This window comes from Nitrincola alkalisediminis, from assembly GCF_009821115.1.
In the GTDB taxonomy this organism is placed as follows: domain Bacteria; phylum Pseudomonadota; class Gammaproteobacteria; order Pseudomonadales; family Balneatricaceae; genus Nitrincola; species Nitrincola alkalisediminis.
In genome coordinates this window covers 57,672-173,014 of record NZ_VYTY01000007.1, presented here as the reverse complement: position 1 = coordinate 173,014, position 115,343 = coordinate 57,672, and the positions used below count along the sequence as shown (strand labels likewise).

Below are 115,343 nucleotides of genomic sequence, written 5' to 3'. Positions count from 1 at the left end.
ATTCAGGCGCTTCTACCACTTCCACCACGTTAGAAATGACCACTCTTTCATCCGAGACTGAAGCAGGATTATCTTCCTGCTTAACGGGCTCAAAAGCGGGTGGATTTACTGGAGCAATAGGCTCCTCCTCAAGTGTAATCTTGAGATCATTTTTGGAAAAAGACGTCAGATCCACGTCGGGCACTTGATCAAATGCTGGCTCTTCGCGCTTGCGAGCCGACATACTTTCGGTTGCCGTTTTGAAGGTTTTGGCCGTAGGCTCTTTTACAGGTGCTGGCTGCACTCTAGGCTTGGGTACGCTCAATTTTGGCATGGGGATACGAATTTGCGCCAACCCAACGATAAAACCGAGCACTTTAAAGGGAATCGCACCGATCCATTCAAGCAGCCTCTGCCATGAGGTCTCCATAAACAATGTCAGGCCAAAAAACATAACGGTCAACGCCACTACCGTTGCACCCGGCACGCTCACCAACGACACCGCAAGGTCGGACAGCGCAAGACCCACCAACCCACCGGCGGTAAAAGGGTAACCCAACACTTGATTCGACACATGAATAGATGAAAGCACACTGATGGGCAAAAGAAGAAAAATAGCGCCCGTAGTCCTTAACATAAAAAATGGGACAGCATCGACAATCCCTACGTGACGTCGCCACATAAAACGAAATGCCGGCCAGAGAATTAAGATGGGGACAATGTAAGCTCCCATGCCAACAAAGGAAAACAGGATGTCTGACATCCAAGCACCTGTTGCGCCAGCCCAATTTGACACATTCGGCTGATAACCTGCATGAGACCACCCTGGATCCTGTGGGTTATAGCTCCATATTGCGATGCACATAAATACACAGCAACCGATAACGACAATCAGACTTGCTTCCTTCAAGACTCTGGCTAAATGCTCCGTAAGTGACATTGGCCTGGACAAATGCTTCGCGCTCAAGCTCTTTTCCTTATTGCAATTAAATATTCAAGATGACAAAACGCTATTGTGCCACAAAATCCCCTGCACTCTGCAGAGATCTGATGTTACTATTGTTGAAATTTTTACGCTCACCCCAACCTAATATGAAAATAGACTTGTTTTCAGCATTAAGGATGCCGTTTAACTATGAGTAATACTCAACACCACCGTTTACTGATTCTTGGGTCTGGTCCTGCGGGTTACACCGCTGCGGTTTATGCTGCACGCGCAAACCTGAATCCTGTTGTAATCACAGGCATGCAAGCTGGCGGACAGCTCACGACAACCACCGAAGTTGACAACTGGCCCGGCGATGTCGATGGCGTTCAAGGGCCTGAGCTGATGCAACGCATGCAAGCGCATGCCGAACGCTTCAATACACAGGTCCTATTTGACCACATTCATACCGCCGAATTACAACAACGCCCTTTCCGACTCATCGGTGACATGGGCGAGTATACCTGTGATGCCCTCATTATAGCGACAGGTGCATCTGCTCAATACCTCGGTTTGGAGTCTGAGGAAGCCTTCAAAGGCAAGGGTGTCAGTGCCTGCGCGACCTGCGATGGCTTTTTCTACAGAGGACAAAAAGTAGCGGTCATTGGCGGCGGCAACACGGCCGTGGAAGAGGCTCTTTACCTATCAAACATCGCTGCTGAAGTGACACTCATACATCGTCGTGACAGCTTACGAAGTGAAAAAATCCTTCAGGATAAACTCTTCGAAAAAGCAAAGAACGGCAACATTCGCATCCTTTGGAATCACCAATTGGATGAGGTGTTAGGCGATGCATCCGGTGTGACGGGCATTCGCATTAAAGACGTCAAGAGCGGCGAAGCGCAATCCTTGGATCTGCAAGGCGTATTCATTGCCATAGGGCACAAGCCCAACACAGATCTATTTGAAGGCCAGCTCGAAATGAAAGACGGCTACCTAAAAATTCAATCAGGACTGGAAGGTAATGCCACTCAAACGAGCATTGAGGGTGTCTTCGCGGCGGGTGATGTTTGCGATCATATCTACCGACAAGCAATCACATCCGCAGGTTTTGGCTGCATGGCAGCGCTGGACGCTGAACGCTTTTTGGACAATTAGGCTAAACAAGATAAGGATCGTCGACTGTGATTTCGTGGCTCCACCCCGAAGCATACACCTTTCCTCCCGTTAGCTTGGCCCTTCGTGATCCCGAAGGGTTACTCGCGGCGGGCGGTGACCTTACGCCCGCCCGAATCATTAGCGCTTACAAACGAGGTATTTTTCCTTGGTACAACCCAGGCGAACCTATATTGTGGTGGAGTCCCAATCCGCGCTGTGTGATTTATCCAAATCAAGTCCACATTTCAAAAAGTTTAAAAAAATCTTTACGAAAAAATGATTTTCGGGTGACCTTTGACCTAAACTTTGAAGAGGTTATGCGCGCTTGCTCAGGACCTAGGCAAAATGCCACGGGCACTTGGATTAGCGAGGAAATTATCGATGCTTATACTCGCCTTCATCGTATGGGGATAGCGCATTCAGTTGAGGTTTGGCGAGACAAACAACTTATTGGTGGGTTATATGGCATGTCGTTAGGCCGCATCTTTTTTGGAGAGTCGATGTTTAGCAAAGAAACCGACGCCTCTAAAATTGCGTTCAGCTTTTTATGCCATCAGTTAAATAAATGGGGGTTTGCCTTAATTGACTGTCAGGTTCACAATCCGCATTTAGAGAGTATGGGGGCCATTGAAATACCCCGGGATACCTTTATTGACATACTCGCCGAGCATACTGAGGCTGTGCCTCATCAAGGGTGGATGTTCGAGATTGATACACAGTATATATTAGGCAGTTGATACCATGAGCGATATGCAAACATTACGTTTTTACGTAACTCCAGATCATGACTGCAGCTACCTGCCTGGCATGAAAGCTAAAACCTTGTTTGTCGATCCTCAGGCCGTGATCACATCGACAACCTACACTCAACTTTCAGCACTGGGGTTTCGACGTAGTGGCGGCCATATTTATCGACCTCATTGTGATCATTGCCATGCCTGCCAATCGGTCCGAATTCCAATCGATTTATTTACACCCAGCAAAACGCAAAAACGCATTTTAAATCGCAATGCCGATCTTTCGGTTCAGCGTGTCATCCCAACCTTAAACGATGAAACCTACCGTCTTTATCAACGCTACATCAATAAACGTCACCGTGACGGCGACATGTACCCTCCTAGCACTGATCAATTTTATAATTTTTTAGTTGAGGGTGGACAAGACACTGGATTTTACGAGTTTCGTGACCCCACCGGAAAATTGATGTGTGTTGCGGTGACGGACCATCTTGTTAACTCACTGTCTGCTCTGTACACCTTCTATGACCCTGATGAAGAACAACGAAGCCTTGGAGTCAACGCTATTTTATGGCAAATAATGGAAGGCAATCGTCGCCACGATCAGTTCCTGTATTTAGGTTATTGGGTAAAAGCTTGCCGCAAAATGAGCTACAAAACAGCATATAGACCCCTTGAAGTCTTAATAGATGGTCATTGGACGCGTTTAATGCAGGAATAATTTTGAATCGAGCAAGTTTTCAGGTAGAATCTTGGCCTTTCTAATTGGACCAGGTTGAAGAACCAGTCTTAGAGGTAACGATTGAATGGCAAAAGAAGAAGCGTTTGAAATGGAAGGGACTGTTATAGACACCCTACCTAACACAATGTTCCGTGTAGAACTTGAAAATGGTCACGTGGTGACAGCCCATATTTCTGGAAAAATGCGCAAGCACTATATTCGCATATTGACTGGCGACAAGGTCAAAGTCGAACTGACTCCCTATGACCTAAGCAAGGGCCGCATCACCTACAGAGCTCGTTAATCACAAGCTCTGTTGCGAAGGAGGCGCATAACGCAAAGCGTGCTTGTGCCCCTAAATTATTTACTTGCCAAACTCACAATAGCTTCGTAAGCTATTGATGCCTTATAAATTTTAGCTCGCTCATTTCTGTCCAAGCAAAATCACCCACCTCTGCCTACTGCCTTTCTTGAGGTCATTTATGAATAACCCTGTACAGGCCCCTCTGGAGACACCGAAACACTGGCGCCTGACGATCACCTACTGGATTATTTTTATATGCATCGGCATGATGGGTGGCATTCTAGGACCCGCTCTTCCCTTCCTTGCAGAGCAAAGCCATTCCAGTATGAGCCAAATTGCTCTTTTGTTCACCGCACGCGCCATGGGCAACATTATTGGCTCACTTGTCTCAGGCCAGCTTTTTGATCGATACGATGGCCACAAAATTCTACTCCTCATGGGAGTGGCTGCAATACTGGGCATGCTCATCACCCCCAGCCTGATGTCGTTAGGCTTGTTGTGCATTTTCGTCTTCATTCTAGGATACTCCGAAGTCTCCTTAAATGCTGGTTGCAATCTTATGATGATCTGGGCACACAAAGAACGCGCCCCACCTTTCATTAGTGCCTTGCATTTTTGCTATGGACTGGGCGCCATGATCATTCCGCTTATACTCATTATGATGCTCGCGCTGTTTGATACCATTCATGCCGCTTTTTGGCTGGTGTCGATTGCTTTAACGGCCATAATGTTGTTTCTGTTAAAACAACCCACACCTGACAACCCAGAGCGCCAAGCACGCGACACTCCCTCGGCCCCGTATGACAAGGCCGTTTTTGGTGGCTTGCTACTGTTGTTCAGTCTATATGTTGGCATGGAGATGACATTTGCCGGCTGGATTGCAACCTACGCCACTTTACGTGGAATCGAGGCTGCGGATGCAGCCATTCTGGTCTCGATTTTCTGGCTAAGCTTGTCTGCTGGGCGTTTGATTGCCATTCCATTATTGCGCCCACATTTGTTTACCTATTTGCTATGTGGATGCTTCGCTCTTGCCGTCTCTATGATGCTGTTAATGTACTTCAACCGTGCATCTTTACACTTGATTACCTTGTTGTTTGGCTTATCCATGTCAGCCATTTTCCCCACTCTCTTTTCACTCGGCAGCTACATTATTAAACTCAATGGCAAGCGCACCGGATTTATTTTCATGGCCGTCGGGACTGGCGCTATGATTGTGCCGTATGTTGCAGGCGTGCTACTTGATCACATGGGAGAAACATCACTGCCTTTGCTGATTTTAGTTGTATTAGGACTAATGATTGCCAATCTGAGCTTTCTACTCATTCGTCAAAAACGCACTCGCAACGCATGACTGAAACGGCTGAGCACCCCTGCCTAGCTCAGCCGCCAATTCCCTAACAGTAAAACCAAACAACCCGCTCATCTCAGACTAATCGACCAAACAATCTGCTTAACAATTGTCACAACAGACGAGTATGATCAGGTATAGATAAAACTAAATGTTCAAATGCCTGTATGAGACAGGCACTACTTGATAAGAAGGAAAAAACTCCATGGGACGTGATGTTGTTGTTTTAAGTGCTGTTCGCTCTGCTATTGGCGCATTTGGTGGTGGTCTGAGCTCTATTGAGCCTCATGAACTGGCTGGACAAGTCATGAAAGAAGCGGTCAACCGCTCAGAAGTAGACCCCAATTTAATTAATTACGTCACTGTTGGAAACTGCATCCCGACTGACTCTCGCTTTGCATACGTGGCACGCGTTGCCTCCATCCAAGCTGGCCTGCCAATGGACTCTGTCGCCATGGCCGTTAACCGCCTCTGCAGCTCAGGCTTGCAAGCCATCGTGACAACCGCACAAAACATTATGCTAGGCGACTGTGATTATGGCATTGGTGGCGGCGTGGAAGTAATGTCACGAGGAGGCTATTTATCCCCTGCTATGCGCTCTGGTGCTCGCATGGGTGACACCAGCATGGTCGACATGATGGTAGCCACTTTAAACGATCCCTTCGGCGTGGGCCACATGGGCATCACCGCTGAAAACCTTGCCGCCAAATGGGACATCAGTCGTGAAGAGCAAGATGCGTTTGCGGTTGAATCCCATGCTCGCGCAACACGCGCGATTGAAGAAGGCCGCTTCAAGTCTCAAATCGTGCCTATTGAAATTCAAACACGCAAAGGGGTGGTGATTGTTGACAGCGATGAGCATGTCAAACCCGGAACCTCCATGGAAAGCCTAAGCAAAATGCGCCCTGCTTTCAAAAAAGATGGAACAGTGACTGCAGGCAATGCATCCGGAATCAATGATGGTGCTGCGTTTATGGTACTTGCCGATGCTGAGGTTGCCAAAAAAGCAGGCCAAAAACCCATCGCACGTATTGTCTCCTATGCGGTAGCGGGCGTTCCCAATGACGTTATGGGTGAAGGCCCGATTCCAGCCTCACGTCTAGCGCTGCAAAAGGCAGGTCTAACACTCGACGATATGGATGTTATTGAATCCAACGAAGCATTTGCAGCTCAAGCCCTCGCCGTAGCGAAAGGACTTGGATTGGACATGCAAAAAACCAACCCGAACGGTGGAGCCATTGCCTTAGGCCATCCAGTGGGATGCTCTGGCGCGTTTATCGCCACCAAAGCCATTTATGAACTTCACCGTACTGAAGGCCGCTATGCGCTGGTGACCATGTGTATCGGTGGTGGCCAAGGCATCGCAACCATCTTCGAACGCCTGTAAGTAAGCTCACGTCATCCTTTCATGCATCGACAATTGATGCATGAAAGGATTGATATTCCTTCGAGCAATGGCTCATTGAACACCACTTCATCACCGCCCTACACACTCAAATCATCGAAAAAATCGATCTATATATCTCAATAATACTGTTTTATCGATCCTAATCCAGTGCTATAACTTAACTGTCACTTAGAACTGGAGATAAGCCATGAAAACAATTAGACAAGTATCGCTGGATTCGCACAAACCTGTGAATGAGCTGATTCTAAAAGAGGGCTACCGAATCGTCAAAACTGAGTTCAGCTTGAATCATTCAATTGTTGCCTGGATAGAAGAGCCCTTGCGTGCAGATCTACCGACTGAGCACTGTTTTTTAAAAGTGATTGAGAACGGTCAACCGGTACCACTCGTATATGAATACGTGAGTTCGGCTTTCAGTCCATTTGAATCTAAAGCGGCTCATGTGTTCAAAGTGCCTGAAAGCTTTGTTAGAGAGGAGCCGACTCGACTTTCAGCGGTTGCGTGATTATGCTTATGAACAGATGCTGAGCACACAATAATTGGTGTCAAAAGCCACACTAGGAGCCGCTTTTGGACAACAAAATTAACTATAAACATCTCCATTATTTCAGAACAATTGCCAAGGAAGGCTCCATTGCTGCCGCCAGCGAAATACTGAAGCTTGCGCCCCAGACCCTAAGCGGACAACTGTCGCAACTGGAATCTGACTTCGGCCGCTTGCTGTTTAAACGTGAGGGCCGAAAGTTAAAGCTAACACCTTTTGGACAGCAGGTGTTTGATTATACTGATGCCATGTTCTCTATTGCAGATGAACTCTCATATTTCCTTAATACCGACCAGTTGATCGAACGCAATATTTTCCGAGTTGGTGTATCCTCTTCCATTCACAAATTGATTGTCTTCAACCTTCTGCAACCTGCATACACGAAAACGCCCAATTTGCATTTAATCTGCAAAACAGGTGAAACCGAACGTCAACTCAACGAACTGCGCAGTCACAAGCTTGATCTCATCATCACCGATCGCCTCAAAGTGATCGACGATATCACCACGTTTCAGATCAAAGAGGTATTAAGTTCGGGCATTAGCCTCTTTGCAGCGCCCAGCATAGCCACCGAGCTGCGCAATAAAGGCTTGCCCGACAGTTTACAGGATGCCGTTTTACTCGCGAACGCTCGCAATGCGGTTTACTTTGAACGCTTAATCGCGTGGCTGGCTAAACGCAATATTCATATGCGCATCGGTGCCGAAATTGATGACAGTGCCTTAATAAAGATTTTCGGCGCACATGGGAAGGGCGTTTTTGCCGCTCCAACCATGATCGCCGATGAAGTCTGCCGCCAATATCAAGTCGAACAATTGCTCGAAATAGACTCGGTACAAGATAAAATCTATGCACTCTACAAGGATATCTCGAACGCCTCTCCTTGGATTGATGCAATATGTTTATCTGGAACAACGTAAACGCAGAGCTCACTCGCACTTTTCGTAAATTACAAAACGCTTAGTTGTGGCTTCAATCACCTCCCATGTCCCTTGAAAGCCCCGCGGGATAACGAACTCATCACCGGGCTCGAGTCGTATAGCAACGCCCTGTTCGTCCGTCACAACACTGACACCCTCTGTAATATGACAGTATTCTTCCTCAGTATAATGGACCTTCCATTTTCCCACTTCACTGCGCCACACGCCGACAAAATACTGCTTAGTCAAGTCTGTATACTCCATCCAAAGTGTCTGCTTTGGATTGCCTTCGAGACGCTTCTCTGCATCCAGATAATACTCTTCAGGCTCGACATCATGCTTATTTAATATCTTTAATTTCATTGTGTTATCTGACATATTTTACCTTAATTATTAGATTCGATATTCGCATTATCTAGACATAGAAAAAGTGCAGCAACCACTTTTAAAGACACCCACGGCTCACTAGGCAGACACTATCCTATTTTTACCCTGATGCTTAGCTTGATACAGTGCAGTGTCAGCTCGGTGCAGTACATCAAGATAGGTGGTGTCAGCAACAGACATAGAAACAACCCCCATACTCACGGTTGCTTTAGTATCGGCCGCTGCAAAATCCGATAACGCCTCAATGAAGCGCTGATGTAATCGCTTTGCCAATTGAAGCGCTTGTTCTTGATCCAGTGCAGGCATGGCAATTACAAATTCATCACCACCAAATCGACAGGCAATATCGTTTGTCCTTAGCTCTGCACTGCAGGTTATGGCCAATGTTTGGATAAGCTTGTCGCCTGCCAAGTGGCCTAGAGAATCGTTGATCACTTTCAAGTTATCGAGATCAAACATCAACATTGCTGTTGGTATGCCATAGCGTGTGAATGCTTCAAAATGAAGTATGAGATCACGTTCTAACTTTCTGCGGTTGTACAAGCCTGTTAGCTGGTCGGTATCACTCATTTCACGTAGCTGAACTTCCAAACAATGACGCTCCGAAATGTTACTGGCAACCCAGAGAACAACATCGTCATCATCCACTTTGAAATCCAAGGATTGAACCCGCCCTTCGAACCAAATAGGTTCGTCAGGCCCCTCATTTGGAAGACCTTTAACATCCTTGTTGCTCAGCTCATATTCGACAATCAAAAGACTCTTGGTCGAGAGCGCTTTCTGAATTTGCTCTAAAAACCACTGGGCTTTGATAGGCTTTATCAAATCCGTAATCCGATGCCCCACAAGCCCCTTGCCATCATGATAATAGCGCGCATCTTTACCACCGAAGACCCCTACGTATCGCCCCTCTCGCGTGAGGATAAAAACAGGGTCTGGTAAGGTGTCCAGAACACTATACATCTGCTCAGCGTTAATCATAATGATTTTTACTCCCGAGTGGCGAGAAGTCATCTTAATCCATTAAATCGAAACTGTGTAGCACTCCTGATCGTCATTCTAAGTGAGCGTCAAAACAGGCATGCATACAGAGATTAACCGTTGCTTAAAAAACAGTTCGGTTTTATAGGCTTGACGCATTTTTCAGGAAAACGCCGCCTAAAGGCGGCGTATATATTTCTAATCAACGCTTTTTTTGGTTTTTAGTGATTTAACCGTCTTTACCATCTTACTGAATTGCCGCTCCTGCGCACGTTTTTCGTGAAGAGATGCCGTGTTTCGCATGTGCTCAACACTCAGTTTCTGGTAGTTGGTTAATCGCCGAGGGTCCAATCGTCCTTGAGCGATAGCCAGTTGGACGGCGCATCCTGGTTCACCTAAATGTTTGCAGTCATTAAAGCGGCATTGGTTGGCTAACGAATCAATGTCTGCAAACGTTCGGCGAATACCCTCATCGCAGTCTATAAGCTGGAGTTCCCGCATACCTGGTGTATCAATCACTACCGCACCAGCAGGGATGAAATGCATGGAACGTGCCGTGGTCGTGTGCCTCCCTTTGCTATCATCACTTCGTATGGATGCAGTTTTTTGTCCAGTATTGCCCATAAGCCCATTAACTAACGTTGATTTACCAACACCAGATGAACCGAGAACCGCCAAAGTGCGTCCGGCTTTACACCATTGTTGCAGTGTATTTATGCAACTAGTGTCTAGCGCATTAACCACTTCGAACATGAGCATGGGGTCTAGGTGCTTAACTTGCTGTAGATAGCTTTCGACATCCGTGCATAAATCCGCCTTGGTCAATACCAATAAAGGTTCTGCTCCAGCATCGTGGGCTAATGCCAGGTAGCGCTCTATGCGATTTGAGTTAAAATCGTGATTTAAAGAGCTAACAATCATCAGCGTATCAACGTTGGCAGCAATAAGTTGCTCGGCAAGTTGGCTACCGGCGGCTTTGCGTTTAAACAACGACTTTCTTTCCAGCAATCGGATAAAGCAGCCTGCCACATCCAATAGTATCCAATCACCAATAGTTATGTGTGGAAAATTTGGGGATGTCATTAAATGACAAGATCCCTTCTCCGTCATCAATTCATAGCCATTACGATGATGAGCAACCACTCGGGCGATACGAGTATTTTCAAATTCCTGCAAACTCAGTTGCTGTTGAAAAAAAGCCTGCCACCCCAGGTGATGTAATGTTGAGGGTAAGTTCATTTCATTTCCTTCCGCGCACAGTCACATACTGCACACACAGTAAAAAGGGTAAGGAACTCTGCAGAAAATTAAGGCGAACCGTTGTAATCGGTTATCAGAGATCCCGGGTCATAAACACCGGGCAAAGGCAGGTTAAATCAAAAAGAGAAAGGTTTAGCTTACTCAGCAGCCTTCGCCGGGTAGGAATTTATTACAATCATCAAACTCTCCTTCTTGGATTAAAAACACACAAAAAGTATATCAGCAGTTTACGGAAAAAACAGTATTTATGAGGCGCTTGATCAGGGTGAAATCTCAGCAACTCGGCATTTTTCAAGATTTTTGGCTCCTCCCACAAAAAAAATGGACACAAAATGTACCGCTTTAGTCATGCACTATTAAGGCACTGTAGGATTTCCGACGTGAGCCCCCCCCTGTAGCCAGCTTAATTCGAGAGACACTGTCTCCCGTATTGGAAAGACTTGGTAAAAACTGCACATGTTGAACAGGTTAGTAATACCAAAGCCTTTGCCAATCTGAAGTAAATAGATTGCACATGATGAATTTGGTAACATGAAGCACTATGAAACGACGAATTTAGTAGGTAGTTAACCCATGGACGCTAAGCTCTTTCAAGAATTAGTCAAAGCACTTAAGATTGGCAAGACACTACCTGATGCTACTTACTTGCACAAAACTGCTTTAGAAAAAGCTTCTTGTGAGTTATTCACTCTTTGTTCGAATGTTGCAAGAGCCCTGGAAGTCGATACCACTGAGTGGGATCTGGTAAAACTCTTTCGTAAAGAGTTCAAAGTTGCATTCTTGTCCTACCCTGATTTTTATAATGAGAGTTACCCCTCTTTAAAACAAAGCATACTAGTTGATCTATCCAAACTCACAAGTAAGATAACTAGCTATAAAGACTCAGACAATCCGCCAATTCTTCATCGAAAGGAGCTAATGGTTTCTGTTGACGACCCACTGAGAGAGCATTTTGAATCTCTAACTAAAGAAGGTGAGCTGGCAGGACTGTATGCAAACCCTTTCAAAATCGGCTTCAAGCAAACTTGGGAGTGCTTGATTGAACAAAAGGGTTATAACCTAAAAGATGGCCGCATCATCAAGGTTAATGGAGATATAGCGCGCGATAACTCATACGATGAATTAAAAGTAGATAGACATCTAACAGCAATCATTCGTTACGAGCTATCGACACCCTTCAAACTCTTAGCAAAACATAACTTCTTAACAGGCGATTACACCATTTTCGACTACGGTTGCGGCCGAGGCGATGATCTAAGAGAACTAGAAGCACATAGCCTAAGCGCAACAGGCTGGGATCCAAACTTTAGACCTGATGCAGAACTAGTTGAAGCTGATATCGTTAATATTGGGTTTGTTATCAATGTTATCGAAGATATTGATGAACGAATCGAAGCACTTCAACGCGCTTACTCATTAGCAAAGAAGTTTACAGTTGTTAGTGCCATGGTTGCTGGCGAGTCTGTGATTTCAAAGTTTCAACCCTATCGTGATGGGGTATTAACGAGTAGAAATACATTTCAAAAGTATTACACCCAAGGTGAGTTAAAAGTTTTTATAGAGCGCACACTTGATACTGACTGTCTTGCCATCGGCCCTGGTGTTTTCTTAGTCTTTAAAGACAAGCTAGAAGAACAAAACTTTCTCTTAAATCGTAATCAACGCACTCACCACTGGAACCATCTAACGAGCGACGAAAAACGTGGCGGATCACATGAGCTTGTATTTGTTAAATATAGAGAACTTCTTGAGCAGCTTTGGAACAAATGCCTAATCCTTGGACGGCTCCCAGCATCAGATGAATTTGATCAGTTTGATGCGTTAGAGGAAAAGGTAGGATCTCCAAAGAAAGCATTGCAAATTATTAACTCTGTATCAGATATTTTGGAGCTAGAAGTCGCTGCGAAGAATCGAACTGAAGATCTAGTTGTTTATTTTGCGCTAAATCTCTTCAGTGGAAGACCGAAGTTCGCAACGATGCCGGAAAGGCTGAAGCGCGATATCAAAGCATTCTTTGGAACCTATCAATCTGCCATTCAAACGGCAACTGAAGCCTTATTCGCTATCTCGGACACGGATCTCATATCGGAAAGTTGTCTATTAGCGCACTCACAACTGCCGTCTTCAGATTACAGACCGAATAAGCATCTGATATTCCATGAAAAATACTTAGAAAAACTGCCATATTCTTTAAGAATTTACGTCGGCTGTGCTGCTCAACTTTTTGGTGAGCTTGATGATATTCAACTGATTAAGATTCATATCCATACAGGCAAGGTTAGCTTTTTAGGATATGAAGGGTTCGAAGACACTCCTCTTCCTCTATTAAAAGAACGTGTTAAGGTTAAGCTAAGAGAGCAAGATGTTGATTACTTTGACTATGTAGAACCTTACACTCCCCCTCTTCTATACTGGAAAAGCAAGTTCATAGATGAATCCTTTTCAGATTTCAAGAAACAAGTTAGTTTCGACAAAAGGCTAGCTAAAACTGGTATCATTGAACCTTCAAAAGACTACGGTCCAAAACGCATAGAGCTTGATAGTCTTCTAAAGGATCAAGGTCTTGAAGTTCGAGGGTATCGTTTTTATTCCATATAGGCTTGATGATGATTTACTTTGATTCCGCTGCATCTTATCCATTGCTCGACGATGTTAAACAAGACATGTTGTGTTCTAACGACATCTTTTTTGCTAATCCATCGTCTTCACATCAGCTAGGGGTTGAGTCATCTGAAATTATTGAACACAGCCGTCAGCTAATCGCAGATGCAATTAATGCCCTCCCAAGTGAAATTATTTTCACTAGTGGCGCAACAGAATCAAACAATCTTGCAATCAAAGGCCACTTTAGCCAGCCTGACTATCAATCTAAGAAACATATTATTATCTCTGCATATGAGCATAAGTGCGTTCATGCAATCACTGACTTTTTAGTTAGAACTTCAGGTGTTAGTGTTTCCGTAGTTAAGCCAAATTGTGATGGTATCGTATCTTCACAAGCTGTATCAGAGCTAATTAGGCCCGAAACATCACTTGTATCCGTTATGCATGTTAATAACGAGTTAGGGACTGTGAATCCATTGAAGGAAATCGGTCAACTTTGCTATGAGCACAACATTCGCTTTCATACCGATGCAGCCCAAAGCTTTATGAAAAAGATGATGGATGTTGATGAACTGAACATCGACTATCTATCAATCTCAGCACACAAAATAGGTGGACCCAAGGGTGTCGGTGCCATTTACATCAGAGAGAGAAGGAATCTTATGCTTGAGCCAGTTATACACGGAGCAGGCCAGGAAGATGGGTTACGAGGCGGGACATTAGCGACTGTTCTGATAAAAGCATTTGGAAAAGCGATAGACTCGTTTCCTCGGAACTATGCTCATATCATTGAACAGGACTTTAAATGTCACCTCATTACACTCTTACGGGATCTAAATGTGCCTTATATTGTAAACGGTCACAGCATACCATCCCTACTTTCAGTCACTTTACCAGACACAGATGTTCAATCTCTCATGAGGTCTACTCAAGATCAATTTTCTCTTGCTGTTGGTTCAGCATGTTCCTCAAAAGAAATTGAAGCATCACATGTTCTGACTTCGATCGGTCTAGATAGAACAACGGCTGATAAAACCTTGCGTTTAAGCTTTCATCATGGAAATGAGTACACTGATATCGAACAACTTGCAGTTGAAATTAAAAAGTATACTCACTAAAGCTAGTAGTCAGTAAGGTACGTATTACTTGTAGCAAGTAATACATGCCCCCCCACCTTCAGCAAGATCATAAACTTCGTCAAGCTCGGTCATTGTACAGGCAATGATGTTGGGGTCATGCAAAGCATTACGTCTTTTTTTCTTATTAAATCTTTCAATCTTCTTTTGATGGTTTTCAATAATTTGTGCTCTTCGTTCAGGATCCTCAAGCGTCTCAAGAGGCTCCCCCTTACCCATCCAATAGAAACGTTCACCGACCGTTGAGTTTGAAGCATCACCTTTTTCAAATTTTTTTGCTTGCTCAAAGAGATCTGGATGATGCTCCATCAACTTTATCCATTCAATTTTTTGCTGATAAAAACAGAAGGAGCAGCCTGAGCGGGAACGCCACTTATAGTATTCAGGTAAATCCAAGCCGTTACGTCGAAGGATGTTAATGATATCAGATTTGACGATACCATCATCTCTAAAAGGCATAACAGTTTCTATAGGCTTTTCAATGGTCATGAAACCTGTTCTATGTGGTTCATCAGCCCTTATACCCACATAGTTTTTTATCGAATAGCCTTGAGCGATAAAGCCATCGACCCATTTTTCAAAAGGTTTTAACTTAAGCTCAACTGTGCACCAGCGATCACGTTGGGATGGCAAGTAATTTCCATTCTTTTTAAGAAAAGAGCTGAATTCGACTTCCCCCCTACCCTCAATTCCGCTAAGAGATCTAGAGTTGAGTCTATGAATATAACCAAGCTTTGCTTCTAACTTGTCAATGAAGTCATTAGTCTCAGGCAACTCATAGCCTGTATCAGTGAAAAAATACTCAATCTCAAGCCCAGGTCGTGTCTCTTTCATATAGAGCGCAAGTGCACTACTGTCTTTGCCACCAGACAGGCCAAGTACGTGTTTCACCTTATCATTCATAACTCTATCTCAGTTCCAAGAGGAAGCATTTCAGTTGTTAAAAGTTCAGTTAAAACTCTTACCCGTTGTGCATTAGTTAGTCCTTCGAGTGATCTACGAAGTTCATCTTTGACTGGTAAAACTTCATTATGAGTCGATGAATTTTGGTCTATAAATTGTTCATATTCGATAACATTACCAGAAGCTTGTTGGAGAATCAGTGCTACGGGTAACAATCCACTTGATGATGCCTTTGAAGAAACAACAACGAAAGACTCATATCTCTTAAACTGTGTGCATAAGTTACGAAGTTTATCATAACCATCGCTGATTTTTTCATCAGTCCAACTATCTTTTCTTACACCAATTACAAGAGCCATCAATTCATCAAAATGATGATTGAAACCGGAATGATCACACCACTTTTGGAGTCTTTTAGCAAAGTTTTCAATTTCCGGTCTACTTGCATTCTTAACCACTTCTGCTGCACGGCGTGACAAATCTTCATTAGGCTCACTATTCAAAAGATCAATAATGGTTGACCTAAAATGGTTTGAGACAATCAAATCGAGCTCTTGAAGTGAATCGATACTAGCTTTTAGAGACTGAGCTAAATTTGCATCACCAAAAATCGATGGGATATCCTCTAGAATCAATTTATAAGGATCTTTTGCCGATAACACTCTATCTCTAAATCGTTTTGCTTGCTGACTTAAATGGTCTGCGTCACCAGCCCGAAATAAATTATGACCGGATGTGCGCTTTACCCATGATGGTAATGCATGAATACGCTGAACTAGCGATCTAGCTGTTGCAAGAATAGACTCTTCAGGATTATCGGAAGAGGCAGAGGCAACTTGTTTAACTAATGAGAGATCAGTTGCGGCTAGCTCGTAAAACTTAACCGCAGCCTCATGGGGGTGCTTCCAAATTTTATTAACGAGTTCTTGATCGAGGCCCGGTATGTAGATCCAATCTTTCGTAGAATCAAAATCGTAGAAAGCCAGATTAGATTCCATTGACTTCAAAAGAGCCATTGCATAAAGCTTGCTAAGCCCTAACGTCAGTCCAAAAGGTGCTTTCATCCAAAGATCATATAGCTCCTTAACAACAACCAGCCCGTCGGAATTTTTGATGAAGTCAACACCTGATTTCCATAACTCATACGCTAATCGTTGCTCTTCATCTAAACTATCACCATCAGCTAGATTGAACCAATCGCCTGCGAATGAGTACTCAGAGTCTGGGGTATGCCATCCTTTGCTCTTAAGACAGCTAAAATAGATTCCTTTCTCTGGTGGAAATGTATTCTGAGGAAGCCCTAAATCAGGGTCTCGGTCATTCTCAAGTATTGCTAAAAGAAGCTTATTTAAGGCAGAGTTAGATGTACCTGATATTTTCATTCTGTTAATCAACTCATTCTGAACAGGCGGACAGCGAGAGTAGATTTGGTCTGCTATGTTACTAGCAAGTGCACTTAATGATCGGCCAGAAACTCGTTGTCCTTTGTAAACCCAATTAGATTTATTAAGGACAGATGACAATGCATTGTCTATGTTGAGGAAACTAGTTTTAATCCTATTTTCAATTTCAGTTCTAGCAATAGGATCTCTGTTTAGTTTCTCTTCTTCCTGCTTATAAAGTTTTTGTAAAGCAATAAGCTCAATCGCAACCACTTCTAGCTGGTCTATAAAAACAGGATCAGCTACAACAATAAAGTCATTATCGTCAAACCGCTCTTTAGCAGCACGACTCAAAGCTCTAGATACGGGTACAACAAAGTTAACGAATGGACTCCCACTAACACCCGTAGGCACTCTTACGTCTTCAAGTTTAGAGACAACCTGCGTATCAGCCCAACGCATTACACCTTTTTGATGATAATGTGAGCTGGCCAGTATCAAGTTTTGATTAGTACAAGCTTCTGTCCAGTCAACACTACCTTTGACTCTGTCGATCCATTCAATGACCAAGCGATTTATATCAAGATCGCTGGCTCTAAAAACTTGATAAGAGTTTAAGTTATGTCTGAAAATAATAATGGATTTCGACTCTAAGAGTTGTAATGCTTCAGAGACTTCATCTCTTGAACAGTTAAATTCAGGTAGAGATCCTATGTATTCGATAATGAATTCTTTCGACGCAAAAAACTTACCTGGCTGTCCTACTAAGGTCAGTAAAGCAACAAGCTGTGTGATAAAACAATGAACATCATTGCCAATGATTCTTGAACGCTCAACGGCATCACAGGCTTCAATCCACCCTTTACCATCTGAAGAGACAGTAATGATGTGACCTAAGTTATGATAGAGATAGTCCCAAAGCCTATTAACTCTGTATAAGGGTAAAAAGTCATCATCTTCTGAGGCGTTAGCAATAAAATGTCTAAAACCATACTGCTCATGTGTCGCTATAAAGCTGAAGAGACTTCTTTCATTTTGAGAAAAACTGCGCTTTGAAATTGGCCCTAAAAGAAGAGCGACTACTGGATCTAAAGGAAGAACTTTAAACAGATCAGCAGAGTTACGGATTTTAAAGAAAGAAGATACGAGGTTTATAGTGTCTTTATGTTCAAGAACAAATTTGGATTGAAGATCATCAGCAACATTGAAAGAGTTAGCGATTAAATGAAGCGACTCTTCGATACTTGGATTAAAAGAATAATCTTTGAATCTACCTTGTACTTTACCCCACTCATTTTGAGTCTTCGTATCACGACCTTTTGCATATGCTGAAAAAGACTGGTGCAAAAAACCAATAATAATTACATTATCATAGCTTTGAACCAAGTCAGCTAATGATTGAAAAAAGTGAAGATCACCACCGTGTGTAGACTGGTAATCTAATGCCTTTCCTAACTCATCAAGAATAATCAAGACACCATCATGTTTACTGATTTTTTGATCTAAAGCGCATTTAATAGCCTCTAAGCAAGCAGCCTCATCATTCAGTGAGCTTGCCAAGTTATTAGCATTAAGAGAGTCTAGAATTGACTGCGTAATTGATGTAACAGGTGACGATAAGCCGCACAAATGTTTAACTACAGCCCATCCTTTTTCACTATTGAAAGCAAAGTCATTAAAGAGATCATTCAAAAGTAAACTTGAAAGCTTTGAAATAGCTTTAGATCTAACTGATGGATCAGTATCTAATAAACAGTTTAGAAAAAGTGCTAAGGTTGATTTTCCGGCTCCGTAAGGCCCAGTAATAGTAAATGCACGCTGTTTCGAACCGACAATTTCAGAAGATAAATTTTCTAATATTCTTAAGATTGAACCATGTGCAATAAAATGATCTAAAAAAAGGACAGCATCAAAATTTTCTTCTGAAACCCTAGCTGATGATTTAAATTGGTTATTTACATCAATACCCTGAATCATTTTTTTGCACCGTAATAGTCATCTAAATCATCTAGCGAACGTTCCAGAAGTACATTCGAAATAGTTACTTGTTTTAAGCCAAGAGAATCAACCCATGAAATATCAGAAGAGGTATACTCAACAGCCTGATCCAATAAATGGCCTAGCGCACTTTCTGAAAGTCTAAAAATTCTTCCAGGTGATAGAGGTTTAGTCAAAATATCTTCAAAGCTGATTACCGTAGAACTATTCATACTACTCTGCTTATTGAAAAAGCATACTAATGCGTAAATAAAGACTTGAATGGGCAGTGTCGGACGCTCATCAAGATCAGATTGATAAAATCCACGCCCTAGATCGACGATAAGTCCCAACTCAGAAAGTGGTGACGTAAAGTAGTCTTCATCAATCATTTTATATCGAGATTTAGAGCTTCTTAAATTTTGACGTGAATAAGTCGATAAAAAACAGTCAACGTCTTTTTTAATAGTTGCTAGTTTCAAATTATCCGAAGAAACCAACCTCAATACATTCTGATCAATCTCTTCGATAAATCTTGTTTTTTCAAAATATACTGAATTTGAGTAATTAAAAAAATATCGGTAAGAAGTCAAATACTCGTCATCGAAATTAAGTAAAAAATGAATTAACCATAGCGACCCAATATCCTCTAAATAAGGATCCTTACCATTCTTGACATCAAAGATATACCGTCCTATGTCTGTGACCTTTTGCTTAGACTTTCTATCTTCAATGTGAAGAGATATGACCTGACAAGATTCTGCCCAATACTTAATGGCATTGATCATGTTTTTACCAACACCTAATTTGCTGATTGCATCCTTGACATGATCACCATCTGAAGATAGCAACCCGTTGTTATCAATGTGATTAATTGCCTTAAACAGCCATCCATAACGTAATGGAAACGTATCATGACCCGTAAACTTAGCTTTCATTCTTACACCTTATAGTCTTGGAGAGCTCCTCCAGGAAGCTATGATACTGTATTTTTATTCACTAGTGAATGAAATCAGGGCAACAGATACTTACTTAATCTCTAATTTTTAAAGCTAATTTACTAGAGACCGCAAGCTAACTATTTGTGAATGCCTCGGTCTAGTTATTTGCAACTTTTCTTCATCTAGACGGTCGACGATGCTCAATAAACTTGAGAGCATCTGCTTTACATCACTTCTGTATGGCAGAGGATCATCGTAAAGTGCATCGTGAAGTTTCTTCGTGAGATATCCAAACGACAGAGCAACATTCTCTTTCATGACTTCATTTAAGAGCCAACGATATGCAGTAGTTTGAGCTAAAAGTTCAAATCTATTCCATTCTGGCTGATCAAGGCTTCCCTCCAAAGGAAAGTCTGAGCAATACAAATCTCTTTTCTCCACAAATAACTCACCTGGCCATATGAGATGTTCGGTTGACTTGGAAAGATCTAAGCCTTCAACGTAATCTGTCATCTTCTGTAGTAACGACAAATCCACCTTAACTGCCTGCCGCCAAAGATTTTCGGCTATAGTCACGTCACTTGCTGTAGCTTGGGCTTCGATTCCAAGTTCAATATTTGGTGACTGACACAAAGCTAGACCTGCAGCCGTTAGGTTACTACTAGATGCAATTACACTTTCATCAAAAAAATAAATTTTTGCGTGGAGAGCTGAAGACATTCCAACATTCACGCCTTTTTCCAATAAAAGCTTAAGCGCATTTAAATCACAAACTCCATTTACGACATCGTCTAATCGTCCACGAACCAACACCCTTGACTCTGACGATAAAGATAAGTAATTGCCAAGCCATTCAGCTGCCGTAGCAGAAATAAATGCAGAGTAGATCCATGATCTTTTAGATGAAGGTAGCAAGTCCTTTAATCTATCTCTGAGTTGTTTTTCATCCAATAAAGCCATTACTGGCACCAATAATCATCAAACAGTTTGTAAAGATCAGACTGAACTCCGTGACCTACAAAATTATCAACCACTTCTAAAATTAAACATTCCTCTGTTCCGCCTACGGACTTACCTCTCAACCCTCTACCGATCATCTGACTATAAAGTACTGCTGACTTGGTTGGTCTCGCTATACAAACCACATCAACTGAGGGAGCGTCAAAGCCAGTACTCAACACACCATAGTTACATAATATTTGATACTCGCCTCGAACAAATTTTCCAATCAATGAATCCCGAGAGCTAGGTGATACTTTTGCGCTAATATGCACTGATTTATAGCCTAGGAATGTAAGTATCGCGCTTACTAAAAACGAATTGTTTACTGATGGGGCAAACAAAATGATCTTCGCCCCTTGATCAAGGAGATTGACTACCTTTTTTACTAATGCGACAACTCGATTTGGATCATCACCCAACTTTTTAAGGAAGCTTTCAGAGAAGTCCTTTCCTTCTTTCAATCCTTTGGATTCACCCGAAGAAATTTTTTGGACTGAGTCATATATTATCGGGTAGTGAATCGCTTTCGACATAACACCAATAGATCTCAAAAACGCGATAGTATCGTTTCTAGTAGAATTAGGGTCTTGAAGTGAGACTATTTGCTGAAAGAATAACTCAGAGAGCTCGGTAACCTCCGATTCAATTGTGCGACCAGGTGTAGCAGTTAAACCCAACAATATACAATTAGTTCTATGATTGATTCTCTTAACAACAGAGGCATATGTTTTAGCTACCGCAATATGTGCCTCATCTACCACAGTTAATGATGTTTGCTCAAAAATGTAATCGAATCGGTTTTCGTCCTTACTAAGAATACTCCAAGCCCCCTGTAGGCTTACAACCGAAAAACTCTTCTCTGCACCGCTAAAATCTTCAATTTGTGATATGTAATCACCCCAAATCCTATTTACTCTAACGTTACAAGTTCCGACATAGTCCCAAACTTCCAAAAAGCATTGTATTGCCTGCTCACAAAGCTCTCTTGTATTCGCCAACCAGACAACTTGCTTTTTACCTTCCGAGTTCAAGTGATCTACAATTGCTTCCATGGCCGTTCTTGTTTTTCCAGATCCTGTAGGCATCTGAAGGATCGCTCTAGATGACGGTGTATTCAATATGGGTTGCAATCGGGTTATGCAGTCGCTTTGATAAAACTTAAGTTTTTTGAAAGGCTTTGTAATTACCTTTGGCATATCCTTTGACGCCGGAAATGAATCAAAGCATGGTTTACGCGGTGCATCTTCTTGCGCTAGAAACCGAGAATCCAATTCAAAGAAGTCTAAGAACTTTAAGTAAGCCTCTTTGTCGGCCAATAAGTAATTCGCCAATTCATCATCTGTGATTGCATCAACAACTCCGAGCTCTGCACAGAATCGGCTCCGAATGTTTGGAGGCACTCCGTAAAAACTCGACACTAGATTTCTTTTTTTTCTAAAATAATCATGATCTTTCAAGCTTGAAACTAAAGAGACTAACTTCTGTTTTGCGCTTAGGAAACCTCCGTCTCGCGAGGACTCATCTAGCTCTGGTATCACTACTTCAAGAAACTCAAGATTATCGTATCCAATTTCCTCCTGAAGCTCTCTAAGTGACCAATATTGCCACATACTTAACCCTCATTTCCTTTAGCAATCGATGATAGCTGCCTTGAGAACTCATATTTCAAATGATCTAAGGCATCAACTACCGCATTCGACTGCTCATCAGCAACAAGTTGGCATGCCAGTTCGAATGCCGCTGCTACTCTTCCTAAGAGGTCATTTGGATTACTTTGTTCTGAAAGTGTTGAGACGAACTTGTTTTTATTATTTAGTTTCACAGATATCTCGGCACCGCTAAACACAATATCATACAAATCTCGTCCACCGAGAGGTTCGATAGAAGTTATTACCATCGCATTACTCTTTTGCGTACGCGCAACTTTTTCAACTCTAGACTTCCATCCGTTTAATCCTTTAAAACCAGTACTTTGATTATCAAAATAGTCTAGAATTTCAGAGTGATGTTTTTCAAATAATTCAAAAATGTCTACGTATCGGTTTCGTCCTAAAGCAATCCCTTTTCTGGTAGGTTTAATTTCTCCTGTTTTAGTATCTTTATAGTAATATCTCACGTTAAGGAGACGAGTTCCCTCAAATTCACTCAATGACATGCGTAGTAGTTTTTTCTCAGGCCCAGTCTCTGAAAGAATAATTTCATCTAATTCTGAATTAGCCATCATTTTTTCCTCCGTCATCTGTCCAAGCCTTTACGAAACTTTTTAGGCATTGCCCCCAAGTCGTGTTCATACTTTCTGAAAAATCACTGACTTTTACTGTTGAATCTGGTTCATGATTAGCTTCTGCTTTAGCATAACTAATTAATAATAAATCGACTAAAGCGGTGATACGCTTCGTTAAAATCCTGAGTTGCTCTGGATCCGTCTCTTCAACTATTAAATCCTCAAGAGTACGAAGCTCAACAAAAAATTCATGCCTAGTGTTGTAGTTCATGAAGATTTTTCCCCCACCATGGGTCACTTCCCAAAAAGTTGGTCCTTTCCACATGTCGTCAGCAATTACATAGGGCTGCGCTTTGAATAACTCTATATAACGTTGCTGTCTAGCTGCTTCCATATGACCAATATTATTTTTCTGAATTTGATCAGCCACTTTTTGGACTGGTTCATCAGGATTGTACTTAGAACCAAGAGTTGTACCTTTTTCAGCCGCTTTCTCAGCTTCACTGTGACCACCATGACGTCCTAGTACATCATCTGTACCTGATATTGCCTCTTCCTCTTCCCTTTTTGCTTTAACCCAAACCTCTCTAACTTGTTCAAGTACACTTTTTCTAGTAGGGGTTATTTTTTCTTTTATAAGTTGTAACAGCTCAGCTTCAGGACGAGCACCTCTCTTAATATTTTTAACTTCGAAAGAACTATCCAGTTCAGCTCCAAAAGATATCTCACAGCCCCACCATCGATCTATTTCCTCAAATTTCCATGAGGGTGATTTATCGAGCACCTTAACACTTGACCAATACGGTACCTGCCCAAAGAAAACCTCCCTTCCTTCTCGTAGAATTGAGATACCTTGCTGAAATTCGTCAATTCTTCGTTCCTTCGCAAAGGGAGATCCACCCGAGCCTTGCTTCGGGCGAAACTCTTCAGGCAATAATGATAGCTGGATTGTTACCTTAGACTCATCTCCAAACTCAGCTCTAAGTTCGGGGTCTTTAATAGGCCAACTAATCACTATTGGAGGAAATGCTTTAGCCGCTGGGTCATCAGGATATAAAGTTTTATCCGTAGTTACATACAGAGGATCATGTGCTTTAACGGTCTTACCATCAATTAAGATTCTTAGACCGCCCCATATAAATTTTCTGAATGTACGACCGAAATAGTGATGTGCTTCAGATCTAATTTTGTCAGCACCTTGTTTCTGACGATCATACTTTTCCCAGATTACAAGAGTTCCTGAATCTAAACCTACTCTATCCTTATACCTTTTAGGCAATTCCGTTTTTATCGGTGCTGGGATTTCTTCCAAAACTCCTTTCGCTACTTCATCCAAATCGACATATGTTGAAAGCCAATCACTACTACCACTGGTCTTTGAAATAACGGTAACTCTTTTCACCTCATGAATTGCGCCAAGAACCATCCCTACACCAAAACGCCCAATACCTTTACGATCATTAAAACGACTAGACCACCCTAACTTTAAACAAGAAGCTAATGTATTAGCATCCATACCACTACCATTATCACCAAAAACTAAACGCTCAATACCAACCCATTTCCCACTAGTAGTAGTTTCAAAATCAACCGTAACGCAATCGGCACCTGCTTGAATTGCATTATCAATCACTTCTCCATATGCACTTAAAGCATCGAAGTCAGAAGATCGAAGGGAATCTAAAGCGTTAGCATCCTCAAAAAAACGTACACCCATGTGGAACCACCCTGTGTATTAATAATTATCACCAGCAAAGAAATATTTAATAAACATTCAACACAACACCTCGAATGAATACCAAAAATAAATTTTAAAAAATTTATTTACAATATTAATAAATTTCTAATACTGTCTTTTCTTTCACCTGGAAGACAAGAGCTATATAAAACTGTTATTGAATTACAAAACCACCTCAATATCACCCGGATCACTACTGATATCTATACAATTATCATTTTCAGCTAGCTGATGTAAAATTTTAAACAACAAAGTATCTATTCCCGTTGGGTCACCGGGGTTTTGATCTAGCCAATTCGTAATTTCATACAACCCTGTGTTACAGTATTCTTCAAATACAGATACCGTCTCACGAAGTCGTTCATCTTTAAGAACAGATCCATCTCTCTTTTCTATTAGGGCCAGAAGATAGATAAATCCGTCTTTTTGATCGCTTGCGTAAGTGTCCAATATAATATCAATCGTTTCACCTTTTAAAGGAGTTCTCCTTCCTAAAGAGTGACCAACCATAGCTGCAAACACCATTAGATCTTTCAAGTAGGTAAAGATGGATTTATTATCTAGGGTTAGTCGTTGGATTAATGCCTCATGATGACGCTCCCTCTTAACACCTACAGTCCGCCAATTCAAAATATTTTCGTCAATATTTATTTCGGGCATTTCATTCAACCTCCATCACAACCACACGATCGATTGGGCAATTATATTTGGTTACAGGCACCTCCTTTCCATTAAAGGTTAGTGTGTGTATTTCAACATTACCTTGTTCACCGGCTATTTCCTCGCAGAAATAATATTCTTTTCCTAGTTTCCCCTCTGATCGCAGTGTTTGACTAACATCTTTCCCATCGTCCTGATACATCAGAACAATTAGCTGATCGACGAGTTTAGGTAATTCTCTTGCCACATTTGGGGCATATTTTGGATCAAGCTTTGAGAAAGGAGCATCAAACACTAAAGGAGCAATCGCACCTGGTGTCAAGATAGTGCTTTCAAGATCTCTTCTCTCCCTCGCAATAGCTATCAAAGATGAAATATATATAAAACTAAGTATTGCTGCTTGACCACCGCTTGGCGGAACTGGTTTACCATTTCGATCTTGTAAACATATCTTTAGGTCGCTAGTAATTGATACTCGATAGTCTTGACGAAGATACTTCTCTAAAAAGGAATCTATTTTTTTTGCAAGTATCTTATGTATATCTTTCTCGGACTGAATAAGCTCTGCTGAAATTTTTTCTTCAACCTGCTCAATCAAATCGATCTTAGCCTTTAGAACTTTTGCTCTGGGGCTTAATCCTTTTATCTTTTTAGCTTGATCTTCAAGTTGATGCTTGCTTTTAATAAGCTCATCAATTTTATCCGTTAGGCGGGTAATACTTCTATCTGTCTCTCGAATCTTGTTTTTTAAGGCAATTCGTTGTTTTTCTAATGAACGAATTTTTTCATCATCAAGCTCTAAGATGCGGCTTGAGACATCCTCTAGTTCTTGTTGCGTTGAATGAATTAACTTTCTAGCCTCACGCACCTCTTTAAAGTTTTCTTCAATTCGTTCTTTAGCTTGTGGCGCTAGAGTCTTAACTGCAGTCAAACGACTCCTTGCCTTTTGGAGTCGGTTGAGAAGTTCCGGGTCCGCAGCTTTTCCAATGAGACTTTGAATTTTATCAAATGCCTCAGTGCCTGGCTGAATACATGAACCACAAATACACTCTTCACGTTCAAGAATATCTTTCACTAGCTGTAAATTAAATGGAGCGGGTATTTTTCCTTTTAGCTCAGATTCATCTATAAAATCTAAAGCTTCATTTGAAAGGTTATATGCAAATGCAACCCACGAATATTCCCTTATTAAACCTACTTTTTTTGTCTCTAAAGTCGCTAACTTAGTTTCTGCAGCCTTAAGGGTTTTGCTAGCCTTTTCACGTTGAGAAATCAACTGATCTACCACTGCAGAGCTTGATGACCCGATTTGTCGCTCTACCGATGCAAGCTGGTCCTCGTATGTTTCTAGTAGTGACTTGTTTTCAGTAAGACTTACTCTTGTCTTTACGAGGCTCTCATCAAAGACCTGAATTCGGTCTTCAAGCGTTGATAACTCACTATCCTTATCAAATTTTTTTAATTCCTGTCTAACCTCGCTTTTAATCTTATTTAGATCATCAAGTGTTTTTTCAGCAACATTAAACCCTAATATGTCACGAATCGATCGTTTTACAGATATATACCCATCTCTCTCAACTACGAGGTCACTACCTTCACCATCACTAATGAAGTACCCTGCCATATCTTTTGGAATGATGCTGTTTACAAAAAGCGATGGAGCTGAGGTCAATTCAACAGTATTACCATCCCACATTACTTGGAAAACTTTGAAATTATCAATTTCTCCACCAGTCCTTCTGATAATGTATTGCGCCCCATTATCTTCAAAATTAAGTGTGACATGATAACTTTTACGCCCCCTTCTTTTTGCTTCCCAATTCAGCACATCTTTAGGATTCTTGAAACCACTCGAAAACTCACCATGCAAGCACCATAGTATTGCATTGAGTAGGTTAGTCTTGCCTACACCATTCAACGCGTAAATAATTGTTGTGTTTGCTTTTTTATCGGTGGAAAAATTAATAGTTTGTTCACCATAAAATGACCTAAAATTTTCGACAGTAACCGAATTAAGAATCATTCTGAATCTCCTGACTGATCTCGTCGATTAGTTCTCTCATCTTTTTTAAACGATCTCTCTCTGGCTCAGAGCCATAGAAACTCTTCCTTTCAATCAAGACCAAATCACGAGCGAGTTTACTAATTAGGCCATTTTCATCTCGTTGTTCATGCATAATTTCATTTACCTCTTAAAGCTAATCTTTTGACTTCGGCCTCAACTTGATACCTATTATTAGCTATCAAAACGAAATCATCTATTCTTTCAAGCTCAGCCTTTCTTAATGCATCCAATGACCGACTAGTGCCAGTAGGTAGAATTACGAAATCATAAATATCTGCTGTAGATTTTCCTTCTGCTTTACGTAGTACTCGTCCTCGTCGTTGGACGTACTGGCGAGGATTTCGTGTACTTGCTAGAATGAATGCCTTATTGCAAACAGGCACATCAACTCCCTCATCTAATACCTTCATAGAAACTAACCCATCAATATGACCTTCTACAAAATTTGACATTATCCTCTCGCGCTCTGAAGAGCTCTCCTGACTCGTAAATCTTGTCGTTTTCCAGCCACAATCTGACAATACTCGTGAAACTGTATCTATAACACGTAAATCACTATCATTAGACTCTTCAATATCTAGGACCTTACCTTCGCCACAATAGAAAAGACTATGAGTTCGTTCATTAGATGGTATTTGACTAACAAGAGCTTTGAGAGATTGTAATTTGTTTGATGCGGCTCCAAGCAGACGACTCCGTCTTCCACAAAGCATAGTCAGTTGATTTCTTTGAGTAAGAGACAATCCATTGTTACCGCTAGCAATGATTTTTCCAATTTCAGCACTTAATGTTTCGTACTCATCTTCTTCCTCGGCTGTAAGGAATACGGGAACAATATGATAGTTATATTCACAAAGAACACCGTCATGAATTGCATCACCTAGTGAATATTCTGCAACAATATCTAGATAGTAAGAATTAATTCTTTCCTTTGCATCATTTGGGAAAGGATTATCGATTTCATCTTCGTCAGATCGGTAAGGTGTTGCTGATAATCCCATACGATAAAAGGCACTAGGCAAGGACTCTCTTGTCTTTTTTGCACCATGATTGTGACATTCATCTCCAATAAACATAATGCAACCATCAGGAATTTCAGAGATTTTCTCCTGAAAATGTGTACTCTCCAGAGTACGGTTTACAACAACAATAGATACAAAATCAATGGCTTTCATCTTTAGATCTAAAAGCTCTTTCTTAAGATCAGACTCCCACTTTGAACGGGACATCCAACACTTTAAAGGATGTATATTAAAATGACCCAGATTCTCAACCCACTGTTTAGCTAACTCCTGATATGGCACAGAAACTATAAGAACAGTCGGCACTTTTTTTGCTGCTCTAGCCTCATATACTTTCGTCGCAGCGTATATTGAAGTGATTGTTTTTCCTGATCCGGTAGAAAGCTTTAAGATTCCTTTGTAGCTATTGCGAATCCATGATTGGATAGCTCTCTTTTGGTGTTCTCTGATCGTGAAACTAGTACCATTAATTGTTTCTGGAACGGCAGGTATGTTGTAGGAAATTTTGTTTCCAAAAAAATCACTTAACTCTTTTTCAATTAGTTGCTGTTCAAAAGGTTCAAGTTCATTGACACTAATCTTAGTTTTAGCCTTTTCTGAAATAGTTTCATAAAACCGAGACGGAACATTAACGGTAACGGTATTTGGTTGGTCACCACTCCAAAGACGTTCAAACCCTTCTACGCAGGGAGCACCGTAAGCTGCAAAAACCTCCTCTTGCCAGCTCTTAAAGACCATTATAGATTCAGCATTATACCCCTCTCCTAATGCAAACACTGTCTCATTTGCTGAGCCTTGAAAAACCAACTTATTCCCATCGCAATCGGTCATCACCCCGATCTTCTCGTGGTACATCCCTCTTTTTCTAAAAGCAAATTTTATTTCAAGTCGGTTAGCTGCGATTAGTAAACTTAATATCGAAAGGTTCAACTGAACTGACTCTGAAGCGGAGTCTAGCATATCATTCAACTTCTGATCTAAGTCATCAAGAAGCTCGTTTAGACGATACCCATGCTTTACCGCAGCAAACTCTTGATCTTCTAATGGATGTCCTATGACAAGTCTCATTTTTCCGTCATTACGAACTAATCCTATGATCCCCTGAAGATTCGATACTAAACTCTGCGAGCTAAAAAAACCTACCGCTCTATCATACGATAACGATATTTTAAGTGCTGGTTGATAAAACTCCATAAAAAGACTTTGATTCCCAGCTCGATAAACTGGGTGCCAATTGAACTCTCTAAAATTTCGCATAAGAGTTAATTAACCACATAATGAATATATGTTTCATAGGGATTTACCATCTTACATTAGAACTTTATTAAAAAGAACATCACACACTTTTCAAAATATTCCACTTAAAAACAAAACTTACAATGAAAAACTTTCATAGTACGACTCTTTATTTCCAACTCTTTAGTCATATTTTCCATTTAGAAGCTCTCTTAGATTACTTTGCTATAAAGGTTTTGCATATTGTTGATCACACTGACCAGTCGACTTCTGAAATGTTCTGGTTCCAGAACATGAATTTCTCCACCATACCCCATCACCCACCACTGAGTCTGTAAATCATCCGGCACAATTGCCGTCAGCGTTACCCACCCATCTTCGTCGGGTTCAGACAAAGATTGATGCTCGCTAATGGGGGTTTCTGACAATAACCAGGCAATCTTGGGTCGAATCTTTGCCACCAGTTCAATATCGCCTTCTCCTATTGGATAGCCAAACGCGCCCTGCTTTAAGTATTCATCAATCGTAAAGTCTCGTCTTTCTCTGTAAACAGCATGACTGTGTTTGCACTTTTTAATTCGATGCAGTGCAAAATGCCGAATATCCTCGTAGTCTCCAACGGTTGCCAGCAGGTAAGTCACACTGTGCCTTGCCACGAGGCCAAGTGGGTGCAGGGTAAATTGCTTTTCTTCTGCTTTGGTTCTACTCAAATAGGTCACGTCTAATGCAGTGCCTTTAAGCAAGGCATCGGTTACCTCTGCCCAGATAAGGGAATCAATAGGGGCCGGTATTAACGCTTTGCCGTTAGGGATCGCTTTAACATGTTGGGTCCAATCACTAAAACCACTCTCTTTCAGTTGTTCTAGGTATTTTCGAGCGGCGGTAAACTGGTTATTGAGCTGCACGATGGCCGCTTGCGGTAACAACCCTTTTAAATACTCTTCAGCAAGCACAAGCGTGAGGGCCGTAGGCGTATCCAACGCAGGCAAGTTGCTTTTAAAAGCGGCATCAAATGACCAACGATAGGGTTTTTGAGTTTTATCGCAGAGCAACGGAAAGTTGCTCGACATTTTTTCGAGGTCGCGCTGAACACTTCGCAAATCCACCTGAAACCCTCGCTCTTCTAGCAGCGCTTGCAGTGTGGTTGTCGCCCTGTATCCGGGCTGTCGAGGGATCAGTTGCAGTAAGGTTAAGTACCTAAATAATGTGTTGTGCTGACTACTCATCCTGATACAGGTCCTTGTTTCCTTTACACTCATCATAGCCAATGGAAGTTAAGATTAAAACAGACTTAAGTCAAAGAAACTAACTTAATTGTTTCTTACACATCACTTTTTGGCTGTTAAACTTAAACGCTGAATAGAGATTTCATACACTCGCCTACACAAACCCAATCGTTCGGCTTTGGCCAGATGTTTTAATGTCATGCTCTCTTTGCAAACCTGCCAAGAGCGATGCGGGTGTGAGCGGTTCGCCCATCACACGGTGATGGCGCTCAACCGTGGCAAAATCACCCGGCGTCAACTGTTGGAGCTTATCCAATTGAGGCTTGCACTGATTTACATCAGCAAGGCTAAAATGATGTTGCTTGGAACGACCGAGATGATTATTAAAGATCATCCAGACTTGCTCAGCGGTTAGATAATTGAAACGAACTTTGAAATCAAACCGGCGAAGTGCCGCTGAATCCAGATGCTCCATGTAGTTGGTGGACATCAGTAAAATCCCTTCGTATTGCTCCATCTGCACAAGCAACTCATTCACCTGAGACACTTCCCAGCTATGCTTGGCTTGTGTTCTTGGGGTCAGAAAACTATCGGCTTCATCGATCAATAGGATACCTGAGTGCTGCTGAGCGTCTTGAAAGGCTTGAGCTAAGGCTTTTTCGGTACCACCTAGATACTTATCGAGCAAGTCTGAGGCTTTTCTGGTAATCAGCGGCATGTCTAACTCTTGCGCAAGATAGGTTGCATAACCCGACTTGCCGGTTCCGGGTGGGCCAAACAGGCAGATGCGCCCCAACCGGCTGCGTTTGAGTCCATGAGTGAGCCGATCCAATGAGAAGTCAGTGTTTGAAAACACGGGGTTATAATAAGGAGTCCTCACCTTTTCAAGCTTATTGTGTTCACGATAACCTAAGGCTTGATAGAGCGAGGCAAGAATGGCATCTATCTCGTGCTCAATGCGCTCGGGCTTACGATAGCCAGAGTTCTGCACCACACGGGCAGCTTGTGATAAGTGTGCAGCATGAACACCTTTTTGTTTAGACAATGACACCAGCCATTCCTCCCTAACCTGAATACCTTTGAGAATCCTTTTTGCAATTTTTAATCTTGCCTTCTCGCATAGCTCCGGCATCTCAAACACTAAATCAAACCGACGTATGTAGGCGGGGTCCATGGTGTGATGGCTATTGGTTAACCAGAAGCTAGGCCGTTGGTTTGACTCTAATACACGATTCACACAGGCTTTATAGTGATTGCTGATTCGATCATTAAAAACATCCTCAACTTCATCAAACAACATCACACTTTTCTTGTCTGAGGCCAACATATGCTGCGCCATTCTAAAGGCAGCCAAACGCCGATCGCCAGGTAAAGGGCGACCATCAGGCCCAGAGGACTTAACTTCATAGAGCGATAACCCCATGGCTTCGGATAACACCCGAACCCATTCGGTTTTCCCTGTCCCGGGTTCGCCGTAAATCAGAATATTGACCCCTGTAAGCCCCTTAGCCGCAGCTCGACGCACATAGTTATAGATACGATCATACATCGGTTGGATATGCTCAAAATCAGACGGCACCAGCTCCGAAGGCTCCAACTTCAGGGTGTTTTGTCGAAAGAGCGCTTCGGGTCCATTTTCTTCGAAGTACAAAAGATCATCGAGACCATCGAGCAATTCAATACCGTTATGGAGACCTTCAGGTGAAACCAACCCACATTGACGCAAGGGTGCGCTGGCATTGAGCGCTTGGCTAATCAAGGTACGTGGGTACCTCAAGGCTATCGAGAGCATTGTGACCAATCGTTGAACACCTGCCCAACGTCCTTGATGGAAGAGTTCAACAACATTGGCTAGATGGGAGTCTTGCTCTTTAATGACCAAGAATCCTAGAATCTCTTGCTCAAGCGTGGACATAGACAAGGAGTCACCCAGGAGCTTAAGGTTACTGCCTAAAAATGCGGTTGGAAGATTCGGTACTGGTGACTGTTTCTTTGCCTCTGATCGTAAAATTCGCAATAGACGTCGGGGGGTCATATCGGCGGTGTCGTCGACTTCGATTCCTAAGCCAACCAATAGATCATCATCAAAATAGTTGCGATTATTGAACATTAAACGATAACCCTGCGCATCGATCAGCAAACGTAAAGCCCACTGACGAACCAGCTCTTCGTTCTGCTCACCGATTAACACTGTTTGGCTTTTGGAGGCATGTAACATCGGATGCATCGCTTACTCCCACTTCAATTGGATAGGTGGGAGTATACGAGATGGATGCGTTAAATTTTGTCGCTGCCAGGAGGAGATTTAGGGTTTAGCGAGGGGCCGTCTACAAACATTCTCGCTCAATTCGTTCTTGATTTTGACCCGCAACTCAGAAATCAGAGTGTACCTTTTTTGGCGGTCTCGAATAGTAGATTGATAACGTTGAGATACGCGGATTTGGCACAAGAGCCGTTAGAAAACGCTATGGAGATGCAGCAAATTAAATTTTATCGACACTTTATCGACAGTAAAGAGAGAAATTTAAGGATAGTTTACGAGAAGATTTTTTGAATGCACCATATCTTTTTGATTTATAACTAAAAGATATGGTGCCCGAGACCGGACTCGAACCGGTACACTGTTTCCAGCGAGGGATTTTAAGTCCCTTGTGTCTACCTATTTCACCACTCGGGCGGTGTTTGATGTCTGCTTACTAAAGTGTGGAGGCTGGAGTCGGAATCGAACCGGCGTACACGGAGTTGCAGTCCGCTGCATGACCACTCTGCCATCCAGCCCTACGCTTTAATAAACGATCAAGTCATTGACCTGAAATATCAAAATCAAGCATTCAAAACTTTGGAGCGGGAAACGAGACTCGAACTCGCGACCCCGACCTTGGCAAGGTCGTGCTCTACCAACTGAGCTATTCCCGCTTAGCTGTTGAAGTGCTTGCCTTCAATGGGTGCGTATTCTACCGAATCCTCACACCACGTCAACACTTTTTTTCAAGTTTTTGTTTTTTTTGATCTTTTGGCTAATTTTTAGCCAAACCCAATTTACCAACAACCACCCATTCTCTCGAATACAGCCGATGCCTTTTCAGTTATAGCTTATCCGCGATTTACCGAAAGATCGCAATACAAGAAGATCTACGGAGCTTAAACTAGATATCATCTCGCATCAGAGGCCAAGCCGCCTTTAAATACACAAACATAGACCAGAGTGTCAGAAGTGCCGCCCCATACAGCGTGACGATACCCACCCAAGCCAATGGGCTATAGACCGGCAAGGCAATTAGCACCAAAATGGCGATCATTTGCAAAGTGGTTTTAATTTTTCCTAACATCGAGACCGCTACTTTTGCCCGCTCCCCAATTTCAGCCATCCATTCACGCAGTGCCGATATCACGATCTCACGTCCAATGATGATAGCCGCTGGAACGGTCAGCAAAGGCGAGGCATAGGCCTCAACCAAGAGGATCAATGCGACGGCCACCATTAGCTTATCAGCAACGGGATCCAAAAAGGCTCCAAAATGTGAGTTCTGATTCAAGCGCCGTGCAAGATATCCATCCAGCCAATCGGTTAAGGCCGCCAAACCAAAGACAGCCGCCGCCACCCAAGAGGCGCTTTGAGAAGGCGCATAAAAAATAACAACAAAGACTGGAATTAGCAGTATCCGCAACACCGTCAGTAAATTGGGTAACTTCATTGAAAACAGCATATATCAATCCTATTGGCTGTCTGGGTGTAAGGTTGCGTAGATTTCCTGCGCAAGGTTACGACTTATGGTAGAGACTTTTGCAATTTCTTCAACACTTGCGTTCTCTATCTCCTTGATACTGCCAAAATATTTCAATAATTCACGGCGTCGCTTAGCGCCAACACCTGGAATATCTTCCAATAATGAACGCTTCCGCGCTTTTGCTCGTCTCGCTCGGTGACCTGTAATCGCAAAGCGATGTGCTTCGTCACGAATATGCTGCAATAAATGCAAAGCCGGCGAGTCTGCCTTTAAGACCTTTTCCTCACCCGTTTGACCATGAACCAACACTTCAAACCCCGCTTTACGGGTCGGTCCTTTTGCCACGCCCACAACAATCACTTCGCTAATTTGCAGCATCTCCAACACCTGCATCGCTTGAGAAACCTGCCCCTTACCACCATCAATAATTAAAACATCAGGTAACTTTCCCTCACCTTTTTTCAGCCGGGTGTAACGACGCTCCAGCGCCTGTTGCATGGCTGCGTAGTCGTCTCCCCCGGTGATATCCTCAATATTAAACGTCCGGTAATCGGATTTAAGTGGGCCGTTCTCATCAAAAACGACACAGGAGGCAACGGTTGCTTCTCCAGAACTGTGACTGATATCAAAACACTCCATGCGCGTGATGGGCATATCCAAATCCAACAGCTCCTGTAGGCCGAGATAGCGCTGGTAAATATTCTCTTTGCTGGTGAGGTGACTGGTGAGCTGTTGTAACGCATTGGTTTGCGCCAATCGCTGCCAGCCAGCTCGATCACTGCGTACCTTATGTAAAATTGCAACTTTGCGTCCGGACTTTTCGGTTAACGCCTGCTCAATACAGTCAGCGTCATCTAGCGCAAACGGCAAGATAATCGCGCTTGGAATATCGCGAACGGAAGACAAATAGTATTGCGCGATAAATGAGGAGAGTATTTCCGAGTCGGTCGACTCTAGGCTGATTTTGGGATGATAAACCTTACTGCCAATAATTCGTCCACCTCGGACATACAAGGCATGTAAAGACACGATACCTTTGCCCGTTGCAAAGCCAAACACATCGGCCTCTCCATCACCCTCAGCCGACACGAACTGCTGCTCTTGAACCTGTCGCAAAGCAGACACCTGATCCCTTAATTCAGCTGCACGTTCAAAATCCAGGCGTTGAGCGGCCTCCTCCATTTGGCTGGCCACCTCATCAATGACTGAATTATTCTTTCCCTCTAAGAACATACGAGCATGACGAATATCGCGCTGATAAGACGCTTCATCAATCAGGTTGACGCAGGGTGCCGTACACCGCTTGATTTGATATTGAAGACAGGGGCGTGAACGGTTTTTATAAAAACTATCTTCACACTGACGAATTTTAAATAACTTTTGCAGTAAATTCAGACTCTCGCGCACCGCACCGCCACTTGGGAAGGGGCCAAAGTAACGCCCCTTTGCACGCTTTGCGCCTCGATGAAAACGCACAGCTGGAAAAGCATCAACATCGGATATAAAAATATATGGATAAGACTTATCGTCTCTAAGCAAGATGTTGTAAGGTGGCTTTTGCGACTTAATGAGATTTTGTTCAAGCAACAAAGCCTCGGTTTCACTGTGGGTTACCGTCACTTCAATATGCTGAATACGCGACACCAGTGCAAGCGTTTTCCCACCCAGGCCCTGGCTTCGAAAATAGCTCGAAAGTCGGTTCTTTAAATTGCGTGCTTTACCTACATATAAAATGGCACCTAGAGCATCGTACATCTGGTAAACACCAGGCCGAGTACTGATCGTGCTCAAGAAGGCTTTACTATCAAAGGGCTGCTCAGAAGTCATGCTTTATGCAACAGCCTTTCGCAGCGCTAATCGCTTATTTGCATTCATATGAATATGGGTTGCTTCTTTATGTATGGCTTGCAGCTGCTCACGCGCCGCATCTGAAATACCCGCTCCTCTTGATAGAGAGACCTCCAGATACACGCCGATTTCCGCATAATAATAAATTCTCGCGTTAAACGACCGCGCTCGCTTTAATTTGCTCAAGGAGATTTGCGCACCATTGACCAAAATATTATTAATATCGCTGTCCGACAACAGGGGGTGGCGGTGGGCATGTTTTAGATTTGCTTGCTCGGCGGCTAAGCGTTCACGCTGCTGAAGACTTCCTCGTGTTGGCATTTTCAAACCTCTATCAATGGTAAGCCCTTACTTTAGATACTTTTAATCCAAAGTGAAAGCCTAGCTCAAAAACAATAAAAGCTGCCGAGGCAGCTTTATGTAGTCAAAAAGCAGTAGGTTTTAACCCTTGCGCGCAGCAGCCTCTGCATCTTTTGCCATTTCTTTTTTCAGGAAACGAACCCCAAAAAACGTAATCACAATCACACCCGCAATGACCGCAACGCTTGGCGCTAGGGAAATCAAACTGTACTTATCAATAAACGTCATAGAACTCTCTCTTAATTATAAATGCATGGACGGCGGATACCGCCCATTGGAATCGTTTAGGGTCTAGCGCCCTTTCGAACGGAATTATAGAGAATTACGACGAACGCTCAAGCCTTTTTAGCAGGCTCGAGGTATCCCATCGACCTCCTCCCATGTTCTGTACATCCGCGTAAAACTGATCAACTAAGGCGGTAACGGGCAATTGAGCACCATTGCGACGCGCTTCAGTTAAGGTTATATCCAAGTCTTTACGCATCCAATCCACGGCAAAACCAAAATCAAACTCGTTGTTTAGCATGGTTTTATGGCGGTTTACCATTTGCCACGAACCGGCTGCACCGTGCTGTATAACCTCAAACACTTTCTCAGCGTCTAGACCCGATTGCTTGGCAAAATGAACAGCCTCAGCAAGCCCTTGCACTAAGCCCGCAATGCAAATTTGGTTGACCATTTTCGCAAGCTGGCCTGCACCCGCCTCTCCCATTAATTTCTGAGAGCGAGCATAAGCATCCAGTACGCCTGAAACCTGGTCGTAATCATGCGAGTCCCCACCCACCATAATACTGAGCACGCCCTGCTCCGCCCCTGCTTGACCTCCAGATACTGGCGCATCTAGACACCCCAAGAATTTGCTTTTTGCAACGGCGTACAACTCTTTGGCCACCTCTGCAGACGCCGTCGTGTGGTCAACCAGAATTGCACCCGCACGCATGGTCGACATTACGCCCTGTTCACCCAAGGTAACGGCACGCAAATCGTCGTCATTACCGACACAGGTCATCACAACATCAGCGCCTTCGGCGGCCAGCGCCGGGGTGGTGGCATATCTCCCCGAGTATTCACTCGCCCAAGCCTGAGCCTTAGACTCTGTACGGTTATACACACAAACGTCATGTCCAGCCTTAGCCAGATGACCCGCCATAGGATACCCCATTGTACCGAGTCCGATAAATGCTACTTTTGCCATGCTACTCTCTCATTTTTGTCGTACGAAAGATCCAATCTCTCTTTGGCAAACTACAATACAAGAATTAAGATATGAATCCAAACTCACAAGAGGCTCTCGTGTTGAAATCATCTGTTTTATCTTTACCCTTAATCCTTGCGCTTATCATCTTCATCAGCGGTTTTTCCACCACCCTCTCGGCAGATGGAATGACGCATCACTTTACTCAGGTAGAAGGCAGCTCGGCCGCTTTAGATGATTATAAAGGCAAGGTGCTGTTGGTCAATTTTTGGGCAACCTGGTGTCCCCCTTGTATCCACGAAATGCCTGCGTTTAACCGACTTCAACAGACGTTTACAGACGAACCCTTTCAAATTATTGCGATTAATGCCGGTGAAGCTCAAGAAACGGTTGTGGAGTTTTTAGAGGCATTTGAGACAGAACTCATCTTCCCAGTTTGGCTGGACCCAGAATGGAAAGGATTTGGGGAGTTTGGCTTGCGCGGCTTACCAACGACGCTTCTGTTTGACAAGGATGGGAATCTAATTGAGCGGGTCGTGGGAGAGAAGGAATGGGATCAACCTGACGTTTATGAACCCATTCGTTCCTTATTCTAAACGAAAAGCCCTTCGCTTACTGATCGATAGGGTTTGTTTGTTGGTGATGACGCGCCACGACCTCAGCGACAATGGCATCCACCATTTTTGCTGAATGCGTGGCTGCCGTTTCTAAAAACTCCTTAAAGGAGACATTCGACTCTTTTCCAGCAATATCGGATAGCGCGCGAATAACAATAAAGGGGACATCAAAACGATGGCACGTTTGCGCAATTGCGGCGGCTTCCATCTCTACGGCTTTAATATCTGGAAATAGGGTCCGCGTTGCTTCCACTTTTTCTGGTTGATTCATAAAGCTGTCGCCTGTCGCAATCAAACCATGAACAGTTGCAACACCTTCTATCTGATTAATACAGAACTCAGCAATATCAGACAATAAAGGATCCGGTATAAATGCAGGTGGCATGCCCGGCAATTGCCCAGGGCGATAGCCAAAGATGGTTAGATCGGCATCGTGATGCAAGACTTCTTTCGAGATAACAAGATCACCCACCTTTAATGAGGGGTCAAAGCCACCTGCAGACCCCGTATTGATCACACAATCCGGCTTGAAATCATGCAAAAGGACAGCTGTACCTATGGCGGCATTCACTTTGCCAATACCGGACTTAAGAAGAATCACATCCACGCCGTGCATGTGTCCTTGATGAAACTCATACCCAGCAACTGAAAAAGACTGACAGTCTGCTAGGGTATTTTTCAGAAGTTCGATCTCCTGATCCATGGCACCAATCAATGCAATACGCAAGGGGGCGTTATTTGAAAATCGCTGTAATAGAGGGCTAAAATCGGTCGGCTGATTGGTCATGTAAACGTTATTTTAAATTAATTAGAAGTGTTGATAATGCTACCATGAGGGACAAAATTCGCAATCAATAACGCTCTGGATTGCAAAAAAACCCTTAAACTTCGAACAACTGAATGTTTTGCCAGCCTAACCTGTCAAATACGGAGAGCGTTTGGGCATCCAGAGGTGCTTTAAAGTGAAGAGATGCCTGAGTGACCGGATGCTGGCAATGCAACTCTGTTGCCATTAACAATAAGCGATGGCAGTCAAAATGCTCTCGAAATAAACGATTATGACGCCCTTCTCCGTGGTTCGTATCACCAACCAATGGATGCAAGATATGCTTCATGTGGCGACGAATTTGATGTTTCCGGCCTGTTTCCGGCTGAACCCTGACTAAAGAGTAACGCGCGACCGGATAACGCCCTACAGGAATAGGCAATTCAACCCGAGCAAGCGTCTTGTAATGAGTGATGGCTGGTTTAGGGGCTTTATCTGGATCGGCGAGTGGATCCGCAAACTTGTCATATATTGGCTTAAGTGCGTAGTCGATTGTTCCTTCATCGTCGGTCCAACCTCGCACAACGCACAGATAGGTTTTTTTGACAGACCCTTCAGCAAACTGCGCATTTAGCGATTTAACGGCGTCTTTATCACGCGCAAACAGGATCACACCTGAGGTGGCTCGATCTAAACGATGCACCGTATGCACGACTTGATCAGGGTAGCGCTCTTTCAAAAGCCCGACCAAGGTAGGCTCATCAGGGTGTGAAATCCAACTCGGATGCACGAGCAAACCTGAGGGTTTATTGACAAGAGTGATCCATTGATCTTCATAGAGCAGATCAAGCGTATAGGTGGATGTTAGCATGAAAAAAAACGACTCCCGACAGAAGAATTTGTGAATTTATTGCATTATAGTCGGTCAAAGACTTGAACTTACGGGAAGATACCCTGATTATTCAACGTTGGACAGACTTGAACAAAAATGAGGACCACTATGGATAAAGTACAAAATGTAGGTTACCGCTCGGAAGAGTCGGTTCTACGCACCAATAAAGTGATACGCCAGACATACATGCTGTTGGCCATGACCATGGTTTTCAGTGCTGTGACGGCGCTAATATCAACCATTATCAATCCACCTTTCTTATTCTACATCGGCAGTGTATTGGTAAGCTTTGGCCTACTCTTTGTTCTGAATCGCAAGCAAAACTCTGCTGCAGCTCTGCCTTTGGTATTTGCATTTACAGGACTTTTAGGGTTTGGCTTAGGGCCTCTGCTCAATCACTATTTAGCAATGCAAGGCGGCGGACAAATCGTCGTAACAGCGTTGGGCATGACCGGTCTGACATTCGTCGGTTTATCCGCTTACGTTATGACCAGCAAGCGCGACTTTAGCTTCATGGGTGGCTTTTTAGCCACGGGTGCTATCGTTATGCTGATCGCAATGGTTGCGTTGCTTGTTCTGCCATTATTTGGCATTCACATGCCTGCCCTGCACTTGGCGTTTTCTGCCTTGGTCGTGTTGCTGATGGCCGGTTTTATTCTGTATGACACCAGCAATATCATCAACGGACACTATCAAAACTACATTATGGCAACGGTCAGTCTGTACCTAAGCATTTACAACCTATTCGTGCACTTATTGCACCTCGTAGGCGTACTTAGCAACGACTAATATCCGTGTCATCAAAGCCCCGTTATCCTAAACTGATAACGGGGCTTTTTTGTTGAATTTAATGAATCAGAGTAATCAACGTGATCTTTACTGTCGTCGTGCATGCATCGCCTTGCCAAAATGCAGCTCCGGAAAGCGCCCTCCGATTCTGCAAAGCCTTATTAAGCGCTGGCCACACGCTACACCGGGTCTTCTTTTATCGAGACGGTGTCTTTAATGGCAATCAACTGATTAGCTCACCTCCAGATGAGCTCAACACGATGCGTGCGTGGCAAGCTCTCGCCGAAGAACACTCTATTGACTTGGTTATTTGCATTGCGGCGGCTATTCGTCGTGGAGTTTTGGACAGCACAGAAGCCAAGCGTTACGAACAGAATCAAACAAATTTAGCCGAAAAATTTAACCTATCGGGACTCGGTCAATTGGTTGAAGCCTGCATCCTATCGGATCGTGTGATTACGTTTGGAGGACAAGGATGAACGCACCCAAGAATATTCTATTAATGAGCCGACGCGCGCCCTATGGCTCCTCCGCAGCCCGTGATCTTTTAGACATCGCGCTCACCTGCTCCGTATTTGAACAGTCGGTTGCACTTTTACTGCTAGACGACGGTGTTCTGCAGCTTTTAACAAACCAAGACCCGCAGGTGATACAGCAGAAAAACCTAAACAGCCTGCAATCCTCACTTTCTTTATACGATATCGAGCAGATCTATGTAGATGCCGATGCGTTAACACATCATGGCATCCGCCATTCTGAACTGCACCTTCCCGTCACATTGCTTAATAAAGTCGAGATTTCTCAACTGATAGCGAATAGTGACGTTGTATTAACCGTTTGAATTAAGTTGGACGCTCTATTTATGACCTCGCTACATACACTTAATCAAGCACCTTCAAATGCCAGCCTTATGCAGAGCTGCCTGAGCAGCCTTCAGCCTGATGATACCCTGCTGCTAATCGAGGATGGCGTCTACTGGTTACTCGATACACACAGAGCTAAATTCCCCATAGCCCTAAACATCAAGGCACTGCGCCTTGATGCTCAAGCCCGTGGCCTACTGCCGCTAGTGCCTGAAGTGGATTTAATTGAAATGGATGAGTTCGTACACTTAAGTGTGACGCATGACAAAATTGTGAGCTGGTTTTGAAGATGACTTCCTCTATATCAGAATTACTGGACGACGAAGGCTACTTACGCAACCTATCCGACTGGTCGGAAGATATTGCGGAACACCTTGCACAGGAGAAACACATTCAATTAACACCCGAACATTGGGAAATTATTTACCTCTTGCGTCGATTTTACCAAAACTATGAACATTCACCGGCTATGAGGCCTTTGTGCAAAGCCGTTGCATTGGATTTAGGAGCCGAAAAAGGCAAAAGCCTACACCTGCTTAAACTTTTTCCAGGCAGTCCGGCCAAAGTGGCGGCTTGTTTGGCTGGGCTCCCAAAGCCGGATAATTGTCTTTAATCATCTATAGGCTTTTCAAGTAGATGACAGCTGTGGGATACTGCATCTATACTGTAATGACCTCAGGTTCACCAGGTTTTCCACTTACATGTGGGCCACTGACAGGAATAACAACATGAGTCTAGAAGCTGCTGCGGAGCAACTAAGAATGCTCCAAAACAACAATACGCATCAAAAAAAGCAAGAAGAAGCGGCGCGTCGCGCGAATGAAGACGATGTCGTTTATCATCAATGGGCTACGTTTCGGGTGAATAAGGAACTCTTCGGCATTGATGTTATGCAAGTGAAAGAGGTGTTACGTTTTGTCAATATCACCCCTGTACCCGGTGCCGACTACTCTGTGCTTGGTATTATTAACGTACGAGGCAACGTTGTAACCGTTATTGACACACGTCGCTTGTTTAATCTCCCCGACTCCACTCTGGACGATAACACGCGCATCATTATTGTTGAGCTCAATGACAAAGAAGTAATTGGGTTAGTGGTCGACAGCGTTGACGAGGTGATTAACCTGCCAGCCAATCGTGTTGATCGAGCACCCAACCTTAGCGGAGATGAGTCAACGCGCCGCTTTGTCCAAGGCGTTTGCTACCATAACAACATCTTGATTATTCTGTTGGATTTAACAAAAATGCTGCTCAGCATTACGCCAACAGCAGAAACCGAGCACATGTTCTGATCGCGACCTAACCACCTTGCTGCTGCAGGTATATCCTAAGCAGCAAGGTAAGGTACTGCTAGGCAGGAACTTTATTAAATAAACGGTAGAAGTTTTCTTGTGTTCTAGACGCCACTTCTTCAATGGTAATGCCCTTAATATCGGCAACACATTGAGCCACTTCAACGACGTAAGCCGGCTGGTTTTGTTTTCCTCTAAAAGGCACAGGTGCCAAATAAGGCGAATCCGTTTCGATCAGTATATGATCCAGAGGCACAGCCTTCACCACCTCTCTTAGCGCTTTAGCATTACGAAACGTGATAATGCCTGAAAAAGAAATCATATAGTTTAAATCGACAGCCGACATAGCCATGTCGAGTGACTCGGTAAAACAATGCAAAACACCCGCTGACTTGGAATTCCCCTGTGATGCAATCAGATCCAACGTATCTTCACGTGCATCTCGGGTATGGACAATAATAGGTAGGCCAAGCTCCCCGGCCACGCGTAAATGCCCAGAAAAACTCACTTTTTGAGCATCTATATGGTCACGGCTATAGTAATAGTCTAATCCAGACTCTCCTACAGCAACCACACGAGGGTTGGCCAATGCAGAACGTAGAGCGGCTTCATCAAAGGGCTGTTCATCGACATGTAAAGGATGCACGCCCGCTGACGCCCAAACACTCTCAAAAGGCGCTATTGCATCCATCATGGTTTGAAATTGAATTAAATCAATCGAAACGCAGAGCATTTTATTGACCTGCTTTGCTTGAGCGGCAGACACCAAATCGGACAAAGATGCTCCGAGTTTTTCAAGATTAATACGATCAAGATGACAGTGGGAGTCAATGAACATTAAAAGAGGCCGTCCTAAAAATCTATTAAAGCGTGTAGGTGCGGCGATTACTGTTTAACGCACCGGCGAGAATATTTTCGATTTTACGAACCAGCGCCGTATCTTCCCCTGACAACTGAATGCCTATTCCTGGCACTCGTCCACCTTGAGCGGCTTTTGGCGTGATCCATATGACCTTACCTGTCACTGGAATTTTATCAGGCTCATCCATCAGCGTGACCAAGACAAACACTTCATCACCGAGGCGATACGGTCGGGAAGTGGGAATAAAAAGACCACTGTTCACAACAAAAGGCATAAAAGATTTATATAAATCTTCTTTTGTCTCTATTGTCAGTGACAAGATCCCGTGGCTTATTCTCGGCACAATTGACATCTTTACAAAAACCCTCGAAGTGTTATCTGACCAACCCATTCCAGCGCATGAACAGGGTTTCGAGCAGAAGCTGGCGATTTGGGTTATGTCTTTCCATAAGACCAACCCGCTCGGCTTGCAACTGATCAATAAGTACAAACAATGCTGTTACATCGGCTTTTTTAGCGACAGCTGACAGCATCTTTTCCATGTCTGTATTGGTTATTTTAGCAGCTTCGGATGCTGTCTGCAGCCTTACAATGTCAACTAAAACACTATAAACCCAACCCGTAATCAATAAAAGGTCTTGTTTTTGCAACTTATCTGCTAATTCCAAGGGTGTAGCTCGTGCTTTTAAAATATCGATGAGTCCTTTCATTAAATCTGCGCGAAGACTGGTTAAACCCTCTTCTTGGTATTTAACGGCCAGCAAAGGTGCATCTTGAGCAATGGAAAGCAACTGAGCGGCCTTGTCGGACGACAAACCTAAACGCTCAACCAACCAGCTTACTGCATGTTCATGCTGGGGTGCTGGAAAGTCAATGCGCTGGCACCGACTCCTGATCGTCGGCATTAATTGGCCCGGCTGATGCGAGATAAGCATTATCAAGGTTCGCTGTCCGGGCTCCTCTAAGGATTTGAGTAAGGCGTTGGCCGCATTTACATTCATGCTTTCGGCTGGATCAACAATAACGACTCGATAGCCCCCTTGCTGGGCTGTACTGTGAAGAAAGTGGGTAAGATCACGCACTTGGTCAACTTTAATCGCTTTGCCTGACTCTTCAGGACACAAATGCACTAAATCAGGATGTGTCGAAGAGGATAACAGCTCACAGCTTTTACAGTGACCGCAGGCCACCCCATCTTCAGGGTGCAGACACAGCAAGGCTTGGGCCAAGCAACGAGCAAATGCGTGCTTTCCCATACCCTGATGCCCACACAGCAACAAGGCATGCGGTAAGCGCCCCTGATCCTGCTGTTCAATTAAACGCCGCCACAAATCGCTGGCCCAAGGAACGATTTCAACATGATCTGTCATTTCTGAACTCTGCTTAGCAAGGCCTGTCGGATTTGTGCTTGCACTGCCACTAGCGGGGGCTGAGCATCAATAATAATAAAGCGATCAGGCTCAAGCTGAGCACGCTTTAAGTAGCCCTCTCTGACACGCTCGAAGAAGGTACGCTGCTCAGACTCAAAGCGGTCCATCTCCCCCCTTGCTTGCGCTCGGGCCAAGCCGACCTCAACAGGCAAGTCGAGCAAGAAGGTTAAATCTGGCCGCACGTCACCCTGCACCAACTGCTCAAGCGAGGCAATCACATCCGTATTCATCCCCCGACCACCGCCTTGGTACGCATAGGTTGCATCGGTAAAGCGATCACAAAGCACCCATGTACCCTGACGTAAACTTGGCAATATACGCTCATGCAAATGCTGCGCCCTTGCTGCAAACATCAACATCAACTCCGCCAACTCATTGACATGCTCCGCCCTAGGCTGCAGTAACACGCTACGCAACTCTTCTGCAAGAGGGGTTCCACCCGGCTCACGCGTCACCATAACGGGGACTTGCAACTCATCCAAGAGCAATGCGTGGATGTACTGCAGATTGGTTGACTTACCAACCCCCTCCACGCCCTCAAGTGTAATGAATAATCCTTTTTGCGACATTACAACTATCCTCCAGGCGACGAGCGGTAATCACTGCGACGGTTACGCTGATAACGATTCACCGCATTGTTATGCTCACGAAGAGTGCGAGAAAAATGATGCGTGCCATCGCCTTTCGCAACAAAATACAGCTCATCACCATCTTCCGGATTCAAAGCCGCCGTAATCGCTTCTCGACCCACCATTGAGATAGGTGTCGGCGGCAAAGCTGGGATTGTATAGGTATTCCAAGGTGTTGGCCTTTGTAAATCGGCGCGTGTGATTCGCCCCTGATAAGCATCACCCATCCCATAGATCACAGTAGGGTCTGTTTGCAAACGCATTCCTAAATTCAAACGTCGCACAAACACACCGGCAATTCGAGGACGCTCACTTGGTACGCCGGTTTCTTTTTCAATGATCGATGCCATGATCAAAGCCTCATATGCAGAACGATAAGGCAAACCCTTCTCAGCCAACTCCCACTGCTGATCTAAAAAGCCATGAAGGGCTTGATAGGCGCGCCTTAGTAAATCGATATCACGACTGCCACGATTAAATTGATAGGTTTCTGCAAGGAACTGTCCTTCCGCTGCAACACCTTCTGGCGCCCCCAATAAAGCCATTACCTCAGCCTCTGACAACCCCTCCAGAGTTGAAACAAAGCGAGCATCAGCAGCGATAGCGGCAAGCAGCTGTTTAAACGTATGCCCCTCAACCAATGTGAAATAGTGGGCTACAACTTCACCTCTGTTCATTTTTTCCAGCACATCGCGCAATGACTGTCCTGGCTGTATTTCATACTCACCCGCTCGAATAGAGGTTATCTCAGGATGCAGACGAACATACACACGCATAAGCTCTAAATGCTCGATCCAGCCCCGCTCTTGCAATTGCTGCATCAACTGCATAAAGCTTGTACCACTTGGCACATTGAAGTATTCCTTCTCTGTTAAAGGCAAAGGCTGCAAGGCTTGCTTTTTAGATGCCTCTAACACCCAGTGCACTGCACCTGCGGCCAAAAGACCTAACAACACAATAACTAAAAAAAGTTTCTTTAACATACGCGGTAACTTGCCTCTAACAATGCTTGTAATTTACGTGTCACAGGTCCAATGACAAATGAATGGGGCGACAGTTCCACCAATGGCCAAATACCAATGAGACTGTTACAAAAAAAGACCTCATCTGAAGCAAGCAGATCATCCAGACGATATCGCCCCTCATGTAAAACAATACTTTCACGCTCAGCCAAGTGAAGTAAATGCTGGCGCATCACGCCCCAGACACCACAACGATCTAAGCTTGGGGTATGAAGCTCACCAGCCTTTACCATGAACAGATTACTCATGGTACCTTCAATAACATAATCATCGATATCACAGACAACGCCCTCTTGCAGGTCTGGTGTCTGCCATTCGGAACGCGCGAGAACCTGTTCTAATCGATTTAAGTGCTTCATCCCAGCCATGCTTGGCGAGAGACCTAAACGCTGCTGGCAAAGCATTGCCTTGATACCAACACGAGCAGGTTCATTGGGATAGGTTGTAGGCGGTAAGTATTGAAGAATTCGTGTGGGAACAATCGTATCCGGCATTCGATAGCCTCGTAGCCCCTCCCCGCAGGTAATCGTAATACGCAAGACTCCCGTCTGATTTGCTAAGAACTGACGAATATCCTGCTCTACTGCTTCTACCACGGATTGAATAGGGATACCAAGACGCTGGCAACTACTGACCATTCGCGCTCGGTGCAAAGACCACAACAGCGGGGTGCCATGCTCGATAGGCAAGGTTTCAAAAACGCCATGACCGTAACTTAAACCACGATCAGTTACGCTAATGTGCTCAGCCGGAACACCATTTACCCAACAAGATGATTGCATCATTTAAAATCGACTTAAAATAACGGCAGAACTGAACATTCAGACTGCCGCAAACAGATAACAGGAGCACGTCACTCTGATAGCGACGTGAACCTAGAGCTTTTTAAAGATTAACGTGCCGTTGGTTCCACCGAAACCAAACGAGTTGGACATCGCTGCCTCGATTTTACAGGGCTGCGCATGGTGAGCAACATAGTTTAAATCACAGCCTTCCGATGGGTTGTCCAGATTGATGGTCGGCGGTGCAACTTGATCACGGATCGCCAATACTGAGAATGCGGCCTCTACCGCGCCTGCAGCCCCCAATAAATGACCAATCATTGATTTAGTTGAGCTCATACGAACCTGGTGCGCGTAAGCACCTAGAACATGCTTAGCCGCATTCGATTCGGCTATATCACCTGCCGGAGTTGAGGTACCGTGTGCATTGATATAGTGAATGGCGTCCGAATTCAAACCAGCGTCTCGAATCGCATTGTTCATCGACATCGCTGCACCCGACCCATCCTCAGGAGGAGCAGTCATATGAAAGGCGTCATCGCTCATCCCGAAGCCTGCCAGCTCACAGTAAATGCGAGCACCACGTGCCTTGGCATGCTCGTATTCTTCAAGAACCAAAATACCGGCCCCCTCTCCTAATACAAACCCATCACGGTCCCTGTCCCAAGGACGGCTTGCCGCTTCTGGATTGTCATTACGAGTGGACAAGGCACGAGCCGCTGAAAAGCCCGCAACACCCAAGGGGGTTGTTGCCATCTCGGCACCACCAGCAAACATCACATCTGCATCACCATACTGAATCATACGCATGGCATGACCAATATTATGCGTCCCGGATGTACAAGCCGTTGTAATGGCGATATTAGGACCCTTAAGCCCAAATTTGATTGCCAAATTACCCGCGATCATATTAATGATACTGCCCGGCACAAAGAAAGGTGACACTCGTCGCGGACCCGATGCATTCAAGACATTATGTGTCTCTTCAATCATCGGCAGACCACCGATACCCGATCCAATAGCACAACCTATGCGTCCAGCATTTTCATCAGTTACTTCTAGACCTGAGTCTTCAAAGGCTTGAATGGCCGCAACCATGCCATATTGAATAAACAAATCCATTTTACGTGCTTCCTTCACGTTCATGTAAGGCGATAAGTCAAAATTCTTAACAGATGCGGAAAAGCGGGTATTAAAGGCTGAAGCATCAAAATGACTGATGTGCTGAGCACCACTTTTCCCGGCTAGAATATTGTCCCACGTATCCTTAACAGTGTTACCGACGGGGGTCAACAGACCTAGCCCGGTGACAACCACTCTTTTGCGAGACATGAGATCCTCCAGAAATTCCGGCTATTAATAGAAAAGCCGCACTATACAGCAAATATAGGTGCGGCTTTTCGGCTAAACCTTGCGGGATAGATTACTTACTGATGCGCGTTGATGTAATCGATCGCTAGCTGAACAGTGGTAATTTTTTCTGCTTCCTCATCAGGAATCTCAGTTTCAAACTCCTCTTCCAGTGCCATCACTAGCTCAACAGTATCGAGCGAGTCAGCGCCAAGGTCTTCGACGAAAGAAGCACTGTTCACGACTTCTTCTTCTTTTACACCCAGCTGCTCTGCGATGATTTTCTTAACGCGCTCTTCAATATTACTCATATCTCTTCCTATTTAACTTTATGACACCATCACATCCCAAGATGCGAGACGCAATTTTATTAGAACCGATAACACTCTAGCAAGCGTGTTGACGGATTTAGTTATTGCTGATCGACAATTATCAACATCTGTACACAAAAAACAATTCTTTAACGCGAATAATGTACATCAAGACATGTACATGCCACCATTGACATGAATCGTCTCACCTGTTACGTAACTTCCACCTTCACCCGCCAAAAAGCCGACAACAGAGGCTATTTCATTGGGCTGACCTAGTCGTGCCATAGGGATCTGTGCTTGCAGAGTGGCTTTATGCTCCTCTGCCAATCCCGACGTCATATCAGTATCTATGAAGCCAGGGGCTACACAGTTCACCGTAATATTGCGAGACCCTATCTCTCTAGCTAATGCTCGAGAGAAACCCTCTAAGCCTGCTTTGGCTGCCGCATAATTCGCCTGGCCTGCATTACCCATTGAACCCACGACTGAGCTGATGCTGATTATACGTCCCCAACGCGCTTTAGTCATGCCACGTAAGCAACCTTTTACTAGGCGATAACTAGAACTTAAGTTGGTGTTGATAACCGAATCCCACTCGTCGTTCTTCATACGCAACATGATATTATCACGAGTAATGCCCGCATTATTCACTAAAATCTCAATCACACCAAACTCATCGGATATGCTCTTCAAGACAGCCTCAACAGACTCAGGAGACGCAACATCCAATACAAGCCCTCGCCCACTATTCCCCAATGCTGCAAGGTAACCACTGATTGCAGCCGCACCCTGATCACTGGTCGCTGTTCCAACCACGATCGCACCTTGGGCTGCCAAATTTTCAGCAATTGCTTTACCTATTCCACGGGTTGCGCCAGTAACCAGCGCGACTTTACCTTCAATACTCATAAGACTTCCTGACAATCTTTATAAACTGAGTGCTTTTTCAAGACCCGCCACATCACAGATTGAAACTACTTCAAGTGACCGGTCAATTTTCTTGTTAAGACCACACAGCACTTTACCGGGACCGCACTCAACCAACGCAGTCACTCCCATCTCGGACATTCGCTGTACTGAAGCCGTCCACAATACAGGATTATACAGCTGCGACAACACATTCTTCTGCAAAATTACGAGATCGTCCGCTATATTGGCATCGACATTTTGCACGATTGGCAAACTGGGCGTAACAAAGTTTAGGCGCGCAAAAGAAGCGGCCAACTCATCAGCTGCAGGTTTCATCAGTTCACAGTGAGAAGGGACGCTGACAGGCAACTCAATTGCGCGCTTGGCACCCGCCTCTTTACAGGCGAGAATACCTCGCTCAACCGCTGCTTTCTCGCCCGCAATAACAACCTGACCTGGACAATTAAAATTCACGGGAGCAACAACTCCACCCTGCTTCGCAGCCTCCAGGCACGCCAATCTGACCGCCTCATCATCCAGCCCTAAAATGGCAGCCATCGCACCAGCACCCGGAGCAACGGCCTGCTGCATTAACTCGCCTCGACGACGAACTAAACGCACACCCTCTTCTAAGGTCAACGCTCCTGCACAAACTAGAGCAGAATACTCACCAAGACTATGCCCAGCCAACACAACTGGCTTCGCTTCACTTAACTGACCCCAAAGACGCCACAAAGCTACGCTGGCGGTTAATAACGCTGGCTGTGTATTTTCAGTCGCATTAAGCACTGACTCTTCACCGCTTTGTACCATAGCCCATAGATCAAAACCAAGCGCTTCCGATGACTGCTCAAAGGTTTCTTGGATAGATGGATAAAGAGCGGCCAACTCTGACAACATTCCAAGCTGTTGAGAACCCTGCCCTGGAAAAACAAAACCCAGCGTATTAGACATATATTCCTCTTATCACCCATCGCAGCCGACATTATACCGCCACAATTCGCCGACGATTCTACACCCTGCGACAGACTACTCTCTAGATAACTGACCCAATTGCGAGGCAATTGTATCACGGATACGGCCCGGCACATCATTATGAATATCAGTAACAGCCTGAGAAATAGCACAAACAAAATGATCTTGGTTTGCACCACCATGACTTTTTATAACAATACCTTGCAAGCCCAAAAAAGCAGCCCCGTTGCGTCGCCCAGGATCTATTTGCTGCTGCAATTCTTTCAAAACAGGACGCGCCAGCCAGCCCAGCATACGTCGATAGATGTTCTGAGAAAAACTGATTCGCAATTTTGAAGCAATAAAGCGTGCCAAACCTTCCGAGCTTTTTAAGGCGATATTGCCTGTAAAACCATCACACACAATAACATCTGCACGATGATCAAACACAGAGTCTGCCTCAATAAAGCCGATGTAATTCAATTGAGACTGCACTTTGAATCGCTCAGCGGCCAAGCGTACCTGCTCATTGCCCTTATAGGTTTCAATTCCTATATTTAACAAAGCCACACGAGGATGCTCAAGCCCCTCGACCGCTTTCACCATTCCAGACCCCATTAAAGCAAACTGCAATAAATGGTCGGCACTGCAGTCTACATTTGCACCCAAATCCAAAAGGTAGCAACACCCTTTCGCGGTAGGAACAGCGCTAATGATCGCAGGACGATCAACACCAGGAAGCATGCCCAGTGTTTTGCGAGCAAGCGCCATCAAGGCACCGGTATTTCCAGCACTCACGCAAGCAGAAACGACACCCTCTTTAACCATCTGCAGAGCTTTAGCCATGGAGGAATGCTGGCGATGCCGAAGCGCATACGATGGCTTATCATCCATTGAGACAGCGTCTTGACAATCAATAACAGTAAGACGGTCTAACAAAAGATCAGAATCGACCAACAAAGGATCAATTAAAGATGACTGACCAATTAAGTAGATATGCAATGCAGGGTGCAGTGCGAGAGCGTGGAGACAGGCGGGAACGGTGATGCGGGGACCAAAGTCCCCGCCCATTGTATCAACAGCGATACTCAGTTTTGGAACCAAGCTTACTCGTCGTCTTGCTTAGTAATAACCTGACGACCACGGTAGAAGCCATCTGCACTTACGTGGTGACGACGGTGTGTTTCGCCAGTCGTTGCATCAACTGCCAAAGTAGGACCCGTCAACGCATCGTGCGAACGACGCATATCACGTCTTGAACGGGATTTTTTGTTCTGCTGTACTGCCATGGTAATAAAACTCCTGGTTTAACTCTTGTCAGCCTTGTTTTTTAACTGGGCTAACACACTAAAAGGGTTAGGTTTTTGTTGCTCTGGACTAACGGTCTCGGCCTCACCAAATGACATCTGCACACTGCAATCATGGTGCAAAGGCACAGATGGCAGCCCCAGAATTAATTCATCTTCAACCAAAGCAATAAGATCTGCATCTTCATCAAGCATAAGAAGCGGATCGTAATACCCTGGTAGGTTTCTGGCCTGCTCCTCATTGAGGACCACAGCAAGGCAGATCTCTTCATCAAGATCCAGTGCAACGGGCTCAAGGCAGCGCTGACAGGTCATAAATACTTTGGCCTGAACACTTCCTTTCACTGTTCGCAAATACTGTTCATCTGTTGAGAAATTCAACTCAGCCTGAGCCGTGCCTGTTTCTTGACATAAAAAAGAAACAAGACGGGGCATCGCTGAAAATTCAACGCTGCCAGTAATTTGCGCTTCCCGCTCAGCAAGCTTACGCGGGTCTGCTTTTTTGGGTAATTGACCGTTCGACATAAGCGCGCAATTCTAGGCACTGAATGCCTTCGTGTCAAAGGGATTCAGGGCTTTCATTCAATTAAATTGTGTTTATCATATGAATACTGGTTATTTTATCAAAAAAAGGCTCTTTATGAATAGAAACATCGTGCTTGCCTCTAGCTCACCTTACCGAAAAGCGTTACTTGATAAGCTTGGATTCGCTTATCGTTGCAGAAAGCCCGATGTTGACGAAACACCACTTGCAAACGAGTCGGCAGAAAAACTGGTCGCTAGATTGTCCGCAGCCAAGGCAGAAGTGCTCGCCACCTTATACCCAGACACCTTAATTATTGGTTCAGATCAAGTTGCCACTATTGATGGTGACATCCTCGGCAAACCGGGATCAAAAAACAATGCGACGACTCAGCTAATGCGCCTATCGGGTCGCTGCGTGCAGTTTTTAACCGGATTATCCTTACACAACACGACGACAGGCATCACGCAAACAGAAGTCGTGCCGTTTAATGTGCACTTTAGGCAGCTCACGCCCGTAATGATCGATCGATACCTTGAACGTGAACAGCCATTTGATTGCGCAGGCAGCTTTAAATCCGAAGGGCTGGGAATCATTTTATTTGATAAACTTGAAGGTGATGACCCCAATACGCTAATTGGACTCCCGCTTATTCGCTTGGTACGAATGCTGGAAAATGAAGGGGTTGAGATTCTTTGAGATGTCTCGCCCCTAAGCGGGCGAGACTCTACTACCAAAACACGTCAACACACCTAAGCCCGCTAGTTTAATTGTGGCACCCACTGAATACTCAACTGCTGACTCAAGTGTTTAGCAATCGAAAGCCCCAGACGATCAAACACACGATCAAAGGGTGATGGTTGATAGGTGTAATTCACCATATGTGGAACCTGAACAACTTCTCGAGCCACGTAACTACTGCTACCAAGACCGTCGATCAAACCCAGCGCCAAAGCTTGCTCTCCGCTCCAGATAAAACCGGTGTAAAGTTGAGAGGTGTCCACCAATCGATCTCCACGACCCTCTTCAACCACGGCAATGAATTGACGATGAGTTGTATCCAGAACCGTCTGCCAGAAGGCCTTATCATCGTCTTTCAGGGGACTAAACGGATCTAAAAAGGCCTTATTTTCACCCGCCGTCAAGGTTCTTCGCTCAATCCCCATCCGGTCAATCAGATCCGTAAAACCGAAACCTGATGAAGTCACGCCGATGGAACCCACTAAACTGGCTTTGTCTGCATAAATTTCATCAGCGGCCACTGCAATGTAATACCCACCTGACGCGCCCAAATCGGTAATCACCGCATAGACTTTTTTGTCCGGATGCAAAGCACGCAAACGCTTAATCTCATCATTAATATAGCCTGCCTGAACTGGGCTACCTCCAGGGCTGTTGATACGCAAAATAACAGCTCGACTTTGATTGGCAGAAAATGCATTGCGCAAGGCCGTTACAACATTATCTGCGCTGGCATCCGCACCATCGGCTATGACCCCTGACACCTCTATAAGCGCCACGTGCTCTTTTCGCTCGACACTCTCTTTTGCACCTGAAAAATCTTTTCCGATAAAAAAAATCGCCAACAATGCGAACAAGTAGCTAAACGTCAAAAACTTAAAGAAGATACCCCAGCGTCTTGAGCGACGCTGCTCAACATTGAGTGAGGAAACGATTTTTTCAATCAAACGCCACTCTTTGCTGTTCGTATCCACTGCCGCTTTTTCTAAAGTCTTTTCCAGCTTCGCATCGGGTTTGGCTTCAGTATACGCCTTATCAAGCGACTCGGTTTTAGCCTGCTGTTCCGGATCATCCCAATGATTATTGCTCACGTAAACCTCCTTTTTAACTTTTAAACGATTCGACGGGAACCAACCCATCCAACCACGTCTCTAGATCGGGAAAATGATGAATTTCTTTTACTGGACCCAATGCCGTCAAGCGATCAATATGGTGTGCGCCATAGCTGACCGCAACCGTATCAATACCTGCGTTATTTCCCATTAACAGGTCATATTCCGTATCACCAATCATTAAGGCTTTCTTACGATCTACGCCCGTCAACCAGATGATTTCATCGAGCATATGTGGATCGGGTTTTGATGTCGTTTCATCCGCACACTTTGACACTTCAAAAAGCACACCCAATCCGGTTTCAGTAAACACACGATCCAACCCCCTGCGACTTTTTCCGGTTGCAACAGCCAAGCGATAGCCCTTGGCCTTCAAACGTTCTAGTGTTTCACGAACACCAGGAAACAAGTGCGTTTTGGTTGGATCTGCCTGCATAAACCGTTGCGCATAAGCGATACGCATTTTCTCAACAAACAGATGATCCGCATCTGGAAAGATGCGCATAATTGCCTCAGGAAGCCCAAGCCCAATAATATTCCTGACCACCTCATCCTGAGGCGGCTCAACGCCGACCTCTTGAGCGGCAGACTGCATACAGGAAATAATTAAGGCTTCCGAATCTATGATGGTTCCATCCCAGTCAAAAATAAGCAATTCGTACACAACACGCTCCAAATTAACTCAATGAGGAATTTTCAACCTGAATAATTCTAACGTGACGATGATGCGCATCCGGCAGGGTCCAGTCTATTGTTTGCCCAACAGACAAGCCCAAGAGAGCACTTCCAATAGGTGCGAAGATCGACAACGTTTCAGTACGCCCATTAATCTCATGAGGATAACACAAGGTCAAATGAAATTGCTTACCACTCTCTTCAACCTCAAATGTGACCGTTGAATTCATTCGAACGACGTCCGCAGGCATCGCATCGACAGGCAGCACTTCCGCTCTCGCCAATTCAGAGCGCAGACCATCAAAACGCTTATCATCACGATACGGCTTTTTATCTAACAATCCCTCAAGTCTATCAACATCTAACTCAGACACTTTAATCGGGGGCAACTCAGACATGTCTCAAAACTCCAAAAAAATAAAAACTCGACTTCCAAGACGAAAAGTCGAGCTCACTCATCAATACGAAATTAAACCGGCACTTCGCCAATACAGAAGATATCGCTGAAAGGATATGCGTAGGCTGATTGCAGTGTAGTTGTTATAAACCCAAACACGCTAAGATTGTGCCAGAGACGGACGACTTAATGAAGTCCAATCACCGATTTTAACCCTTCATCTGCTCTTAAGACGCCCAATGCTAGCGCAAACGCTCTATTTCTTGCTTGAGCGACACAATCGACTCAGGCACCAGAGTAATACGAACGGGCTCACCCTGCCCATCAAGTAACACCATTGCCCCATCAAACACATCATGAAGTGAGGCAAACGTTTTTCCATCCGGCGTACCTAAGTCTGCCACTCTAAATTTGATATCACTTTCGAACGCACCCCGAACTTGGTTTAATCGCTCCATGGCTTCCATTCCCGCTGGCATATAACTTTCATGTACCAAAACAACAACGGGCTTTCCTTCACCAATCACGGATAGATCTGTTGAAAAAGGCTTAACCACTAAATAAGTCAGCACAAGCCATCCCAAGAAACCCAGACCAACCACAACAATCAGCGCTTTAACGGACTTCGCCATGTTCACTCCTCATTACTCTTTGTTGACTGCATATGAACGCACAAAGACAGAGAGGTTCCCAATTTTGATGAAATTTGGAGCTAAAAGCGCTTTGTAAGGACGTCTTTTGCCCAGCAAACCTGTTTAAACTGCTCGGCATCACCACCACGATCGGGATGAAGCGCCATCGCTTGCTGCCGCCATGCTTTTTGAATATTGGATGCATCTGCATCATTCTCTAAACCCAAAATGGATAAAGCTTGCTGACGCTCATCTGATTGAACGGGCTGAGATAAGCCACGCCAGAAACGATGCAACAACCGCTCAACATCTTCAGCTTCTGTTTTGGCAAGCTCATTAAGGTCTAAATAATACGCGCGCAAAGGGTCATTTAGCACAAGCCCAGCATCACCCTGAACATAGGGACGTAACTGAATTGATAAGGTATGAATCGACAAGCTGCCCTTGCCCGCCTCATGCCACTCATCCCGCAAGCTATAAAGATGATGGAACAGCAGAAAATGCGTTTGAAATAGCTTTAAACTGTCGGTGAACGTATCGGGGTCTAAATGAATGATATTGTCCGATTGAAGCGACTTCAATAAGGCAAACTCACTCACCCCCTGTGGATTGGCTTCTAAAATACGCACGATGGCGCGTATATGCTCTGAGTCAGACAAACCCTGCCTCCCATAAGACAGCAGAGCGCGTGTAGACACGGGCTCTGCTGAGTGAGCTTCATGCAGGGGTCAGGGCTTTTGGTGACACTAACACCCCATTGTTATCGGCATACACGTATTGACCGGGCACAAAGGTTACACCACCAAATGTGACCGGAATATTCAATTCGCCGACGCCCTTTTTGTCCGTTTTCATCGGGTGTGAACCCAACGCTTGCACGCCGACATCTAACTGACTGATGGCATTAACATCACGAATGCATCCATAAATGATCAGACCTTCCCAACCATTCTTTTCAGCTTTTTCAGCCAACATATCGCCCAGCATGGCTTTTCGCATCGATCCGCCACCATCAACGACCAGCACCTTTCCCGCTCCAGGCAAGGCAACTTGCTCACGCACCAAGGAATTATCTTCGAAGGCTTTAATCGTCACAATTTCACCTCCAAAAATCTCTCGCCCCCCAAAGCTTGCGAACATTGGCTCCACCACTTGTACCAAGTCTGGATACTGATCACACAACTCAGGCAATAAATCGATCATGCATTTCTCCTTTTTAAAAAATCAGAACGACAAACAGTGTCGCGCATTTATGCTATGAATGCATTACAACTTTTGCAGAACAGCCAAAAGTGCTTGAGCCGGATGCAGTAGCGATTGTTGATCTAAACGCTTAACTTGCGAGCGACAAGAGTAACCCGTTGCCAACAAGGTCGCTTCGCTATCTGGCTTATTGACCACTTCACTCCAACTTAAACTGTAAATTTGTCTGGATAAACGATAATTTTCCGTCTCATGCCCAAAGGTTCCAGCCATCCCGCAACACCCAACCGAAACGACATCCAACGTTTGCCCCAGCGATTGAAAAATAGTCTGCCACTGACGAATTGAAGGCGCAGCTGACGTTTTTTCCGTACAGTGTGGCATCAGTTTAAAATGCTTTTGCGGCAAATCAGCTTTGAAGGACACAGAGCCCAGCGCATCGGCAAGCCACTCCTGTATCAACTGAACCTTCGGCAGCGTATCGCTCACATCCTTATACTCAGATCGATAGGTGAGCGTCATAGAAGGATCGATACCCACTAAAGGAACACCTGTCGCTTCTAACTGCTGCAAAACCTCTAGATTTCGCTCTGCAATTTTGGCAAAGGCCCCCATAAATCCATGCACATGCAAAGGCTTGCCATTCGGCATAAAGGGTGCAACCAGCGCATTAAAACCAAGCCGGCCAAGCAAATCAATCACATCCAACACCAAGGCTGTTTCGAAATAACTGGTAAACGCATCCTGAACAATAATAACTGAACGCTGACGCTGATAATCGCTTAAGCTTTCAATTATTGAAGGTGTCGCCCACTCAATTCCGCGCTCTTCTACGCCCTTTCGAAGCGTGTGCGTACACAACAAAGGACTATCAACCATGCCTATTTTTTTGATCACGGCACGGCCTAAGCCATTTTTCATCAGCCAATTATAAGGCTGAGGAAAACGAGACAGCGCTGGTACCATAAACTCAAGACTTGCGACCATATAGTCTTTTAGGGGCCTTAAATAGCGACCGTAGTAGACCTCAAGAAAACGGGCACGGAAATCCGGCACATTGACTTTGATTGGGCACTGACCAACACAAGACTTACAGGCCAGACACCCCATCATCGCCTCATGAACTTCATGAGAAAAATCATACTCGCCTTTACGCTTCTTCAGGGTATTTTTAATTCTGGATGGCAAAGCTTTAATAAAGCTTGCCTGTCTCACTGCTTGGGCAGCTTCATTCACATCCACGCCCTTCACTGACATAACCCGCAGCCACTCTCTCACCAAAGAGGCACGCCCTTTGGGTGAGTGGATGCGCTGGCGCGTCCCCTTCCAAGACGGACACATGGCATCATTCGGATCATAGTTATAGCAAGCCCCATTGCCATTGCAATTCATGGCTGAGTCGTAGGTTTCACGAACGGCCAAGGGAATTTGACGATCATGTTGCCCACGCGTAGGAACCTCATCAATTTTAAGCAGTTCAGCTCCAGACAAGAGTGGTGTGGCAATTTTACCCGGATTGAGCTGGTTTCGGGGATCAAATGCAGCTTTTACCCGCTGCACTTCTGGGTAAAGCTCACCAAAGAATTCCGGTGCATACTCGGAACGCACACCCTTGCCATGCTCGCCCCACAGCAAGCCTTTATACTGCTGAGTCAGACGCACAACTTCGTCGGTAATTGTTCTAATTAAGCCTTCTTGCGCTTCATCCTTCATATCGATTGCGGGGCGCACGTGCAAAACTCCCGCATCAACGTGACCAAACATGCCATACGCCAAGCCGTGATCATCCAAGACCTTACGGAAATCCATAATAAAGTCCGCCAGATTTTCTGGCGGTACAGCCGTGTCTTCAACAAAGGGGATTGGTCGTTTTTGCCCTTTCGCGTTGCCTAGCAAACCAACGGCTTTTTTACGCATAGCCCAAATTTTATTAATTTCTGTCGAACCATAGACAACAGAAAAACCAAAGCTTTTTGCTGGCTGACCACTCACTTCACGTAAGTGTGTCGTTAATTTTTCAACCTTTTGACGCAAAATCTCTTCGTCATCACCGGTATACTCAATCAGGTTGATTCCCTGAATCGCTGGTTCATGTGCCTCTTGAGGAAAATAAGCTCGAACCGTGTCCCAAACAATATCCCCCATGGCAAGGTTCAATACTTTTGAGTCGATAGTCTCAATTGAGGTCGGCCCCCACTCCATCAACGCCTTTGCATCGCGCAAAGAGGCTTCAAAACTGTCGTACTTTACGTTAACCAAAGCCGAGTACTTAGGAATGGGCAAAACATTAAGCTTTGCTTCAGAAATAAAGGCTAAAGACCCTTCAGCACCACACAAGATCGAATTTAAATTAAAACGGCCCGACTCATCGCGAATATGGGCCAAATCATAGCCTGTCAGGCAGCGGTTAAGCTTTGGAAACTTTTCGTCAATGAGATCTTTATGCTCTGAATAAAGATCATCCAACATGCGATGGACATCAGCAACACGCCCTGGCTGCTGCTTGATGTTGTCCAATTCTTCATCTGACAACGCCTTAGACAACCAACGCTCACCACCCAACCATACACTTTCCAGCTCAAGGACATGGTCTCGGGTTTTGCCATAGAGCACTGACCCCTGTCCACTGGCATCAGTATTGATCATTCCACCAATGGTGGCTCGATTACTGGTTGACAACTCGGGGGCAAAAAACAGCCCATAAGGTTTCAAAGCTGCATTTAATTGGTCTTTGACCACCCCCGCCTGCACACGCACCCAACGCTGGTCAGGATTGATCTCGATGATACGATTCATATACTTAGAGCAGTCAACCACCAAACCATCGGTTAAAGACTGCCCATTAGTGCCTGTACCGCCCCCACGCGCACTTAGCACAATACTGTTAAACTGCGGCTCTGACGCGAGCCTTGCCAGATAAATAAGATCTTGTGCATTACGGGGATAAACAATCCCTTGTGGCAACACTTGATAGATACTGTTGTCCGTCGCTAACACAACTCGGTGCGCATACTCAGGGTTTAGGTCACCTTGAAAGCCACGCGTTTTTAGTGTCTCGATAAACTCAAGATAGAGACGTTGTGTAGGGTTAATATCGACAACTCTTGGAATCATTAGACAGCCCTGAAAGAACCTAGAAAAAATAAGCTCAATGATCCCGCATTCAAGGATCAGGATCAAATGCAAATTATTGATGGAGGCATCAGAAATAACTATGTCAGCCTCTGTTCAGCTTCACATTGGCACACTAGACCCTGTTCGAAGCACGTCTGTATCTGTACACTGCCCTTTGCTTTTTAAGCACATTATTTTGAGGCCAACTGTATTATGCGAAACACGTTTTTTAAATCTTTAGGGTATATCACCTTTTCAACCAGCCTTGTGTTGGCAGGTTTTGCACACTCGGCACCCAGCTTTCAATCTGCCCAACCTTTGTCGGCCGGTGCTTGGCCTAATCATAGTCAAGACCTGTGCGCTGTTGCCAATGAGACATTAAAATATTTAAAACAAGGCCCCAGCTATGACCCACAAGCCATTCATGGTGGAACCGTCGATGGCATAAAAGTTCCAACTCATCGTATTCAAGACACCTTGGCATTTATTTGCCAGGTGTATCAAGAGGACTTGGCAACAGGCGCATCACGGCTGACCGATCCTGATTTTATCAACTCAGCTTTTGAACGTGTGCAATGGCTACCGGATCAAGCCAAAGCAAAAAGCCTAAGCCAAGACAAACCGCTGTTGCAGCGCTTACCGTCCGACCAATTGCTGCTAACAAAATATTATGTGCGCATGGCGGATGGCTTTCCAGCCAAAACCGCGCAGTCACCTCATGCCTTATACGGCCTTCCATTTGATGAAGCACATTTAAGTCTTGAAGAGGCGGATGCACGTAGGGATCAGATCACGCGTTATCGATTTGGCAAACAAGCCATTCTAAGAGGCGCGCTTGAAACACAACCGGCTCTAGCTCCCCCACTGATTTGGTTAAGTCGCGCCGATCTTGAAGGTGCATTATTGCAAGGAACCGCCGTTTTAGAAGCCGACAATCAGCGCCGCTACTTCAACGTGCATCGCAACAATGGCATTGCATACGACCGCACACAAAAACCCGAAGATCAGGAACGTTATTGGTATTTTAAAGAAGTTCCAGGCGTGCTGGGGTATGGAAAGGATGCGGACTATAAAATTCCAGTCAAACCAAAAGTGACCGTCGCTGGCGATATTTTTCAACTCGGATTGGGACGTGTTGTCCTATTGCAAACCACTGAGCATGGTCAACCGACCTACAGACTGACCGTTTTGGCGGACACGGGTGGAGCTTTTCATGACAATCTTTACCAGCTTGATTGGTTAAGTGGCTACTTCCGCGACTGGGACCACTACCACGCAAACAACCGTCATATTGCAGACTACGCTAAAACCTGGCTGCTTTTGAAAAAAGAATAAGCTTTTCAAAGGCTCAGCACGCTCTGCTGAGCCTTTGACGACCGCCTATTTACACCCCTTGCGATGCAAACACCTTTGAAACCAGAGCCTGCGCCTCAACTAACAAGGTGTCTAAATGTGCTTGGCTTTTGAAGCTTTCAGCGTAAATTTTATACAACGCCTCTGTGCCACTAGGACGAGCCGCAAACCAACCCGCCTCCGTGACGACCTTCAATCCACCAATAGATGCACCATTCCCGGGTGCCTCGACATAACGTGCAACAATCTCATCTCCTGCCAAGGTGGATTGAGTCACACTCTTAGGATTCATTGCAGATAAAACAGCCTTCTGCTCCGTCGATGCAGACGCATCTATACGACGGTAATAAGGCCGACCATACGCCTGCGTCAGCTCCTCATAATATTGATGAGGTGTTTTGCCCGTCACCGCAAGAATTTCAGCCGCTAAGAGTGAAGGAATAATGCCGTCTTTATCGGTACACCACACCTGACCACGGCGAGTTAAAAAGTTTGCACCAGCACTCTCTTCACCGCCAAAGCCCAAACGACCATTAAACAAGCCTTCAACAAACCATTTGAATCCTACAGGAACCTCATAGAGCGAGCACCCGCGGCCTGCCACAACCTTATCAATAATTGATGAGGAAACGAGGGTCTTGCCGATTGCCACGTCCTTGGACCATTCGGGTCGATGAGTCAATAAGTAATCAATACACACAGCCAAGAAATGATTGGGGTTCATTAAACCATCTGGGCCTACAATCCCATGGCGATCGGCATCAGGGTCATTTGCAAAGGCTAACTGGAAGCTATCTTTGATGTTCAGCAAGTTTGCCATCGCCGCTGTGCTCGAACAATCCATCCGGATTTTTCCGTCGTGATCCGGCGGCATAAAGGCAAAATCTGGGGATTGATCTTCATTCACTATGGAAAGATTCAACTCAAAGGTCTTGGCAATTTCCTGCCATACTTCAAGTGCTGAACCGCCCATAGGATCAACACCCAAGGTCAAATTAGCTTTTTTAATTGATTCAATATCAATTACTTGCTCAAGATCTTTAATGTAATATTTTACGTAGTCAAATGCCTCAGCTTTGGCCGCTGCTTCGGCTTGATCAACACGCAATACCCCCAACAGATTCTGCTCAAGATACTGATTGGCACGCTGCTCAATCCAACGAGTAACCTCTGCTGCGGCAGGCCCACCATCAGCGGCGTTGTACTTTATACCACCGTCTTCTGGCGGATTATGAGAAGGCGTAATAATCAAGCCATCCGACAGAGCGTCTGGAGAGTGTTGATTATGAACAATGATGGCTCTGGACACCAAGGGCGTTGGTACAAACGCATTTTGAGGATGAACGCGCACGTTGATGCCATTTGCAACCAGCACCTCCAGTGCCGATGCATGAGCAGGTCCTGATAAGGCATGTGTATCCATCCCCAGATACAACGGACCCGAAAAGCCCTGCTCCTTACGATAATCCGCAACGGCTTGGCAGATTGCCAGAATATGATGCTCGTTGAAGGATGCCTTCAATGCAGAACCTCGATGACCAGAGGTTCCAAACGCCACCCGTTGATCGGCAAGGATTGGATTCGGAATGACGTCGACATATGCGTTGAGTAACGCTTGAATATCCATGTTTGACACGCTTTACTTCCTTTGGATTGGGCTTGAGTAGAAATTTGGGAATATCCTACCACGTCAACCAATCTGCGCCAAAGTGAATCCGCCAGAAGTACTTTTAGACTTTGAAACGCCCAACCCTAGCTTGCAAATCATTGGCAAGCAACGCAAGGCCATCACTGGCCGATGCGATATGACTTGAGCCACTCGACAGCTGCTCCACACTATGGCTGATGCGCACCAAGGTCTGACTGACATCATCAGCAACAGCGGACTGCTCTTCAGTGGCAGTTGCAATTTGAGTGTTCATATCATTGATTGTCAAAATGACCCCTGTAATATCTTGAAGCTTATGCGATGCATGCTCCGCGCACTCAACAGCCACATTTGCCTTTGAATAACTGTTATGCATAACATCAACGGCTCGTCGAGATGCATTTTGCAACTGTTCAATAATTTCACGGATTTCCTCAGTGGAGCTTTATGTGCGTGTTGCCAGCGTCCTCACCTCATCTGCAACAACTGCGAACCCACGCCCATATTCACCGGCACGAGCGGCTTCTATAGCCGCATTCAAGGCAAGTAGATTGGTTTGTTCAGCGATGCCACGAATAACCTCCAGTACTTTTCCAATGGACTCTGTATCGTCTTGCAAGCGCAGAATCACATCCACAGCTTTTTGAACCTCTTGAGCCAACAAACCAACCTCATTGGCATTTTTCTTGACGACGACCTCTCCATCTTTAACAGACTGATTACAGGTTTCTGCCGCATAGGCCGCTTGAGCGGCATTGCCTGCAACTTGGGTAACCGTCGCTGCCATTTGAGTCATAGAGGTGGCTGCGAGGGTGACTTCATGACTTTGCTGCTGAACTTGCTGGTTCGTCACCTGGCTTGATGCTGCCAACTGCTCTGCTGCGGCGCCGAGTTGTATCGCCGCATCACTCACTTGCTTGATGATTGATTGCACACCGCCGACAAAGCGGTTAAAGCTCCGCGCTAAATCACCTAATTCATCCTGACGCTCTTCGTTCAAACGCTGAGTTAAATCACCATCACCTGCTGCAATTTGATCCAACGCATAACGAGTAGCATTCACTGGCTTCACAATCATCCGAGAAACAAACACGATAATAACAATCAAAACAAGCAGGGTAATGGAAAAAGCCGTCATCAAGGACACGCGCAGATTCAGCGCCGCCGCCATGACTTCCTCATAGGGCAACGCAACAGCCAAAGACCAACTTTGATTACCCGCGATTGGATAGTATGCCGCGATCACTCTTTGCTGGTTATCCAGTACGAGATCGGAGATTCCCGCTTGCCCCTCCACCATTTTCCTTGAAAAAGAGGCGTATTCGGGTATTGGGGACTCCAATGCATTAACTTTCATGCGTCTGCTCGCATCGGGATGCACAACATATACCCCGCGAGAGTCAATCAGCCAGGCACTGGCATTGTCATCGGACACTTCATCAACAAGCGTGGTTAAGGTATCAAGGGTAACAGTGGCGGCCAACAAACCAATGAGCCGACCTGAGGTATCGAAAACAGACTGCGCCAGTACCACAATCGCATTGCCTGTCGTACCCGAGTAGAGTGGATCGCTGACTACTGTGGTGCGACTTTTTTGGACAATTAACTGTTGAAAATAATTTCGATCCGCTCGGCTCGCTATATTGCCGTTGTGATGATAGGCGTTCCCCTCTAGATCAACAAAAAACATCACTTCGAAATCACTGCCCATACGCTGGCCATAACTCTGAACGAATGCAAAAATCTCGTCGATATTGCCCCCTGTCAGTGCGGATGTCCGAGCCAGCGTTTGAATCACGGTTAAACGCGCATTCACCCAAGCACTGACACTATCGGCACTGGCTAACGCGACCATGCTGACAGCATTTTCACCCTGGCCAGAGACCGTTCGACTGGTATGCTGAATAACTACATAAGCCGCTAGAGAAAGACAAAAAGCTAAAGGCAAGCTGATAATTAGAATCAACCTAGGGGTCATTTTCAAACGGCTCAACATAGTATTATCCTTATTTGACAATCGACGTTGATCTTATCTTAACTACCTTATACGTGAAATCTATTTTTTAAGACGCCAGTCTTTAGACTTACTCTTATTGAATACGGCCAATCACTGCCCCATCCAGGATTGCAATTTCTGGCCTGACATAGGCTTACTAAAGTAGAAGCCTTGATAAAAATAACATCCTAGCTCTTGAAGCTTCTGAAGTTGCTGCTCAGTTTCAACCCCCTCTGCAATGACGTTCATATCAAAGGCTTTACCCATCGCCAGCACACTGCGGATGATCGCTTCATCACTGTGATTGTGTATCAAGTCATGTATGAAGGCTTTATCCACTTTGATTTGGTCGAAGGGCAGCTTCTTAAGGTACGATAGAGAAGAGAATCCGGTTCCAAAGTCATCCAATGAAAAATGCACGCCCACCTTTTTAAGTTGGCTCATTTTCTCAACGGCCTCATCCGTATAGTCAATCAGGAGGCTCTCTGTGAGCTCTAACTTAAGTCGATTCGCCGGTGCTTGAGCATCTCTAAGATGCTGCATCACCCGATCGACAAAATCCTTGCATTGAAATTGCCGAGCACTGATATTAATAGCCAGTGTCCACTTATTTGTGAATGCATTGACTTGCCAAGTGGCCAAGGTTTGACATGCTGTTGAAATAACAAAGTCACCTATCAATAGGATCAACTCCGTTGACTCGGCCAACGGAATAAATTCAGCTGGCGAGATCACACCTTTGGTTGGATGCAGCCAACGTATCAAAGCTTCACACCCTATAATGCTTCGATTTATATCATATTGGGGCTGAAAATAAAGCTCTAGTTGGTTTTGATCAATAGCATGACGAAGATCATTTTCAAGCTCTACAACCTTATTCACTTGCTCCTGCATAAGAGGATCAAAAAAACTGACATTCGTTTGTGCATTAAACTTTGACTGATTCTTCGCAAGGTCTGCTCGCTTGAGTAGCTCATCGGCCGTGCAGCTTTCATTCGCACAATAGACAACACCAAGATTCGCTTGGCTATAAATGAGTTTTCCCTGAATAGAAAAGGGAGTGATGAATGTATTTTGAATATCAACAATTAGGTGTTCTATATCAAACAATGCCTGCTCTGATGTTTGATCTCTGTACTCACAAATAATAACAAACTCATCAGCAGCCAAGCGCGCCAAGCTGGAGTAAACAGGCAAGGCTTCCGTTAATCGCTCCGCCACTCCGCACAAGAGCTGATCACCCGCACGGCGCCCTAGACTCTCATTGACAAATTTAAAGTTTTTCAAATCAATAAGAATCAATGCAAAGGTCGTCTCATGCAGTTGTGTTCGAGTAATCGCTGAACTTATTCGGTCACGCAAAAGATCGATGTTTGCCAGACCCGTGAGCTGATCATATAAATGCAAGTGCTCTATCTGCTCTTTAGACTCTTTAACCTGCGTAATATCTGAAAATGAAGCAACATAATAGAACGATTGGGGATGTACACCCCGAACCTTAGTAATATTGAGATGTTCAGGGAAAATTTCACCGTTTTTGCGTCGATTCCAAATTTCACCCTCCCAATGACCTGCTGTATTTAGCGCGCTCCACATCTCTTTGTAAAATTCGGGTGGATGGTAACCCGAACTAAACATTGAAGGATTGCGACCCACTACCTCGGCTTCGCTGTACCCAGTAATCTGTGTAAAGGCACTGTTCACACGCAAAATTTCGTTTTTCTCATTCGTTATAGTGATCGCTTCGTTTGTACTGAACGCCGCCGCTGCAATCCGCAAATTAGCTGCATATTTTTTCCGCCGCCGGATATCGCAAGCGACCCAAACACTGCCTAGGACGATAGCACAGCCCAAAGCGATGCTAATTTCCAGCAAGTACTTTTCTACAAAATCCCGCATATCAAAATGACTGATCCGGTCTGGATGCACGCGTAACTCAAGCAATATACTTTCTAGGCTCGCATAATCCACTGGAGGGGCAAACCCGTAGTATCCGCCACTGCGGGCCGCTATAGAATCTGGCTGAATCGAAAATAGTGCTTGGGTAATATCACGCACAACAAGTGGATCGATGCTTGGCATTGCCGCAAACGCCCACTCAGGTATAAGTTGGGTAGAGTGCATCAGCGGCAGCTCTGAAGTGTCTTGAGCATTAATAATACGCAGTTGATCCTGGGTTAACTGACCCGACTGAATCATGGACTCAATGACGCCTGAACGAACAAATGCAATATCAACTTGCTTATCTAGCAACAAAGCGATGGCTTTATCCTGGGGTTGCCCTGTAAATGTCACGGTTTGTATATCTTTGGGTATACGAATTCCCGCCTGATTGAGCGTCCAATGTTGAATACGGTACGCGCCCAAAGAATTAGCATGAGCTGATGCGATACGTTGACCACGGATGGCATCCAAGCTGTTTAAATCAGATCGGTCGGAAAGCGCGGCGATTACACCTGCAAAGCGAGCTAAAGGTTGATTTTCATGGCTATTCAATAGCGTTGCCGCAACTGACATCCGCGAGAAGGATCGCATCAAAATATAGTGTTCTGGTTGCGTTAATACAAAATCCAACTCGTTTCTATAGACAGCATCCGTCATGTCATCCATAAACAAAATATGAAACTCTAGCGAATACTGAGGCAAACTTTGATTGAGAATATGAAGGGTTTCCTGCCATTGCTGCTGAGTTGACTCGATCCCTCGAAAAGCCAGTATCCCTATGTGTAATTTCTCATCCTCCTTGGCAACAATAGAGGATGGTAGACTGGCCGCTAAAAATACGAAAAGCAGGCTCAAATAACGCCTAAACGTGATCATTGTGATACACAACAGCAGCCACTCCTATATGCCCGATAATCTAGGCTTTGCAATCAACAGACAAATTGTCCGAGAGTATAGTGTAGCCGCTGTTGAAGTTACTTGTTCCTGATCAATGAATAGTGAGCAAGTTAATTACTCCGTTTTAAAAGACTCCTTTTAAAACGCACCAAAGAGGCTTCCCAAGACCACCAGCAACACCAGTGAAAGTATCGGGAACACCACCGCAACCATAAATATATCCTTATACGCTTCGCGATGCGTGAGTCCACAAATGGCCAGCAGTGTCACAACGGCACCATTGTGCGGCAAACTGTCGAGACCTCCGGTTGCCACTGTTGTCACACGATGCAATAAATCAGGCGAGATGCCCAGCTGATTAGCCAACGCTAGGTACTCAGCGCCAAGCGTTTGCAGAGCAATGCTCATCCCCCCCGAGGCTGACCCTGTAACACCTGCCAACACATTGACAGATAAAGCTAGGGATACCAAGGGGTTACCTCCACCTAGATCGTCAACAAACCCTTTAATAATGTCAAATGCGGGTAACGCCGCGATAACCGCACCAAAGCCAACTAAACTGGCCGTATTAAAGATCGGCAGTACCGAAGCATTCGCTCCATCATCTAAGGTGCGACGTAGCTCACCCAAACGACGCCAATTCATCCCGATAAGCAACAATGAGGCAAAGGTTAAAGAAGCAATAATTGCCCAGATCCCTCTGACCGCATCCAAAGACGTACTGCCATAGATTGGCTCAGCTAGATACTGTGTATCCAAACGAGGTATCAGGTGAGTACTCAGTAAATAGTTTAAAACAATGACCAGCACCACAGGGGTAATTGCCAAGGCAAATGGAGGCAAGCCACTTGCTTTGATGTCTGGCTCAATCAGCGTGACATCAAACCCCTCACCCGCGCTCAACTCCCGCTGAGTTTTATCAAAACTGACAGGCTGATCCTCGTGGGCGCCATAGCCTTCACCTACCCCCTTCGCAAGCTTGGCTTGTCTCGACAGCCACCATTGCCCCAATCCAAACATCACCAATGCCGTGATGATGCCTAAAAATGGAGCCGCGAAGGGCGTTGTCCCAAAATGAGGCATAGGAATTGCGTTTTGTATAGCAGGCGTGCCAGGTAAGGCTGTCATGGTGAACGTGAAGGCACCAAGAGCAATGGTTGCAGGTACCAGTCGCTTGGGAATGTCTGCTTGTCGAAACAGCGCTGCTGCAATCGGATAGACGGCAAACGCCACAACAAACAACGAGACCCCGCCATAGGTCAATACGGCACAGGCAAGCACAACAGCCAGAATGGCTCGCTCTGATCCCAAGTGGCCAACGATTGCTTGACTGATTGCTTCGGCAGAACCACTATCATCCATCAACTTCCCAAAGATGGCTCCCAGCAAGAAAAGCGGGAAATACTGAATGATAAACTGCCCAGCCGAGCCCATGAAGAGCTGAGTATAGCTCGCCATCAAAGGCGTTCCCGCCGCAAAAAGTGTCGCAAGCAGTGCCATAAGCGGGCCTAACAACAAGACACTGATGCCTCGATACGCCAGCCAAATTAATAGCACCAGCGCAAATACAACCCCTAATAAACCAATCATCAGTTACACTCCTTTGTTACGCTGAACAGGTCTAACCGCATCCTCAAGCAACCAATCAGGGTCAAAGCTTGAGCGCTCACCCAATGCATGCTTATTTTGCTCCAACCATGCATCAGTACGCTGCCGCCCTAGATCACGCAAATGGCAAAGATACTCCCACTCAGCATTGAGTTTACTAGAGGCCTCTAATGGCCAAAGATCATCCTCTCCATGAATACAATGCAAACGCATATCACGATAACGCTCGTGCTCCAGCCCCTCTGTCTGAATTAAGTCTCGCAGCAGCATAATGCTACGCAACTCTTTAACCAAACTGGTATTAAACGTGATTTCATTCAGTCGATTGATAATTTCACGGGCGCTGCGTGGCAATTCCTTCCGATAAAATGGATTGATCTGCACCAAAACCAAATCACGCGCATCGCATTCATCGACTAGAGGGTAGAGTGCGGGATTACCTAAATACCCACCATCCCAGTAGGCCTCCCCTTCGATTTCCACGGCTTGAAACATAAAGGGTAAGGCTGCCGACGCCATCAGTGAATCGACCGTTAAATCCGGCTGGCGAAATATTTTAGGACGCCCACTGCGAACATTGGTTGCGGTGACAAATAACTTAATGGCGGTGCAACGATTGACTCGATCAAAATCAACTAAATCCGCCACCAAGTCTCGCAGTGGATTAAGGTTCATCGGGTTCAGTTCGTAAGGCGAAAACACGCGTGACAAATGATCAAAGAACAAATACGAAGGCGAGCTATCAAGACTCCAAGTACCATTGATGCGTGACCAAATATCACGTTGAAAAGGGCTGTTTTTAGCCCCATCACTGACCGCGCGCCAAAAGCGCTCCAACGCAGCGCGTGCACCCTCACGCCCACCCTCTTCCAAGCCATCCGTCAACACCACGGCGTTCATCGCCCCTGCACTGGTTCCACTAACGCCCTCAATATGCAGGTCGGTTTCTTCCAGCAGTCGATCTAAGACACCCCAGGTAAGCGCTCCATGAGAACCACCCCCCTGCAACGCCAACTCAATCGTTTTGCGTTTTGCATTCATGTGTATACCTCTTAATAATCCATTAATATCTAATCATACCGCAATGCAGCATAGCAGATTTTGCCCCATGACTGAAACGCGGGTTTCAGTCACTTAACACTAAGCCTCTTGACCCTAATCAAGGCTCTCCCCCTGAATCTTGCTAGACTTAAGTATCAATATTCATAAGGAGTAACGACATGGCTTTTAGTGAGTTTCACATTCCCGCGCTTAACTTAATGGGCGAAGGAGCACTGCAGAAAGCAATTGACACCCTCCAAAAACGTAATTTTTCTCGTGCTTTAATTGTTACGGATGCGGGTCTCGTCAGTACAGGACTGGTCGATCAAGTGGTGACATCTCTTAAGCATGTCGGCATCGACAGTCGAGTATTTTCAGAGGTACAGCCAAACCCAACCACTGCAAACGTTGAGTCCGGTCTTGCACTGTTACGCAGCAGCGACTGTGACTTTGTGATTTCCTTGGGCGGCGGCTCTCCTCATGACTGTGCCAAAGGCATCGCATTAGTCGCGACAAATGGTGGCAGTATTAAAGATTATGAGGGCGTCGATCAATCTCTACTTCCTCAACTACCTTTAGTCTCTATTAATACTACAGCGGGCACTGCTAGCGAAATGACTCGCTTCTGTATCATTACGGATGAAGCCCGTCATATCAAAATGGCCATTGTTGACAAGCACACCACACCGATTCTGTCAGTTAATGATCCGCTTACTATGCTAGGTATGCCAAAGGGGTTGACTGCAGCCACTGGAATGGATGCACTGACTCACGCAATTGAAGCGTATGTATCCACCGCAGCCACTCCAATTACAGATGCCTGCGCACTTAAAGCTGTCGAAATCATCACTGAGTTTTTGCCTAGAGCCGTAGAGGATGGCCAGGATATTGAAGCTCGCGAGCAAATGGCCTATGCCCAATTTCTTGCAGGCATGGCGTTTAATAATGCATCGTTAGGATACGTTCATGCCATGGCTCACCAACTGGGTGGCTTTTATGATCTACCGCACGGTGTTTGTAATGCCGTTTTACTGCCGCACGTTGAAGCGTTTAACAGCAAAGTCGCCGCTGAGCGTCTTGCAAAAGTAGGCCAGTCCATGGGCGTCATTCCAACAGGTGATGCAGATGCTGATGCAAACACATGCATTGAAGCCATCAAAGCACTCAAGGAGAAAGTTGGCATTCCGCGTGGACTGGCAGATTTAGGTGCCAAACAAGAAGATATTCCAGTATTAGCCGCAAATGCACTCAAAGACGCTTGCGGATTCACCAATCCAATACAAGCGTCCCAAGAAGAAATTGAAGCGATTTTCAAAGCCGCTTGGTAAACTCGAATAAGAACAAGGGCATGAGTATTTAACCTTAAGCCATGCCCTTCTTACCTTTCATCTGCATGTTTAAACACATCGGCTACAACCCGATTACGTCCAGCTGTTTTAGCTTGATAAAGGGCCCTATCGGCCCGTGCAAGGGCAATATCAGGACGTTCGTCTTCCTGACACATAAGGGTACACCCAATACTCACCGTCACGTCAATCGTGTGCTGCTCAAATGTAAAGGTAAAGGCATCTTCAAGGTTAAAGCATTATTTAAGCACGATTTGATCAAAAAATGGCATCATGACCTGCACAATGCGCTGATGCATCTCTCGCCGTTCTTCACGCCCTTCAAAACAAACAAAGCGATCATCCGGCTCTTCCGCGCTCAAAACGGCAAGCCCATGCTCAGTACACACACCTAAAAAATCAAAATGCCCCAATTGTTCAGGTTCGTGATACGTCACAACATCAGGCTTAAGATGCTCAATTAAGTAACGTGACTCGATATTCAGATCAAGTCCTAGGGTGTCTCTAGGCGCACCGAACACCAACATAGGCACATTGATCATTTTCACACTCTCCGGATCAAAACTTTGACTCCCCCCTAAATCAAAAATAGCAAACGCCTTAATGCGTGTATCCGACCAATCCAATTCCATTTGCTGCCGGTCTGTTTCAGTCTTAGCGACCTGCCACTCGTTGAACAAACCGCAAACCAATTCGCCAATATGGTGAACGCAAAAATCATCAAAATGTCGAGCACTATAGCGTGCACCCGCCAGTAACATGGCCGTATGCCCGCCTAGAGAGTGTCCTGCCATGTAAATTTCATCCGATCGAATAGATGTGGACAAGACAAAGTCAGAGGTTAAGTAATCAATCACTCTTGAAATGTCGCGGGCGCGCTGCCACAGCTCGCGCCGCTGATCGGCATCTCGAAAAAAGTGAGAGGTCCCGGGATGGTTAATGGCAACCACTATATAGCCCTGTGCAACCAAAGCTTTCGCTAGCCAAGCTTGATTATGAGCCGTTCCGAACAATCCATGTGATAGCAATAGCACAGGAAATGTACCTACGGCAGGTTCGGCATCGATGATAACCTCAATCGGCTCCCACACGCGCTCCCAATTACCGTGCTCCCAAACAGCATCTGCACTATCATGGGTAGGATACCAAATATAGCCTTCAAGCGTTCGCCCAGATATCGAATCATCAAGGTTTAACATCATCCTCCCTGTCGAAGGATGAGGACTCTTTAGATCCTGTGCATAAAGATTCGAAATACCCAGCCAGCAAGTTAGGATCAGAAGACTGTGCAGCAAGATGCGAATCGGGTTTAGAGTTTTCATGGTTCGTCTCCTTAGACATTCATTTGAACAACACCTCCGCATTTTTGCTAACTACCGGACATTTCGCGCCTTAATTGATGATCAAGGACGTCCTAAATCAGGTTCTAGGACGCCAATCATCGCGCTGTGCGTTTCATTCATCGAATGATTCCATTAGGCTACTGTTGAACTGAGCGCTTCTCTCGTAATTCAGAAACATAAACGCTAGGATACTGAATGATTGCGATTCCCTTGCCCTTTATTGTGTCAATGTTGCTTTTTTTACTGGCATTTTTTTTGTGGGTAAATACCTCCAAAAAAGCGAAATCATCAAGTATTTTTGCTTTCATCTGTGCATTAACGACGACCATCGTTGGCTTACGCTGGAGTGTTGATTGGACCCTATTACGGGCATTGCAACCTGTTTTAGCGTCCTTAGTGCCTGTCTGCGCTTGGCTTTGCTTTAGCCAAGCCCATGGCACGAGAATGAATAAATGGCATGCACTGGGTCCTGGAATCATCACCTTGGGCTCTCTGAGCTACCCTCATTTCCAACCGCCTTTAGATGTTTTCCTCACCTTGATGTATGTTGGCTACGGCATCGCCTTATTACGCTTAGCGCCAACCCCTGCTGAAGACATTAGATTATCCGATACCGAAGGCTTTTCTCAGGCTGAACGTATAGCAGGCGCTCTATTGTTATTCTCAGCCGTCATAGATGGTGCGCTTGCTGTCAACTTTATGTTCTATGAAGGACGCCATGCCATCTATATTCTCACCATCAGCTATGCGCTCTTACTGCCGGCATTGGTGTTGATTATCGCGTGGGTCGGTCTACAAGTTCACACGGTGGAGGTAAAAAGTCATCCCTCTCTTCCAGAAGCACCCTCAGTAGAACTGACACGACACCCGATACTCGACAGTGATGCTCAGCTCATCGTTAATCAGTTTAAACAGTTAATGCAGGATAAGCAGACGTTTCGAGACCCTGACTTGACTTTAAACCGCTTGTCGCGAAAGCTCGTCATTCCATCTCGGCAATTGTCTTCAGCCATCAATCAGGTCTATGGCCGCAATGTGTCACAAGTGATTAATGAGTTTCGAATCAACTATGCCAAACAGCGCCTTATTGAAAGCGATGACAGCATCACCCAAATCTATATGAGTGCTGGCTTCCACAGTAAGTCTAATTTCAATCGCGAGTTCAGCCGTATTACGGGGCAAACACCGAGTGAATTTAGACACGCCTAAATGTATTTGTCATGAATAATCTATTGTAAAAGCTTAATTAGCATGGCTTAATCTTGTTAAGTGATTTAAACAGGAAGTGAGCCGTGTCACAGTTGCTTTTATCCTATTCCAAGATACTGGAAATTGTTGGTGATCTCGTTAAGGTGTATGTGCCCGAACCAGACAGCAACACAACGGGCAATATTGGTTTTGGTGATCTCGCCATTATCGAAAATCCTCTTGATCCGGCTCAACTGCCGGCTTTGGCTCAAGTCATAGAAATGGATCGCGACAGGATTTCATTGCAAGTTTTTTCTGGCACTAAGGGACTTTCCACACAAGCCAGTATTCGTTTTTTGGGTCACTCTATGCAGGTGGCCTTCTCAACAAATATTCTGGGTCGAGCCTTTTCAGGTGTTGGCGTACCCATTGATGGGGGACCTGATCTAAAGGAAGAGCCTCATATCGAGATTGACGGCCCCACCGTTAACCCAGCTCGACGTGTGCTAGCGTCTCGTATGATCCGCACAGATGTGCCAATGATTGATATCTTCAACACCTTAGTCGAAAGCCAAAAGATTCCAATCTTTTCGGTCGCAGGTGAACCTTACAATCAATTACTTGCTCAGATAGGTGCTCATGCCGACGCCGACATTATCGTTTTCGGCGGTATCGGTTTGATATTTGATGATTACTACTTCTTTAAAAAAGCCTTTGAAGACGCGGGTGTTCTTGCCAAAACCGTAATGTATGTTCACTTAGGCTCAGATCCGACTGTCGAAGCCCTTCTGGTTCCCGATATGGCATTGGCCGTGGCCGAACGCTTCGCTGTGGATGAAGGCAAACGCGTCTTAGTTCTACTGACCGATATGACTGCCTATGCCGATGCCTTAAAAGAAGTCGGCGTGGCCATGGAACATGTACCCTCGAATCGTGGCTATATCGGCGATCTCTACTCGCAATTAGCACGCCGCTACGAAAAAGCCTGTGATTATAAAGGGGCTGGTTCCGTCACAATTCTATCCGTGACAACCATGCCAGGTGATGATGTGACGCATCCCGTCCCCGACAATACTGGCTATATCACCGAAGGTCAGTTCTACTTACACGATGGCGTGCTGGACCCCTTCGGCTCATTATCGCGCTTAAAACAACATGTGATCGGCAAAGTCACACGTGAAGACCACGGCCAGATCATGAATACCATGGTTCGATTTTATGCCGCAGCACAGGATGCTCAACAAAAGCAAGCCATGTCATTTGAGCTGACGGAGTACGACCTACGTTTATTGCGTTTCGGTGATCTTTTTCGAAAGCGCTTTATGGACATCAGTGTCACGATTCCTTTGGAAAAAGCTTTAGACCTTTGCTGGAAGACACTGGCCGAATGCTTTGAAGCAGAAGAGTTATTAATGAAACAAGACTTAGTCGATAAGTATTTTCCAGTGGGCTCACAACGGAGTTAATCATGGCTCGATTAGCGCTCAATAAAAGCACATTGAATAAAGAAGGTCGCAAAGTACGTGCCTATCAAAAGTTTGTGCCAGCGCTAGACTTAAAACGCAAACAACTGCTTGCGGCTCGTGCAACAGCTGAGCAAACCCTGAAACAGCAACAGCATGCACTTTTACAAATAGAGCAGCAAGTACGTGCAGAGCTTTCCATGTTGCCCAACTTTCAAGGCAGGGTTGATCAGCTCGTTAGCATTCAATCGATTGAAATAGAACAGGTTAATTTAGTGGGCATCCACTTGCCTGAATTAAGATCGCTCAAGGTGGTGCTTGAACCCTACTCATGCTTGGGCACAGACCATTGGCTGGATCACTTGGCTAACCTCCTCCAGTCGCAGGTCACCCTGCAAGTCCAGCAACAGTTGATCCATAAGCGCTTGGAATGCTTGAATAAGGGTCTGCAAAAAACCACCCAACGTTTGAATTTATTTGACAAGGTATTGATCCCACAGGCACGTCAAAATATACGTAAGATCCAGATTGCCCTAGCCGATGCTGAACGCGCCGGGGTGGTTCGCGCCAAAATTGCTAAACGTAAGCGCTTGGGTGTCGCACTATGAGCATTTTACGACTTAACAAGGTGTCCTTGGTTGGCTTAACCGAACACAAGCCTACACTTTTAGAGGCCCTGCAAGTGCTCGGGGTCATGCATGTCATCCCTCTTCAAGAGGTGGAGCCACGCTCAACGTCAGACGAAAGCGTGAATCCTGAGCGCCTAAAAAGAGCGCTGCAATATTTGTTAAGCAGCCGTGAAAAGCGTCGACAAGTGGTGCGTTTGAAGCAGTTTAATCTGTCTGAAATGCTGGATCGGATTGATCACAATCGCACTCAACGATTAGATTTGATGGCACGTCGTGACTTTCTAGAAAAACGTATTACGGACTTAACCCCCTGGGGCGACTTTATCTTACCTGAGCTAGCGGATCTAGCTGGGCAAAAACTCTGGTTTTACTTGGTCCCCAATTATAAGCTTCCAGCGGTTGAGCGCTCCGGTTTAACCTGGTGCTGCGTGCATCGTGATAATCGTCATGCCTATGTAGTGGTTTTATCCGAAGATGAACCTGATGCGAACCGCATGCCCGTTACACGAACCTTCACGGGCAATATACCTCTGAGTCAATTAGAGCAAAACCTGGAAGATCTTGAAATTGAATTAGAGGCCGTTGAAGCCGAACGCGAAGCCTTAACACGTTGGATCTATCAATTGCAACGCTGTATCGCGGATACAGAAGACCGTGCATTTTTAGCGGATGTCTCGGATCAGACGCTGGACTATGAAGACATTTTTGCAATTCAAGGCTGGGTGGCTGAAAGCAGCGTCGCTGACATTGAACGCTTTGCCAAAAGCCACCAGTTGGCTCTGCTGATTGAACAGCCCAAACCGGATGAATTGCCTCCCACGCTACTGGACAACCCGGAGAAACTTCGCGGGGGCCAAGAGTTGGTGAGTTTTTTTCAAATGCCGAGCTATCGAAGCTGGGACCCTTCACGCGTTGTTTTTTTCTCGTTTGCCGCCTTCTTCGCCATTATTATGTCCGATGCAGGTTACGCTGCCTTAATGGGTTTGGTGCTCATCTACTATTGGAAGGATATGTCGAGCAGTGAAACCTCAAGACGCTTGCGTTCGTTAGCCGTCACGCTGACCGCAACAAGCTTGGTTTGGGGGGTGTTGGTCGGCAGCTATTTTGGTGCCAATGCGCCCTTCTCTTGGCTGGCGACACTTAAAATACTCGACTTACAAGACTTTGACGCCATGATGCGCTTTTCAATTACCTTTGGTGCCTTGCATTTAGTGCTCGCCAATCTAATGATGGCCTGGGTCAGGCGCAGCCAACTTGAAGCTTGGGCATCGGTTGGCTGGGCACTCGCGGTTTTGTCCTGCTTACTCGGATGGCTACAAGTCTTCCATTTTATACACTGGTTCGTATTTGTTATTGCCCTATTGGCCGTCTTGTTAATGTCAAATCAGCAAGACAAATGGCAGTTGCGTCAGGTCATTTGGGGCACCTTAGCACTCACCAATATCACTAAGCTATTTGGTGATGTGTTGAGTTATTTACGACTGTTTGCCTTAGGCCTCGCCAGCGCCTCATTAGCGATTACCTTTAATCAACTCTCAGTCGATGTGGCCAATGCACTGCCGGGCATCGGTGTCTTCTTACAACTCCTGATTTTACTGGCTGGGCACATGCTGAACTTCGTGCTCACCGTGGTCAGTGGAGTCATTCACGGTTTGCGTCTCAACTTAATTGAATTTTACAACTGGAGTTTGGCGGATGAAGGCTATGCCTTCCGCCCTTTCTCAAAACAGGAGGTTACACCTTGGACAACCTGATTATGGCATTAGGCTGGGCAGGTCTTTACGGCCCTATGGCACTTGGCGCGATTGGAAGTATGATCGGCTGTTCGTTAGCGGGTCAAGCCGCTGCTGGTGCACTACTCGAAACAGAAACAGGACACGGGCGCTATATTGGCATCTCAGCAATGCCCTCTTCGCAGTCTATTTATGGGATCGTAGTGATGTTTGCGTTAAGCCGCGAGATAACCCCAGAGAATGCTCCTGGCTTAGCAGGCATAGGGTTGCTATGTGGCTTGGCACTCATGTTCAGCGCGATCTATCAGGGGCGTAGTTGTGCATCGGCCATCAATGTCTCCAAGATTCGCCCTGAGATTTTTGGTATGTCGCTGGCCCCTGCAGCCATTGTAGAAGGCTTTGCCGTGTTTGCGTTTATTTTTGCCTTGGTGATCAGTGCTGGTGTACCAGCGTAGGAGCCGATGATGAATCACACAGAAAAACATCATCCCTCTTCAGGCGTAGAAGCCTTAATTGAGCAACTGCGTGACCAGGGCGTACAAAGAGGACGCGAAGAAGCCGATCAACTATTAAAGGACGCACGGCAAAAAGCCAATCAAATTCTGGATGAGGCGCGTCATGAAGCCGATGTTTTGCGTCAACAGGCCAAAAAAGAAGCCGAACAAACGCGCAAAGCGGGCGAAGATGCACTGAAAATGGCCGCTCGAGATCTGTTGCTTACCTTAAAAGAAACCATGGCTCTAAGTTTTGCAGATCAAGTTGAACGTTTAGTCGAGCAGCAAATGGACAACGACGAGTTCATGCGTCGACTGATTCTTGAATTGGCGGGTAAGGTTCGCGACCAATCTCAATTGAACCAGCATCCGATTGAAATTCTGTTGCCTGACGAGTTTATTGGATTAGATGAATTGCGCCGAAATGCTCATGAATACCGTCAAGGCCATTTAAGCCAGTTTGTTCAATCCTTGTCCGCTGATCTTTTGCGTGAAGGCGTTAGTGTCAGCTCTCACTCAGGTCGTGGATTACGCATACGCTTGGTTGGCAAAGAGGTCGAGATAGATTTGACCGATGCCTCGATTGCTGAAGTGCTGCTCAAACACCTACAGCCTCGTTTTCGTGCGTTGTTAGAGGGAGTTATTCGTTAGTGGCAGATTACTACACACTGGTCACTTGCCTGCCTTGGCTGCCTGAGCAGATGGAAAAATGCAGTCAGTTACCTTTGTCACGGATTGCACTAAACCGACGACTTTCGTTGTTGGACTCGCATGATCATCAAGGCCTTGCTGTTGCAGAGGCACTCTATCACCCGAACTTGGCCAATACGCAGCCGGATCGAGAACGAGTACTGCTCTGGCAAAAGCAAATTGCCGAACTTCCTTCCAGGGTGTTGCAGGAGGTGATTACACAGCGGTTAGAAATACAAACACTCTTAGCCGCATTACGCTATCGACGACGCCCTAACACATCGGCAGAACACTTTTACGGATACGGGCGCTGGACAGAATGGATACGGCAGCACTGGAAAGATCCTTTATTCGCCTTGGAAACACAGATCCCCCTCTTGGAGCGCTGGGGCGAGTTGTTTAATCAGGGGCACACGGGGGAGTTACAGTTTGAGATGGATCGTTATTTTTGGCAGCAACTGCTTGCAGTGGAGCGAAGCCATCATTTTTCCGTCGAGACAGTGGTGTGCTTTGTGTTGCGCTGGGGCATCGCAGAGCGTCGCCTAAAAAGTGATGCAGATGCGGCATTGGCCGATTTTCAACTACTGAGCGATACACTCCTGCACAACAGCGGTATCCAACAGCAACTGAATAGCTTGTTTGAGGACATAAATCGATGAATGGAACACCCGTTACAGCCCGAGTTGCTGGGGTACGAGACGATATCATAACCCTTCGTTTAATGAAGGATGAACATGGCGAATACTACCCCCTCATCAAAAATGAAGTGGTCTACATCTGCCCAGAACGTCGTCCATCCGACCAACGTCAAGAACGCTTGCAAGCAGAAGTATTGCGTGTTCGTCATGGTGAGGCCGATGTGCAAGTCTTCGAGAATACCCGAGGTGTGTCGATAGGAGACCCTGTCGAGCAAACCGAGCGTTTACTCTCTGTGGCGTTAGGACCGGGTTTATTGGGTCAAATTTACGACGGTTTGCAAAACCCACTCGAACTGATTGCCGCACAGCATGGTTTCTTTTTACCCAGAGGATTGGATGTTGAAGGGATTGATAATCAACATTTGTGGGCCTTTCAACCAACCGTTAAAATTGGTGCTCGAGTACGGGCCGGAGATCCACTGGGCAAAGTTCAAGAAAGACGCTTCACACATAAAATTATGACACCCTTCAAGTTGCGTGGTGAACTTGAAGTGACCTGGATTCAGGAAGGTAGCTTTACCGTCACGACTCCGATTGTCAGACTTAAAGATATGCATGGTGAAGAACATGAGATCACCATGCGTCAGTTCTGGCCAGTACGCGTACCCGTTAATCGTGATTTATTGCGCACAGGGTCAAGTGAGCGCTTGTATCCTGATCAACCCATGTTAACGACTCTTCGCCTGATCGATACATTTTTTCCGGTAGCCAAGGGTGGAACCGCCTGTATTCCAGGTCCATTTGGCGCGGGTAAAACGGTACTGCAAAGCTTAATTTCACGCTATTCCGATGTGGATATTGTAGTGATTGTGGCCTGCGGTGAACGAGCGGGTGAAGTCGTCGAAACGATTACCGAGTTTCCCAAAACCCCCGATCCGAAAGGCGGGACCTTGATGGATCGCACCGTCATCATTTGTAACACCTCTTCCATGCCAGTTGCGGCGCGTGAAGCCTCTATTTATACGGGTATCACCATCAGTGAATACTATCGTCAAATGGGATACAACGTGTTGCTGATTGCCGACTCAACCTCCCGCTGGGCACAGGCGATGCGTGAAACATCCGGTCGATTAGAAGAGATTCCTGGCGAAGAAGCATTTCCCGCGTATCTTGATTCCGCCGTCAGAGCACTTTATGAACGTGCAGGACTTGTGCGCACCAATGATGGCTCCGTCGGGAGCTTAACCCTCATCGGAACCGTATCGCCTGCAGGCGGTAACTTTGAAGAGCCCGTTACGCAATCAACACTGAGAACAGTAAAAACCTTCTTAGGCTTGAGTGCTGATAGAGCGTACAAACGCGCCTATCCGGCCGTTGATCCATTGATCTCTTGGTCACGTTATCTGTCTCAACTGGAAAATTGGTTTAATACACACTTAGATCCTGAATGGGTGCCCCAAGTCCGTGACATGCTCAATTTGCTCAGGCAAGGGGAAGAGGTTCAGCAAATGATGCAGGTGACGGGCGAAGAAGGCGTAACCTTAACCGATTATATTCTATGGCAGAAATCCCAGTGCCTTGATCAGGTCTATTTACAGCAAGATGCCTTTGATCCCGTGGACATTTCAACGCCCATCCAACGACAGCGAGATTTGTTTCGTTTACTGGTTAGGTGCTTAGAGGGCCTTCCTGCTCTAGAAACAAAAGAAGCGGTTCGCAGGCACTTTGTGCACTTAACAGGCTTGCTTAGAAACCTAAACTATACACGGCAAGACAGCCCTGACTATCAGCGCCTATGGCAAGAAATCGAAGCGCTTTCGGCACCTCATGATTGAGGGGTGCCGATTTCGATACTTACTTCTACCCTCTTATTCTGTGCTGTATCTTCGCACCAGCACTCAATACTTATTGCACTAACATGATATGATGGGACCCCTCTAAGAACCGCGATCCTATCGTCATGTCCAGCAGAACCCAAATGACACCGTATTTTTTTCGCTTTGTTGTGCTCTTTGTCAGTCTATTCGTTGCATGCATTGCTCAGGCCGATAGACCCATTCTGGTAGGGGGCGACTTAAACTATCCTCCTTATGAATTTCTTAACGAGCAGGGTGAACCGGATGGCTACAATACCGAACTAACCCGTGCAATTGCTGAAGTCATGGGGATGGACGTCAATATCCAATTGGGTAGCTGGGATGACATGCGCAGCCTTCTTGAACAAGGCAAACTCGATGTTTTACAAGGCATGGCCTACTCCACTGGCCGCACCGACAAATACGATTTTTCACCCGCCCATGCTCTGGTTCATCAGTCCATTTTTGCCCGTAAAGGAACTGCAAAAGTAAACAACCTAAATGAACTCGCCGGTAAAGAGATTATTGTCCAGCGTGCTGGAGTGATGCACGACTTTTTCATTAACAGTGGTATTGATGCCAAATTAATTTTAGTGGATACCCATGCGGCTGCATTGCGCCTACTTGCATCGGGTCAATACGATTACGCGCTGGTTGCCAACCTACCCGGCTTGTATCTAGGCAAAGAGCTTGAGCTTTCAAACATCACACCGGTTGGCCGCCCTTTTGGTGCTAATCAATATGGCTATGCAGTGATGAAAGGCAATACCGACCTGCTCGCACAATTTAGCGAAGGATTAGCCATTCTAAAGAACACGGGCCGCCACCAAAAAATTTATGACAAATGGCTGGGTCCACTTGAGCAAGATGGCTTTCCATGGAAAGAAGTCGGACTGATTACGGGCAGTATTTCGGGAATATTACTGGTGATACTGGGCGGGATTGTTGTATGGAACCGTATGCTAACCCGTGAAGTGAGCCGCCGTACTGACGAGCTCAAGCAACAGCAAAAACAACTGATGCAAGCCGACAAAATGGCTTCTCTAGGAATTTTAGTGTCAGGCGTTGCTCATGAAATCAATAATCCAAGCAGTCTACTGTTACTGAATCTACCCGTCATTCAAGAATTTTATTCTGACGCTGAAGAGATTCTAGAAGCCCACTTTCAAGCGCATGGCGACTTTTACATTGCAGGACTTGAATACAGCCGAATGCGTGATGAAATTCCATCCATGCTGCAGGATATGCTCACAGGCGCACAAAAAATTCGCCGTATTGTGAATGATCTAAAAGACTTTGCCCGCGAAACACCTGATGACCTAAAAGAGCCAGTGGACCTTAATGAAATTTTAGAAGTCGCCATCCGACTGGTCGACAATACCATACGCCAAAGCTGCAACCAATTTAAGGTTGAATATACTCAACCGCTGCCATATTTTTATGGCAGCGCTCAAAAAATTGAGCAAGTGATTATTAATCTTATTGTCAACGCATGTCAGGCGCTGGAAACCTCCAACCAAGCCATTAATGTTCGTACATTTCTTAAAGATGAGCATCACCTGTGTTTAGAAGTTTGGGACCAAGGTAAAGGCATCGCGCCTGCGCATATGGCCCGCTTATGCGACCCGTTTTTTACCACTCGACGTGAAGAGGGCGGCACGGGTCTTGGTCTTTTCATATCCAGTAAAATCGTCCAAGAGCATGGAGGCAGTCTGGTATACGAATCCAGCTCGCAGGGCACGAAAGCTATCTTGACCTTTTCAGTTGCTTAGGAAGACCCATATGCAAAAAAATCTTTACCCTCAATTTGGTATTCTGCTAATTGATGATGAAGAAGCCTTTTTACGCAGTATGAGCATTGCATTGGAGCGTAAAGCTGGGTTTACCCACCTATATCGCTGCCAAGACAGCCGTGATGCCATGGCCATGATTACCGAACACCCTATCGGAATCGTGCTTCTAGACATGACCATGCCACATATATCAGGTGACAAACTTCTGCAGACAATTGTCACTGAGCGTCCGGACATTAGTGTCATTGTCCTCAGTGGACTGAATCAAATAGAAACGGCCCTAGATTGCATGCGCCTTGGTGCGTTTGATTATTTTGTCAAAACCACAGAAGAGCAAAAACTCATTGAAGGCATCAAGCGGGCCGTGCGCATGCAAGAAATGCACGTTGAGAACCAAGCATTGCGGCGTCATGTATTAACCAACACATTGGAGCAACCCGATGTGTTCGCAAACATTATCACGCAAGACAAACGCATGCGTGCCGTGTTTCAATACCTAGAATCAATTTCTTCAAGTCTGCAACCTGTGCTCATCACGGGCGAAAGTGGCGTAGGCAAAGAACAAATAGCTCAAGCCATTCATGACCTAAGTAAAAATACAGGTCCACTTGTCAGCGTCAACGTAGCCGGATTGGACGACAATGTCTTTTCTGACACGCTGTTTGGTCATAGTCGAGGGGCCTTCACAGGTGCAGAGAGTGCGCGCTCGGGTATGATTGAGCAAGCGAATGGAGGCACCTTATTTTTGGATGAAATAGGTGATTTAAGCCCAACCGCTCAAGTCAAACTCTTACGCCTGTTGCAAGAAGGCGAATATTATCCTTTAGGCAGTGACCGGCCTAAGCGACTGCGTGCCAGAATCGTCGCGGCAACCCATCAGAATTTAACTGAAAAACAAGCATCCGGTCATTTTCGTAAAGATTTATATTACCGTTTAAAAATCCATCATGTTGAAATTCCAGCCCTGCGGCACCGTGTCGATGACCTGCCCTTACTCTTCGAGTATTTCCTCACCCAAGCTGCAGAGGAAATGGGCAAAACCAAACCCACTATTCCCAAGGAACTGCCCATTTTATTGGCCAATTATCAATGGCCTGGGAATATCAGAGAATTAAAGGCGCTGATTTACGACGCTGTCAGTCGCCATCGAAGCAAAGTACTCTCGATGGAAACCTTCCGCTCAGTTTTAACCAATAATGGCCCTAGTGCGCCTCAGGACCCGTCAGCAAACAACACAGCACGGGTATTTTTTCCAATAGATCAGCCCTTACCATCCTTGCAGGAAATCAACGACCTTCTTGTCGAAGAAGCGATGAAGCGTGCACAAGGCAATCAGTCTCTTGCATCACGTCTCATTGGCGTGTCCCAACCGGCACTGAGTAAACGTTTAAATAAGAAAACATCTTAAACTCACCTCACTAACCCCTATAACCTTGGTTATAACTATAACCAAGGTTATTCCGCAGCCAACTCTCTGATACAAAACCTTTTCTAGAAAATTATTGAAGAGTCACTATTCCATTAGGAATACCCCTTCCAATGATTCCAAACAGATCAAAGCCTATTTTTAAAAACAAAATCAAATACTTAAACTCATCTTCATGATTGGCACAGTGCTTGCTTTAACGAAATCCATCATTGCATCTAGATACGGCACAGGTTGTACCGTCTAGGCATGACTTTGTCCTCAACATTGGGGAATCCAACATTAACAACTCTGACAAATAACAACTAAAAAGGCAGTACTATGAAAGACTCTCAACACGCCAAACAACCCGGGTTTTGGAGCAGAATGCCACTGTGGCAAAAAATTCTGATTGGTATGGTGCTAGGCGCTATCGCAGGCTCCATCATGGGTCCAAACGCAGAAATGCTTAAACCCCTTGGGACACTGTTTCTCAACGCCATACGAATGCTGATTGTTCCGCTGGTTTTTTGCTCACTCGTTGTTGGCGTTACCTCCATGCAGGACACTCGTAAAATGGGGCGCATAGGCGTAAAGTCCCTTGTGTTATATATGGGGACGACAGCCGTTGCGATCACCATTGGTCTGGGATTGGGTATTCTTTTTGCCCCAGGCGCAGGTTTAGAAATGACCGCTCCAGCCGTAGCACAAGCCGCAAAAGAAGCGCCGACGCTGGTCGAAACGCTGCTCAACATGATTCCAACCAATCCTATTGGTGCACTTGCTGCTGGAAATATTCTACAAATTATTATCTTCGCATTGGGTTTGGGTATTGCATTGACCCTGTCCGGCGATATTGCAAAACCCGCAATTGCTGTATTTGAAAGCCTTGCTGAAGCTATGTACACCTTAACGGGCTTGGTCATGAAACTGGCACCTTACGGTGTATTTGGTTTAATGGCCTGGGTTGCTGGCACCTATGGTCTGGAAATTTTGCTGCCTCTAATAAAGGTCATCACTGTCGTCTATATTGGCTGCATCCTCCATGTGGTGGTATTTTATAGCGGTCTGCTGAGTGTTGTCGGTCGCCTAAATCCAATCAATTACTTGAAAGGCATCGTGAGTCCTGCGGCAGTGGCCTTTACCACCACCAGCAGTGCTGGCACCTTGCCAGTCAGCATCAAAGCCGCTCAGGAGGAATTAGGGGTATCTAAAGGTATTTCCAGTTTCGTACTGCCCATGGGCGCAACGATTAATATGGATGGAACGGCACTTTACCAAGGCGTTTGCGCGCTGTTCATCGCACAAGCCTTTGGCATTGACTTAGAAATGTCAGACTACATCGTCATCATCGCCACTTCTACACTGGCGTCGATTGGCACTGCAGGGGTTCCAGGTGCAGGTATCATTATGCTATCGTTAGTCTTAACCACGGTAGGTTTGCCGATTGAAGGCTTAGCGATTATTGCAGGTATCGACCGAATTTTAGACATGGCCCGTACAACAGTAAACGTATGCGGTGATTTGATGGTATCGACACTGGTTGCCAAAAGCGAAAATGAACTCGATCAAGAGATTTATTCCGCGCTTCCAACAGCAAACCAAATCAATACTTAAACAGTCCCGTTTAAGCCTTCCACTAGCGCCAGATGGACGCCGTCTATCTGGCCTTAGATCGCTGATCACCACTTGGTAATCACTATAAAAAGCGTTCTATACTAGGTGCCGAAATGAAAGTATCCCAAAAAGTCGCTCTCTATGCCTCAGCAATTGTGATATTGGCTTTCTCCCTCTACTCGTGGATACAGTACAGTAGTTTGAAAAATGCCCTATTCACCAAAACCACAACAAGCACCCAAGAAAGCAGTCGTGCCTTAGCCGTACAAGTAAATAACTGGTTGAATGGTAAACTCGCTTTAATTGATGTTGCATCACAAGCGATTGACAGTGACTTCTCTAATCAATCCATTCAAAAAACCTTTGATCTACCGATCTACAAACAAGAGTTTTTATTGATGTTTGGGGGACTGGATGCCGAGGCCGTGCGCTTTAGCAATGATCCGAATTGGAACCCGCCGGGTTGGGATGCTCGCAAACGTCCTTGGTACCCTGTTGCTAACGCCCATAAACGCGCCGTGTTTACGGAACCTTACCTGTCGACTGAAGGTGACGTACTGATTTCGGCTGTCGCAAACTTCTATGACAAAGGCCAGTTTAAAGGTGCATTCGGCGGAGACCTGAGTCTTAGAACCGTTTCCGATGCTGTCAACACCCTTAATTTCAATGGGACTGGCTATGCGTATCTTGTCAATGAGGCTGGCAAAATCATCAGCCACCCCGACACCGACCTGAATGGAAAGAACATCACAGAGTTTATCGCAGGTAACCTGCCACAGCTAAGTACCGAACTGACACGCGTCAGTCTAAAAGACGGCAGTCATGCCTACATTACCTTTACCCCACTACCGAACCTATATGGCGCTAAATGGTTTATTGGTGTTGTCCTTGACGAAAACAAAGTGTTACAGGATGTCCGTGAGTTTGGCTGGATTGCGATGATCAGCACCCTTATTGCCGCCGTTATTGCGTCCATTACTCTGTACTTGGTCGTGAGCGGTCTGCTGAAACCCTTGCAAGGCCTGCATAAATCCTTACAAGAGATCAACAGCGGTGATGGCGACCTAACCAAACGCCTCAGCATTGTGAGTAAAGATGAGTTTGGTCAAGTGTCAGCCGACTTCAATCATTTTATTGACTATCTACAAGCGCTGATACAAGAAGTAAAACATTTGTCTAGCGATGTCCGACTCAACACTGACAAAACCGCTGACTCGTCAGTACGATCTGCCAAACAACTGCAGAAGCAATTAAGTGAGCTGGATCAGTTAGCGGCCGCCATGCATGAAATGTCCGCAACAGCGCACGATGTAGCAGACAATGCTCAAACCGCCGCTGATCGCGCAAATCAAGCCGATATTGCAGCAAAAGACGGTGAAGCCGTCGTAATGCGTACAACCCAAACCATCGCTCAGTTGACCGAGCAAATGAGCGGGGTTGTGAATACCATCAATGATCTCGTTGGATACAGTAACAATATTGAATCCATCCTCACGGTTATCACGGACATTGCGGATCAGACCAACTTACTGGCCCTAAACGCGGCTATCGAAGCTGCGCGCGCTGGCGAACAAGGTCGAGGCTTTGCGGTTGTTGCGGATGAAGTGCGCACGCTTGCCCTCAAAACACAAGAGTCCACTAAACAAATCAAAGCCATGATTCATCAATTGCAAGGCGGTGTTAAAAGTGCTGAGAGCGTCATACTCAAAAGTCGTGAAAACGCCAACCAGACACAAGAGGTCGCCAATCAAGCGCGTGATTCGTTGCAGGTCATTCGTAAAAGCATCATTGAAATTAACAATATGAACGTACAAATCGCTACCGCTGCAGAGCAGCAAAGTGCGACAACCCTTGAAATCAACCGCAATACTACGAATATCCGTGATATCAGCCAAGCCGTTGCCGAAGCCGCTCAACATCAAGAAAGCCTTTGCAACACCATGGTGGATCTGACCAACCAACAAGCCAACGCGCTAGACAAATTCAAAGTCTAGTACTCAAGATAGGCTACCTTTGACCTTAAGCCTGCGCGCAGGGCCAAAGGTAGCCTCCAACATCGCCAACACCGCCTCTCAAACACGCCCTGCGACATTATGCCACAACACCTTTTAGATCAGTTGGCTATACAATTCAGCGCAATAATATCGAACTCATTGAAAGGCATGGTTTATGAAGCGACTGATCAGCGCATTGAGCATTACATTTTTACTACACTCGGGCATCTCTTTTGCTGAGATCGTAATCAATGACATTCAAGGCAGAAGCGTCACATTGAATGCACACCCTGAAAAAGTTGCCCTTGGCTTCTACTACGAAGACTACTTAGCTGTTACAGGTGCTGAAGGCTTCAACAAACTCGTTTCGTTATCTAAAGCCCCATGGGAAAGCTGGAGACCCGGCCAATGGAATGCTTACACAGATGCCTTTCCTCCCTTAGCCACTCTGCCTGATTTTGGTAACGCCGAGGATGGAACCTTATCGACCGAAGCATTGATCGCAACCTCACCCGACGTTTTAATTCTCGCGAGTTGGCAGTTTGATTCGATTGGCACAGGCATACAACAAATTGAAGCCGCTGGCATTCCTATCGTAACCCTTGACTACAATGCACAAACACTCGAAAAGCACATCGCCTCAACTCGAATTCTAGGTCAATTGTTAAATCAAGAAGATCGTGCTGAAGCATTAGTAAACTTATACGAAGAAAAACATCAGGATACGCTACAACGTGTTAAGTCTGCGCATAGCCATGGAGCCATCTCAAAGAAAATCTATGTAGAGCTCGCACAAAACGGCCCTGATGCGCAAGGGAATAGCTATAGTAAAGGCATGTGGGGCGGCGTTATTGACCTGCTTCAAGGACAAAACATCGCAGCTGGGCAAATCGAAAACTGGGGACCTCTCTCACCGGAATACATCATCGCATCGCAGCCGGACGTTATTCTTTTAGCAGGCTCTGAATGGCTTAATCGACCCTACTCCGTTCAACTTGGTTTTGGAGCCGATGCATCCTTGACGCATCAACGCATGGAAGCCTATCTCAGTCGTGCAGGCTGGTCGTCCCTCCCGGCTGTTCAGAACAGAGACGTGTATGGCGTGTATCACGGCGGCAATCGCACCTTGTCAGATTTTGTGTACATGCGCGCGATTGGCCAAGCGCTATACCCTGACTACTTCACAGATGTCGATCCTGCTCAAGAGCTCCAAGACTTCTATGCTGAGTGGATGCCTATTTCTGCGATGGGTCTCTTCGTCACACGTCTACAATAATGTTCTTCTCTCTGCTGTCAACAATGCGCAACTCTGCCCTATACAGAATTGCGCTCTGTTTTGTATGCCTGATGATATTGATCGTTTTTGATCTGCTTACGGGCCCATCGGGAATGACTCTTCATCAGGTGATTGTGACACTCTTAGAAGGCCCTAATGGAGACAACAAGGCGTTCTCAACCATTATTTGGCTGATTCGTTTGCCGCAAACCCTCACGGCAATTGCCGTCGGATTTTGCTTAGGTTACGCAGGCTTAATGATGCAAACAATTCTAGCCAACCCTTTGGCAAGCCCCTACACACTCGGTTTTTCAGCCGCTGCTGGCTTTGGTGCCGCCTTGAGTATTCTGTTTGGTGCATCCTTACCCATCGCTGTGTGGATACTGGTTCCAGTGTCTGCCTTTGCATCCACACTTTTAGCCTGTGCTATTATTTATGTGATTGCGCACCTAAAAGGCAGCCACTCAGAAATTCTTGTGCTAGCCGGTATTGCGGTATTGTTCTTTTTCCAGTCGCTACAGTCCCTCCTGCAATATTTAGCAGCGCCAGAAGTACTGCAACAAATCGTTTTTTGGTTATTTGGCAGCTTACTCAAAGCCAACTGGACATCTGTATGGGTGATCACTGCAATCCTCGCCGTGACCCTACCCTTTAGCTTAAAAGAGGTGTGGAATTTAACGACACTTCGACTGGGCGATGACAATGCCGCAAGTCTTGGTTTAAATGTGAACGCATTGCGCAAACGCATTTTTATACATGTTGCACTATTGACTGCTGCCGCCGTTAGTTTTACCGGAACGATCGGATTTATTGGCTTAATATCACCCCATGTCAGCCGCGCCATCGTTGGTGAAGATCATCGATACTCGCTTTTATTGTCCGGTATGATCGGGTCAATTCTGCTGGTCTCTGCGTCCATTTTGAGCAAAACTATTTCAGCAGGAGCCGTTATCCCTGTTGGCATTATTACCGCAATCGTTGGTGTTCCGATGCTACTTATCGTCATTCTGAAAAAACAAGGCTAATCGGCTCATGCTGTTACTCACCGACTATCAGGTTAAGATTGATCACAAAACTCGTTTAAACATCCCTAAAGCCGAATTAAGCAATTCGGGCATAATTGGAGTGATTGGCCCCAATGGCTCCGGTAAATCAACGCTTTTAAAAAGTTTAGCGGGCTTTTTAAATCACTCAGGCAAAAAGCAACTCGATCATCAGTGGCCATCCTCAAATCAAATTAGCTATATGCCTCAAGCCTACTTGGTCAAATCCAAGCTTAAGGTGGAAGATTGCGTGTTGTTAGGGCAACGCGAACAACTGAGTTGGAGAATAACCGAGACTCAGCGCTCAAAAGCGATGGAAATACTCAATGAGTTACAGCTGTCTCATTTAGCTAAACGATCAATGGACTCTCTTTCAGGGGGGCAGCAACAAATGGTACTTCTTGCCCAACGTCTTTCACGCAATCCAACGCTGCTGCTGTTGGATGAACCGACAAGTGCGCTTGATATGTACCACCAACTCGAAGTGTTATCAATTCTACAGTCTTTTATCCAAACCCATAGAACAACGGTTATCATTGCCCTCCATGAACTCACTCTGGCCAGCCGATTTACTGATCAATTAATCATCTTAAAAGAGGGTCAGCTAGTCAGTTATGGAAACACCCATCAGCTTATAACAGAAGCACTGATCAGCCAGGTGTATCAAATCGATTGTCAAATTTTGACAACACATGAGCAAAAACCAGTCGTTGTGCCGATTAGATCCAAACGCTGTGTTTAGGTGTTTAGGTAGGATGTTGATGAATCTGATTCGACCCTCTCGAACGCCCTAGGTCAATTTTGTTCAATACCTCACCCACGCCCTTCTCTATCCTTCATTGCTCAACTCAATGGAGGAAACCATGACCCTTTCAATGCTGTTCACTATGTCTGCTTTTGCTTTAGCAGCATCCATCTCACCGGGACCTGTAAATCTTGTCTGTTTAAGCTGCGGAACGCGCTTTCCGATTCGCACAGGTCTTGCGTTTGTCACCGGAGCAACGCTTGGCTTTATTGCTCTGTTTTATGCTGTGGGATTTGGGCTTTACTCCGTGCTCACCGTGTTTCCATTTATTGAAATTCTGCTACGTTGGTTGGGTGTGGCATTTTTACTTTTTATGAGTTTCAAACTGGCAAGTGACAAGGGCTTCGTGACCGAGAAATCAACCCACCCCACCCCCGGATTTATGACAGGCGCCCTTATGCAATGGCTAAATCCGAAAGCTTGGTTAGCCTCTGCCGCAGGCATAGGTGCGTATACAACCGCCAATGATCCACAACAGGTTGTCGTCTTCGGGTTGCTCTACCTACCCATTTGTTGGCTGTCCTTAAGCGCTTGGGTCTATGCAGGTGTGTTTTTACGCAAACACGTAGAAAACCCTCGCCTGCTTATGTTGATTAACCGTACGCTCGCATTACTCCTAGCGCTCAGCTGCATTTATCTACTGATTGACTAAGGTCCGTCTATATTGATTCGGCGTGGCAGCCATGTGGCGTTTAAAGACACGCTGAAAATGCGGCTGATCCGCAAAGCCAACATTTTGAGCCACGTCGGCAATGGCCTTCCCCGTTTTCAGTTGCGTTCTACCTAGTTGAATGCGTCGATTGAGCAAATACGCATGGGGGGTCATACCAAAGTGCTGACTAAAAGCACGAATAAGGTAGCCCGAGCTATAACCAAAACGTTTGCATAAGGTATCTAGCGAAATCTCTTCTGTGACCTGCTCATCTAAGTAACGCGCAATGTAGAGATCCTCACGATAGCGATAGGTGCTTTTACCAGCTGTAATGGCACCAAGCGACCACTGTGTATGACTGTGCAGCGCATAATTGACCTGACGACCGTCCTCCACCTTGCGCAGTTCAACATACGGCATGCGCGGATCACGCCAAAAAATGGGAAGCGAGGTCTTAGATGTCATGTTTTGCAGCGTCCAACGCTAGTTGAAGGTAGTGTGCGAGCTGTTTATCTTGAATATCCTGCAACACATAAAGCTTGATGTGTCTGCGTCCTTTTCCTGTGCCTTCTAGATGCCCAAGCGAGTCATGAATTTTTGCACCCGACACAAATTCAACCGATACATGCTTTTTGTAGGCAAACACACCGCAAAATTGAACATCCGACGAGAATAAAATACCACCGTACTTCACCTCCTCGGAGATGGGTGCAAAAAGCTCACTGACCAGCGCACGCACCTGTTCTACAAGCGCGTATTGTTCAACACCTAGAACATGAATATCCTCTAATAACGCATCCACTGTTTTACCTTTCATGGTCTGCTCCTTTATTTACGTTGCAGTGACACATCAGACGCAAAATGATGCCACTGTTTGCACCGTTTGCTCAAACACCGGGACCTACAGGCGGGTACTTTATAAACTCTGGCTCATTCTCCATGCGAGCAGATAGGGCAACCAACGCTGGAAAATTCTCAGCGGGTACCAGTGTTGCAAGCATAGACTGAGTAAACTGCCAAGCCACTGCAGACGTAATGCTTGCCTGACTCCGTGAGACCTCAAAGATCGGCCTCTGTAATACCACTTCCTGCTCCAAGCTCTCGTAGGCGGCTAATAGCTGGCATCGCACGCGCTCCATCCAAGGCTCGAACTGTGCTGACGCAGGTCGTAAGTTGCGCTCATACACTATTTGTATAGTCTTTTCACAAGCAGCCAACGCAAGACTGACCGCACGCATCTCATGCTGCATTGTCGCCGCACTCTGAGACCATAGCGAGACTCCTTGGCTTTTGGTTGCCTCGATAAACTGCAGGATGAGCGAGGAGTCCATTAAAACCTCTCCGTCATCGCATATGAGTGACGGTGCTTTAACGACAGGATTAATGCTTTGGAACTCTTCAAATGTACTGAAAACCGATACCGCTTTGTGTTCAAACGGAACACCCAAGCACTCTAAAGAAATAGCAACTCGCCTTACGTAGGGTGAATCAAGCATTCCAATCAATTGCATAGAACCTTCCTTTTAATGCTAAGGAGCCTGTGGGATTAGACATTTTGAAATTAAAAACTCCAGCAAACAGCACGCCCTTTACTATAATCTTTATTCACCCTGAAACAAGCGAATAACACGACCTTCAGCAGAATTGCCGGATCATAGGCTGGTGCGCCGTTGTCGTCATTTCGTTGAGGCTCTGCTTGAATTGTTTGCTCGCATGCGTGCCAAAGTGACACAATGATTGCTTTTTGTATATTTAAGCACCACAATGAAGATGTGACAGTTTGACACAAAGGAGATTACATTATGGCTACCACTTTACCTCGTATCACTGCGAGAGTTGATGTCGATACACAAAACTTATTAACCAAAGCTGCTGCTCTCACCGGCATGTCTAGTATTAACTCATTTGTATTGAATGCCGCAATCGAAAAAGCAAAACAAGTGATTGAACATGAGCAAACACTAAAATTAAGCCAAGCAGATGCCATATTACTTATGGAAGCTCTCGATAAACCAACAACATTAAATGAAAAGCTTAAAACTGCCGCCAAACGCTATGAGACCAAAACCCAATGATGAAAACGGTATTGCTCGATAAAGATAAACACGATAGAAGCCGATTCAACTGCGGAATTGATGCGCTTAATAACTATTTGAAAGTCATGGCTAGTCAGCAAGCTAAAAAAGACAATACTCGAACATTTGTTTTAGAGGATGAAAAAAACACATCACTTATCATCGGCTTTTATACTTTAACAATGACACCCATTGACCTAAAAGCATTGCCCGATAAGTTACAGAAAAAGTATCAGTCATCAACTTCTGGCGGACTCATTGCTCGCTTAGCTATCGATGAACGCTATAAAGGTAAAGGATTTGGCGAATGGTTACTTATCGATGCTCTACGAAAACTACTGGCAGCTAGTGATAGTGTGGCATTTCCAGTCGTTATTGTTGACGCAAAAGATGGTGCTAAACACTTCTATGAGCGCTATGGTTTTAAAGCGTTTCAAGATGCAGAAAATAAGCTATTTATCACCATTTCAGATATTAGGGCAAGTTTAAGCTAGTTTATTGCTCGCCTTTAGGAAGCTAACGAGCCTGTCGGATTAGACATTTTGAAATCAAAATCCCCAGCATCAACAGCCCGTCATTTATTCTAATATTTATTTACCCTGAAACAAGAAAATAACACAACCTTCAGCAGAATGGCCGGATCATAGGCTGGTGCGCCGTTGCCGTCATTTCGATAGCGAGATTCAAACACGCTGAAATCTAAATCATTATCCACGACATGATTCAAATAGTATTCAAACGTACTAGGTTCGATCTAATCCGAAAACCGCAGAGGTATCATCTTGGTTTGGTTGTAATCGTAGTGTTTATACCGCGCCATCCCTTGCCACCTCTGAGGTAAGGTTTAGTTAACGGATTAGCCTTCATCTGTCACATAAGCCAAGGGCTATGGGGCTAATCCGACAGTCTCAACGCTCAGCTCACCGCGCAAACTTTGGGTGGCGGCTTTTATTCATCTTTGTACATAAAAGATGACGGCTAAAGTTTGTCCGGTGGAGCTGTTGGTTAGCATTTTTATGATGCCAAGGCTCTGAGCACAGTTTCCGGTTCTTTAGAAACTACATTTAGAAGAACTAAAGCTGGTCCTTGAGGTTTACGATCCCCTCTTTCCCAGTGACGAAGAGTACTGACACTTATACCGAAAGCTGAAGCAAACTCGCTTTGCGACATACCTACTTGAGCTCGAACTTGCTTTACATCTAGTGGACTGAACTCATGTACAATCGCACTTTTTACTTTACCACCAGAATAATCAATGGCCTCTTGGAGGCCCTGCTTAATACTTGAGAATGCGCTAGTCATTTGAACCACCATAATTTTGCAGAAGTAAACTTGTGAATTTAGCGAGGTCATTGCGCTCAGCTTTACTGAGGTTTGCCTTTTCACCTTTACCAAAAACGGTAAGAAGAAAAAGAGGTATGGCACCATTGTGATAATAATAAATCACCCGAACACCACCGCTTTTACCTCTTCCTTGTGCAGACCACCGTAACTTCCTAATACCACCAGTGCCTTGCATAAGATCGCCTGATTGCGGGTGCGTAGCTAAGTAATTTATGATACTCGCCCTTTCATCTTCTTTGAGCAAGCTCGAAACTCGCTTTTGAAATTCTGGTAGCTCTACGATAGTTTGCATAACACAAACTATAATCCAATGGATCACACCCGGTCAACTGATTTTTTGATGCAATCTGGATAGGGAGACGCCTCACGGCGCCTCTCCTCCCACACCACTGCGCATACGGATCACGCACAGTTGCCCCTTTGTCAGCTGTTCCTTCAACATCATGCAGATCTCTCAGGGTAAGACACGTAGCTTTCCTGACGTAGATGCCAGATTTATGAAATACAGCCTAATCGCAGATGGAAGGCTTTGCGGTCACGTGCCCGCTCGCCCCAGCTGTATCACACCTCAGATCTGGTTCGTGTACATCATCCCGTCATTTTGGATTGGGCATCCGTCAGCACCTGCCTCGCGGCAACACCCTTGCCCTTTTCCTAGCCTTCGGCTCTGCGAACATCAGGCAAGAGGACTTTCACCTCTCTAGTTACGTGTCATGCCCGACACACACGCCTCAATAACCGGCGCAACTTTTCAGCGTCCGGCACCGAAGGCGCGAAGTTAATTGACTTGTTAGCTACCATTTTCCAGAGGAAGGCGGCTAAGCAAGGTTGTCCCAGATGACGTGATCTCGGTAACACCCGCCGACAAGGATTCCTCACGCAAATTTTTTGCCGCCCATCCACCGCAGAAAATGAAATATGGGACGTCACTTCGTATTGTTTGAATAGTCCTAGCCAACGTGATACCAGCTTTCTTATCTTCAGGCCTATCCATATCTGAGATGACAATATCGTATGGACTTTCTTCGAATTTTCTAATGCCCTCTTCGGTATCGAGCGCGATATCTACGATATGCCCCATTTCTTGCAACGATGCTACAAGGTAGCTATTGTTCTTAGGCGTATCATCAACCCACAAAATGCGCTTACTTCTGGCAACAGGCTGTGCCTCAGTGTTTAGTGATATTTCCTCCTTTCTCTCCAAGTGTTTTTCGATTGCCGCCAATCGCGATTGCACATCATTGACGATTTTCCTCTGTTGCTCAGACGCTTCCTCCATCGTTAACTCGTTACCGGCAACTTTGATCGTGAATTTCCGCCCTCGGGCAGATTCGATAAGCGTTTTGATTGGCTTATGAAACTTGTACAGAAAAAAGCCGAATATCGCTGGCCACGCTAAAGAAGACAACGCTGTAATCAGTTTTGACAGAGATTCCATTAGATAGTCCTTTTTACAGCTAACGAGCCTGTAGAAAAACCTAATCTCGACACGTTTTTCTACCAGAGATCGCTGTATATTGTTCATTTTCAATTGCTGACTTTAATCAACAATCAGTTCTTTATCCTGCCTTGATGGCTTTAACTTATGCAGACCTTCGGCAATTGGCTTGCAGAGCCTCATTTAATAGCAAGGGCATTCTGATTTCCACCGCCTTATCCGCTCAATCCACTATCAACATCTGGTTGTAGTCAGAATGCTTGAACTTTGCCATCCCAGAACCTCCGTTTCCTGAAAGTCTTATCAAGGCATAGATGGAGAGGTTTTTCTACAGCCTGAACGTCTGCAGCTGCGGCAAATTGCGAGCACAGGGCAGTAAGAAATCATGGACTACTGGCGTTATAGCTGCCCAAAATTCACACAACAGACCTTTGTTGAATGGGCTGGCCAAAGCGTACGCTTTTCATTTTGGGCGAGGGCCTACTATTACCAACAAATTAGCCGTGCTAAATCACATAATATGGCGATTCGAGCACTGGCATTTAAGTGTATCAGAATCGCTTTCCGCTGCTGGCAAACAAAAACGCTTACAATGAGAGCACCTACCTTGAAAGCCTGAAAAAGCGCAATTCACCGCTCTTAAACTATGCGCCTTCAACGTAAATCATCGCTGTTGTCCACCTCAGGATGTGTTGTTATGTGAATATTCACAAGTTATCAATAAATATTGCCTTATGAACCTCATAAGAATCTTCAGAAATTGCTGCTCTTCTAATTTCAACACCGTTAAAATCACGCGCTGCTTCTATAATTTCTTTGTCTGTAACTCCACAGCTTATACCGAGGATAATTTCTTTTAACTCGATAGTGCTGTCAAAATTTTTAAAGTGTAAATCATTATTCTCATCAAGGCTATTTAGATCAAAGAACACTCTACTTTCCTTTTCATAACTCCAATCTATGAACTTGCAGCACCTTGCAAACTTTACTTTTCGCCATTCATCATCGGTTCCTCCATGGCTTGAAAAAAAAACAATATAAGGCTCTTCTCTATACTCGACATCATTTAGAATCTTATCATCCACATCAAATCCGAGAGCTATACCTTGATGTCTGTCTGCATAATGTGACCATTGTACTGGGTTTCTATAATCTCTACTGAAGCATATCATACCCAGTTCTTCGTTCCATTGCTCTCTTAAATATGTAAAATCATCACGCCAGCCGTTCAATATACGGACAAAACAATCAAAAGGGTCATTTAAGTTATTAATTCTCGACACTTTTATATGTTTATTTTTTAAATTGCTAAGCCCCCAACGACTACTTGTAAAATAATATACTCTCATATGGTTAACTCGAACTGAAGTCTAGTGCAACACATAACAAATAAACGGTTATACAGCGACTCAGCCACATCTATAACTACCTGTTGAACGCCGCTCAGCACTTAATGCTTTTTATGATCGGTGGAGGTTCCGTGGCGTTAGCGCCTTTCATTCGAACCAGCACTATCGTGCTACTCGATCTCAATCCCTTAAAGCTTATTTACTTTGTGGCTTTAATGAACTTTATAGCCACATTTCTGCTGTTTAGCAACACACTCACCTAAACAGGTCACTGGCTCATGACCACATAATTGACAGTGCGCAGGGTATGAACTAACGACTTGAACTGCCTGATCACACTCAACCTTTAGCCCCTGTCCCAGCTGCCGCCGAATCAGAGTCAGTAACAAACATCGTCGCTTAATTGCATTCGATAAAAATCCATAGTGTCGAGGTAGTGCCCCAAGTCAACTCGCAAGGAGCTACTCGACTTGGCAGCGGTTAATAACCTCGCTAAGTAAGCCTCAGTAAGCGACCGAAGGAAGTGCCTCTGGCCCTACTGAATGAAACCGCGAATGCCATCACAACGCCATCTGAACGTCATATTCCTCCGCTAATGTATGCATATTGACGAATTTTTATATGACCCTACTCTCAGGAATAAATATGAACAGCTATGTAACGCCTCCCTTTCTTTCGCTAGCAGGCAAAAAAGGACTGATTACGGGCATTGCCAATGATAAGTCAATCGCCTATGCCGTCGCCAAGGCGATTGTCGAACTAGGTGGTGAAATTATTATCACGTATCAAAATGAAAAAACAGCGCAGTATACTAGACCCCTTGCGGCAGCACTGGGTGCCACAGATTTTCTAAAACTGGATGTAACCGAGCCAGAAAGTTTAGAGACGGTAGTGGCTAAATGTCGGGACGCTTTTGGCGAGATTGATTTTGCTATCCACTCCATGGCCTTTTGCAAAGCCGATGATTTACAGGGTCGGGTGATTGATTCCTCCGAGGATGGCTTTAACTTAGCCATGAACATTTCGTGTCACAGTTTTCTGCGGATGGGCAAAGCCCTTGAGCCACTGATGGCACACGGCGGCGCTTTGATTACGATGTCCTATTTAGGAGCAGAGCGAGTGGTACATGATTATGGCGTGATGGGGATTGTGAAAGCGGCGCTCGAATCTTCAGTGCGTTATATGGCATACGATCTAGGGCCTAAGGGAATTCGTGTTTTCGCAGTTTCACCGGGCCCGATAATGACTCGAGCGGCTTCCGGTATCAGCAACTTTAGTCATCTACTTGAGGCAGACGCGCACAAAGCACCTCTGGGTCGGACGGTGACGATTGATGAAGTCGGAGCCCTAACGGCTTTTCTCTGCGCCAAAGGGTCATCAGGGATGACAGGTCAAACGATTTATGTGGACGCAGGCGCGCATATTATCGCGTAAGGTATTCAATTTAGCCCACTTGAAGTCTAGGTGGGCTAAAATCACAACGCTCAACGACCATCCCCACACTCTTTGCAACACCCATATAAAATAATTTCGTGATCTTCCACCCTAAACCCTGAGGGTGCCATCATCTGTAAATTACCGGGACATGCATCAACATCAAACACACGCTCACATTGTCTACACTGAAAATAATGATGATGTGTGTGCACTTCAAGCTCGTAGCGTGGATTCTGGCCCGGCAGCACCACACTCTTAATCCGGCCTTCGCTCTGAAGGGCTTTGAGATTTCGGTATACCGTCGCAAGTGACAGACTGGGCACATGACACGTTGCTAAGTCCAGAACTTCCTGGGCGAGCAACGGACGCCCGGCTGTCGCAATCACGTCAAGGATGGCTTCATATTGACGCGTTTTTCGTTCCATAGATTTTCACTCATTTATTTTCAAAGCTACTGACCAAAATACCAAGCAAGCACACAGCAACAGAATACTGACAGCTATACATAATTCTTGTCAATTCATTAATGATAATGCATTATCATTAGCAACAAGACAAAAATGAAGACATACGATAACTTAGCGATCAGTTAAATGCCTAAACGGGACACCCTAGATGAATGCGCCACTTCCTGATGTTTCATTAACCGACATAGCACCCACGTTACGCCCTTTGCAGTGGGTGGGTATGCAATCCATTGATATTCCTGTCACTCTTGAGGAAGTCGGTTATCGGCGAGAGCTTCATGCACGTGCCGACGTACAGGTTAACTTACCGACACCCCACATAAAGGGCATTCATATGTCCAGACTCTATCAATTACTGGACAAGCTCAGTCATGGGATGGCGCTTTCACCCGCTCGTTTACACGAACTGCTTGAAGCAATGATCGATAGCCATCACGATTGCCACACCCAGAGCGCTAGATTGCGTCTGAACGTTGATCTCCTAGTGCGCCGACCCGCACTGGTTACACAAGGCCTATCCGGATGGAAGTCTTACCCTCTACGTATCGATGCTGAGTTGATCGATGGAACCTTTCACTGCCAGCTTAGAGTAAGGGTTGACTACTCATCGACCTGCCCTTGCTCTGCAGCATTATCACGCCAACTTATAGCAAACGCCTTCCTTCAGGAATTTGGCCGTACCGCTCAAGTAGAGCCATCAGTCGTAGCATCTTGGCTTCAGCAATTTGCCAGTCTTGCTACGCCTCACAGTCAGCGAAGTGAAGCCGAAGTGACGGTTAGTTTACCCTCTGATGCTGAGATGCTGGGCGCTTTAAAACTCATAGAATGCATTGAACACGCTGTTGGCACTCCTGTACAAACAGCCGTCAAGAGAGCCGATGAACAAGAGTTTGCTGCGCTCAATGGCCAAAATCTGATGTTCGTGGAAGACGCCGCACGCCGCATAGAAGCGGCCCTTTTCGCTTACACGGAACCCCAGGTTCATGTACGCCATTTAGAAAGCCTTCACCCTCATGATGCCGTGGCCTGGACGATGCCAGCTTGAAGGTGCCCCCTTATCACTCAATCAACCGGAGGTTGAGCACCGTATGCCACCAAAATTAACGCTCGATAAACGACTAACGCAACAACACGCCGACCTGCTGATCAAAGGCGGCATCGCCATAACCCCCAGTGGGGCTGAACAACTTGATATTGCCTGTATCGAAGGCACCATCGTGGCACTCGGTGCGCTGGCCGGAACCTGGACAGCGGATACTGAACTTGATGCGCGAGGGTTGCATATACTCCCCGGTATTATCGATAGCCAAGTGCATTTTCGTGAGCCCGGTCTGACCCACAAAGAAGATCTGGAAACAGGTACACGAGGCGCTGTACTGGGTGGAGTCACAGGTATTTTCGAAATGCCGAATACGAACCCACTCACGCTTTGGGCAGATGACTTACACGCAAAGCTCGACGCTGCCAAAGGACGTGCTTGGTGTAATTATGCCTTTTATATGGGCGGCTCTGCGGTGAATGCTGATCAGCTTCACACCTTAGAAAAAATACCTGGATGCGCAGGAATCAAAGTGTTTATGGGGAGTTCTTTCGGCGATTTGCTGACCGATGATGACACAGTGTTACGACGTATTTTAGCAAATGGCCATCGACGCATGGCCGTCCATGCAGAGGATGAAGCGCGTTTGCGTGAGCGAAAAGCAATCGTTGAAGCCAGTCAGGACGTTCGTGATCATACGATCTGGCGCGATGTTGAAAGTGCGCTTAAAGCAACTCAGCGGATTGTTAATTTAGCTGCTAACACAGGGCGTCGGCTGCACCTGTTGCATGTTTCAACAGCAGAGGAAATGCGCTTCTTAGCGAGGCACAAACGCTATGTCAGTGTCGAGGTGACACCCCACCATCTCACCCTATGTGCACCCGAATGCTATGAGCAACTGGGCAGTTTGGCACAGATGAATCCTCCTGTGCGTGAGAAGCGCCATCAAGACGCTTTATGGGAAGCCCTTCGCAACGGACTTGTCGATGTCATTGGCAGCGACCATGCACCTCATACCCTAGACGAAAAAGCGCAACCCTACCCACAGTCCCCCAGTGGAATGACAGGAGTACAAACCCTACTCCCCACTATGCTGAATCATGTAAATTCCGGTCACCTAACACTGCAACGCTTGGTCGATTTAACCAGCGCAGGCCCTGCGCGCATTTTTGGTATTGCCGGAAAAGGACGCATCGCTTTAGGCTATGATGCCGATCTAACCCTAGTCGACCTATCGGCTAAGCGTAGAATTGAACATAACTGGATTGCCAGTCGTAGCGGATGGACACCTTATGATGGCATGGACGTCACTGGCTGGCCGATTCACACGGTCATCCATGGGCAAGGCGTGATGATCGATGAAGCATTGGTGGGGAAACCCATGGGTCAACCCTTACAGTTTCTGGAGATCCCCTCGAAAGCCTTATCTGACGTTTGAGACACCCACCCACCTTACCCAGATCAACGCTTGTCTGGGTAAGGTTACGAGTGAATGATTAGAATGTTAGCTTCACGCCGACATACGCTGAACGCCCCATCCCTGGAACGGCTATGCCCCATGGAATACCATTGATGGCCATTGTTCGACCTTGTCCCATGTATGCCCCACCTGTCGGTAGGCTGTAATTGCGGTCAAACAGGTTTTCTACACCAAAATCCAAACGCACTTGCTTCCAACTGTGACTTGCACGCACATTGACCAAATGATAACCGGAGGTCGTTACCTCATTACGAACCCCTGATACCTTCCGCCTATCATCTACCAGGATTAACTCCATAGCATTGTCCCAATTATTCTTTTGATGACGTAAAGTGAAGCGAGCATTTAAAGGCATGATATTGTAAAGGCTGTCACCACTGTCTCGATTCTTACCATCCGTGTAATTGAGCACTGTATTAAGCCCCCATTGCCCCCAATCATTAGACATCAAGGGCAAACCCATGGCTAAATCAACACCGTATAAACGAGCCGACTGATTGGTAAACTGCAAAACATTAAATTGATCGGCTCCCCAGCTAGACCGTTTGATGGCATCGATATAATCATCAACATGGGTATAGAAAGGCGTCGCACTGATATTCCAACGACGGTCAGGAGCATGCCAATCAAAGGTTGCAGATGCGGTATACGCCGTTTCGGGCTTAAGATTCACATCGCCTATGTAGCCGTTGCCATCTCCCACAAAATTGTTCATAGTCGCCGCCATCGGCCAACTTGACCAAGTGTAGCGTTCGTACACATTAGGCGAGCGTACTTTACGTGCAAGCCCTAACTCAATGTCTAGGGTGTCACTGTGACGATAACGTGCCAACAGTGCTAAATCGATATTATGATCGGTTTGTTTACGCGACTGTGCGTTGAAAGCCGTAGATTCTGCTAGCTGATTGCCAGGCATATTCGCTGCTGCATATCCCTGCACGGCGTCAGCATTCATACGCACATGCTCATACCGAATCCCTGACAGACTGCTCCAACGTTCACTGTGCTGTTGCTCTACTTCAGCAAACACGGCGGTTCGATCACGCTGCCCATTATTGATGTTTAGAAAGGTATTCGGCCCCATACCACCGCCCGAAGCGGTCCAATAATCATCCAAACGGTAACGTTGCAGATCAGACCCAACTCGTAGCAAGCGTGTGTTTGTCAGCTCAATATCGCCTTTTAAACTAACGCCTGTATTGTCACTTTCCGAATACATGGGCATTCCTGCTGCACAGGTACCCGCTGGATCTCCATGGAAACGTATTGGGTCACAAGGGTTTCCTGGCCCAGAGAGGGTTCCATACCAAAAACGCTTATCCGCACCAAAATCCATAAAATGGTCAACCCTTTCATGGTATACGCGCGCTTCCATTAACCCCCAATCAAAATCACGTTTCCACCCAAGATTCACCAGCTTTTGAGTGTTTTTCAGTAAATCCATGCGTTGATTCGGAAAGAGCTGTTCTGGCATCTCCTGATAACTGAAGCGAGTGTCAAAAAGGTTATCACCGGCTTGTATTGCGATACCGAGTGCATGATTCTGCGTATCATAGGCTGTCGAACCGACCTCATCTAAGCGCAGGGTGTGGCCTGGACGATCCGTGCCAGTGAAGTCTTTAAATGCGCCTCCCGCTTTGTAGTTGTCTGCTTGACTCCACGCTCCATCGTATTGAATGTTGATTTGTTCAGTTGCATAACTGGCTTTAAGATTTCCGCCTAATGCATTGTTATTGCTTCGATAAAAGGCACCAACTTCCCCTTTAACCCTAGACTCCTCTCCAGAGGATGCAAATTCAGGTACGGCACGCTCAGCGATAATCGTACCCCCAATACTATCGCCTCCTACACTGACGGGAGTGATCCCAGCGTAGACTTTTAACAGGCTGATATTGCTTGGCTCAACATACGAAAGTGGTGGATTCATGTGATTCGGACATGCAGCAATCAAATCCATTCCATCCACTTTGACTCGTAATCGATCATCGGCCAAACCACGAATAGAAGGTAAACTCGATACACCACCCGCCCCGTATAGGCTCACACCCGGAATATCCCTAAGTAAACTGGCGGTGTCATTGGTAATTGATCGTAGCATTTCGATGTTGGCTGGACTTTGCCTGATAGCGGCATCCATGTTTAGCGGTAAAGGTTTAGTAACCTCTAATCGGGTATCCGCATGCACTGGATTAGCACCTCCTGTCTGACTGAATAGAATACAGGCAATTGCGCAGGATAAGGATGTCGGTTTTACAATCAGCTCTTTTATGTTCACACGCATGTTATTTCCCAAAGAGTGGTATATCCACTTCAACGCCTTTTCTAATCCTAAATGTCCAGAAGACCCTCATGATTAGAAAAAACTACATTAGATATTAAATACCGATAAATTTTATGGGAAAAGCAGGAACATTACGCGTGACATGATGTCGCATCAGGCAGATGACTCTGATCGCGGCATTCCCAGAGCTGAGCCTGAGCGGTGGCTAGTCACCGTATTTCATAAAGACGGCCTCTTCACCGTAACTTGCTAGCTTGCGCTTTAATGTATCACTCGGTGTCACTGGACAAAATCCATAACGCTGCCAATAGGCCTGAGAGCCTTGAACCGCTGTAAGCGTTGCCCGCGAGTATCCAAATTCTTCCGACGTGGTTAAAAACTGCCGCACCAGCAATTGCCCTGCGCCTGTTTTACGCGCATATGGGCTGACGGCTAAATCGTGTAAATAAACACAATCAGGTTCTTTACAAGCTTGATCATTGACTCGATTTAACTCAGGTGGGGCTGATGATGTCCAGGGTAAGGCCAATAGATAGCCAACAACCTTCTCTCCCTCACATGCAACAAAGCAAGTCTCTGGAGAGACCGCCAACTTTGAAGCCAAAGACTCGATAGATTCAAAAACCACTTCTGTATAACACATCGCTTGAATCTCAACGACCGAGGCCAAGTCCTGCAACACCATGCGTCTAACACTAGGCAAACCTGCCATTTACAACTCCAAGTAGATCCGTTAATTAAAAAAGAGCACTTAAGCGTAATGATCTATAGAATTCAACTCAAGTTTTGGTTAATTTAGCGAAGATTAATTGATGTCAATGCGAATGGGTGAATCGGCACCTTATCCAACCCTTAACGCAGTGACAAGAGCTCATGACCGAGATTCAAGGAGTGAACATGGCATCATCATTAGAAGTCAAAACGGCCACCTCTTCCATACTGCTGCTTTGCATCACAGCCTATTTCACATTTGAGATACTTTGGGTTTGGCTGTTTGTTCTTCTGATTGTCTTGCCTGTTTTATCAAGTCGATTTCCAGCCATTGGCTACCTTTTTGGTGCAAGCTTACTACTCACTCCATTCGTGATCATGCGTTTTGACACGTCGGTTTATCTTCTGCTGTTTTCAATCGGAGTGGCTATCTACGGTGGTTTTTTGATCAAATCGACCCACGCTCAAATTACACACCGTCAGGACTCGGCATCATCAACCCCACAAAACGCAACACGCATCGCTGAACAGACTGATCAAACGTCTTTATTTGATCAGATTAAGCAAAGACAACAGGAGCCCCTCCAAACACCCTTTCGGAAGGGTCTGTTCGAGAGCTTAGTTCGTGCCCTCGACGGCATAACGCTTGTGGCCGTTGGATTGGTCAGCATACCGACGTTTCTAGCGCTTTGTTATTTTGGTTTAAAATGGCCAATCGTACTTGGATTCATCACCTTTGCTGTGTACCTGTGGCGAGTAACCCGCTATCCAGACACTCTAGCCATCAAAAACCCTTGGGATCTGCGCTGGCACGGATTAGTGCTGTGCATGTGCTGTTTACTTTGGGTATTGCTGATCAATCTAGTACCTCAACACACTCTACTGAGCTTCAACTCAACACTTCCAGCAATCCTGGCGAGTTCGGCTTGGTTTGAATATGGCAGCCTACTCAGCACTTACTTAAATCAAATCATTACCATGCTCACCACTGGTATTTTCTTGGCCGTGTTATCAATCCTCCCAACAGTTTTATGCCTTCTACTCTTGGGCTGGCTGTTCATTCGCGCGTACCTCGGCCTCTCCGGTGATATTCAGCAACGTTTTGACATTATGCGCTGGCCCTTCGCGGCCTCAATTTTAATCCTTATCATGATTTGGCCAAACCTGGAAACCTTTCACACTTATTTATTTGATTGGATGCTCAACTACGAAATTCAACTCACTTACCTAGTTGAGCTTTTTATTATTGGTTTTTTACCTTGGCGCGTTTGGACGATTATTTTTAAATCACGACGCCAATTGCTTGAATTTCAACGCACGTAAGCCGTTGGCGACCACGAGTAAGCTCACTCCCATATCGGCAAAGACCGCCATCCACATGCTCGCTTGCCCCAGAAAAGCCAAGAGGATGAAAATACATTTTATTCCAATGGCCAACGCAATATTTTGCTTGAGCAATCGCATGCAGAATCTCGACAAACGAATATAGGTGGCGATTTTACGAGGATCATCATCCATCAGGGCTATATCCGCCGTTTCAATGGCCGTATCCGTTCCTGCCGCGCCCATCGCCAACCCCAAATTTGCCTGAGCCAATGCAGGGGCGTCATTAATGCCATCACCGACCATTGCAACCTGATGCCCTTCCTTCATGATGTTTTTAATGGCTTCGAGTTTGTCCTCTGGCATCAAGTTGGCTTGAACATCGGTTATGCCCACCTCCTGCGCGATAGACCTCGCCGTATTAAGATTGTCTCCACTGAGCATAAGGGTACTCAGACCCAGCGCATGTAAGGCGTTAATGGCCTCCTGACTATTGGGCTTCAACGGATCAGCGACTCCAAACAGTCCCAAAACACGAGCATCTTCTATTAGTAATACACAGGATTCACCTTGGGATTCGATCCTTGCAACATCGGCAGTATAGGCTTCTAGGGGCACATTCATGGCGTGCGCTAGACGGTCATTGCCCAAACCATATCGATGCGAGTTAAGTGCCACTTGAAGACCTTGGCCTGGCAATGCAATCAGGGACTCTACCGTCAAGCGTTCACCGACATGCGCCAACGTCAGCGTTTTTGAAACAGGGTGGCTTGAATGCTGAGCGATACTAGAAGCTAGCCGCAGCACGTCTTCATCTGGCATCCCGCTGAGGTTTTTAAAGGATCTTAGCTCTGGCTGTCCCTGTGTCAGGGTTCCGGTTTTATCAAATGCCACGCGATTGAGCCGACTGCCTGCCTCTAAATGACTCCCGCCTTTAATCAAAATCCCTAAGCGCGCTGCTCTGGCAAGGCCGCTGACAATCGTAACAGGCGTAGAAATAACCAACGCACAAGGACAGGCAATGACTAATAAAACAAGTGCTCTGTAAAGCCAATCCAAAAAGGCTCCCCCGAACAAAACAGGCGGTACGAGCGCCGTCGCCAAGGCGATGAAAAAGATAATCGGGGTATAGATGCGCGCAAACTGATCAACCAGACGTTGTGTAGGAGCCTTATCCGCTTGCGCCTCCTCTACACGCTTAATAATTCGTGCCAGCATCGTATTCGACGCCTCAGCTGTCACTTGAAACTCAAACAACTCGGTTTCATTCAAGGTTCCTGCATACACCGAATCGCCCAATTGTTTTTCAACCGCCAGACTCTCACCCGTGATCGCGGCTTGGTTAATAAACGTGTGCCCCTTCAAAATGCGGCCATCCAAACCAATTCTCTCACCTGGCTGCACCTGTACACGCTGACCAATTTTTACCTGTGTCACCGGAAGGCTCTGCCAGTGTCCATCGTCCATCAAGACCCGAGCGGTATCCGGTGCCAGAGACAATACGCTCTGAATCGCATGGCGAGCACGTTCAACTGACTTTTCTTCAATCCACTCAGCCAAGGTAAACAGCACTAACACCATTGCGGCTTCCGCCCAATGGCCAATCAACAGTGCGCAAGTGACCGCTAAGCTCATTAAAGCATTAATGGTTAAGTCGAGTTTAAGGAGCGACAGCCAACCTCGCTTGAGTACCTCTGTTCCACACAACGCAATCGCCACCAACGCCAACATAAGACTGATCCAGCCCCATCCCGGCAATGTCCATTCAATCACTTCCGCTAGCAAAGCAGCACCACCCGCGAATGACAGTTTGACATAGGGTATGGGGCTGACTTGCGCAAGCGCATGGCTTGCTGTTTGATTACTAGAACAGGCTGATGAGCCGCAACAGTTCGACATTTCTGGATCTCCTTGGGTTTTATCACTATAGTAAAAACCCTAAAGTTACTTCAGGGTCAAGCCCGAGGAGAAAATATGCTCAGCATTGGTCAACTTGCTAAACGGATTGAGTGCCCAGTAGAAACTCTGCGTTATTGGGAGAAAGAAGGGCTGCTTCCCGCCCCCTATCGAGGTGACAATAATTACCGTTGGTATCAAGACAGTCATCTTGAGCGCGCTTTGTTTATTCGTAACTGTCGTAATCTTGATATGAGTTTAGCGGAAATCCGTCAACTCTTACGTTACAAGGATCAGCCTGACATGCGCTGCGATCAGGTCAACCGATTATTGGATGAACATATTTCGCATGTGACGGAGCGTATCGCCTCACTTACCTTGCTCAAAGACACGCTAGAGAGTTTAAGGCAACGTTGTGTGACCGAAAAAAATATAGATGCATGCGAGATCCTTGCCGGCTTGAGTTCAGACCAAACACAAGGCTCCACAGAGAAGTGCTCATCACACTTACGCGGGGTTCATCCTGGCTCAGGTCGGAGTATTTAAAGGTAAGGGAGACTCACCTTTTACCGCACGTATGACAAAGTTGCTGTGAATGTCTTTCACAAACGGCAGCATTTGTATTTGTCGAAGCAAAAGCTCGTAATGCTGTAGATCTTTAACCACGACCTCAAGCCGATAATCTGCGGTACCGGAGACTAAGTAGCAACTAATCACGTTTGGCATGGCCAGTACAGACGCTTCAAACTGGCTACTGGCTTGGTCACCATGATGGCCTAAACGTAGGTCAACAAACACGGTCATGCCTAAATCCAGCGCAACGCGATTAAGTGATGCGCGATACCCTAGAATAACGCCCTCTTCTTCCAATTGCTTAACACGACGCAAACACGGCGAGGGGGATAAATTCACCTTGTCGGACAGCTCTACATTCGTTAGACGCCCATTCGCTTGTAACTGATCCAGAATTCGATAATCCAGCCCATCCAGTTTCATCAAAAAAGCCTCAGTTTTCAAAAATGGCATTTATCATTAAAAATAGAAAAACAATTGGCATTTTATGCCATAAAACTGAATTTCGATAGATCAATTCGCAAGGACATGCGCTGCATGTTAGCATCATAATACAGGCTCATTTTAGTAAGGTGTTATTCAATGAGCGCATCAACTCCATCCAAACCTTCCGCTGATTATCGCGTCCTGACACAAGGGAAAGACTTTTACATGGGTGTGTTAGCTGCCCTGATCACGGTGTCTATCTGGTCAGGCTGGTTAATTTCGGTGCGTTTATCCGCGTCAGGACAACTCACCTCGTTTGACTTAGCCGTGATGCGTTATTTAGTGCCAGCCTTGGTCTTGTTGCCCTTTGTTTGGCGTCATCGTGAAAAGATTCGCAATACGCGTTTCAGGTATCTGCTTGGCATGCTGGTTGGTGCTGGTGTACCTTTCTTTTACCTAAGTTCAACGGGGCTTCAATACGCACCTGCAGCTCATGCGGGTTTATTGATTCCCGGCACCTTTCCCTTGTTTGTCACGGCAATGGCGGTGTTAATTTATAAACAACCCTTACACCCCGCTCGCTTTTGGGGGCTGAGTTGGGTGGCCCTTGGAGTGGCCGTGTTAATGAGTCACTCGTTATATCAAGGCGACCTGCAAGTACTCAAAGGTGACCTACTCTTGTTGGGTGCAAGCTTTTGCTGGGCTTTATTTACAGTTAGTTTACGAGTTGCAGGACTTCCACCTCTTGCTGCAGCGGGTTTACTCTGTTGTTTATCCTGTGGTGTGCTCGCGTTTCTTGCACTTATGGGCTGGTATGAAACAGGTATTACCACCGCTTCCTCACAAGAAATTGCGACTCAGTTAGTCACACAGGCTCTTCTGGCCGGTTTACTGGCAGGTTTTTCATATGGTTTTGCAATCAACCGCATTGGGGCTGAAAACACCTCAGCCATTGGTGCTCTCACACCAGTGTTAACGGGTTTAGCCGCTATTCCTTTATTGGGCGAGTCACTGAGCCTTGCGGCCGTATTGGGAATGTTACTCATCGGATTAGGGGCTTACCGGGCAAGCCGAATCCGAGATGCGTAAACACTCGATGCGAATGTGTCACGAGATCAAGGCGAATAGTGCTAGACATGTCAATCGATTAGCACTATTGCCCGGAAGGAAAGCTAAATTAACGAGATGTATTAAATGTTAATCGCGCTTATATAAAGCCTCGATCGTGCTTGAGGCCAAAGAATGTGCATTGATCATATAACCTGTTAACGCACCCGACGCATTTTCAGGGAGTTCGAGTGTTGTAGACAGGGCATGTATCGTAAATTGATAACGGTGCACCCCGTGCCCTTGTGGAGGGCACGCGCCGCCGAAGCCAGTAACGCCATAGTCGTTGCTGATTTGGACACTGCCTTCAGGGAACAGGTTTTTACTCAAATCCCCCGCTCCAGCAGGTAACTCTGTCGTATTTTTAGGAATATTAATTATTTGCCAATGCCACCAACCACTTCCTGTCGGCGCGTCTGGATCGTAGGCTGTAATCGCAAAGGCCTCTGTGCCTTCAGGTGAACCAGACCAAGAAAGCTGTGGTGATAGATTGCCTCCTTCACAACCAAAACCCTGATACTCTTGGGCCTTGCTCATAAACTCGCCGTGCGTTATATCAGCACTGGACAGAGTAAATGAATCAGCCAATGCAGTACCTGACAATAACAAGGCTAAAAAGCAGATGGCCTGTTTGTTTTCGTTGCGTTTCATAAGAGTCTCCATAACTCGTGAAGTAAGAGCACTTATAGTATTGCCTACCCCCCTCATCGAAATAGCACGAAAACCGTCATTTATTCGCCCTAATCGTGCACCTTTGTTTTTCGCAGGTCTGTCGGAGTGATCCCAAAAAGGTGTTTAAACTTTTCAGTAAAACGCGATTGGGACTGATAGCCACATCTCTCTGCAATCCGTCCAATTGGATCAAGGCTGGTTTGAACCAAATGAAGACCATAGCCTAACTTAACTCTATCTTTAATGACCTGAAGACTGGTTCCTTCTGCATTTAGTTTTCTGCGTAAAGTTGATTCACTCATAGCGAGCTTTTCCGTCAGAGTTTCCACACTCAAATCACTAGAAACATGAGCACTAATAATATTATGTAGCTTATGACTAAGGCTCGGCGGTTCTATTATGGTACTTACCTGCTTATAACCCAGATGATAAATGACTTGAAGCATCTCCTTTTTTCGAAGCGCCCAAAAACTGGATGGCATAAAGGTGGACCACTCGATAAACTGCTGCAGAGTATTTTCTAAAGTTGAATCAATACGACCTTGAAAGTAGGTTTCTGTACTGGGTCCTTGGTAACTAAAACAATCAAAATCACTATAGTCAAATTCAATTACTAGAGCAAAATACTCATTGCCTTGAGAGATATTCCTCAAGTCAATGTTAGGACTATTTGATAAAAATATGAAGCTGCCTGTTGGACAGGTTATTTCCTGCTGACTCCCAAGCTTTTTACATCCATTCAGCACACAAATTAATAATGGCTTTATGATAGGAACATTGACGATCCGCTGCTCCTTGACGGATGAGTAAACCGAGAAAGGTAGCTGATCCCTCTCTTGCAGCGCGACTTTTGCTGCGTCTATTAATTTTTCCATAAGATGCAGGCCCTGAATGTGGTAAGCAGTTGCTTAGGCTTATCGTGTTGACTCCTTTGCTCCATGTAGGCAACCGTCCTCATTCTTATTTTTTGGAGACTCAACAGCATAACGAATCTTGTTATTAGAACACCAATCATACGCTTGATTAGCAGAGCCATCGAACCGCCCCTGTCGTTACCAATAAACAGGTTTTGTAGCGGGTTTTTTATTTGTGGGAACTCTAGTCGGAAACTGGTTATCTTGCAACTCAGAAAACTTGATATGACGTCGAAGCCAGTGTGCGTAGTTATTGAGCGACCCTGGAACACAACGCGGAATATTTTCACGATGAGGGAGAATAACTCCAATATGCATATCAGGAAAGTCTTCACGGATCGCTTTTAATGCAGGCTGCATATCCGTATCACCTGATACAAGAACCATGTGACGTATACGTTCTTCAATAGGAAGAACTGTTTGCTTTGCTGCCATTCGGTACATACTAATAGCAATATTGACATCCGTTTCTTTTTCTTCGAGTCTCCATATATCAACTTGATCCTGACGAGATGGAGGCGTATTTCTATCAACAAATCGTGGAGCTTTAGCTGGATCTAGTCGATGTCGTCCTAGGATTACCTCAACCCCCTTTGCTTTGAGCGCTCTGATGTACGTATCTTGGGCCTCTTTTGACTGGATTCCACGTGTCGAAAGTTTAGGCTGTACTGGCGAGGTAAAATAATGGAAAGATATGGGCTCAAATGCTGGATTTTCTATTCGTGCAACAGATGACAGCAGACTAGGAAGATCAAGCCACTTGTATCCCGTACCAGCTAAAAGACCATAGAAAAGGTTATAACCATCGATAAAAAATGCTGTTCGCACAAATTCTAATCCTTGAATGCGAAAAAACCGACACTAGGCCGGTTTTTTCACCCTAACAGCCAGAGAACTAAATCTCTGCGTACAGGGCTGAGTTGTGTTCTAATAATGATACACTTCCGCAAAGTTGTCAAGAACACCCTACAGCCAAACGATATTCCTCAGGTCAATGTTAGGACTATTTGATAAAAATATGAAGCTGCCTGTAGGACAGGTTATTTCCTAAGGTTAGTCACTTGTTAGTGTAGAAAAATCCGCATCAATTATCACTTTTAAACCTCTTAGAATGCGATACGAGCAGTAGCATTATGTGTCTGGAAGCCAGTGCTACATGCGTCTCTATCTCAAGTCGCACATTAAGTCTTCATTATAAGATAGACACCGGCACCTACCAGAACACCACCCGATGCGATCTTCATAGCAGGGTACGCCTTTTT

General features: G+C 45.5%; 108 protein-coding genes, 3 tRNA genes and 3 pseudogenes (1 of these 114 only partly in view). 44 read left to right on the top strand and 70 right to left on the bottom strand.

The genetic code is table 11. The annotated features are described in order from the left end of the window. Nucleotides 1-382: 382 nt before the first annotated feature. Nucleotides 383-919, bottom strand: a pseudogene (locus F5971_RS18830) (DNA translocase FtsK 4TM domain-containing protein); the annotation flags it as partial. A gap of 195 nt (nucleotides 920-1,114) precedes the next feature. On the opposite strand from F5971_RS18830, the gene trxB reads away from it, so the two are divergent. The 8 genes from trxB to F5971_RS12395 all read left to right on the top strand — a co-directional run bounded on the left by trxB (nucleotide 1,115) and on the right by F5971_RS12395 (nucleotide 8,047). Beyond that, on the top strand, nucleotides 1,115-2,062 hold the full coding sequence (gene trxB, locus F5971_RS12430) for a thioredoxin-disulfide reductase (RefSeq protein WP_036509103.1): 948 nt from the start codon (nucleotides 1,115-1,117) through the stop codon (nucleotides 2,060-2,062). A 26-nt stretch (nucleotides 2,063-2,088) separates the two neighbouring features. Then, complete coding sequence (aat, locus tag F5971_RS12425; protein ID WP_036509104.1) at nucleotides 2,089-2,799, top strand: leucyl/phenylalanyl-tRNA--protein transferase; 711 nt, start codon at nucleotides 2,089-2,091, stop codon at nucleotides 2,797-2,799. 4 nt (nucleotides 2,800-2,803) lie between these two features. Further along, nucleotides 2,804-3,520: an arginyltransferase gene (locus tag F5971_RS12420; RefSeq protein WP_036509106.1), complete on the top strand. Its 717-nt coding sequence runs from the start codon at nucleotides 2,804-2,806 to the stop codon at nucleotides 3,518-3,520. An 85-nt stretch (nucleotides 3,521-3,605) separates the two neighbouring features. Next, entirely contained in the window at nucleotides 3,606-3,824 is a 219-nt protein-coding gene (gene infA, locus F5971_RS12415) for a translation initiation factor IF-1 (protein WP_036509108.1), read from the top strand. A gap of 178 nt (nucleotides 3,825-4,002) precedes the next feature. Continuing rightward, nucleotides 4,003-5,178, top strand: a complete 1,176-nt coding sequence (locus tag F5971_RS12410) for an MFS transporter (protein ID WP_051514298.1) — start codon at nucleotides 4,003-4,005, stop codon at nucleotides 5,176-5,178. Nucleotides 5,179-5,380: 202 nt separating this feature from the next. Next, nucleotides 5,381-6,562 carry an acetyl-CoA C-acyltransferase family protein gene (locus F5971_RS12405; protein WP_036509110.1) on the top strand — a complete coding sequence of 394 codons (1,182 nt, stop codon included), beginning with the start codon at nucleotides 5,381-5,383 and terminating at the stop codon, nucleotides 6,560-6,562. 208 nt (nucleotides 6,563-6,770) lie between these two features. Further along, complete coding sequence (locus F5971_RS12400; RefSeq protein WP_051514299.1) at nucleotides 6,771-7,088, top strand: DUF7352 domain-containing protein; 318 nt, start codon at nucleotides 6,771-6,773, stop codon at nucleotides 7,086-7,088. 65 nt (nucleotides 7,089-7,153) lie between these two features. Beyond that, the gene (locus F5971_RS12395) at nucleotides 7,154-8,047 is read left to right on the top strand and encodes a LysR family transcriptional regulator (RefSeq protein ID WP_036509112.1); all 894 of its coding nucleotides are present in this window, start codon (nucleotides 7,154-7,156) and stop codon (nucleotides 8,045-8,047) included. A gap of 9 nt (nucleotides 8,048-8,056) precedes the next feature. On the opposite strand, the gene F5971_RS12390 is transcribed toward F5971_RS12395, so the two are convergent. The 3 genes from F5971_RS12390 to rsgA form a co-directional block, all read right to left on the bottom strand. Then, complete coding sequence (locus F5971_RS12390) at nucleotides 8,057-8,425, bottom strand: cupin domain-containing protein (RefSeq protein ID WP_193495129.1); 369 nt, start codon at nucleotides 8,423-8,425, stop codon at nucleotides 8,057-8,059. Nucleotides 8,426-8,512: 87 nt separating this feature from the next. After that, the gene (locus F5971_RS12385) at nucleotides 8,513-9,448 is read right to left on the bottom strand and encodes a sensor domain-containing diguanylate cyclase (protein WP_281348320.1); all 936 of its coding nucleotides are present in this window, start codon (nucleotides 9,446-9,448) and stop codon (nucleotides 8,513-8,515) included. Nucleotides 9,449-9,613: 165 nt separating this feature from the next. Next, a complete protein-coding gene (gene rsgA, locus F5971_RS12380; protein WP_036510258.1) occupies nucleotides 9,614-10,654 on the bottom strand; it encodes a ribosome small subunit-dependent GTPase A in 1,041 nt (346 codons plus the stop codon). A gap of 594 nt (nucleotides 10,655-11,248) precedes the next feature. Here rsgA and F5971_RS12375 point away from each other — a divergent pair. Then, on the top strand, nucleotides 11,249-13,273 hold the full coding sequence (locus tag F5971_RS12375; protein WP_193495128.1) for a DNA phosphorothioation-associated putative methyltransferase: 2,025 nt from the start codon (nucleotides 11,249-11,251) through the stop codon (nucleotides 13,271-13,273). Nucleotides 13,274-13,281: 8 nt separating this feature from the next. After that, nucleotides 13,282-14,397 (top strand): cysteine desulfurase family protein, encoded by a 1,116-nt coding sequence (locus F5971_RS12370; protein ID WP_223116321.1) that lies wholly within the window; start codon nucleotides 13,282-13,284, stop codon nucleotides 14,395-14,397. A gap of 24 nt (nucleotides 14,398-14,421) precedes the next feature. Here F5971_RS12370 and F5971_RS12365 read toward each other — a convergent pair whose 3' ends face one another. The 20 genes from F5971_RS12365 to F5971_RS12270 all read right to left on the bottom strand — a co-directional run bounded on the left by F5971_RS12365 (nucleotide 14,422) and on the right by F5971_RS12270 (nucleotide 37,922). Further along, on the bottom strand, nucleotides 14,422-15,318 hold the full coding sequence (locus tag F5971_RS12365) for a phosphoadenosine phosphosulfate reductase domain-containing protein (RefSeq protein WP_036510249.1): 897 nt from the start codon (nucleotides 15,316-15,318) through the stop codon (nucleotides 14,422-14,424). Further along, entirely contained in the window at nucleotides 15,315-18,677 is a 3,363-nt protein-coding gene (locus tag F5971_RS12360; protein ID WP_036510246.1) for an ATP-binding protein, read from the bottom strand. The genes F5971_RS12365 and F5971_RS12360 overlap by 4 nt, the downstream gene beginning before the upstream one ends. Beyond that, a complete protein-coding gene (locus tag F5971_RS12355; RefSeq protein ID WP_036510243.1) occupies nucleotides 18,674-19,615 on the bottom strand; it encodes a DUF4007 family protein in 942 nt (313 codons plus the stop codon). Before F5971_RS12355 ends, F5971_RS12360 begins: the two co-directional genes overlap by 4 nt. Nucleotides 19,616-19,729: 114 nt before the next feature. After that, nucleotides 19,730-20,578: a phospholipase D-like domain-containing protein gene (locus tag F5971_RS12350; protein ID WP_036510240.1), complete on the bottom strand. Its 849-nt coding sequence runs from the start codon at nucleotides 20,576-20,578 to the stop codon at nucleotides 19,730-19,732. Then, nucleotides 20,578-22,230, bottom strand: coding sequence for a DEAD/DEAH box helicase (locus F5971_RS12345; protein ID WP_036510237.1), 1,653 nt, complete (start codon nucleotides 22,228-22,230; stop codon nucleotides 20,578-20,580). Before F5971_RS12345 ends, F5971_RS12350 begins: the two co-directional genes overlap by 1 nt. 2 nt (nucleotides 22,231-22,232) lie before the next feature. Further along, nucleotides 22,233-22,841, bottom strand: a complete 609-nt coding sequence (locus F5971_RS12340; RefSeq protein ID WP_036510234.1) for a transcriptional coactivator p15/PC4 family protein — start codon at nucleotides 22,839-22,841, stop codon at nucleotides 22,233-22,235. Next, entirely contained in the window at nucleotides 22,834-24,561 is a 1,728-nt protein-coding gene (locus tag F5971_RS12335; protein ID WP_036510231.1) for an ATP-binding protein, read from the bottom strand. Before F5971_RS12335 ends, F5971_RS12340 begins: the two co-directional genes overlap by 8 nt. A 183-nt stretch (nucleotides 24,562-24,744) precedes the next feature. Then, nucleotides 24,745-25,242 (bottom strand): DNA phosphorothioation-associated protein 4, encoded by a 498-nt coding sequence (locus tag F5971_RS12330; RefSeq protein WP_051514355.1) that lies wholly within the window; start codon nucleotides 25,240-25,242, stop codon nucleotides 24,745-24,747. A 1-nt stretch (nucleotide 25,243) separates the two neighbouring features. Then, nucleotides 25,244-27,265 carry an AAA family ATPase gene (locus tag F5971_RS12325; protein WP_036510229.1) on the bottom strand — a complete coding sequence of 674 codons (2,022 nt, stop codon included), beginning with the start codon at nucleotides 27,263-27,265 and terminating at the stop codon, nucleotides 25,244-25,246. Between the two features lie 158 nt (nucleotides 27,266-27,423). Further along, nucleotides 27,424-29,523 (bottom strand): DEAD/DEAH box helicase family protein, encoded by a 2,100-nt coding sequence (locus F5971_RS12320; RefSeq protein WP_162149939.1) that lies wholly within the window; start codon nucleotides 29,521-29,523, stop codon nucleotides 27,424-27,426. A gap of 254 nt (nucleotides 29,524-29,777) precedes the next feature. Continuing rightward, nucleotides 29,778-30,791, bottom strand: coding sequence for a helix-turn-helix transcriptional regulator (locus F5971_RS12315; RefSeq protein ID WP_193495126.1), 1,014 nt, complete (start codon nucleotides 30,789-30,791; stop codon nucleotides 29,778-29,780). Between the two features lie 154 nt (nucleotides 30,792-30,945). Continuing rightward, a complete protein-coding gene (locus tag F5971_RS12310; protein ID WP_193495125.1) occupies nucleotides 30,946-33,018 on the bottom strand; it encodes an AAA family ATPase in 2,073 nt (690 codons plus the stop codon). Between the two features lie 363 nt (nucleotides 33,019-33,381). Further along, nucleotides 33,382-33,468, bottom strand: a tRNA-Leu gene (locus F5971_RS12305). Between the two features lie 27 nt (nucleotides 33,469-33,495). Further along, nucleotides 33,496-33,569 (bottom strand) — tRNA-Cys (locus F5971_RS12300). Between the two features lie 62 nt (nucleotides 33,570-33,631). Then, nucleotides 33,632-33,707: transfer RNA gene (locus F5971_RS12295), tRNA-Gly, on the bottom strand. Between the two features lie 230 nt (nucleotides 33,708-33,937). Continuing rightward, nucleotides 33,938-34,486, bottom strand: a complete 549-nt coding sequence (gene pgsA, locus F5971_RS12290) for a CDP-diacylglycerol--glycerol-3-phosphate 3-phosphatidyltransferase (RefSeq protein ID WP_036510322.1) — start codon at nucleotides 34,484-34,486, stop codon at nucleotides 33,938-33,940. A 21-nt stretch (nucleotides 34,487-34,507) separates the two neighbouring features. After that, complete coding sequence (uvrC, locus tag F5971_RS12285) at nucleotides 34,508-36,346, bottom strand: excinuclease ABC subunit UvrC (RefSeq protein WP_193495124.1); 1,839 nt, start codon at nucleotides 36,344-36,346, stop codon at nucleotides 34,508-34,510. A gap of 3 nt (nucleotides 36,347-36,349) precedes the next feature. Continuing rightward, nucleotides 36,350-36,688: a hypothetical protein gene (locus tag F5971_RS12280; RefSeq protein ID WP_051514354.1), complete on the bottom strand. Its 339-nt coding sequence runs from the start codon at nucleotides 36,686-36,688 to the stop codon at nucleotides 36,350-36,352. Nucleotides 36,689-36,808: 120 nt separating this feature from the next. Next, the gene (locus F5971_RS12275; protein WP_164481314.1) at nucleotides 36,809-36,955 is read right to left on the bottom strand and encodes a hypothetical protein; all 147 of its coding nucleotides are present in this window, start codon (nucleotides 36,953-36,955) and stop codon (nucleotides 36,809-36,811) included. Nucleotides 36,956-37,049: 94 nt separating this feature from the next. Then, nucleotides 37,050-37,922 (bottom strand): NAD(P)-dependent oxidoreductase, encoded by an 873-nt coding sequence (locus tag F5971_RS12270; RefSeq protein WP_193495122.1) that lies wholly within the window; start codon nucleotides 37,920-37,922, stop codon nucleotides 37,050-37,052. A 71-nt stretch (nucleotides 37,923-37,993) separates the two neighbouring features. Here F5971_RS12270 and F5971_RS12265 point away from each other — a divergent pair, with 71 nt between their 5' ends. Continuing rightward, nucleotides 37,994-38,518: a TlpA family protein disulfide reductase gene (locus F5971_RS12265; protein WP_193495119.1), complete on the top strand. Its 525-nt coding sequence runs from the start codon at nucleotides 37,994-37,996 to the stop codon at nucleotides 38,516-38,518. A 16-nt stretch (nucleotides 38,519-38,534) separates the two neighbouring features. Here F5971_RS12265 and mtnN read toward each other — a convergent pair whose 3' ends face one another. Continuing rightward, nucleotides 38,535-39,326, bottom strand: a complete 792-nt coding sequence (mtnN, locus tag F5971_RS12260) for a 5'-methylthioadenosine/S-adenosylhomocysteine nucleosidase (RefSeq protein WP_193364996.1) — start codon at nucleotides 39,324-39,326, stop codon at nucleotides 38,535-38,537. A gap of 94 nt (nucleotides 39,327-39,420) precedes the next feature. Continuing rightward, nucleotides 39,421-40,176, bottom strand: a complete 756-nt coding sequence (locus F5971_RS12255; RefSeq protein ID WP_193495118.1) for a pseudouridine synthase — start codon at nucleotides 40,174-40,176, stop codon at nucleotides 39,421-39,423. A 129-nt stretch (nucleotides 40,177-40,305) separates the two neighbouring features. Between F5971_RS12255 and F5971_RS12250 the strand changes: the two genes are divergently transcribed. The 6 genes from F5971_RS12250 (at nucleotide 40,306) to F5971_RS12225 (ending at nucleotide 43,141) form a co-directional block, all read left to right on the top strand. Next, on the top strand, nucleotides 40,306-40,986 hold the full coding sequence (locus F5971_RS12250; protein WP_036510210.1) for a Bax inhibitor-1/YccA family protein: 681 nt from the start codon (nucleotides 40,306-40,308) through the stop codon (nucleotides 40,984-40,986). 80 nt (nucleotides 40,987-41,066) lie between these two features. Next, complete coding sequence (tusD, locus tag F5971_RS12245; protein WP_036510207.1) at nucleotides 41,067-41,465, top strand: sulfurtransferase complex subunit TusD; 399 nt, start codon at nucleotides 41,067-41,069, stop codon at nucleotides 41,463-41,465. After that, a complete protein-coding gene (gene tusC / locus F5971_RS12240; protein WP_193495117.1) occupies nucleotides 41,462-41,827 on the top strand; it encodes a sulfurtransferase complex subunit TusC in 366 nt (121 codons plus the stop codon). The genes tusD and tusC overlap by 4 nt, the downstream gene beginning before the upstream one ends. 21 nt (nucleotides 41,828-41,848) lie before the next feature. Beyond that, nucleotides 41,849-42,136, top strand: a complete 288-nt coding sequence (gene tusB, locus F5971_RS12235) for a sulfurtransferase complex subunit TusB (protein WP_193495116.1) — start codon at nucleotides 41,849-41,851, stop codon at nucleotides 42,134-42,136. Between the two features lie 2 nt (nucleotides 42,137-42,138). Then, nucleotides 42,139-42,462 (top strand): TusE/DsrC/DsvC family sulfur relay protein, encoded by a 324-nt coding sequence (locus F5971_RS12230; RefSeq protein WP_036510200.1) that lies wholly within the window; start codon nucleotides 42,139-42,141, stop codon nucleotides 42,460-42,462. A 115-nt stretch (nucleotides 42,463-42,577) separates the two neighbouring features. After that, nucleotides 42,578-43,141 carry a chemotaxis protein CheW gene (locus F5971_RS12225; RefSeq protein WP_036510197.1) on the top strand — a complete coding sequence of 188 codons (564 nt, stop codon included), beginning with the start codon at nucleotides 42,578-42,580 and terminating at the stop codon, nucleotides 43,139-43,141. Between the two features lie 58 nt (nucleotides 43,142-43,199). Here the strand turns inward: F5971_RS12225 and F5971_RS12220 are convergent, their stop codons facing one another. From F5971_RS12220 to F5971_RS12160, 13 genes are all read right to left on the bottom strand, one after another. Beyond that, nucleotides 43,200-43,979, bottom strand: coding sequence for a TatD family hydrolase (locus F5971_RS12220; RefSeq protein ID WP_036510195.1), 780 nt, complete (start codon nucleotides 43,977-43,979; stop codon nucleotides 43,200-43,202). Between the two features lie 25 nt (nucleotides 43,980-44,004). Then, nucleotides 44,005-44,355: a PilZ domain-containing protein gene (locus F5971_RS12215; protein WP_036510192.1), complete on the bottom strand. Its 351-nt coding sequence runs from the start codon at nucleotides 44,353-44,355 to the stop codon at nucleotides 44,005-44,007. 22 nt (nucleotides 44,356-44,377) lie between these two features. Beyond that, entirely contained in the window at nucleotides 44,378-45,373 is a 996-nt protein-coding gene (locus tag F5971_RS12210) for a DNA polymerase III subunit delta' (protein WP_036510189.1), read from the bottom strand. Next, nucleotides 45,370-46,002 (bottom strand): dTMP kinase, encoded by a 633-nt coding sequence (gene tmk, locus F5971_RS12205; RefSeq protein ID WP_036510186.1) that lies wholly within the window; start codon nucleotides 46,000-46,002, stop codon nucleotides 45,370-45,372. The genes F5971_RS12210 and tmk overlap by 4 nt, the downstream gene beginning before the upstream one ends. A gap of 5 nt (nucleotides 46,003-46,007) precedes the next feature. Beyond that, on the bottom strand, nucleotides 46,008-47,045 hold the full coding sequence (gene mltG / locus F5971_RS12200) for an endolytic transglycosylase MltG (protein WP_193495115.1): 1,038 nt from the start codon (nucleotides 47,043-47,045) through the stop codon (nucleotides 46,008-46,010). Beyond that, on the bottom strand, nucleotides 47,039-47,869 hold the full coding sequence (pabC, locus tag F5971_RS12195; RefSeq protein WP_193495114.1) for an aminodeoxychorismate lyase: 831 nt from the start codon (nucleotides 47,867-47,869) through the stop codon (nucleotides 47,039-47,041). The genes mltG and pabC overlap by 7 nt, the downstream gene beginning before the upstream one ends. Nucleotides 47,870-47,959: 90 nt before the next feature. After that, entirely contained in the window at nucleotides 47,960-49,198 is a 1,239-nt protein-coding gene (gene fabF / locus F5971_RS12190; RefSeq protein WP_036510180.1) for a beta-ketoacyl-ACP synthase II, read from the bottom strand. Between the two features lie 95 nt (nucleotides 49,199-49,293). Continuing rightward, nucleotides 49,294-49,527 (bottom strand): acyl carrier protein, encoded by a 234-nt coding sequence (gene acpP / locus F5971_RS12185; protein WP_010323864.1) that lies wholly within the window; start codon nucleotides 49,525-49,527, stop codon nucleotides 49,294-49,296. 168 nt (nucleotides 49,528-49,695) lie between these two features. After that, complete coding sequence (gene fabG / locus F5971_RS12180; protein ID WP_193495113.1) at nucleotides 49,696-50,439, bottom strand: 3-oxoacyl-ACP reductase FabG; 744 nt, start codon at nucleotides 50,437-50,439, stop codon at nucleotides 49,696-49,698. A gap of 18 nt (nucleotides 50,440-50,457) precedes the next feature. Then, nucleotides 50,458-51,393 (bottom strand): ACP S-malonyltransferase, encoded by a 936-nt coding sequence (gene fabD, locus F5971_RS12175; RefSeq protein ID WP_036510170.1) that lies wholly within the window; start codon nucleotides 51,391-51,393, stop codon nucleotides 50,458-50,460. Between the two features lie 75 nt (nucleotides 51,394-51,468). After that, complete coding sequence (plsX, locus tag F5971_RS12170) at nucleotides 51,469-52,497, bottom strand: phosphate acyltransferase PlsX (protein ID WP_237748572.1); 1,029 nt, start codon at nucleotides 52,495-52,497, stop codon at nucleotides 51,469-51,471. Nucleotides 52,498-52,499: 2 nt separating this feature from the next. Next, a complete protein-coding gene (gene rpmF, locus F5971_RS12165) occupies nucleotides 52,500-52,682 on the bottom strand; it encodes a 50S ribosomal protein L32 (RefSeq protein ID WP_036510167.1) in 183 nt (60 codons plus the stop codon). Nucleotides 52,683-52,700: 18 nt separating this feature from the next. Then, the gene (locus tag F5971_RS12160) at nucleotides 52,701-53,225 is read right to left on the bottom strand and encodes a YceD family protein (RefSeq protein ID WP_036510164.1); all 525 of its coding nucleotides are present in this window, start codon (nucleotides 53,223-53,225) and stop codon (nucleotides 52,701-52,703) included. 115 nt (nucleotides 53,226-53,340) lie between these two features. Between F5971_RS12160 and F5971_RS12155 the strand changes: the two genes are divergently transcribed. After that, nucleotides 53,341-53,922, top strand: coding sequence for a Maf family protein (locus F5971_RS12155; protein ID WP_193495112.1), 582 nt, complete (start codon nucleotides 53,341-53,343; stop codon nucleotides 53,920-53,922). 62 nt (nucleotides 53,923-53,984) lie between these two features. On the opposite strand, the gene sppA is transcribed toward F5971_RS12155, so the two are convergent. The 7 genes from sppA to ydiJ all read right to left on the bottom strand — a co-directional run bounded on the left by sppA (nucleotide 53,985) and on the right by ydiJ (nucleotide 61,097). After that, nucleotides 53,985-55,055, bottom strand: a complete 1,071-nt coding sequence (sppA, locus tag F5971_RS12150; protein ID WP_036510161.1) for a signal peptide peptidase SppA — start codon at nucleotides 55,053-55,055, stop codon at nucleotides 53,985-53,987. Between the two features lie 13 nt (nucleotides 55,056-55,068). After that, nucleotides 55,069-55,740, bottom strand: coding sequence for an HAD-IA family hydrolase (locus F5971_RS12145; RefSeq protein ID WP_036510302.1), 672 nt, complete (start codon nucleotides 55,738-55,740; stop codon nucleotides 55,069-55,071). Between the two features lie 13 nt (nucleotides 55,741-55,753). Continuing rightward, nucleotides 55,754-56,149, bottom strand: a complete 396-nt coding sequence (rnk, locus tag F5971_RS12140; RefSeq protein ID WP_036510158.1) for a nucleoside diphosphate kinase regulator — start codon at nucleotides 56,147-56,149, stop codon at nucleotides 55,754-55,756. A gap of 241 nt (nucleotides 56,150-56,390) precedes the next feature. Beyond that, nucleotides 56,391-56,780, bottom strand: coding sequence for a hypothetical protein (locus tag F5971_RS12135; protein ID WP_193495111.1), 390 nt, complete (start codon nucleotides 56,778-56,780; stop codon nucleotides 56,391-56,393). Nucleotides 56,781-56,860: 80 nt separating this feature from the next. After that, nucleotides 56,861-57,439, bottom strand: coding sequence for a DNA-J related domain-containing protein (locus F5971_RS12130; RefSeq protein ID WP_193495110.1), 579 nt, complete (start codon nucleotides 57,437-57,439; stop codon nucleotides 56,861-56,863). Between the two features lie 58 nt (nucleotides 57,440-57,497). Next, the gene (rraA, locus tag F5971_RS12125; protein WP_036510152.1) at nucleotides 57,498-57,983 is read right to left on the bottom strand and encodes a ribonuclease E activity regulator RraA; all 486 of its coding nucleotides are present in this window, start codon (nucleotides 57,981-57,983) and stop codon (nucleotides 57,498-57,500) included. 63 nt (nucleotides 57,984-58,046) lie between these two features. Then, the gene (gene ydiJ / locus F5971_RS12120) at nucleotides 58,047-61,097 is read right to left on the bottom strand and encodes a D-2-hydroxyglutarate dehydrogenase YdiJ (protein ID WP_193495109.1); all 3,051 of its coding nucleotides are present in this window, start codon (nucleotides 61,095-61,097) and stop codon (nucleotides 58,047-58,049) included. A 213-nt stretch (nucleotides 61,098-61,310) separates the two neighbouring features. On the opposite strand from ydiJ, the gene F5971_RS12115 reads away from it, so the two are divergent. Then, a complete protein-coding gene (locus tag F5971_RS12115) occupies nucleotides 61,311-62,432 on the top strand; it encodes a hypothetical protein (RefSeq protein WP_051514350.1) in 1,122 nt (373 codons plus the stop codon). Nucleotides 62,433-62,481: 49 nt separating this feature from the next. On the opposite strand, the gene pgm is transcribed toward F5971_RS12115, so the two are convergent. The 5 genes and pseudogenes from pgm to F5971_RS12085 form a co-directional block, all read right to left on the bottom strand. After that, nucleotides 62,482-64,077, bottom strand: coding sequence for a phosphoglucomutase (alpha-D-glucose-1,6-bisphosphate-dependent) (pgm, locus tag F5971_RS12110; protein WP_246187804.1), 1,596 nt, complete (start codon nucleotides 64,075-64,077; stop codon nucleotides 62,482-62,484). Between the two features lie 103 nt (nucleotides 64,078-64,180). Then, nucleotides 64,181-65,953: pseudogene (locus F5971_RS12100) on the bottom strand (methyl-accepting chemotaxis protein). Nucleotides 65,954-66,205: 252 nt separating this feature from the next. Further along, a complete protein-coding gene (locus F5971_RS12095; RefSeq protein ID WP_193495106.1) occupies nucleotides 66,206-68,914 on the bottom strand; it encodes an EAL domain-containing protein in 2,709 nt (902 codons plus the stop codon). A gap of 159 nt (nucleotides 68,915-69,073) precedes the next feature. Next, nucleotides 69,074-70,525, bottom strand: coding sequence for a GntP family permease (locus F5971_RS12090; RefSeq protein WP_193495105.1), 1,452 nt, complete (start codon nucleotides 70,523-70,525; stop codon nucleotides 69,074-69,076). Between the two features lie 3 nt (nucleotides 70,526-70,528). Continuing rightward, the gene (locus F5971_RS12085) at nucleotides 70,529-71,584 is read right to left on the bottom strand and encodes a patatin-like phospholipase family protein (protein WP_193495104.1); all 1,056 of its coding nucleotides are present in this window, start codon (nucleotides 71,582-71,584) and stop codon (nucleotides 70,529-70,531) included. A gap of 179 nt (nucleotides 71,585-71,763) precedes the next feature. Here F5971_RS12085 and yiaY point away from each other — a divergent pair, with 179 nt between their 5' ends. Continuing rightward, nucleotides 71,764-72,912 carry an L-threonine dehydrogenase gene (yiaY, locus tag F5971_RS12080; RefSeq protein WP_193495103.1) on the top strand — a complete coding sequence of 383 codons (1,149 nt, stop codon included), beginning with the start codon at nucleotides 71,764-71,766 and terminating at the stop codon, nucleotides 72,910-72,912. A gap of 50 nt (nucleotides 72,913-72,962) precedes the next feature. On the opposite strand, the pseudogene F5971_RS12075 reads toward yiaY, so the two are convergent. Both F5971_RS12075 and F5971_RS12070 read right to left on the bottom strand, forming a co-directional pair. Beyond that, nucleotides 72,963-73,133 (bottom strand): annotated as a pseudogene (locus tag F5971_RS12075) (diguanylate cyclase domain-containing protein); the annotation flags it as partial. A 36-nt stretch (nucleotides 73,134-73,169) separates the two neighbouring features. After that, complete coding sequence (locus F5971_RS12070; protein ID WP_193495102.1) at nucleotides 73,170-74,252, bottom strand: alpha/beta hydrolase family protein; 1,083 nt, start codon at nucleotides 74,250-74,252, stop codon at nucleotides 73,170-73,172. A 216-nt stretch (nucleotides 74,253-74,468) separates the two neighbouring features. Between F5971_RS12070 and F5971_RS12065 the strand changes: the two genes are divergently transcribed. The 16 genes from F5971_RS12065 to F5971_RS11990 all read left to right on the top strand — a co-directional run bounded on the left by F5971_RS12065 (nucleotide 74,469) and on the right by F5971_RS11990 (nucleotide 93,549). Next, nucleotides 74,469-75,482 carry a helix-turn-helix domain-containing protein gene (locus F5971_RS12065; RefSeq protein ID WP_193495101.1) on the top strand — a complete coding sequence of 338 codons (1,014 nt, stop codon included), beginning with the start codon at nucleotides 74,469-74,471 and terminating at the stop codon, nucleotides 75,480-75,482. 83 nt (nucleotides 75,483-75,565) lie between these two features. Next, entirely contained in the window at nucleotides 75,566-76,927 is a 1,362-nt protein-coding gene (locus F5971_RS12060; RefSeq protein ID WP_036510136.1) for a V-type ATP synthase subunit B, read from the top strand. 2 nt (nucleotides 76,928-76,929) lie between these two features. Continuing rightward, nucleotides 76,930-77,532, top strand: a complete 603-nt coding sequence (locus F5971_RS12055; protein ID WP_036510133.1) for a V-type ATP synthase subunit D — start codon at nucleotides 76,930-76,932, stop codon at nucleotides 77,530-77,532. Next, nucleotides 77,529-79,307, top strand: coding sequence for a V-type ATP synthase subunit I (locus F5971_RS12050; RefSeq protein WP_193495100.1), 1,779 nt, complete (start codon nucleotides 77,529-77,531; stop codon nucleotides 79,305-79,307). The genes F5971_RS12055 and F5971_RS12050 overlap by 4 nt, the downstream gene beginning before the upstream one ends. After that, entirely contained in the window at nucleotides 79,295-79,741 is a 447-nt protein-coding gene (locus F5971_RS12045; protein ID WP_036510128.1) for an ATP synthase subunit C, read from the top strand. Before F5971_RS12050 ends, F5971_RS12045 begins: the two co-directional genes overlap by 13 nt. Before the next feature lie 9 nt (nucleotides 79,742-79,750). Further along, entirely contained in the window at nucleotides 79,751-80,431 is a 681-nt protein-coding gene (locus tag F5971_RS12040; protein WP_193495099.1) for an ATPase, read from the top strand. Next, nucleotides 80,431-81,129, top strand: coding sequence for a DUF2764 family protein (locus F5971_RS12035; protein WP_193495098.1), 699 nt, complete (start codon nucleotides 80,431-80,433; stop codon nucleotides 81,127-81,129). Before F5971_RS12040 ends, F5971_RS12035 begins: the two co-directional genes overlap by 1 nt. Beyond that, a complete protein-coding gene (locus F5971_RS12030; protein ID WP_193495097.1) occupies nucleotides 81,126-82,943 on the top strand; it encodes a V-type ATP synthase subunit A in 1,818 nt (605 codons plus the stop codon). Before F5971_RS12035 ends, F5971_RS12030 begins: the two co-directional genes overlap by 4 nt. Before the next feature lie 143 nt (nucleotides 82,944-83,086). Beyond that, a complete protein-coding gene (locus F5971_RS12025; RefSeq protein ID WP_246187802.1) occupies nucleotides 83,087-84,736 on the top strand; it encodes a transporter substrate-binding domain-containing protein in 1,650 nt (549 codons plus the stop codon). A 10-nt stretch (nucleotides 84,737-84,746) separates the two neighbouring features. Further along, complete coding sequence (locus F5971_RS12020; protein ID WP_193495095.1) at nucleotides 84,747-86,165, top strand: sigma-54-dependent transcriptional regulator; 1,419 nt, start codon at nucleotides 84,747-84,749, stop codon at nucleotides 86,163-86,165. Between the two features lie 384 nt (nucleotides 86,166-86,549). Beyond that, complete coding sequence (locus F5971_RS12015) at nucleotides 86,550-87,779, top strand: dicarboxylate/amino acid:cation symporter (RefSeq protein WP_193495094.1); 1,230 nt, start codon at nucleotides 86,550-86,552, stop codon at nucleotides 87,777-87,779. 113 nt (nucleotides 87,780-87,892) lie between these two features. Then, nucleotides 87,893-89,773: a methyl-accepting chemotaxis protein gene (locus F5971_RS12010; RefSeq protein WP_193495093.1), complete on the top strand. Its 1,881-nt coding sequence runs from the start codon at nucleotides 87,893-87,895 to the stop codon at nucleotides 89,771-89,773. A 175-nt stretch (nucleotides 89,774-89,948) separates the two neighbouring features. Further along, entirely contained in the window at nucleotides 89,949-91,049 is a 1,101-nt protein-coding gene (locus tag F5971_RS12005) for an ABC transporter substrate-binding protein (protein WP_193495092.1), read from the top strand. Nucleotides 91,050-91,120: 71 nt separating this feature from the next. Then, nucleotides 91,121-92,074 (top strand): FecCD family ABC transporter permease, encoded by a 954-nt coding sequence (locus F5971_RS12000; protein WP_223116319.1) that lies wholly within the window; start codon nucleotides 91,121-91,123, stop codon nucleotides 92,072-92,074. 7 nt (nucleotides 92,075-92,081) lie between these two features. Next, a complete protein-coding gene (locus tag F5971_RS11995; protein WP_193495090.1) occupies nucleotides 92,082-92,834 on the top strand; it encodes an ABC transporter ATP-binding protein in 753 nt (250 codons plus the stop codon). A gap of 121 nt (nucleotides 92,835-92,955) precedes the next feature. Next, nucleotides 92,956-93,549 (top strand): LysE family translocator, encoded by a 594-nt coding sequence (locus tag F5971_RS11990; protein WP_193495089.1) that lies wholly within the window; start codon nucleotides 92,956-92,958, stop codon nucleotides 93,547-93,549. Here F5971_RS11990 and F5971_RS11985 read toward each other — a convergent pair. The 3 genes from F5971_RS11985 to F5971_RS11975 form a co-directional block, all read right to left on the bottom strand. After that, nucleotides 93,535-94,014: a helix-turn-helix domain-containing protein gene (locus F5971_RS11985; RefSeq protein ID WP_193495088.1), complete on the bottom strand. Its 480-nt coding sequence runs from the start codon at nucleotides 94,012-94,014 to the stop codon at nucleotides 93,535-93,537. The two genes, F5971_RS11990 and F5971_RS11985, sit on opposite strands and share 15 nt — an antisense overlap. Further along, a complete protein-coding gene (locus tag F5971_RS11980; RefSeq protein ID WP_036510103.1) occupies nucleotides 94,004-94,366 on the bottom strand; it encodes a DUF1801 domain-containing protein in 363 nt (120 codons plus the stop codon). The genes F5971_RS11985 and F5971_RS11980 overlap by 11 nt, the downstream gene beginning before the upstream one ends. A gap of 70 nt (nucleotides 94,367-94,436) precedes the next feature. Then, complete coding sequence (locus F5971_RS11975) at nucleotides 94,437-95,060, bottom strand: glutathione S-transferase (RefSeq protein WP_036510100.1); 624 nt, start codon at nucleotides 95,058-95,060, stop codon at nucleotides 94,437-94,439. Between the two features lie 291 nt (nucleotides 95,061-95,351). On the opposite strand from F5971_RS11975, the gene F5971_RS11970 reads away from it, so the two are divergent. After that, nucleotides 95,352-95,624 carry a type II toxin-antitoxin system TacA family antitoxin gene (locus F5971_RS11970; protein ID WP_036510097.1) on the top strand — a complete coding sequence of 91 codons (273 nt, stop codon included), beginning with the start codon at nucleotides 95,352-95,354 and terminating at the stop codon, nucleotides 95,622-95,624. After that, on the top strand, nucleotides 95,621-96,118 hold the full coding sequence (locus F5971_RS11965) for a GNAT family N-acetyltransferase (protein ID WP_036510096.1): 498 nt from the start codon (nucleotides 95,621-95,623) through the stop codon (nucleotides 96,116-96,118). The genes F5971_RS11970 and F5971_RS11965 overlap by 4 nt, the downstream gene beginning before the upstream one ends. A gap of 89 nt (nucleotides 96,119-96,207) precedes the next feature. Here the strand turns inward: F5971_RS11965 and F5971_RS18870 are convergent, their stop codons facing one another. The 5 genes from F5971_RS18870 to F5971_RS11945 form a co-directional block, all read right to left on the bottom strand. Continuing rightward, complete coding sequence (locus F5971_RS18870; protein ID WP_475095953.1) at nucleotides 96,208-96,378, bottom strand: transposase; 171 nt, start codon at nucleotides 96,376-96,378, stop codon at nucleotides 96,208-96,210. 260 nt (nucleotides 96,379-96,638) lie between these two features. Further along, the gene (gene nadS / locus F5971_RS11960) at nucleotides 96,639-96,926 is read right to left on the bottom strand and encodes a NadS family protein (RefSeq protein ID WP_036510093.1); all 288 of its coding nucleotides are present in this window, start codon (nucleotides 96,924-96,926) and stop codon (nucleotides 96,639-96,641) included. Next, on the bottom strand, nucleotides 96,919-97,260 hold the full coding sequence (locus F5971_RS11955) for a type II toxin-antitoxin system RelE/ParE family toxin (protein WP_036510089.1): 342 nt from the start codon (nucleotides 97,258-97,260) through the stop codon (nucleotides 96,919-96,921). The genes nadS and F5971_RS11955 overlap by 8 nt, the downstream gene beginning before the upstream one ends. 498 nt (nucleotides 97,261-97,758) lie before the next feature. After that, complete coding sequence (locus F5971_RS11950) at nucleotides 97,759-98,406, bottom strand: response regulator (protein WP_193495087.1); 648 nt, start codon at nucleotides 98,404-98,406, stop codon at nucleotides 97,759-97,761. A 707-nt stretch (nucleotides 98,407-99,113) separates the two neighbouring features. After that, nucleotides 99,114-99,755, bottom strand: coding sequence for a DUF2971 domain-containing protein (locus F5971_RS11945; protein ID WP_193495086.1), 642 nt, complete (start codon nucleotides 99,753-99,755; stop codon nucleotides 99,114-99,116). A 645-nt stretch (nucleotides 99,756-100,400) separates the two neighbouring features. Between F5971_RS11945 and fabI the strand changes: the two genes are divergently transcribed. Then, on the top strand, nucleotides 100,401-101,189 hold the full coding sequence (gene fabI / locus F5971_RS11940; protein ID WP_193495085.1) for an enoyl-ACP reductase FabI: 789 nt from the start codon (nucleotides 100,401-100,403) through the stop codon (nucleotides 101,187-101,189). Nucleotides 101,190-101,239: 50 nt separating this feature from the next. On the opposite strand, the gene F5971_RS11935 is transcribed toward fabI, so the two are convergent. After that, nucleotides 101,240-101,617, bottom strand: a complete 378-nt coding sequence (locus F5971_RS11935; protein ID WP_036510081.1) for a Fur family transcriptional regulator — start codon at nucleotides 101,615-101,617, stop codon at nucleotides 101,240-101,242. Nucleotides 101,618-101,807: 190 nt separating this feature from the next. Between F5971_RS11935 and folE2 the strand changes: the two genes are divergently transcribed. Then, a complete protein-coding gene (gene folE2 / locus F5971_RS11930) occupies nucleotides 101,808-102,704 on the top strand; it encodes a GTP cyclohydrolase FolE2 (RefSeq protein WP_036510078.1) in 897 nt (298 codons plus the stop codon). Continuing rightward, nucleotides 102,673-104,136, top strand: a complete 1,464-nt coding sequence (locus tag F5971_RS11925) for a dihydroorotase (RefSeq protein ID WP_246187801.1) — start codon at nucleotides 102,673-102,675, stop codon at nucleotides 104,134-104,136. Before folE2 ends, F5971_RS11925 begins: the two co-directional genes overlap by 32 nt. Before the next feature lie 58 nt (nucleotides 104,137-104,194). Here the strand turns inward: F5971_RS11925 and F5971_RS11920 are convergent, their stop codons facing one another. Both F5971_RS11920 and F5971_RS11915 read right to left on the bottom strand, forming a co-directional pair. Continuing rightward, on the bottom strand, nucleotides 104,195-106,459 hold the full coding sequence (locus F5971_RS11920; protein ID WP_246187800.1) for a TonB-dependent receptor: 2,265 nt from the start codon (nucleotides 106,457-106,459) through the stop codon (nucleotides 104,195-104,197). 205 nt (nucleotides 106,460-106,664) lie between these two features. Then, nucleotides 106,665-107,171 (bottom strand): GNAT family N-acetyltransferase, encoded by a 507-nt coding sequence (locus tag F5971_RS11915; RefSeq protein WP_193495084.1) that lies wholly within the window; start codon nucleotides 107,169-107,171, stop codon nucleotides 106,665-106,667. Between the two features lie 185 nt (nucleotides 107,172-107,356). On the opposite strand from F5971_RS11915, the gene F5971_RS11910 reads away from it, so the two are divergent. Next, nucleotides 107,357-108,493 (top strand): hypothetical protein, encoded by a 1,137-nt coding sequence (locus tag F5971_RS11910; protein ID WP_193495083.1) that lies wholly within the window; start codon nucleotides 107,357-107,359, stop codon nucleotides 108,491-108,493. Here the strand turns inward: F5971_RS11910 and F5971_RS11905 are convergent. Then, the gene (locus F5971_RS11905; protein WP_193495082.1) at nucleotides 108,458-110,392 is read right to left on the bottom strand and encodes a heavy metal translocating P-type ATPase; all 1,935 of its coding nucleotides are present in this window, start codon (nucleotides 110,390-110,392) and stop codon (nucleotides 108,458-108,460) included. The genes F5971_RS11910 and F5971_RS11905 overlap by 36 nt on opposite strands. A 75-nt stretch (nucleotides 110,393-110,467) precedes the next feature. Between F5971_RS11905 and cadR the strand changes: the two genes are divergently transcribed. Continuing rightward, nucleotides 110,468-110,935 carry a Cd(II)/Pb(II)-responsive transcriptional regulator gene (gene cadR, locus F5971_RS11900; RefSeq protein ID WP_036510070.1) on the top strand — a complete coding sequence of 156 codons (468 nt, stop codon included), beginning with the start codon at nucleotides 110,468-110,470 and terminating at the stop codon, nucleotides 110,933-110,935. On the opposite strand, the gene F5971_RS11895 is transcribed toward cadR, so the two are convergent. Continuing rightward, nucleotides 110,918-111,385: an Lrp/AsnC family transcriptional regulator gene (locus F5971_RS11895; RefSeq protein WP_089503617.1), complete on the bottom strand. Its 468-nt coding sequence runs from the start codon at nucleotides 111,383-111,385 to the stop codon at nucleotides 110,918-110,920. The two genes, cadR and F5971_RS11895, sit on opposite strands and share 18 nt — an antisense overlap. Nucleotides 111,386-111,544: 159 nt before the next feature. On the opposite strand from F5971_RS11895, the gene F5971_RS11890 reads away from it, so the two are divergent. Next, a complete protein-coding gene (locus F5971_RS11890; RefSeq protein ID WP_193495081.1) occupies nucleotides 111,545-112,477 on the top strand; it encodes a DMT family transporter in 933 nt (310 codons plus the stop codon). A gap of 108 nt (nucleotides 112,478-112,585) precedes the next feature. Here F5971_RS11890 and F5971_RS11885 read toward each other — a convergent pair whose 3' ends face one another. The 4 genes from F5971_RS11885 to F5971_RS11870 all read right to left on the bottom strand — a co-directional run. Then, complete coding sequence (locus F5971_RS11885; protein ID WP_193495080.1) at nucleotides 112,586-113,146, bottom strand: YbhB/YbcL family Raf kinase inhibitor-like protein; 561 nt, start codon at nucleotides 113,144-113,146, stop codon at nucleotides 112,586-112,588. Nucleotides 113,147-113,235: 89 nt separating this feature from the next. Beyond that, nucleotides 113,236-114,042 carry a helix-turn-helix transcriptional regulator gene (locus F5971_RS11880; protein WP_036510063.1) on the bottom strand — a complete coding sequence of 269 codons (807 nt, stop codon included), beginning with the start codon at nucleotides 114,040-114,042 and terminating at the stop codon, nucleotides 113,236-113,238. Between the two features lie 177 nt (nucleotides 114,043-114,219). Further along, nucleotides 114,220-114,909, bottom strand: coding sequence for an NYN domain-containing protein (locus F5971_RS11875; protein WP_036510060.1), 690 nt, complete (start codon nucleotides 114,907-114,909; stop codon nucleotides 114,220-114,222). A gap of 353 nt (nucleotides 114,910-115,262) precedes the next feature. Then, nucleotides 115,263-115,343 carry the final stretch of a LysE family translocator gene (locus tag F5971_RS11870; protein ID WP_036510058.1) on the bottom strand. Its footprint extends 546 nt past the window's final position, so the window shows 81 of its 627 coding nt (coding positions 547-627); the start codon falls outside the window, past its right edge; its stop codon occupies nucleotides 115,263-115,265.

Bases quoted from the DNA above. Each gene is read 5' to 3' on its own strand.
- F5971_RS11965 (WP_036510096.1), top strand. From the start codon at position 95,621: ATGATGAAAACGGTATTGCTCGATAAAGATAAACACGATAGAAGCCGA.
- tusB (WP_193495116.1), top strand. From the start codon at position 41,849: ATGACCTCGCTACATACACTTAATCAAGCACCTTCAAATGCCAGCCTT.
- F5971_RS12215 (WP_036510192.1), bottom strand. From the start codon at position 44,355: ATGTCAATTGTGCCGAGAATAAGCCACGGGATCTTGTCACTGACAATA.
- tmk (WP_036510186.1), bottom strand. From the start codon at position 46,002: ATGTCGCAAAAAGGATTATTCATTACACTTGAGGGCGTGGAGGGGGTT.
- F5971_RS12405 (WP_036509110.1), top strand. From the start codon at position 5,381: ATGGGACGTGATGTTGTTGTTTTAAGTGCTGTTCGCTCTGCTATTGGC.
- F5971_RS12385 (WP_281348320.1), bottom strand. From the start codon at position 9,448: ATGACTTCTCGCCACTCGGGAGTAAAAATCATTATGATTAACGCTGAG.
- mltG (WP_193495115.1), bottom strand. From the start codon at position 47,045: ATGTTAAAGAAACTTTTTTTAGTTATTGTGTTGTTAGGTCTTTTGGCC.
- F5971_RS12375 (WP_193495128.1), top strand. From the start codon at position 11,249: ATGGACGCTAAGCTCTTTCAAGAATTAGTCAAAGCACTTAAGATTGGC.
- F5971_RS12160 (WP_036510164.1), bottom strand. From the start codon at position 53,225: ATGTCGAACGGTCAATTACCCAAAAAAGCAGACCCGCGTAAGCTTGCT.
- F5971_RS11950 (WP_193495087.1), bottom strand. From the start codon at position 98,406: ATGGAATCTCTGTCAAAACTGATTACAGCGTTGTCTTCTTTAGCGTGG.
- F5971_RS12360 (WP_036510246.1), bottom strand. From the start codon at position 18,677: ATGATTCAGGGTATTGATGTAAATAACCAATTTAAATCATCAGCTAGG.
- yiaY (WP_193495103.1), top strand. From the start codon at position 71,764: ATGGCTTTTAGTGAGTTTCACATTCCCGCGCTTAACTTAATGGGCGAA.
- F5971_RS12030 (WP_193495097.1), top strand. From the start codon at position 81,126: ATGAATGGAACACCCGTTACAGCCCGAGTTGCTGGGGTACGAGACGAT.
- uvrC (WP_193495124.1), bottom strand. From the start codon at position 36,346: ATGACTTCTGAGCAGCCCTTTGATAGTAAAGCCTTCTTGAGCACGATC.
- F5971_RS11915 (WP_193495084.1), bottom strand. From the start codon at position 107,171: ATGGCAGGTTTGCCTAGTGTTAGACGCATGGTGTTGCAGGACTTGGCC.
- fabI (WP_193495085.1), top strand. From the start codon at position 100,401: ATGAACAGCTATGTAACGCCTCCCTTTCTTTCGCTAGCAGGCAAAAAA.
- F5971_RS11995 (WP_193495090.1), top strand. From the start codon at position 92,082: ATGCTGTTACTCACCGACTATCAGGTTAAGATTGATCACAAAACTCGT.
- pabC (WP_193495114.1), bottom strand. From the start codon at position 47,869: ATGATGCAATCATCTTGTTGGGTAAATGGTGTTCCGGCTGAGCACATT.
- F5971_RS12340 (WP_036510234.1), bottom strand. From the start codon at position 22,841: ATGGCTAATTCAGAATTAGATGAAATTATTCTTTCAGAGACTGGGCCT.
- F5971_RS11905 (WP_193495082.1), bottom strand. From the start codon at position 110,392: ATGTCGAACTGTTGCGGCTCATCAGCCTGTTCTAGTAATCAAACAGCA.
- F5971_RS12085 (WP_193495104.1), bottom strand. From the start codon at position 71,584: ATGAATGCAAAACGCAAAACGATTGAGTTGGCGTTGCAGGGGGGTGGT.
- F5971_RS12070 (WP_193495102.1), bottom strand. From the start codon at position 74,252: ATGAAAACTCTAAACCCGATTCGCATCTTGCTGCACAGTCTTCTGATC.
- F5971_RS12000 (WP_223116319.1), top strand. From the start codon at position 91,121: ATGATATTGATCGTTTTTGATCTGCTTACGGGCCCATCGGGAATGACT.
- F5971_RS12400 (WP_051514299.1), top strand. From the start codon at position 6,771: ATGAAAACAATTAGACAAGTATCGCTGGATTCGCACAAACCTGTGAAT.
- F5971_RS11980 (WP_036510103.1), bottom strand. From the start codon at position 94,366: ATGAAAGGTAAAACAGTGGATGCGTTATTAGAGGATATTCATGTTCTA.
- F5971_RS11935 (WP_036510081.1), bottom strand. From the start codon at position 101,617: ATGGAACGAAAAACGCGTCAATATGAAGCCATCCTTGACGTGATTGCG.
- fabF (WP_036510180.1), bottom strand. From the start codon at position 49,198: ATGTCTCGCAAAAGAGTGGTTGTCACCGGGCTAGGTCTGTTGACCCCC.
- F5971_RS12275 (WP_164481314.1), bottom strand. From the start codon at position 36,955: ATGACGTTTATTGATAAGTACAGTTTGATTTCCCTAGCGCCAAGCGTT.
- F5971_RS12365 (WP_036510249.1), bottom strand. From the start codon at position 15,318: ATGAATGATAAGGTGAAACACGTACTTGGCCTGTCTGGTGGCAAAGAC.
- acpP (WP_010323864.1), bottom strand. From the start codon at position 49,527: ATGAGTAATATTGAAGAGCGCGTTAAGAAAATCATCGCAGAGCAGCTG.
- F5971_RS12250 (WP_036510210.1), top strand. From the start codon at position 40,306: ATGGATAAAGTACAAAATGTAGGTTACCGCTCGGAAGAGTCGGTTCTA.
- cadR (WP_036510070.1), top strand. From the start codon at position 110,468: ATGCTCAGCATTGGTCAACTTGCTAAACGGATTGAGTGCCCAGTAGAA.
- F5971_RS12015 (WP_193495094.1), top strand. From the start codon at position 86,550: ATGCCACTGTGGCAAAAAATTCTGATTGGTATGGTGCTAGGCGCTATC.
- F5971_RS11920 (WP_246187800.1), bottom strand. From the start codon at position 106,459: ATGCGTGTGAACATAAAAGAGCTGATTGTAAAACCGACATCCTTATCC.
- F5971_RS11925 (WP_246187801.1), top strand. From the start codon at position 102,673: ATGATGCCGTGGCCTGGACGATGCCAGCTTGAAGGTGCCCCCTTATCA.
- F5971_RS12265 (WP_193495119.1), top strand. From the start codon at position 37,994: ATGAATCCAAACTCACAAGAGGCTCTCGTGTTGAAATCATCTGTTTTA.
- F5971_RS12065 (WP_193495101.1), top strand. From the start codon at position 74,469: ATGATTGCGATTCCCTTGCCCTTTATTGTGTCAATGTTGCTTTTTTTA.
- fabG (WP_193495113.1), bottom strand. From the start codon at position 50,439: ATGAGTATTGAAGGTAAAGTCGCGCTGGTTACTGGCGCAACCCGTGGA.
- F5971_RS12420 (WP_036509106.1), top strand. From the start codon at position 2,804: ATGAGCGATATGCAAACATTACGTTTTTACGTAACTCCAGATCATGAC.
- F5971_RS12115 (WP_051514350.1), top strand. From the start codon at position 61,311: ATGCGAAACACGTTTTTTAAATCTTTAGGGTATATCACCTTTTCAACC.
- folE2 (WP_036510078.1), top strand. From the start codon at position 101,808: ATGAATGCGCCACTTCCTGATGTTTCATTAACCGACATAGCACCCACG.
- F5971_RS12320 (WP_162149939.1), bottom strand. From the start codon at position 29,523: ATGGAGTTTTATCAACCAGCACTTAAAATATCGTTATCGTATGATAGA.
- F5971_RS12020 (WP_193495095.1), top strand. From the start codon at position 84,747: ATGCAAAAAAATCTTTACCCTCAATTTGGTATTCTGCTAATTGATGAT.
- pgm (WP_246187804.1), bottom strand. From the start codon at position 64,077: ATGGATATTCAAGCGTTACTCAACGCATATGTCGACGTCATTCCGAAT.
- F5971_RS12410 (WP_051514298.1), top strand. From the start codon at position 4,003: ATGAATAACCCTGTACAGGCCCCTCTGGAGACACCGAAACACTGGCGC.
- F5971_RS12255 (WP_193495118.1), bottom strand. From the start codon at position 40,176: ATGCTAACATCCACCTATACGCTTGATCTGCTCTATGAAGATCAATGG.
- nadS (WP_036510093.1), bottom strand. From the start codon at position 96,926: ATGACTAGCGCATTCTCAAGTATTAAGCAGGGCCTCCAAGAGGCCATT.
- F5971_RS12325 (WP_036510229.1), bottom strand. From the start codon at position 27,265: ATGATTCTTAATTCGGTTACTGTCGAAAATTTTAGGTCATTTTATGGT.
- F5971_RS11985 (WP_193495088.1), bottom strand. From the start codon at position 94,014: ATGACATCTAAGACCTCGCTTCCCATTTTTTGGCGTGATCCGCGCATG.
- F5971_RS12010 (WP_193495093.1), top strand. From the start codon at position 87,893: ATGAAAGTATCCCAAAAAGTCGCTCTCTATGCCTCAGCAATTGTGATA.
- F5971_RS12225 (WP_036510197.1), top strand. From the start codon at position 42,578: ATGAGTCTAGAAGCTGCTGCGGAGCAACTAAGAATGCTCCAAAACAAC.
- F5971_RS12220 (WP_036510195.1), bottom strand. From the start codon at position 43,979: ATGTTCATTGACTCCCACTGTCATCTTGATCGTATTAATCTTGAAAAA.
- F5971_RS12280 (WP_051514354.1), bottom strand. From the start codon at position 36,688: ATGCCAACACGAGGAAGTCTTCAGCAGCGTGAACGCTTAGCCGCCGAG.
- F5971_RS11975 (WP_036510100.1), bottom strand. From the start codon at position 95,060: ATGCAATTGATTGGAATGCTTGATTCACCCTACGTAAGGCGAGTTGCT.
- F5971_RS12135 (WP_193495111.1), bottom strand. From the start codon at position 56,780: ATGGCGAAGTCCGTTAAAGCGCTGATTGTTGTGGTTGGTCTGGGTTTC.
- F5971_RS12355 (WP_036510243.1), bottom strand. From the start codon at position 19,615: ATGAAAGCTAAGTTTACGGGTCATGATACGTTTCCATTACGTTATGGA.
- F5971_RS12315 (WP_193495126.1), bottom strand. From the start codon at position 30,791: ATGAGTAGTCAGCACAACACATTATTTAGGTACTTAACCTTACTGCAA.
- mtnN (WP_193364996.1), bottom strand. From the start codon at position 39,326: ATGACCAATCAGCCGACCGATTTTAGCCCTCTATTACAGCGATTTTCA.
- rsgA (WP_036510258.1), bottom strand. From the start codon at position 10,654: ATGAACTTACCCTCAACATTACATCACCTGGGGTGGCAGGCTTTTTTT.
- F5971_RS12335 (WP_036510231.1), bottom strand. From the start codon at position 24,561: ATGGGTGTACGTTTTTTTGAGGATGCTAACGCTTTAGATTCCCTTCGA.
- trxB (WP_036509103.1), top strand. From the start codon at position 1,115: ATGAGTAATACTCAACACCACCGTTTACTGATTCTTGGGTCTGGTCCT.
- F5971_RS12350 (WP_036510240.1), bottom strand. From the start codon at position 20,578: ATGGCTTTATTGGATGAAAAACAACTCAGAGATAGATTAAAGGACTTG.
- fabD (WP_036510170.1), bottom strand. From the start codon at position 51,393: ATGTCTAATACGCTGGGTTTTGTTTTTCCAGGGCAGGGTTCTCAACAG.
- F5971_RS12155 (WP_193495112.1), top strand. From the start codon at position 53,341: ATGAATAGAAACATCGTGCTTGCCTCTAGCTCACCTTACCGAAAAGCG.
- F5971_RS11880 (WP_036510063.1), bottom strand. From the start codon at position 114,042: ATGGAAAAATTAATAGACGCAGCAAAAGTCGCGCTGCAAGAGAGGGAT.
- F5971_RS12210 (WP_036510189.1), bottom strand. From the start codon at position 45,373: ATGACAGATCATGTTGAAATCGTTCCTTGGGCCAGCGATTTGTGGCGG.
- F5971_RS12090 (WP_193495105.1), bottom strand. From the start codon at position 70,525: ATGATTGGTTTATTAGGGGTTGTATTTGCGCTGGTGCTATTAATTTGG.
- F5971_RS12055 (WP_036510133.1), top strand. From the start codon at position 76,930: ATGGCTCGATTAGCGCTCAATAAAAGCACATTGAATAAAGAAGGTCGC.
- ydiJ (WP_193495109.1), bottom strand. From the start codon at position 61,097: ATGATTCCAAGAGTTGTCGATATTAACCCTACACAACGTCTCTATCTT.
- F5971_RS12270 (WP_193495122.1), bottom strand. From the start codon at position 37,922: ATGGCAAAAGTAGCATTTATCGGACTCGGTACAATGGGGTATCCTATG.
- F5971_RS12050 (WP_193495100.1), top strand. From the start codon at position 77,529: ATGAGCATTTTACGACTTAACAAGGTGTCCTTGGTTGGCTTAACCGAA.
- F5971_RS12095 (WP_193495106.1), bottom strand. From the start codon at position 68,914: ATGATCACGTTTAGGCGTTATTTGAGCCTGCTTTTCGTATTTTTAGCG.
- infA (WP_036509108.1), top strand. From the start codon at position 3,606: ATGGCAAAAGAAGAAGCGTTTGAAATGGAAGGGACTGTTATAGACACC.
- F5971_RS12025 (WP_246187802.1), top strand. From the start codon at position 83,087: ATGACACCGTATTTTTTTCGCTTTGTTGTGCTCTTTGTCAGTCTATTC.
- rpmF (WP_036510167.1), bottom strand. From the start codon at position 52,682: ATGGCAGTACAGCAGAACAAAAAATCCCGTTCAAGACGTGATATGCGT.
- F5971_RS12005 (WP_193495092.1), top strand. From the start codon at position 89,949: ATGAAGCGACTGATCAGCGCATTGAGCATTACATTTTTACTACACTCG.
- F5971_RS12040 (WP_193495099.1), top strand. From the start codon at position 79,751: ATGAATCACACAGAAAAACATCATCCCTCTTCAGGCGTAGAAGCCTTA.
- F5971_RS11885 (WP_193495080.1), bottom strand. From the start codon at position 113,146: ATGAAACGCAACGAAAACAAACAGGCCATCTGCTTTTTAGCCTTGTTA.
- F5971_RS11890 (WP_193495081.1), top strand. From the start codon at position 111,545: ATGAGCGCATCAACTCCATCCAAACCTTCCGCTGATTATCGCGTCCTG.
- F5971_RS12390 (WP_193495129.1), bottom strand. From the start codon at position 8,425: ATGTCAGATAACACAATGAAATTAAAGATATTAAATAAGCATGATGTC.
- pgsA (WP_036510322.1), bottom strand. From the start codon at position 34,486: ATGAAGTTACCCAATTTACTGACGGTGTTGCGGATACTGCTAATTCCA.
- rraA (WP_036510152.1), bottom strand. From the start codon at position 57,983: ATGATCGATTTATTGCCTGAGTTGTGTGATCAGTATCCAGACTTGGTA.
- F5971_RS11955 (WP_036510089.1), bottom strand. From the start codon at position 97,260: ATGCAAACTATCGTAGAGCTACCAGAATTTCAAAAGCGAGTTTCGAGC.
- F5971_RS12370 (WP_223116321.1), top strand. From the start codon at position 13,282: ATGATTTACTTTGATTCCGCTGCATCTTATCCATTGCTCGACGATGTT.
- F5971_RS11990 (WP_193495089.1), top strand. From the start codon at position 92,956: ATGACCCTTTCAATGCTGTTCACTATGTCTGCTTTTGCTTTAGCAGCA.
- rnk (WP_036510158.1), bottom strand. From the start codon at position 56,149: ATGTCTGAGTTGCCCCCGATTAAAGTGTCTGAGTTAGATGTTGATAGA.
- F5971_RS12330 (WP_051514355.1), bottom strand. From the start codon at position 25,242: ATGCCCGAAATAAATATTGACGAAAATATTTTGAATTGGCGGACTGTA.
- F5971_RS11970 (WP_036510097.1), top strand. From the start codon at position 95,352: ATGGCTACCACTTTACCTCGTATCACTGCGAGAGTTGATGTCGATACA.
- F5971_RS12230 (WP_036510200.1), top strand. From the start codon at position 42,139: ATGACTTCCTCTATATCAGAATTACTGGACGACGAAGGCTACTTACGC.
- F5971_RS12345 (WP_036510237.1), bottom strand. From the start codon at position 22,230: ATGTGGCAATATTGGTCACTTAGAGAGCTTCAGGAGGAAATTGGATAC.
- F5971_RS11910 (WP_193495083.1), top strand. From the start codon at position 107,357: ATGGCATCATCATTAGAAGTCAAAACGGCCACCTCTTCCATACTGCTG.
- F5971_RS12310 (WP_193495125.1), bottom strand. From the start codon at position 33,018: ATGCATCCGATGTTACATGCCTCCAAAAGCCAAACAGTGTTAATCGGT.
- F5971_RS11895 (WP_089503617.1), bottom strand. From the start codon at position 111,385: ATGAAACTGGATGGGCTGGATTATCGAATTCTGGATCAGTTACAAGCG.
- F5971_RS11945 (WP_193495086.1), bottom strand. From the start codon at position 99,755: ATGAGAGTATATTATTTTACAAGTAGTCGTTGGGGGCTTAGCAATTTA.
- tusC (WP_193495117.1), top strand. From the start codon at position 41,462: ATGAACGCACCCAAGAATATTCTATTAATGAGCCGACGCGCGCCCTAT.